Origin of the sequence: Algibacter mikhailovii (genome assembly GCF_014651495.1) — a bacterium.
GTDB lineage: Bacteria > Bacteroidota > Bacteroidia > Flavobacteriales > Flavobacteriaceae > Algibacter_E > Algibacter_E mikhailovii.
In genome coordinates this window covers 1-82,265 of sequence record NZ_BMWZ01000011.1, presented here as the reverse complement: position 1 = coordinate 82,265, position 82,265 = coordinate 1, and the positions used below count along the sequence as shown (strand labels likewise).

60 protein-coding genes are annotated in these 82,265 nt (G+C 35.4%); 43 read left to right on the top strand and 17 right to left on the bottom strand.

Features of this window, described 5'->3' with window-relative positions:
- Positions 1 to 248: 248 nt before the first annotated feature.
- The 3 genes from hchA to IE051_RS17470 form a co-directional block, all read right to left on the bottom strand.
- Positions 249 to 1,103, bottom strand: a complete 855-nt coding sequence (hchA, locus tag IE051_RS17480) for a glyoxalase III HchA (protein ID WP_189362712.1) — start codon at positions 1,101 to 1,103, stop codon at positions 249 to 251.
- Positions 1,104 to 1,177: 74 nt separating this feature from the next.
- Complete coding sequence (locus tag IE051_RS17475) at positions 1,178 to 1,771, bottom strand: Crp/Fnr family transcriptional regulator (protein WP_189362711.1); 594 nt, start codon at positions 1,769 to 1,771, stop codon at positions 1,178 to 1,180.
- Between the two features lie 142 nt (positions 1,772 to 1,913).
- Positions 1,914 to 2,570, bottom strand: coding sequence for an NADase-type glycan-binding domain-containing protein (locus IE051_RS17470; RefSeq protein ID WP_189362710.1), 657 nt, complete (start codon positions 2,568 to 2,570; stop codon positions 1,914 to 1,916).
- A 302-nt stretch (positions 2,571 to 2,872) separates the two neighbouring features.
- Between IE051_RS17470 and IE051_RS17465 the strand changes: the two genes are divergently transcribed.
- The 3 genes from IE051_RS17465 to IE051_RS17455 all read left to right on the top strand — a co-directional run bounded on the left by IE051_RS17465 (position 2,873) and on the right by IE051_RS17455 (position 9,433).
- Complete coding sequence (locus IE051_RS17465; RefSeq protein WP_189362709.1) at positions 2,873 to 4,300, top strand: MFS transporter; 1,428 nt, start codon at positions 2,873 to 2,875, stop codon at positions 4,298 to 4,300.
- 175 nt (positions 4,301 to 4,475) lie between these two features.
- The gene (locus IE051_RS17460) at positions 4,476 to 7,997 is read left to right on the top strand and encodes a nitrate reductase (RefSeq protein WP_189362708.1); all 3,522 of its coding nucleotides are present in this window, start codon (positions 4,476 to 4,478) and stop codon (positions 7,995 to 7,997) included.
- The gene (locus IE051_RS17455; RefSeq protein WP_189362707.1) at positions 7,997 to 9,433 is read left to right on the top strand and encodes a rubredoxin domain-containing protein; all 1,437 of its coding nucleotides are present in this window, start codon (positions 7,997 to 7,999) and stop codon (positions 9,431 to 9,433) included. Before IE051_RS17460 ends, IE051_RS17455 begins: the two co-directional genes overlap by 1 nt.
- Before the next feature lie 82 nt (positions 9,434 to 9,515).
- Here the strand turns inward: IE051_RS17455 and IE051_RS17450 are convergent, their stop codons facing one another.
- The 3 genes from IE051_RS17450 to IE051_RS17440 all read right to left on the bottom strand — a co-directional run bounded on the left by IE051_RS17450 (position 9,516) and on the right by IE051_RS17440 (position 11,780).
- Positions 9,516 to 10,049: a type 2 periplasmic-binding domain-containing protein gene (locus IE051_RS17450; protein WP_189362706.1), complete on the bottom strand. Its 534-nt coding sequence runs from the start codon at positions 10,047 to 10,049 to the stop codon at positions 9,516 to 9,518.
- A gap of 21 nt (positions 10,050 to 10,070) precedes the next feature.
- Positions 10,071 to 10,808, bottom strand: coding sequence for a methyltransferase family protein (locus IE051_RS17445; RefSeq protein WP_189362705.1), 738 nt, complete (start codon positions 10,806 to 10,808; stop codon positions 10,071 to 10,073).
- Positions 10,809 to 10,916: 108 nt separating this feature from the next.
- Positions 10,917 to 11,780 (bottom strand): helix-turn-helix domain-containing protein, encoded by an 864-nt coding sequence (locus IE051_RS17440; protein WP_189362704.1) that lies wholly within the window; start codon positions 11,778 to 11,780, stop codon positions 10,917 to 10,919.
- Between the two features lie 144 nt (positions 11,781 to 11,924).
- Between IE051_RS17440 and IE051_RS17435 the strand changes: the two genes are divergently transcribed.
- From IE051_RS17435 to IE051_RS17335, 21 genes are all read left to right on the top strand, one after another.
- On the top strand, positions 11,925 to 12,335 hold the full coding sequence (locus tag IE051_RS17435) for a response regulator (RefSeq protein ID WP_189362703.1): 411 nt from the start codon (positions 11,925 to 11,927) through the stop codon (positions 12,333 to 12,335).
- Positions 12,335 to 12,874: a heme NO-binding domain-containing protein gene (locus IE051_RS17430; RefSeq protein ID WP_189362702.1), complete on the top strand. Its 540-nt coding sequence runs from the start codon at positions 12,335 to 12,337 to the stop codon at positions 12,872 to 12,874. The genes IE051_RS17435 and IE051_RS17430 overlap by 1 nt, the downstream gene beginning before the upstream one ends.
- On the top strand, positions 12,874 to 14,463 hold the full coding sequence (locus IE051_RS17425; RefSeq protein ID WP_189362701.1) for a sensor histidine kinase: 1,590 nt from the start codon (positions 12,874 to 12,876) through the stop codon (positions 14,461 to 14,463). Before IE051_RS17430 ends, IE051_RS17425 begins: the two co-directional genes overlap by 1 nt.
- 3 nt (positions 14,464 to 14,466) lie before the next feature.
- A complete protein-coding gene (locus IE051_RS17420) occupies positions 14,467 to 15,600 on the top strand; it encodes an FIST signal transduction protein (RefSeq protein WP_189362700.1) in 1,134 nt (377 codons plus the stop codon).
- The gene (locus IE051_RS17415) at positions 15,600 to 16,649 is read left to right on the top strand and encodes a sensor histidine kinase (protein WP_189362699.1); all 1,050 of its coding nucleotides are present in this window, start codon (positions 15,600 to 15,602) and stop codon (positions 16,647 to 16,649) included. Before IE051_RS17420 ends, IE051_RS17415 begins: the two co-directional genes overlap by 1 nt.
- A gap of 4 nt (positions 16,650 to 16,653) precedes the next feature.
- Positions 16,654 to 16,971, top strand: a complete 318-nt coding sequence (locus IE051_RS17410; protein WP_189362698.1) for an Hpt domain-containing protein — start codon at positions 16,654 to 16,656, stop codon at positions 16,969 to 16,971.
- A 9-nt stretch (positions 16,972 to 16,980) separates the two neighbouring features.
- Positions 16,981 to 17,697, top strand: a complete 717-nt coding sequence (locus IE051_RS17405; RefSeq protein ID WP_189362697.1) for a LytR/AlgR family response regulator transcription factor — start codon at positions 16,981 to 16,983, stop codon at positions 17,695 to 17,697.
- Between the two features lie 362 nt (positions 17,698 to 18,059).
- Positions 18,060 to 18,446, top strand: coding sequence for a response regulator (locus IE051_RS17400; protein WP_189362696.1), 387 nt, complete (start codon positions 18,060 to 18,062; stop codon positions 18,444 to 18,446).
- 38 nt (positions 18,447 to 18,484) lie between these two features.
- Positions 18,485 to 19,672 (top strand): sugar transferase, encoded by a 1,188-nt coding sequence (locus IE051_RS17395; RefSeq protein ID WP_189362695.1) that lies wholly within the window; start codon positions 18,485 to 18,487, stop codon positions 19,670 to 19,672.
- Between the two features lie 8 nt (positions 19,673 to 19,680).
- On the top strand, positions 19,681 to 20,421 hold the full coding sequence (locus tag IE051_RS17390) for a TolC family protein (protein ID WP_189362694.1): 741 nt from the start codon (positions 19,681 to 19,683) through the stop codon (positions 20,419 to 20,421).
- Between the two features lie 265 nt (positions 20,422 to 20,686).
- Positions 20,687 to 23,056, top strand: a complete 2,370-nt coding sequence (locus tag IE051_RS17385; protein WP_189362693.1) for a hypothetical protein — start codon at positions 20,687 to 20,689, stop codon at positions 23,054 to 23,056.
- 7 nt (positions 23,057 to 23,063) lie between these two features.
- Entirely contained in the window at positions 23,064 to 24,446 is a 1,383-nt protein-coding gene (locus tag IE051_RS17380) for a lipopolysaccharide biosynthesis protein (protein ID WP_189362692.1), read from the top strand.
- Positions 24,443 to 25,924, top strand: coding sequence for an O-antigen ligase family protein (locus tag IE051_RS17375; RefSeq protein ID WP_189362691.1), 1,482 nt, complete (start codon positions 24,443 to 24,445; stop codon positions 25,922 to 25,924). The genes IE051_RS17380 and IE051_RS17375 overlap by 4 nt, the downstream gene beginning before the upstream one ends.
- A 71-nt stretch (positions 25,925 to 25,995) precedes the next feature.
- The gene (locus tag IE051_RS17370; protein ID WP_189362690.1) at positions 25,996 to 26,958 is read left to right on the top strand and encodes a phosphoribosyltransferase family protein; all 963 of its coding nucleotides are present in this window, start codon (positions 25,996 to 25,998) and stop codon (positions 26,956 to 26,958) included.
- A gap of 42 nt (positions 26,959 to 27,000) precedes the next feature.
- Positions 27,001 to 28,212, top strand: coding sequence for a glycosyltransferase family 2 protein (locus IE051_RS17365; RefSeq protein WP_189362689.1), 1,212 nt, complete (start codon positions 27,001 to 27,003; stop codon positions 28,210 to 28,212).
- A gap of 4 nt (positions 28,213 to 28,216) precedes the next feature.
- Positions 28,217 to 29,377: a glycosyltransferase family 4 protein gene (locus IE051_RS17360; RefSeq protein ID WP_189362688.1), complete on the top strand. Its 1,161-nt coding sequence runs from the start codon at positions 28,217 to 28,219 to the stop codon at positions 29,375 to 29,377.
- Between the two features lie 4 nt (positions 29,378 to 29,381).
- Complete coding sequence (locus tag IE051_RS17355; protein ID WP_189362687.1) at positions 29,382 to 30,596, top strand: glycosyltransferase; 1,215 nt, start codon at positions 29,382 to 29,384, stop codon at positions 30,594 to 30,596.
- Positions 30,587 to 31,201, top strand: a complete 615-nt coding sequence (locus tag IE051_RS17350) for an acyltransferase (RefSeq protein ID WP_189362686.1) — start codon at positions 30,587 to 30,589, stop codon at positions 31,199 to 31,201. The genes IE051_RS17355 and IE051_RS17350 overlap by 10 nt, the downstream gene beginning before the upstream one ends.
- 11 nt (positions 31,202 to 31,212) lie before the next feature.
- Complete coding sequence (locus IE051_RS17345; RefSeq protein WP_189362685.1) at positions 31,213 to 32,400, top strand: glycosyltransferase family 2 protein; 1,188 nt, start codon at positions 31,213 to 31,215, stop codon at positions 32,398 to 32,400.
- A 44-nt stretch (positions 32,401 to 32,444) separates the two neighbouring features.
- The gene (locus IE051_RS17340; protein ID WP_189362684.1) at positions 32,445 to 32,894 is read left to right on the top strand and encodes a glycosyltransferase; all 450 of its coding nucleotides are present in this window, start codon (positions 32,445 to 32,447) and stop codon (positions 32,892 to 32,894) included.
- A 148-nt stretch (positions 32,895 to 33,042) separates the two neighbouring features.
- The gene (locus IE051_RS17335; protein WP_189362683.1) at positions 33,043 to 35,049 is read left to right on the top strand and encodes an LruC domain-containing protein; all 2,007 of its coding nucleotides are present in this window, start codon (positions 33,043 to 33,045) and stop codon (positions 35,047 to 35,049) included.
- 71 nt (positions 35,050 to 35,120) lie between these two features.
- Here IE051_RS17335 and moaA read toward each other — a convergent pair whose 3' ends face one another.
- From moaA to IE051_RS17280, 11 genes are all read right to left on the bottom strand, one after another.
- Positions 35,121 to 36,128 carry a GTP 3',8-cyclase MoaA gene (gene moaA / locus IE051_RS17330; protein WP_189362682.1) on the bottom strand — a complete coding sequence of 336 codons (1,008 nt, stop codon included), beginning with the start codon at positions 36,126 to 36,128 and terminating at the stop codon, positions 35,121 to 35,123.
- A 70-nt stretch (positions 36,129 to 36,198) separates the two neighbouring features.
- Positions 36,199 to 37,137 (bottom strand): bifunctional molybdenum cofactor biosynthesis protein MoaC/MoaB, encoded by a 939-nt coding sequence (gene moaCB / locus IE051_RS17325; RefSeq protein WP_262891396.1) that lies wholly within the window; start codon positions 37,135 to 37,137, stop codon positions 36,199 to 36,201.
- A complete protein-coding gene (locus IE051_RS17320; RefSeq protein ID WP_189362680.1) occupies positions 37,134 to 37,499 on the bottom strand; it encodes a four helix bundle protein in 366 nt (121 codons plus the stop codon). Before IE051_RS17320 ends, moaCB begins: the two co-directional genes overlap by 4 nt.
- A 48-nt stretch (positions 37,500 to 37,547) precedes the next feature.
- Positions 37,548 to 37,994 carry a molybdenum cofactor biosynthesis protein MoaE gene (locus IE051_RS17315; protein ID WP_189362679.1) on the bottom strand — a complete coding sequence of 149 codons (447 nt, stop codon included), beginning with the start codon at positions 37,992 to 37,994 and terminating at the stop codon, positions 37,548 to 37,550.
- Complete coding sequence (gene moeB, locus IE051_RS17310; RefSeq protein ID WP_189362678.1) at positions 37,984 to 39,081, bottom strand: HesA/MoeB/ThiF family protein; 1,098 nt, start codon at positions 39,079 to 39,081, stop codon at positions 37,984 to 37,986. The genes IE051_RS17315 and moeB overlap by 11 nt, the downstream gene beginning before the upstream one ends.
- Before the next feature lie 64 nt (positions 39,082 to 39,145).
- Positions 39,146 to 39,379 (bottom strand): MoaD/ThiS family protein, encoded by a 234-nt coding sequence (locus IE051_RS17305; RefSeq protein ID WP_189362677.1) that lies wholly within the window; start codon positions 39,377 to 39,379, stop codon positions 39,146 to 39,148.
- Complete coding sequence (gene mobA, locus IE051_RS17300; RefSeq protein WP_189362676.1) at positions 39,363 to 39,947, bottom strand: molybdenum cofactor guanylyltransferase; 585 nt, start codon at positions 39,945 to 39,947, stop codon at positions 39,363 to 39,365. The genes IE051_RS17305 and mobA overlap by 17 nt, the downstream gene beginning before the upstream one ends.
- 1 nt (position 39,948) lies before the next feature.
- Positions 39,949 to 40,689, bottom strand: a complete 741-nt coding sequence (locus IE051_RS17295) for a sulfite exporter TauE/SafE family protein (protein WP_189362675.1) — start codon at positions 40,687 to 40,689, stop codon at positions 39,949 to 39,951.
- A 64-nt stretch (positions 40,690 to 40,753) separates the two neighbouring features.
- Positions 40,754 to 41,107 (bottom strand): four helix bundle protein, encoded by a 354-nt coding sequence (locus IE051_RS17290; protein ID WP_189362674.1) that lies wholly within the window; start codon positions 41,105 to 41,107, stop codon positions 40,754 to 40,756.
- Positions 41,108 to 41,163: 56 nt separating this feature from the next.
- A complete protein-coding gene (locus IE051_RS17285; protein WP_189362673.1) occupies positions 41,164 to 41,502 on the bottom strand; it encodes a winged helix-turn-helix domain-containing protein in 339 nt (112 codons plus the stop codon).
- 8 nt (positions 41,503 to 41,510) lie between these two features.
- Positions 41,511 to 42,689, bottom strand: a complete 1,179-nt coding sequence (locus tag IE051_RS17280) for a molybdopterin molybdotransferase MoeA (protein ID WP_189362672.1) — start codon at positions 42,687 to 42,689, stop codon at positions 41,511 to 41,513.
- 134 nt (positions 42,690 to 42,823) lie between these two features.
- Here IE051_RS17280 and IE051_RS17275 point away from each other — a divergent pair, with 134 nt between their 5' ends.
- From IE051_RS17275 to IE051_RS17185, 19 genes are all read left to right on the top strand, one after another.
- Complete coding sequence (locus tag IE051_RS17275) at positions 42,824 to 43,060, top strand: hypothetical protein (RefSeq protein ID WP_189362671.1); 237 nt, start codon at positions 42,824 to 42,826, stop codon at positions 43,058 to 43,060.
- A gap of 49 nt (positions 43,061 to 43,109) precedes the next feature.
- Complete coding sequence (locus IE051_RS17270) at positions 43,110 to 45,395, top strand: molybdopterin-dependent oxidoreductase (protein WP_229796862.1); 2,286 nt, start codon at positions 43,110 to 43,112, stop codon at positions 45,393 to 45,395.
- Positions 45,396 to 45,484: 89 nt separating this feature from the next.
- Positions 45,485 to 46,186 (top strand): nitrate reductase cytochrome c-type subunit, encoded by a 702-nt coding sequence (locus tag IE051_RS17265; RefSeq protein WP_229796861.1) that lies wholly within the window; start codon positions 45,485 to 45,487, stop codon positions 46,184 to 46,186.
- Positions 46,179 to 46,817, top strand: coding sequence for a cytochrome c3 family protein (locus IE051_RS17260; RefSeq protein ID WP_189362669.1), 639 nt, complete (start codon positions 46,179 to 46,181; stop codon positions 46,815 to 46,817). Before IE051_RS17265 ends, IE051_RS17260 begins: the two co-directional genes overlap by 8 nt.
- 12 nt (positions 46,818 to 46,829) lie before the next feature.
- Complete coding sequence (locus IE051_RS17255; protein WP_189362668.1) at positions 46,830 to 47,951, top strand: 4Fe-4S dicluster domain-containing protein; 1,122 nt, start codon at positions 46,830 to 46,832, stop codon at positions 47,949 to 47,951.
- 93 nt (positions 47,952 to 48,044) lie between these two features.
- Positions 48,045 to 49,265, top strand: coding sequence for a sulfate reduction electron transfer complex DsrMKJOP subunit DsrP (dsrP, locus tag IE051_RS17250; RefSeq protein ID WP_189362667.1), 1,221 nt, complete (start codon positions 48,045 to 48,047; stop codon positions 49,263 to 49,265).
- A 146-nt stretch (positions 49,266 to 49,411) separates the two neighbouring features.
- Positions 49,412 to 50,161 carry a Crp/Fnr family transcriptional regulator gene (locus tag IE051_RS17245; RefSeq protein ID WP_189362666.1) on the top strand — a complete coding sequence of 250 codons (750 nt, stop codon included), beginning with the start codon at positions 49,412 to 49,414 and terminating at the stop codon, positions 50,159 to 50,161.
- A 221-nt stretch (positions 50,162 to 50,382) separates the two neighbouring features.
- Positions 50,383 to 50,799, top strand: a complete 417-nt coding sequence (locus IE051_RS17240) for a globin family protein (RefSeq protein ID WP_189362665.1) — start codon at positions 50,383 to 50,385, stop codon at positions 50,797 to 50,799.
- A gap of 18 nt (positions 50,800 to 50,817) precedes the next feature.
- Entirely contained in the window at positions 50,818 to 51,630 is an 813-nt protein-coding gene (locus IE051_RS17235) for a c-type heme family protein (protein WP_189362664.1), read from the top strand.
- 100 nt (positions 51,631 to 51,730) lie between these two features.
- Entirely contained in the window at positions 51,731 to 52,210 is a 480-nt protein-coding gene (locus IE051_RS17230) for a hypothetical protein (protein WP_189362663.1), read from the top strand.
- Positions 52,211 to 52,217: 7 nt separating this feature from the next.
- Positions 52,218 to 53,246 carry a ferredoxin--NADP reductase gene (locus tag IE051_RS17225; protein ID WP_189362662.1) on the top strand — a complete coding sequence of 343 codons (1,029 nt, stop codon included), beginning with the start codon at positions 52,218 to 52,220 and terminating at the stop codon, positions 53,244 to 53,246.
- Positions 53,247 to 53,266: 20 nt separating this feature from the next.
- Positions 53,267 to 53,974, top strand: coding sequence for a cytochrome c3 family protein (locus IE051_RS17220; RefSeq protein ID WP_189362661.1), 708 nt, complete (start codon positions 53,267 to 53,269; stop codon positions 53,972 to 53,974).
- 445 nt (positions 53,975 to 54,419) lie between these two features.
- Positions 54,420 to 55,814, top strand: a complete 1,395-nt coding sequence (locus tag IE051_RS17215) for a CmpA/NrtA family ABC transporter substrate-binding protein (RefSeq protein ID WP_189362660.1) — start codon at positions 54,420 to 54,422, stop codon at positions 55,812 to 55,814.
- 80 nt (positions 55,815 to 55,894) lie between these two features.
- Positions 55,895 to 57,001: an ABC transporter permease gene (locus tag IE051_RS17210; RefSeq protein ID WP_189362659.1), complete on the top strand. Its 1,107-nt coding sequence runs from the start codon at positions 55,895 to 55,897 to the stop codon at positions 56,999 to 57,001.
- A gap of 81 nt (positions 57,002 to 57,082) precedes the next feature.
- The gene (locus IE051_RS17205; RefSeq protein ID WP_189362658.1) at positions 57,083 to 57,931 is read left to right on the top strand and encodes an ABC transporter ATP-binding protein; all 849 of its coding nucleotides are present in this window, start codon (positions 57,083 to 57,085) and stop codon (positions 57,929 to 57,931) included.
- Positions 57,932 to 57,940: 9 nt separating this feature from the next.
- Positions 57,941 to 58,774, top strand: coding sequence for an ABC transporter ATP-binding protein (locus IE051_RS17200; RefSeq protein WP_229796860.1), 834 nt, complete (start codon positions 57,941 to 57,943; stop codon positions 58,772 to 58,774).
- Between the two features lie 151 nt (positions 58,775 to 58,925).
- Positions 58,926 to 60,209 (top strand): alginate export family protein, encoded by a 1,284-nt coding sequence (locus IE051_RS17195; protein WP_189362657.1) that lies wholly within the window; start codon positions 58,926 to 58,928, stop codon positions 60,207 to 60,209.
- Between the two features lie 305 nt (positions 60,210 to 60,514).
- Positions 60,515 to 62,050 carry a YifB family Mg chelatase-like AAA ATPase gene (locus IE051_RS17190; protein ID WP_189362656.1) on the top strand — a complete coding sequence of 512 codons (1,536 nt, stop codon included), beginning with the start codon at positions 60,515 to 60,517 and terminating at the stop codon, positions 62,048 to 62,050.
- A 991-nt stretch (positions 62,051 to 63,041) separates the two neighbouring features.
- Positions 63,042 to 82,265 (top strand): SGBP N-terminal domain-containing protein (locus IE051_RS17185; protein WP_189362655.1); only part of this gene is annotated, 19,224 nt, incomplete at its 3' end.

Genomic DNA, 82,265 nt, shown 5'->3' with positions numbered 1-82,265 from the left:
TTCGTCTAAAATTTTCAGTTTAAAGGGTTCTGAATACCGTCTGATTACTTTGTCATTTTTGTACATAATGTTTAAAATTATGTAGCCTTTATTCAGGACGGGTCACAATTGTCGCTAACGGTAAGTATAAAGGCAGTTGCGGATTAAGTGTGCTTTCTTTTGGATAGCAATATACTCAATTTAAAACAATAGCGGTTTGAGTATATACCCAAACCGCTATTGTTTTTATATATTGTTGTAAGTAGTTTTTACTTCAATTCTTTCAATAATGTTTTTGCTGCAAGTTTTCCAAGTTCGTTTGATGCTAATGGACTAGATCCTGTAATTAATCTTCTATCAATACATACCGTTTTATCCATTTTTGTATTCATCAGTTTAACACCTAGCCTTTTTAGTTTTTCACTTAATCCATACGGCATTTTTCCAGGTAAATACCCAAACATTGGTGTTTTATTGTCTACTGAATCAGGAAACACAGCCATATTGTAACCTTCGTAAAGAAATTTCTGATTGTTTAAAGTGGTTGCTAAAAATGCACCTGGTCCATGACATAGGCTAATGGTAAACAAATTATTTTCATGAGACCATCTAAGTATTTTTCCAACATTTTCATCCTCAGGAATGCCTATCATTGCACCATGTCCACCCGGTATAAAAACAGCCGCATATGAATCTGAATGGCTGAAGGAAGAGTTAATAAAATCTGAAAGTTTAAGCGGTTTATCAAGGTTAGACTTGAGTTCGTTGTAGAGTGTCTTAACGTGCTCATCTTTCTCTGGGAAAGCCCACATTTCGAATACCACAGGCTTTCCTGTTGGAGTAGCAATTTCAAATTTGAACCCAGCGTTTTTCAAATGAAGCATGGGCACCAAAGCTTCTACTGGGTGATTTCCTGTGGAGAAGAATTTACCGTTTTTCATTTTTAAATTCTTTTCTTCAGTGAAAATGACCAGAATTTTTGATTTTTCTCCATGGTATTTTTGATAGGAAATATTTTCAAAATCTGTTTTGTTAGATACTCCCATCTTTAAAGCCATTTTAGATGGACTATATGATCCGTCTGATTCCAATTTTGGAGCAAAACCCAATATTTTTTTCAACATAACTTTTGTGTTTTTATTTTAAAATTAAAAGTAGTAAAGTGTTTTCGGATAAAAATAACCCTATGGTAAGAATGCTATTTATTCGCTTTCCTCACTCTTATACGACTTAAGCTTTGTTGGGTAATGCCTAAATAAGAAGCGATGTGATAATTTGGAGTGAATTGCTCAATATCGGGATATTGTTTCAGAAACAACTCATATCTCTCTGAGGCACTTAGTTGTAATTGATTTAAAATTCTTTTATGCAAACTAACCACATGACGCTCTAAATTTTTTCTTTGAAATGCTTCAAATTCAGGAAAAATTAAATATATCCCATCTAATTCTTTAGCATTAAACTTAATGATATTTGAATCAGTTATACACTCAACAGTTAATGTTGCAAGTTCATTATTATAGATGCCAATAAAATCACTAATCCACCAATTTTTGACAGCAAACTGTAATGTGTGTTCTTTACCATTTTTATCAATAGAATAGGCCCTTAAGCAGCCATCTTTAACAAAATATGTATTGCGCACGGTTTGACCTTGACGAATCAATACATCTCCTTTATAAACCTTCTTTTCTTTTGCAATAGACACAACATATTCTTCTGCTTTTGGACTCAGGAATATACTGCTTTTTATTTTATTGATTAAGTCTTCCAATTTTTGTCTTGATAGCAAGGGTTTAGGCAATTATTGCGTTGTGGAAAATGTCGCCAGACTTTTCCGCTATGGAATCATGCCGGATTAAAAGTACAAAGTTTAAATTTAGGACAACACCAGAATGAATTAAAGCCATTGTTGTGGTGTCGTTTTTATTTTTTTAATGCACTCCAATTCCGTCAAACATTAGCAGACTAATTGCAGTGTCTTTATATTTTTTTCCTTCGTAAACTTGAGTTATCTCAAATTTTAGTTTCGTTTCTTTATTTACAGGGAATTTTATTTCTCTAATGTCAATTGTTTGAATTTCAAATGAGTCCAAAAGGTTTAAAATTGCATAAACTTTTTCGTTTAAATAAACTTTCAGCTGCTTAATTCTAGAATTATTTTCCCAAGTCAGTTTATTTTTCTTGTATCCATTTGCAAGTATAATTCGGTTAATTCCCAAACCTCCAATATATCCTTCCATTTCGCTAAAGTCGAAATAGAATACTATAAACTCTCCAATTCCAAAATCAGTTTTTCCCTCAACCCAAGCTGTGTTTTTGTCAAAATCGTGAGCGTTTTTGGGTAAGTAATTGATTCCGGTATTTTCTTTTAATTCTGACGAAGCTTTAATCGATTTAACTGAACCACCACAATACCAACTACAACCTTTCAAAAATATAATTTCTCCGATTGGTTTGTCAGGTGCTTCATAATCTTCATAGTCAAAAAAGTCTGAATCTTTCTCTTGAACAGCTTGAATTATTTTCAATTCTTGAGAAAACAGAAGAGAACTAAAGGTTAAGAAGAATATCGTTAATTTAATTTTCATATCGTTTTTCGTAAATGCATCACAATAATTGGATAAACACAATTGTGCTTATCTGACTTATATTTATTCCAGGTAAGTATAGTTAAATGCTTAACCACTTGATACTGAATGCGTACTTCAGTTTTTGTGTCAATCCATTAATAAATCGCAATAGAAGGGCGTATTTAACAGCCTCCTTTTACCATATCCTCAAAATCTGTGTTAACAAATTATCAACTTCATAATTTTTGAGTAATACTTAATTTTTGACACATATAATTAAGTATAAATACGTAGTTTTGTACGTATAAAAGTACTTAATTATGAATGCTACAACGAAAACTAAATCAACCACATTAAATTTATTGAATTTTAAAAATGTTTCTATACGTACATTTTGGATTACTGCTATTTCCTTTTTCATGTGTTTTTTCGCATGGTTTGGGATTGTACCTTTTATGCCAGATGTAGTTAGAGATTTGGGTTTAACACCTGATCAAAAATGGAACTCTATTATTTTAGCCGTTTCAGGAACCGTATTTGCACGTTTACTCATTGGTAAATTGTGTGATAAATATGGTCCAAGGTTATGTTACACCTGGTTATTAATGTTAGGGGCTATTCCTGTTATATTATGTGGATTGGTACAAACACCAACACAATTTTTAACCTGTAGATTGTTTATTGGTTTTATTGGAGCATCATTTGTTATTACTCAGGTACATACGTCTTTAATGTTCGCACCAAACATTGTAGGTACCGCGAATGCAACCTCTGCAGGTTGGGGAAATCTTGGTGGTGGAGCTAATCGCTTAGGTATGCCTATTATTGCTGCGGCTGTAATAGGATTTGGAGTTGCCGAAGGTGAGGCTTGGAGATATTCTATGGTTATAGCTGGGGTAGTTTGTTTCTTAATGGGTATTGTGTATTATTTCTTTACGCAAGATACACCTCAAGGAAATTTTAAAGATTTAAAAGCTTTTGGAATTACCATAGAGAAAAAGAAGGATCAAGTAGGTTTTGGAACCGTATTAAAAGATTATAGAACTTGGATTTTATTTGTAGTGTATGCTGCATGTTTTGGTATTGAATTGACGGTTTATGGAACCATGGATGATTATCTCCAAAACACTTTTCAACTAGAAAGAGCTACTGCCGGAAATATTGTCTTGTCCTTTGCGTTAATGAATATTTTCGCCAGAACTTTAGGTGGTTTCTTTGGAGACAAATTTGGTAAACTTAAAGGGCTTAGAGGCCGCGTATTATTTTTAGCTGGTATTTTAACTGTGCAAGGGGCTATGCTAATGACTTTTTCTACTACTACTAGTATCTATGTAGGAATCTGTTTTTTAATATTATTTAGTCTTTCGGTACAGATGGCAGAAGGGGCTACATTTTCTGTAGTACCATTCATTAATAAAAAAGCCATTGGATCAGTTTCAGGAATTGTTGGAGCAGGCGGTAATGTTGGTGCATTTTTAGCGGCCATGTTATTAAAGTCGCAATCAGCCGTTGCAGAACAAGCTGCTATTTTAGCAAACGAAGGATTAGGTCAAGAAACAATAAAAGCTGCCCAATCGGCAGCTTCAGCTACCGCAGTATCTAGTGGTTATTTCATAATTGGAGCCATAGTGGTTGTAACTGCGGTAGTTTCTTTAAGCATTCGTTTTTCAAGTGAGGATGAAGCGATTGCGAAAACAGATACTAATGTAAATCCAGAAGATTTAGTCCCAATTAAGGTAAAAAGCTAATGGTGTTGGGTCTAGCTTTAGCGATGACAAGTAAGAAGTAAAATTGATTATTTGACTAGTGCATTTTTGTCAATTTATAAATATAAAGACCCTTTTTTATAGTATTCAGAATAATGATGCGAATGCTATAAACTGATTAAAAAAAGTCTTAGTTTAGTATAAAAAGTTTGTCTGAATGATTAAAAGTGAAGTAAAAACAACGTGTTCATATTGTGGTGTAGGCTGCGGTATTATTGTTAAAAAGGACAATAACAACAAAGTTTTTGTTGAAGGTGATAAAGATCATCCAGTGAACAAAGGCATGTTATGCTCGAAGGGTATGAATTTGCATTATGTAGCTAATGATACCTCAGATAGAATTTTATATCCAGAGATGCGTTGGAGTAGATCACATCCTAGGGAGCGCGTTAGTTGGGATGATGCTTTAGACAGAGCGGCTAGTGTTTTTAAATCTATTATAAAAAAACATGGCCCCGATAGTGTCGCTTTTTATGTGTCTGGACAAAGTTTAACCGAAGAATATTACATTGCCAATAAGCTTACTAAAGGTTTTATAGGAACTAATAATATTGACACAAACTCACGCCTATGTATGAGTTCTGCAGTGGTAGGCTATAAGAAAACATTTGGGGAAGATAGTGTCCCTATTTCTTATGCTGATATTGAATTAGCCGATACCTTTTTAATTACTGGTGCTAATCCCGCTTGGTGTCACCCCATATTATTCAGACGTTTAGAAAAACATAAAGAAGATAACCCAAATGTAAAAATAATTGTCATTGATCCTAGAAAGACGGATACGGCAAACTTTGCAGATTTACATTTACAGTTACTACCTGGGACAGATGTTGTTTTATATAATGCCATTGGAAGGTGTTTATATAAAAGTGGCTTAATTGATGAAGATTTTATTGCTAATAACACCGATGGTTTTAAAGCCTATAAAGATTTAATATTAGGAACATCTTTAAGAAAAGCTTCAAAAATTTGTGGTGTTTCTGAAGATGATATCAAAAAGGCAGCCAAATATATAGGTCTATCTAAAGGTTTTATAAGTATGTGGGCTATGGGACTTAATCAAAGTGTTGTAGGTACAGATAAAAATGTTTCTCTATTAAACTTGTCATTAATCACAGGGCAAGTAGGGAAGCCTGGAGCAGGTCCTTTTTCTTTAACTGGCCAACCCAATGCCATGGGAGGACGTGAAGTTGGTGGTATGGCTAATTTATTGGCGGTTCATAAAGATTTAATGAATGAGGAGCATCGTCGTGAGGTGGCCCAATTTTGGGGTGTTGATAAAATCAATCCTAAACCCGGATTAACAGCTACCGAAATGTTTGATGCCTTAGAAAGCGGAAAGCTAAAAGCCGTTTGGATTGCCTGTACAAACCCATTGGTGAGTTTGCCAAACTTGAATAAGATTGAGAAAGCGATGAAGAGTTCAAAATTCGTTGTTGTTCAAGATATCTCTCATAAGTCGGATACTGTAGGCTTTGCCGATTTAGTATTGCCTGCAGCCGGATGGCTTGAAAAAGAAGGTACGATGACAAATTCTGAAAGAAGAATTTCATACTTACCTAAAGAGATAGAGGCTCCTGGAGAAGCAAGACCAGATGTTGAAATTTTCTGTGACTTTGCACAACGCATGGGCTTTAGAGGTTTTAATTTTAACAATGCCAGTGAAATTTATGATGAATATGCTTCTATGACAAAAGGCACAAATATTGACGTGTCCTTTCTGAATTATGATCGATTAAAAACAGAGGGAACATTTCAGTGGCCGGTACCAGAGCATAGACATCAAGGAACACCAAGATTGTTTGCTGATAAAAAGTTTTATACACCTTCGCAAAGAGCACAGTTTAACATACCAAGTACTATAGAAAATACATCAGTATTGCCTAGCGATGATTTTCCGTTAATCTTAACAACAGGGCGGGTTAGAGATCAATGGCATACCATGACTAAAACGGGTAAGGTATCTCGATTAAAAACACATTATCCAACCCCAGTTTTAGAAATTAACCCTGTAGATGCCTACTTATATAAAATTAAGGATGGTGATATTACTGAAATAAAAGGTGAGAATGGTGAAGTAAGAGTGCGCGCTAAAGTCACCGATACTATAAAGAAAGGCGTGGTCTTTTTACCTATGCATTGGGGTAAACAACTACAAAGTAATTTAAATAGAGCCAACAATTTAACCAATACGCACGTTGACCCTACATCTAAAGAGCCCGATTTTAAGTTTACGCGTGTAGCAGTATCAAAATATAAAAAACCAGCAGAAAAGATTGTTATTGCTGGAGCGGGAGCGGCAGCATTTCGATTTGTGCAAAACTATAGAGAAAATAATGAGGTTGACGAAATTCATGTTTTTTCTAAGGAACCAAATTTGTTTTATAATAGGGTTCTATTACCTGAATATGTCACAGAAGAATTGTCTTGGGAGCAATTGCTTAAGATAAAGGAAAGGGAATTAAATAAGTTAAACATTCATTTACATCCTGAAACCTATATTGCTAGTATCGATAAAAAGAATAAGGTTGTTATTGATAATAACCATGAAGAGCATGGCTATGATAAACTCATATTGGCTACCGGTAGTCGTGCCTTTATTCCTAAAGATGTTCAGATTGACTTACCTGGTCGTTTTACTATGCGAAACAAATTAGATGCAGATAAATTTAAATCGTATTTAGAGGCTACAGGTTTACTTCCTGAAGAGCAGCATGTGGTCATTGTTGGAGGTGGGTTATTAGGTTTAGAGCTGGCCGCAGCCATGAAGCATAAAAATGCTAAAATCACAATTGTTCAAAGAGCATCACGATTAATGGAGCGCCAGTTGGACAAGATTTCAAGTAAATTATTAGCTTTAGATGTCCAAGAACGTGGTATTCAAATTTATTTTGATAATGAAGTGAGTACGGTATTTGATGATGAGGATACCAATGAATTAAATATTACACTAAAAAGTGGAAAATTAATCACTGCAAATGCCATAGTTTATGCCATTGGAACCATTCCAAATGTAGATATAGCTAGAGAAAATGGTATAATTTGTAGTAGAGGGGTTAAGGTAAATCAACATTTACAATCCTCTGATCCAGACATTTTTGCTATAGGAGAAATCGCTGAGTTTAATAACCAGTTGTTTGGAATAACTTCAGCAGCTGAGGAACAGGCCAATATTTTGGCCAATTTTATAGCTGGCGATATCAGTTGTGCCTACAACGGATCTGTTTTAATGAATATTCTTAAATTCAATGACTTAAATCTTTGTAGTATTGGAGAAATCAATGTTCCTGACAATGATGATAGTTATGAGGAAATAGTATTTACAGATATTAAAAAGCGATACTACAAGAAGTGTATTGTAAAGGATGACCTTTTGATAGGAGCCGTTTTAATGGGTGATAAGAATGAATTTGCCGAGTTTAAAACAATGATAGAGAACAAAACGGAAATGGCCGATAAGCGTGACAAATTGCTTCGTGGGTCTTCAAATGATGTTCCTGTTTTGGGTAAACTGGTATGTTCTTGTAGTCAAGTTGGCGCCGGTAACATTCAAGAAGCTATAGCAAAAGGCTGTGATGATTTTACAGAACTTTGTAATAAAACAGGTGCAGGTTTAGGTTGTGGAAGTTGTAAAACAGAAGTTAGAGAGCTACTTCAAAATTCAAAAGTATTAGTATAATGGAAGAACCATACAGATTAAGAATCAACGGCGGTGTATTATCTCCTGGAGAATTACAATATATTTGTGAGGCAGCAGAAGCTTTAGGTTTGGATGCTATTTCTTTTGGTTCGCGTCAGGATATTATTTTCCCTGAGCAAATAGATGCATCTAAGTTTAGTCAGTTTGATAAAATTAAGTTTGTAAAACCAAAAAGAGACGGGGTAGAAAACATAGCATCTTCTTATGTGTCCTCTGAAATTTTACCTAGTACACCATGGCTTACAAGTGATAAGTACTTATATGTTTTAGAACAATTTAAGCACAATCCTAGGTTGCGTATCAATGTTATTGACCCAAAGCAGCGCTTGGTGCCCTTATATACAGGAAATGTGAATTTTATTGCTTCAGAACATGAAGATTACTGGTACTTGTATGTGAGACTCTCTGGTTGGGAAAAGACTAAAATGTATCCTGCCCTTATTTATAGCTGGGATATGGATAAAATTGAATTGGCGATAGAGAATATTTTAATAGAAGAACCTGAATCTATTGAAATGGTTTTTGATCTAGTAAGCGATGCTGTTGATACTAATAACAGAACAGTAGATAAACCATTGGAAGTGCCGTTTTATCCTTTTCCATATTATGAAGGCATGAATAGAATTGGTTCTGATAGATATTGGTTGGGTTTATATTGGAGGAACAACCGTTATGATATTCCATTTTTAAAGGCCATGTGTGAGCTATGTTCAGATAACAAAATTGGTAAGATATCAATCACACCATGGAAATCTTTTATAGTTAAGGGAATTCCGTTGAAGTCCAAATTACAATGGGAGAAATTTTTAGGTAAGTTTGGTATTAATGTACGCCACTCTATGTTGGAGATGAATTGGCATTTACCAGTAAACGACAAAGAAGCCCTAAACCTTAAGAAATATTTAGTTACAAACTTTGATCAAAATGACATCAGTACGTATGGTTTAACGTTTGGGATCACAAGTTATGCTAGTGATACGTATAATTTTACTTCTATAGTTATTGAGAAGAATAAGCAACCAGAATTAAAGGGCGGATTTACCGTACGTGATACCTACAATTTATTATACGCTAAGAACTTTGACCCTAACTCTAGGGAGTATATTATGCATGTACAAGATGTTGATAAGGTTGAACTACCAGGCTTATTAATGGAATTAAGTCAGTTGTATTTTGAGCAGTTGGGTGCCGAAAGAGAAGAAGAAAGTTCTAATAAGGTGCTTAAAGAATCCTATGAAGAAGAGGTGTACCAATGTTCTGATTGCCTAACCGTATATAATGAAGTCTACGGTGATGTTACTCAGGATATAAAACCTAATACACCGTTTGAGGCCTTGCCAGAAACTTATGAGTGTTCCCTATGCGAAGCACCAAAATCTAGCTTTGAGAAGAAGGTTTTAATTAAAACCTCTTAAAAGCTTAATAATAAAATTAATGGAAAAAGGAGTGTTTATCGTAAACACTCCTTTTTTAGTTTCTAAACCGTCTGTTTTAAGGTCATACCGTTAACCTTAATTTTTTCTTATGCGCTTTCCTTTTTATGGTAATGATATATGTTTTGTTAAGACCGCTTATAGTATTATAACTTACTTTGAGTGTACTTTTTTCAAGAGCCCATTCGGGATATGATTTTGCAATATGAAGGCGCAGTTTATAAGGCACTCTAACATTCTGATACACTTCTTTAGAAGAAAGTATGGTGCCTTGATTATTAAAAGTTACAAGAGCCTTGGCTTGCTGTTGTTTTAGTTTTATTTGATATGAAGCAGCTTCAGAATTATCGTAGATTCTGCTCTCTTTTATATTGTAACTAAGAATTTCTTTTTCAAGTTTATGTACAACCGCTAGTGTATTCGTATTATAAACAGTTTTGAAATAATGAAATGAGGGCATTGATGATGCCTCTTTTTTAAGGGTAGAAGGTTTAAAATGATACAAAGTATTTTCATTCAATAAAGCGAGATCGTTGTGTTGTGCATTTGATATGTTGAGCAGGCATACACATGCTAGAGTAAAAAACGAAGTTTTCATGATTAATGGTTTTAAATGGAATTAATTTTTTCCTTTTAGAAAAGGGATAAGCATGGAGGTTTTAGCTTGGTAGTCCTCATAGGTGTTGCCAAATTCCTTTTTTAAATCGCGTTCTTCAAATAGGGTTCCAATAATGAAATAAGCTGTTAGGCTTAAAGCGAATATGAGATGCGTGGTTGTCATTGTTGACGTTGCCCAAAGCCCTACAATCCCCCCAAAGTAAAGTGGGTGTCTCACGTGTTTGTAAAACGATATTACTTTAAAGTCTAATTTGGTGTATGGTTTGTTTTGAAGTTCTAAGAACGTTTGTCTTAACCCGAATAGATCAAAGTGATTAATTAAGAATGTACTTATAAAAAGAATGGTCCATCCGGTAAAGAATATGACGTAGGTAATATAGTAAAGCATACTACCTTCTGGAATGGACCAAATCGTACCTCCCATAGGTTCCCATTGAAAAACAAGCAGTATGAGCAAGAGCCCAGAAACCAATACAAAAGTGCTTCGTTCAATAGGTTTTGGGAAATATTTGGCAAAGGTCTTTTTAAAGGATTGACGCGCCATAATACTATGTTGTAGGCCAAATAGTAATACAAGACCAAGGTTTTTTAGTAAGGCAATAAGGAAAGGTTTTGTTGGTGTTTGATCAATGGATATTTCTGGAATTAAATGGCTAACAGAAAGAATCCATAAGAGTAAAGAGGCAAACCCAATAAGGTAAGCAACTATAGAGTAAGAGAACATTAATACTTTTTTCATGACATATGGTTTTTAGTTATATGCCAAAAGTATTTCTAACCCGCCGATCTAGGTTTTCTTAAAAGTTCAAAAAGTTTGTTTAAAAGTTCAGAGGAAAAATTAAAGAAATTAAATAAGTTCTTTTCTGTATTGATTGGGCGGCATCCCAAATTTCTGCTTAAAGCTGCTATTAAAATGTGAGGTGTTCTTAAAACCACTTTCATAACAAATTTCACTAACATTTAATTCAGGGTTTTCTAACAAGGTTTTAGAGTAAACCAGTCGCTGGTTTGTTAACCATTTTCCAGGAGTTGCTTTAAACTGTTCCTTAAATTCTCTTTTAAAAGTAGACAAACTCCTACCGCATAAGCGCGCGTATTCATCAAGTTGTAAATCATAATGAAAGTTTTTCATCATGACATCTTCAATATTCGTTTTTTCGTGTTTTTTGAGTGCATTAAAAAACGACGTCAATTGATGATTATTAGGGTTAAGTGTAATATTGAAAAGTAACTCGTTAAATTTTATTTCTACCAATTCTTTTGGGATTTTATCTCCCATATTGAAGTAGTTAAATACCGAAAGAAAGAGTGAATTTAAAGAATCAGTAACATCAATAGGAAAAATTTGAACGGCTTTATAATCAATATTGTTTTGGTTTATAAGTGCTTCATTTTTTCTTACAAAATTCCTAATAAAGTCTTCTGTTATAAAAAAGAGTATCGTACAGTAATCATCTTCAAAATACTGTTTTGTGTTGTAAATACCTTTTCGAATAAAAAGGGCTTCACCAGAGTTTAAAGGGTATGTTTTATTTACAGAAGTCCAATCTTTTCTACCGCTTATCACATAAGTCATAAATGGCGTGTCTGTCCAAAGTTTGAATTTTTCCACATCAATAGGACATTTATATTCAACAAACATATAGTCATTACCAATTAGTCTGTTATACTGCGGACTGTTCTTGAAAAATTTAAATACATCGAGGGTCATATTAACAAATTTAATAAATGTATTTTAAAACCACTCGTCGACACTAAAAGGTTATTCAACTACATTTAAATGCAGCTCTATCGAAAGCGGACTGTTTTTTATCATGAGTAGTTTTACTTTTATTAGGATAAACTATACAGTTATATGAATGTGTTAAATATTTTACTGATTGAAGATGACATGATTGAAGTTATGAAATTGAATCGAACCATTTCAACTTTAAAATTGGGTCATAAAATTATTGAAGCAAATAACGGCGTAGAAGCTTTAGAAATTTTAAAAAGAAAAGACGATTTACCTGATATTATTTTATTAGATTTAAATATGCCGAAAATCAATGGTATTGAATTCTTGGAAATTCTAAAAAATGATGCCGTTTTAAAATTTATACCTACAATAATCTTAACAACCTCTAGTAATCAAAAAGATTTATTAGCGTGTTATAATCTAGGTATTGCCGGTTATATTTTAAAACCTTTAAAATATGAAGATTATATGTCTAAAATAGAAAAACTTTTAGCGTATTGGAGTATTAACGAATTAAAGAAAGTATAATGAAAGGAATAGTATTTACGGAGTTTTTGGATTTGGTTGAGGATAAATTTGGACTTGAAATGTTGGATAACATTATTAATGCGTCAGATTTAGAATCACAGGGTGTTTATACCTCTGTAGGCACCTATAAATTTTCAGAGATGCTGCAGTTGTTGCAGCATTTAAGCGCTAATACAGGTATTTCTATTGATGACTTATTGCTTGTTTATGCTGAGCATTTTTTTGGTGTTTTGGAAGACAGTTATCCAGGACTGTTAAAAACCTACAAAGATCCTATAGAGATGTTATCTTCTATTGAAAATCATATTCATGTTGAGGTTCGGAAAATATACCCAGATGCTGAATTGCCAACGTTTGAAGTATTAGAAAAAACCGATAATAGGTTGATTATGATATATAAATCGAGTAGGGCTATGCATCATTTTGGTTTGGGTTTAATGAATAAAACGTTTGAGCATTTTAATTCTACGGCGTCTATTGTACTCGAAAAAATAAAGGAAGACGGAACGGAAGTAAAGTTTATCATTAATAAAAATTAATGAGTCAAAAGGAGCTAGACATATTAAGGCGCGCACTGGCTCGTGAAAAAGCAGCTCGAAAACAGGCTGAAAAAATTCTTGAGGATAAGGCCGCAGAGCTTTATGAAGCCAAACAAAAACTTGAAAAATCTTATATTGAATTAGAGGATTTGCTTTCTCGAAAGGACTCTCAATTACAAGGGGTTTTTGAGAATATTGTTGATGCCTATGTAATCATGGATTTGTTTGGGAATATTCTAAAAATGAATAATGCCTCAGTAAAATTATTGGGCTTTAGCGATGCCAAGGAAAGTTTTAATTTGCTTGAAATGGTGCATCCTAAAGAAGCAGATCGAGTAACAGAATCCTTTAAATTATTGTTGGAACAAGGCGCAATCACCGACTTTGAATTATACATTATTACAAGGAGAAATGAAGAGAAATTAGTCCATATAAATGCCAGTATAATCTATGATAAAGGAATAGCAGTAGCCGCTCAAGGCATTGTGAGAGATATTACTCTAGATAACATATATCAAAAACGCTTAGAGGCGGAAAGGGCGAAATATAGCCAGATTATAGCCAATATGAACTTAGGTTTAATGGAAGTTGATAATAAGGATAGCATATTAATGGTAAATCAAAGCTTTAGTGAAATGTCTGGTTTTAGTGAAGAGGAACTCATTGGTAAAAGAGCGAAGAGAATTTTACCAATAGAAGGTCAGGGCGATACCATAAGGTTTGAGCATTTAAGACGCCGAAATGGAGAATCTAGTTCTTATGAATTAAAGATAAAAAACAAATTAGGCCAATTGAAACATTGGCTCATTAGTGCTGCTCCAAATTATAATCTGGAGGGGGAAGTTGTGGGATCTATAGGGATTCATTTGGATATCACAGATTTAAAGAATTTAGAAATTCAAAAAGGTAATTTGTTATCGAAACTGGCAAAAAGTAATGATGAACTTCAGGAATATGCACATATTGTTTCCCATGATTTAAAGTCGCCTTTACGTAGTATTAATGCCTTAGTGAATTGGATTCAAGAGGATAATAAAGGAAAGTTCGATGAAGCTAGTATGCAGAATTTTTCCCTTATAGAAATGACTCTTGAAAAAATGGATCAGCTTATATCAGATGTGCTAAATTACTCCAGTATTGGGTTCTCAGATAAGGAAAAGCACCCTGTTGATTTAAACCATTTAGTACATGATTTAATAGGTATACTTTATATACCTGACCATGTTACAGTAGAGGTTGAAAATACCTTACCCGAAGTGAATGGCGATAAGACTAAGTTGCACCAATTATTTCAAAACCTAATTAGTAATGCTATAAAGTTTATTGATAAGGAAAAAGGTTATGTGAAAATTTCTGCTGAAGAATTACCTACACATTATAAAGTGTCTATTCGTGATAATGGCATGGGCATAGACAAGAAATTTCATGATAAAATATTTAAAATATTTCATTCACTGAATAAAAGTAAAGAATCTACAGGCATTGGACTTTCTATAGTTAAAAAGATTATTGATTTACATGACGGTGAAATTTGGTTGGAAAGTGAGCCTGAAATGGGAACGACATTCTTTTTTACTTTAAAAAAATAGGTTATGAAATCGGTTCAACTAAAACGAAATAAAACACATGTCTGGGAATATTTAACAGACAATATTCCCCTTGTAGCCCCTTTAGTCTTAGTCTTAGGAAATAGATATTTGTTAGAAAATGCTGCCATTTATAAAGATGTTAGAGAATTGTTTCCTGATGGACATATTGTTTTTGGTTCAACCAGCGGAGATATTACGTTTAATAGGGTTGATGATGATAGCATTACCATTACAGCCATTGAGTTTGAAAGGAGTAAATTTTTAATAAAAACAAGTAATATTTTAAGTTCTGATTTAGATAGTTTTAAAACAGGGGAAGCCTTAGTAAACCAATTTCCTCAAAACGGATTGAAGTATATTTTTGTTTTATCAGAGGGCAGTTTTGTTAATGGAAGTCAATTAACAAAAGGGATGAATTCTTCAACAGTAAATAATACACTTATAACTGGTGGACTATGTGCTGATGCTGCGCGCTTCGAAAAGACATTGGCTTCATACAATGAAAACCCTAAGTCAGGAGAAATCATAGCTATTGGTTTTTATGGAGAATCATTAGAGGTTTCCTTTTCCATTCATGGCGGATGGACCCCTTTTGGGCCAGAGCGAATTGTTACAAAGTCTAGGTCTAATGTCCTTTATGAATTAGATAATCATCCCGCATTAGACTTATATAAAAAATATTTGGGAGACAAGTCAGATGCCTTGCCTGCTGCCGCTTTGTTATATCCACTTTCCGTAACATCTACCAAAGAAAAGCAATCTTTTGTTAGAACCATTTTAAATATTAATGAGGCTGATAATGCCATGATTCTTGCTGGTGATATTCCAGAAAACTCTAAGGCACAGCTCATGATGACTAATGTAGATAATATTGCAAATGCCTCTGAACGCGCTGCAAAACAAGCTCTAGAGTTGAGAAAAAATAAACCTCAATTGGCACTATTGGTGAGTTGTATTGGTAGAAAACTGGTTTTAGATCAACGGGTAGAAGAAGAAATAGAAGAAGTAGCTGCCGTTGTGGGTAATAACACCACAATTTGTGGCTTTTATTCATACGGAGAAATTGCACCTTTTCATGGAGAAACGAATTGCCAATTACATAATCAAACGATGACAATAACGCTAATTAGCGAATAATGAACTCACTTCTTAAACGGCAAATACGCAAATATTTATCTGAAGAGCAAGTGTCTTCAGAAGGCTTAGCACAGTTTTTAGATGCTGTAAATAGGTCATACACCAATTTTGATGAACAATACGTCATGCAGCAGCGCGCCATGGCCATAAGTTCTGAAGAGTTGTTTGATGCCAACGAAAAATTAAAAAAAGAGGCAGAAGATCAACAAGTGGTTATTGATAAACTAAAACGTGTTATTGAAACGTTGAAGTTTTATCAACTTCCGGAAGACCAGAAATTAGAAAATGTTGAATTAGATGGTTTGAAACTGGTTGAATTTATTGATAATCAAACTAAGGAGATTGTTGAAATAAATAAACAAAGAGAAAAACTTTTAAGTGAATTAGCTCTTCAAAATCAAGAATTGAGTGATTATGCTCATATGGTTTCTCATGATTTGAAATCGCCATTACGCAGTATTGACGCCTTAACAAGTTGGTTGAAAGAAGACTATGCGGGTAAACTTGATGATAAAGGCAATGATAACATAAATCTTATTAGGGACCATGTTGCCAAAATGGATACCTTAATTAATGGCATACTAGAATATTCCACAATTAGTAAGACAGAAACAGAAACCTATGATGTAGATATTGATAAGTTACTAGATAATAGCATTGGGATGATGCATCTTCCACCTCATATATCAATCGTCAAATTATCTAAGTTACCTACAATTAAAGGTAATAAATATAGGTTACAACAGCTTTTTCAAAACTTATTTGACAATGCCATAAAATATAACAACAAGGCAGAAGGGCTTATTGAAATTTCAGCGGAAGCGGATAACGATTTCTGGTTATTTAAACTTAAGGATAATGGAAAAGGCATTGAAAAAACGTATTATGAAAAGATATTTAAAACCTTTCAAAAACTTGAAAACACCCCTGACTCTTTGGGCATAGGCTTATCTATTGTTAAAAAAATTGTAGAGTTATACGGCGGGAAAATTTGGGTAGAATCTAAATTGAATGTAGGATCAATCTTTTATTTCACTTTAAGAAAATAAATATATGGAGCAACCTAATTTCTCATACATTGACCAACTATCACGTGGTGATGACGTGTTTAAGCAAAAGCTTTTAGATATAATAAAAATAGAATTTCCAGAAGAGAAAGCCATCTATTTGAAAAACATAGAATCCAGAAAATTCAAAGAAGCAGCAGAAAATGTTCATAAACTTAAACATAAAATCAGTATTTTAGGACTTGAAAAAAGTTATGTAGTTGCTACTAATTTTGAAAATAATCTCATTGAAAGTAGTGACTTAGGTCGGGAGGAATTTGAAGATGTATTAGAGGTCATGACCAACTTTTTATCTAAACTTTAATGGTAATTTATGGATTGTATAATCATTGATGACGAGGCTACAGCAAGAGCAATTATAGAACAATTATGTCTAGAAGTCCCAGATGTAAATGTTATAAAAACGTTCCCTAATGCTATTCAGGCTATAAAATATTTAAATCAAAATGAGGTTGATCTTATTTTTCTAGATATTCATATGCCGGATTTTACGGGGTTTGATTTTATTCAAACTTTAAAAAAACCACCAAAAATAGTTTTAACAACAAGTGATACCCAATTTGCCATAGAGGCTTTTGAATATGATTGTATTGTGGATTATTTAGTAAAACCAATAACATTGTCACGGTTTGAAAAGTCTGTGCAAAAAGCACTGAGTCTATCGACAATGCCAGCGCAGAGTGAACCGTCTACTACTGAAAGCCTTGATGATAACTCTGGCAATGATTTATATGTTAATATAGACAGACGCCTTATTAAAATAGATATACCAAGTATTTATTTAGTTGAAGCTAAAGGCGACTATATCTATGTTAAAACGGAAAACAAAAATTATACAGTACATTCCACTTTAAAAAAGATAGAAGATAAATTACCAAATGATTTATTCCTTAAAGTACATCGGTCATTTATAATTAACATTAATAAAATTGTGGATATTGAGGATAACAGTGTTTTAATTAAAAAGGATGTTATCCCTGTAAGTCGTTCCAATAGACCTGAACTAATGAAAAGACTTAACCTTCTTTAATCCATAGTACCAATATTAAGTACATCTAAATAAGTGCGTGCCATTGCTCCATTGTAGATGCATTATTTGCACTTGCCTCAGAGTATGCTGGGTACTTTGCACATTACTTTGATGATTATCATGCGTTCATGATATACTCTATACGACTATGTTGTAAAAAATACTTGGTCAAAATACACCTTCCATTCAACTACACTAAACTTCTGTCCATCGAAATATCTCGTAAAAAGGGACATCATGCATGTATGTTTGTAGTATAAAAAAAGACCTTAACTGGTTCTTAAAAATTTAGTTAATAGTAGAACTTGAACAAATCAGGTCTTTGTTAAATAATAATATAACAGCCTTTATAAATATATGTCATGAAGAAAAAAATATTGATTGTCGATGATGAATTTAGTATTCAAATGTTGTTGCAACATTTTTTGTCATCCCAATATGAAGTAGAAACCAAAAGCTCTGGAAGGGAAGCCTTAGAATGGTTAAATGAAAATCTACCCGATTTAATTATTAGTGATATTCAAATGCATGAAATGAATGGATTTGAATTCTTAAAAGCAGTAAGACTAAGAGGGTATACAAAACACACCCCTATAATCATGTTATCAGGTAAGGTTGAAAGCAAAGAACGGATAAAATGTTATCAACTTGGTGCTCAAGATTATTTAACAAAACCTTTTAATCCTGTGGAACTTGAAGAGGTAGTGAAGAAGAATTTATTTCCTATTTATTATGCCAGTAATTGGTAAACAGGACAATCTTTAATGAAAAACTAAAAAAAAGCGCCATGACCATACTATTTGTGGGAGATACTCCAAGAACATATATTACTTATGCCCAAGACAATGACCAAAATGTTATTACGGCAAAAAACGGACTAGAAGCATTGAGTATATTTCAGGTTAGAAATGATATTGAGGTGATTATTAGCAATTATAATTTACCAGGACATGATGGTTTGTTTTTGTTTGAAAAACTAAGAGAAAATGAAGCGTTAAAAGAGGTGCCATTTATATTATTAACACGAGAATTCAATACGCAGGTTTTTAAGAAATCATTTGAAAGCGGGGTTAATGATTATTTTGTAACCACCTCTACAAAAGCCCAGCAAATTATAGAAAAAGCAAATGCTTTAAGGGACTCCCAGGAAAATAATAAAGTACTGAATACGACAGAACAAGAAAGTGTAATTTATAAATTTCCGATATCAAAAAGAGTCTTTGATATTGTTTTTGCTTCTTCGTTATTGCTCGTACTATCTCCATTTTTACTCCTAATAATTTTGGCTATAAGGCTTGAGTCTCCCGGGAAAGCGTATTATGTAGCCAAACGTGTTGGTAGAAAAACATTCGATTTTTATAAGTTAAGATCTATGAAATCTGGCTCAGACAAGTTGTTAAATCAGTTGGCCTTGCAAAAAAATCAATATCAAAAAGAGCAAACTGAAACGACAATAAATTTTGAACGTCCATGTCCTAAATGTAGCGAATTGCCAGAAGATCAAACGTGTTCACCAAATCTTCATATTGAGACATTCACTATTTGTGATTATTGGTATAACTATCAAAAGAAGGAGATTCAAAATAAGAACTCAGCATTTATTAAGATTATTGATGATCCAAGGATTACGCGAATAGGTAAATTTATTAGAAATACAAGTATTGATGAATTGCCACAGCTGCTAAATGTTATCAAAGGGGATATGTCAATAGTGGGTAACAGACCACTTCCAGTATATGAGGCCGAGTGTCTTACTCAAGACAAATTATCAAAACGCTTTTTAGCACCAGCCGGAATTACCGGTTTATGGCAAGTTGAATTACGAGGAAAAGGCGGTGATATGTCTGAAGAAGAGCGTATTCAATTAGATAGTAGTTATGCCGATTATTTTGCAAATAACACCTACTCCTTATGGGTAGATATTCGCATCATTTTAAAAACAATTCCTGCCTTATTTCAAAAAAGTACCGTTTAATATTAGCCATGCAAACACTAAAAAAAATAAGTTTACTAATCGTTTTGTTTACCCATCTTTTAGGGGTAAATAAATCAGCAGGTCAAGATAAGTCCATGATGCCGCATAAAGAAGAATCATTTGCTCTATTGATCCCTAAACTAGGCATTTTAATTGATTCTGCGCTTGTTCACAATGGTTTAGTAAATTATAGGAAATTAGAAATTGATGCTAAAGAGTCCAATCTTAAATCGAAGCGTAAATATTGGACCAGAAATTTTGGTGTACAGGCCGATTCCAGGTATGGAACATTTGATAATTATTCCTCTATTTCTGGAGATAATGCCACCATTAATTTGGCAAGTAATACCCAGCAACTCAATTATAATGTTGGGTTATATTTAAAAATTCCTGTCTTTGATGTTATAAATCGTAAATCGCAAATTAAACAAGCTGAGGCCGAACTTGCACAAGCGAAAAGTTTAGTGAAATCTCAAGAAGATGAATTGCGAGAAATGGTAATTCGTTACTATGAAGATTTATTGTTACAACAAAACCTATTAGAAATAAGAGCTACAAACCTTGGGAATGCCAAAGTGAATATGGAAATGGTTGAAAAGGAATTTAAAAATGGTTTAGTTGAAATTACTGAGTATGTTAGAATATCTGATATGACTTCAAGAATTTCGGCAGACTTTCAAAAGGTTAAGTCAGACTTTATAATTTCCAAAAAGCTACTTGAAAACTTGGTAGGCTTTGAAATACAATAAAAACAATTGCTGCTTTTTAGAAAGATACCTTAGCAAATATATACCCCTCTTTTTATTATAACTCTTCCAAGTGCGTTGCATTAATTATAGAATATGTAGTTCCATTCAATAATTATTTCCATTCAACTACACTTAACTTCTATCCATCGAAATATACTGTATTTACCCTCCTTAAGCCTTTAATTTTGACATAGAGGTAAATATAAATAGGAGTCTTATACATCCCAATGAAATTTGCTCTTAGTTCATCAAATAGACGAAAAACATGAAACTTACAGAATTCATTAAACTACTATTAAAACACAAAGTAATACTAATGGTGTTACCTTTAATTATGGGGGTTTTAGCAATACTATTAACTATAAACCCAAATCATAAGTATTATTCTCAAACCATGCTTTTTACGGGCTTAGCTTCTGGTTCATCTATAGATATGGATAAATCATTTAATTATTTTGCCACTAATATTGCATTCGATAACTTAATTAACATCATAAATTCTAGAGAGACACAAGAAGAGGTTGCTGTTAGATTATTAAGCCAGCATTTGTTGTTGAACGCACCTAATGAGCGGTTTATTTCAAAAAATAACTATGAGAATCTGAAAGAAGACGTTCCTCAAGAACTTTATAAGTACATCGTAAAATCTAACGATTATCATGCATCTTCTAATCTAAGAAAGGATAGTCTATCCATAACATTGCCAAGTACAATTTATGTTGAGGATTATGAGCAAACCGTAGTGAAGCTGCTGGAATTAATGAGAAGTGACAACAATAACTTTGTGTATTCCCTATTAAATTTTGAACACCCCATTTACTCACTTGAAGCCATGGCAAAAGTAAAAGCCATACGGGTATCTAATAGTGACTTAGTAAAGATGAGTTTTGAAGCTGAAGACCCAGGTATATGCCAGCAAACATTGGCTATTTTTAATGAGGTTTGTATCCGAAAGTACAAAGACCTTAAAGAAAATGGTTCCGATGCGGTGGTACAATATTTTGAAGCCCAACTTGCGCAATCGCATAAAAAATTAAGAACTATAGAAGATCGACTGCTAAAATTTAATCAGGAAAATAGCATCATTAATTATTATGAGCAAAGTAAGGCTGTTGCCATTGTGAAAGAGGATATGGAAGTGGAGTATAATAGAAAAACTGCCGAATTAGCAGGTTCACAAGCCTCTACGATGAAATTGGAGCAAAAATTGGAAATTCAAGAAGCAGTTCAACAAAGAAGTAATCAAATAATAGAAAACAAAAAACGCTTAGGTGATTTAAATTATAAAATTGTCATGATGGAGGCTATGACATCAGACTCGGAAGCGCACGCTTTGAAGTTAGAAGACTTAAAAAATCAAGCCTCAAATTTAAATTTAAAAATAGAATCAAGTGTCAGTGAGTTGTATTCTTTTCAAAATACGGTGGAAGGAGTACCCATAACTAAGGTTCTGCCGCAATGGGTGGATAAAGTTGTTGAAACTGAAGATCTTAGAGCCAAGCTCGTGGTTATGGACAAACGCAATGAAGCATTTGAGAAAAAATATGCCAATTATGCCCCAGCAGGTGCAAACCTTAAACGTATAGAACGTGAGATTGAGGTCGCTGAGCAAGAATACCTTGAGATTTTGCATGGTCTTAATCTAGCGAAATTGAAATTTCAGGATACCCAATTGAGCAGCAATCTCAAAGCTGTTGATGCCCCGTATTATCCCCTAAAGCCTATACCGTCAAAACGCAAGCTTATTATCCTTGCTGCAATCATTATGGCCTTTATTATTATTCTTGGGAGTATTTTAATCATGGAGTTTTTTGATAATACATTAAAGAATGCCAAGGTGGCTTCAAAAAAGTTAAATATTCCATATTTGGGGATCATGCCTAAGCTTTTTGTTACCCAGCGGCCATTAGATTTTGAGAAAATTCAGGACCGTTTGTTGGAATATATTTTGAAAAACATAAATCACTTTTTTAAAACGGAACCTACCACCAATAAAGTGAAAACCATAGTTGTACTTAGTACAAGAGAAAATGAAGGCAAAACGGTTATGGCGGGCAATATTGCTAGAAAACTTAAGAGGATGGGCAAGTCCGTAACCTTGTTAAATCATGCATTAAACGATAAAAGAATTTCTGTATCCAAAAAATATACATTCATCAATAAGTTTCTAGGATATCAAAATCCGCAATGTGATTTTAGTCAGCCATTTTTATCTAAGGTCACAGATTATTTAAATGCTAATGAATACATAAAATATGAATTAGATTCGTCTTTTATCAACGCTAAAAATTTCAAGCAGCTCACAGTTCATACTGAAGGGACAAGTATTCAAAGTGAGTATGTAATTATAGAACTACCAAATATCTCAGATCATAATTACCCTGTTGACCTTATTGAATCTGCTGATTTGACCATCTTAGTCTGCCGGTCTAACCGCCTATGGTCAGAGGCCGATGATAATCTACTTAACAATATCAAAGAATTAGCCCCCTCAAAACTACAGTTTATTATCAATGGCACAGAATTGAATGAGGTAGAGTCTATTCTAGGAGAATTGCCTAAAGTTAGATCCAACACAAGACGCCAATTAAAACGCATATTTCAATTTCAATTTTATTCTAACAGCCATATTTAATAAGGAAATGAATGCAATATTTTTAAAAATAATAAAGGAAGATAATTTTCTTTCTTTAGCAGGAAACATTGTTATAGCTGCCATGGGATTTATGGGTTTTGCTTTGCTAGCCAGAGTCTTAGAAATAAATGCGTTTGCACAATGGGTTTTGTTTATCTCTGGGGGCTCTTTAGTTGAAATGTTGCGTTTTGGGATTACCAATAACGGTTTGGTTCGGTTTTTATCTGGGGCTTCTAAAAATGATAGGGATCAATTAATAGGGTCCAACGCATTGGTAAGTCTTATTGCTACGGTATTAATTGTAATTATTATTGTGGCCATCAGGCATGTCTTTAATGCCAGTATTTCCGAGTCCGGTTATGTCCTTTTTTTTACTTGGTATCCTGTCTTGGCATTTGTAAATCTTCCTTGGAATAATGCTCTTGTGGTTCTGCAAGCAAAAATGGAATACGGTAAAATATTGATAATAAAAACCATTAACAGTGGTTTGTTTTTCTTCTTTTTAGTTTTGAATAGTCTTTGGCTCGAGCTTTCTATTGAATGGCTGGTAAGTGGATTAATAGTGGTAAACTTAATTTCTTCTACAGTTTGTATTTTAAAAAATTGGGATGGCTTTAAATTAATATTGAAAACAAAGAAAGCAACCACTAAAATGTTATTAAACTTTGGGAAGTATAGCACATTTACACTCATTGGGACCAATTTGTTAAGAAATGCCGATGTCATCATTATAAGTATTAGTCCTTTAGGAAATGCAGCGGTTGCACTTTTTAGTATTGCGCTTAAGCTTACAGAATTACAACAAATACCTTTAAGAAGTTTTACCGCTACTGCTTTTCCCAAAATGTCCAAAGCCAGTTTGGAAGGTAGAATTAAAGATGTTCAACATTTATTTCATGTTTACTCCGGGGCATTGACCTATTTATTCATTTTTATGTCTTTATTTACCTTCATATTTGCTGAAGAATTTGTAATGCTTATATCTGGAGATCAATATTTAAGTCCGAATTATTCCGACTTCAATATCGTTACTCTAGTAAGAATTCTTACGGTCTATGGGGTACTACTTCCCATTGATAGAATGACAGGAATTGGTTTGGATAGTATAAATAAACCAAATATTAATGCACTCAAAGTTTTAATTATGTTAACCACAAATATTATTGGAGACTTGATTGCTGTTTATCTATTCGAATCCCTTAATCTCGTGGCTTTATCAACACTTGTATTTACTTGTATAGGTATTGGTATAGGCAGTTTTTTTCTCAATCAACAATTCAAAATTTCTTTAGCTGCAATAGTCAAAAATGGAAATCGATTTTATAAAAATTTATGGGTTAAAGCACAAGTGATATGTAATGCATTTGAAATTAGTAACAGTAAGATATGAGCTTATTTAGTAATTATACAAACCCTTTTGAATTTAACGCGGGGTCTTCACGGTTTACAAATTTAAACATCCTTGTTCCTGTATTGGCTATATTAACAGTAATTACAGTGGTCATTGCTAAAATGGGGGTAATTGGGTTTGTAATAACCTTAAGCTTCTTAATGCTAATAAGCCTGGTTTATGCCATATTTCAAAACCCCAAAATGGGCATAATATTACTCATTGTTTTGGGCTTTTTTGTCACCGGAATAGCGAGGTATATTCCCGCGCCTTGGGGGCTATCTATAGATGGTTTACTGGTTTTACTTTATGTGGCACTGTTTTTTAAAGGCTTTGCCAATAAAATACCATGGCATAAAGCTAAATCCTCACTTACTTTGCTAGTATCAATTTGGATGGGTTATATAATTCTACAACTTGGAAATCCAGAAGCACAGAGTTTGGAAGCTTGGTTCTACGCTATGCGTGGCGTGGCATTATACCAATGGCTTTCAATTCCGTTGTTTTTTATGTTATTCAATAAACAAAAAGATTTGAATACCTTTTTTGTGATTTGGGGCATTTTATCCATTTTAGGAACGTTAAAGGGCTTTCAACAGTTTCAGTTTGGCGTTGATCCTTTTGAGCAAAAGTGGTTGGATCAAGGTGGTGCAGAAACACATATTTTATTTGCGAAATTAAGGGTTTTCTCTTTTTTTTCTGATGCGGGGCAGTTTGGAGCTTCGCAAGCTCAGGCAGGGGTGGTCTTTGGAATATTGGCTTTGTTTAAAAAAGGCAATATCAAATTAAGGGCTTTCTTTATTAGCGTGGCTTTATTTGGATTTCTAGGCATGCTGATTTCGGGTACTCGGGGTGCTATAGCCGTTCCTGCCTTAGGTGGGATTGTATTCTTGATATTAAGAAAAAATCTCAAAATTCTTTTACTTGGTGCTATTCTAGGCATCTCAGTATATGTGTTTTTTGCTCATACCAATATTGGTCAAAATAATGCCGAGATTAGAAGAATGCGCACTGCTTTTGATCCCAATGACGCCTCATTCCAAGTGCGCCTGGCAAATCAGAAAAAGCTTAAAGGTTACTTAGCATCGCGTCCTTTTGGTGGTGGCGTTGGTGCCACCGGAAATTGGGGACAAAGATTTACCCCACATACTTTTTTAGCAAATACAGCTACAGACAGTTGGTATGTTATGATTTGGTCAGACACTGGGGTAATTGGCTTGATGTATTACCTTTTCATGTTGTTTTTTATTCTTTTCACAGGAGCTTGTAATGTCTTGTTCAAAATAAAAGATGAAAATTTGAAGATTCAAATTACAGCTTTAACTTGTGGAATGGCTGGCATCATGATGGCATCCTACGGCAATGGTGTTTTTGGTCAAATGCCTACCGGCATACTCATGTATGTTAGTATGGTATTCATGTTTAATTCGCCACAAATTGATGCACGTAAGCGAAAAGCATCCATTCAACTACACTAAACTTCTATCCATCGAAATATCATGTAATTAGGTGCTATGTCAGCGTAAGTTTGTGACATAATCTTATTATTATGAACTACAGAAGTATAGACGATTTAAACCATATAATTCTTAAGAAACTTGACATTATCCCAAAGGATATTGATTTAATAGTTGGTGTTCCAAGAAGCGGCATGTTGCCAGCAAATTTATTGGCCTTATATCTTAATTTACCGTATACAGACATTCATTCTTTTAAAAATGGATTTGTCTATAAGGCAGGCGCAAGGAAACAATTTTTTAATACCACAGCGTATAAATCCATTCTTGTTGTGGATGATAGTATTGCATCAGGAGCTGCCCTTTTACAATGTAAAAATGATTTGAAGGATTTCGAATCTTTATACGATATAAAATATTGTGCGGTTTATGTAACTCCAGAAAACAAAAACCTAGCAGATTATGCTTTTGAAGTAGTTTCAACACCAAGATGTTTTCAGTGGAATATTTTTAATCATACCGCATTAGAGAAATCCTGTTTTGATATTGATGGTGTTTTATGTGTCGATCCAACCGATGCCCAAAATGATGATGGGAAGGCATACAGAGATTTTTTGAAGCATGCGGCACCCTTGTACATTCCAGGAAGTAAGATAGGAACAATTGTGACTTCTAGACTTGAAAAATATAGAGCGGAAACAGAATGTTGGTTAAAAGTAAATGGAGTTAAGTATGACAAGCTTGTGATGCTCGATTTGCCAGATATGATGGCAAGACAAAAAGCAAACAATCATGGAGAACACAAAGCAGCGACCTATGCGGATCATACTTATAATTTGTTTGTTGAAAGTAGTTTGGTTCAAGCAAGAGAAATCAATAGACTGACCAAAAAACCAGTGTTCTGTACAGAGAATTTTGAAATGATTTATGACTCAGAATCCATCATTTATAACATAAAAAGTGGAAGGTACATGCCTTTTCTTCGTCGTTTTGCCTTAGACCTACGATTCAAATTAAAAAGCAAGAAGGCCAAATTACGTAATGCTTTTGCTTAATCCAGCTACTAAATAAGATTCAATAATTTCAATTTATCACCTATGGAACTCATTACTCTATTTTTACAATATGCCATAAAAACCTTCGAATATGTATTATTTGTATACCTAGGTCTTTCTTGTTCGTATGTTTTTGTATTTGCTATTGCTGGTCATTTTTATAAAAGTAAAAAACATAGGTCCGTTAAAAAATTCAATAAAATGGCAGTCTTGATTCCAGCCTATAAGGAAGATGCTGTTATTGTTGAAGTGGCTAAATCGGCATTGCATCAAAACTATCCCAAAGATAAGTTTGATGTTGTTGTTATTGCAGATTCCTTAAAAATGGAAACATTAAATGCATTAAAATCGCTTCCAGTACAACTCGTTGAAGTTCATTTTAAACAGAGTACAAAAGCCAAAGCTTTAAATAAGGCCATGGCAGATTTATCTAATACCTATGATCATGCCATTGTTCTTGATGCCGATAATTTGATGGAGGCACATTTTTTATTAAAAATGAATGCTGCATTTGAAGATGGTTGTCAAATAATTCAAGGCCATAGAACCGCTAAAAATAAGAACACCTCATTTGCAATTTTAGATGCTGCAAGCGAAGAAATCAACAATTTTATTTTTAGACAAGGTCACCGAGCCATGGGGCTTTCATCGGGACTTATAGGATCGGGCATGGGATTTGAGTACGGCTTATTTAAGAATGTTATGTCTAAAGTTTCAGCCATTGGAGGTTTTGATAAAGAACTAGAATTCAAATTCGCCAAAGCGAAAATTACTATAGAATATCTCAAGGATGCTCTGGTTTTTGATGAAAAAATTCAAAAAGGTTCAGATTTTTCAAATCAAAGAAAACGTTGGTTAGCTACACAATTTATTTACTTAAGCGCCAATTTTAAGCAGGCGTGGACAGAGCTCTTCTTAAACTATAATTTGACCTATTTTGATAAGGTTATTCAGTTGTTAGTTCCACCTAGATTAATACTTCTTGGCATTACAGGCCTTGTTACTTTAATTTACGCCATATTGCATGGTATAGGTAGCACTCAAACTGCCATGACATATTTGTGGATGGCTAGTCTAACGCTAGTATTCACGTCTTTTTTATTAGCATTACCAAAATCATTTTATACCATAAAAACCATCCGGGCATTGGCTGTACTGCCTATGGCTTTTGGTAGAATGCTGCTTTTATTATTTAAACTTAAAGGTGCTAATAGAAAATTCATTCATACAACACACAGCATTGTTAAAAATTAGGGTGATGAGAATTGGCATTGAGGCACAAAGGATATTTCGAAAGCATAAACATGGTATGGATCGGGTGGCTGTAGAACTAATTAATAACCTTCAAAAGATGGATACTAAAAATGAGTATTTCATTTTTGTTAAACCGGGTCATGATGCTGAGGTTATAAAACCAACTCCAAATTTTAAAATTATAGAAATCTCTGGTGGGCCATACCCTTTATGGGAACAATATAAACTTGCTAGGCAGGTAAAAGCCTATCAATGTGACGTTCTGCATTGCACAAGTAATACGGCGCCCTTATTTGTAAATATCCCATTAGTGACAACACTTCATGATATTATATTTATGGAAGGCAGTCTGATGAATTTGTTAAGAAGTGGAGCAATGCCTTACCAGAAGTTTGGCAATGTTTATAGAAGAATGATTGTGCCAAATATTGTAAAAAAAAGTACAAAGTTAATTACGGTTTCAAATTTTGAAAAAGAAAACATCTCAAGCTTTTTTAAAATGAAGAATGATAAATTACAGGCTATTCATAATGGTATTGGTCCTCAATTTACAAGCCAAATTGATGCGCAGTTATTAATAGAGGTAAGACAAAAACACAAGTTACCTGAGCACTATTTTTTACATATAGCAAATAAAGATCCTCGAAAGAACACGAAAATGGTATTGAAGGGATTCAATCAATTTTTGAAGAAAAACAAATTGAATACGTCATATAAATTGGTGCTTCTTGGCTATACAGAAGGTGATTTAAAAGAAACCTTGAATGTATTGAAGCTTGAAGGCCTAGAGCAGTCTGTGGTTTTGTTGGGGTATATCAATGACGCAGAACTACCTGCTATTTATGCACTTTCTGATTTGTTTCTTTTTCCATCATTACGTGAAGGGTTTGGCATTCCAATTATTGAAGCCATGGGTTGCGGGGTCCCAGTGATAACATCAAATAATTCATCCATGCCAGAGGTAGCGGGTGAAGCAGCACATTTAATACATTCAAATGATGAAAATGAGTTAACACATGGAATGCTTAAAATATGTAATGACAAAGACTACAAAACAAAATTAATCACAAAAGGTATTGAGCGTAGCAAGCATTTTACTTGGCAGTGTATGGCAAGCAAAGTGTTGAAAATATATCAAGAATTAGATCTAAAACTTAAAAACTAAAATTATGATTAAAGGCAAAGATATTATCGTGTTTAGTATACAACCTTATGATATTGAAATAGGAAGTAATTGTAAAAATATTGCCCTTGATTTTGCTAAGGATAATCGCGTTTTATATGTAAATCCTCCTTTGGATAGAATTACCAAAATTAAGAAGAGACATCGGCCTGAGATACAGAAACGGATAAAAATATCTAATGGAGAAGCTTCTGATCTAGTTCAGATAACCAACAACCTATGGAATTTGTACCCAAAAGACACCATTGAATCCATAAATTGGATTCATTCCCATCATGTTTTTAAAATTCTAAACAAACGTAACTGTAGCATATTAAGTGGAAATATAAAATCGGCCATAGATCGTTTGGGATTTTCAGATTACATATTGTTTAATGACAGTTCCATGTTTTTAGGGCAGTATTTAAAAGAATTTTTACAGCCCAAATTATATACTTATTACGTTAGAGATTTTTTGGTTAAGGTTCCCTATTGGAAAAAGCATGGTGCTAAATTAGAGCCAGAACTCATTGAAAAAGTTGATGTTGTCTTAAATAATTCACAAGTTTATGCGGATTATGCAGCAAACTATAATGAAAACAGTGTGATGGTGGGGCAGGGTTGCGATGTTGAGATGTTTACTGATTCAGGAAACCATATAAAAGCTCCAAAGGAATACAGTAATATACCAGGGCCAGTTGTGGGATATGTTGGTTCTCTGACGTCATTACGCTTAGATATTAAGTTACTAGAATTTATTGCGCATCGAAAACCGGAATGGAGTATTGTATTAGTAGGTCCAGAAGATGAAGATTTCAAAAATTCAGCATTACACCAATTACCAAACGTTTATTTTCTTGGTAGAAAGGATAGTCAAGATTTACCGGCGTACATAAAGGGCTTCGATGTTGCCATGAATCCGCAGGTGGTAAATGACATTACGGTAGGGAATTATCCTAGAAAAATAGATGAATATTTAGCCATGGGGAAACCCATAGTGGCTACGTATACCAAAGCCATGGAGATGTTCAAAGAGCATGTTTACCTAGGAGACACTAAGCAGGACTATTTGAAGTTAATTGCGCAGGGATTAGCTGATAATTCAGCAAATAAAAAAGAGCAACGTATTGCTTTTGCAAAGAGTCATTCTTGGCGTAATAATGTAAAATGTATTTATGAAGCAATAATAGCATCAACTAAAAGGCAAATATCATGGAATTAACGGCAATACTAAAAGAAACACCACAATTAAAAAAAATAGCACATTGGTCTATTGTTATTCCAAACCAATCCCGGCCCCGTTTTTGGATAAAATGGTTTGTAAATCCATTTGTCCATAAAAAAGGTAGAGGTGCATGTATAAGAAAGCGTACGCGATTGGATGTCGTGCCATGGCGCAAATTTAACTTAGGCGAATCTTCAACCATAGAAGACTTTACAGCTATAAATAATGGCGTAGGAGATGTGATTATTGGAGACAGAACACGCATAGGACTGAGTAATACCTTAATTGGACCTATTACCATTGGTGATGATGTAAGGCTGGCTCAGAACGTTGTCTTATCTGGATTAAACCATAACTACGAGGCTGTGGATTGTCCAATTCATGCCCAGGGCGTTTCTACCAAACCTATAGTTATTAATGATGAATCTTGGATTGGTGCTAATGTTGTTATTGTGCCAGGAGTTACCATTGGAAAACATGCCATTATAGCCGCAGGAAGTGTGGTTACCAAAAATGTACCGTCCTATGCGGTAGCCGCAGGAAACCCTGCCAAGGTTATTAAGACATACAATTGTGAAACTAAAACATGGGATAAACTATAAAATAAAGAGCTATGGAAAATTTAAAATTAACCTTTTGGATATTATTATTTATTGTGTTTTACACCTATGTAGGTTATGGATTAGTGTTATTCCTTCTAGTTAAGATAAAACGCGTTTTTAAAACCAAGGGAATACAAAGTAAATCAAATTATCAACCAGAAGTAACCTTACTTATCCCAGCGTATAATGAAAAGCATTTTGTAGCACAGAAAATGCAAAATTCTTTAGACTTAAATTATCCTAAAGATAAATTAAAAATTTGCTGGGTAACTGATGGGTCCAATGACGGAACAAATTTGAAACTGGCAGACTATGATATGGTGGACGTATTTCATGAAGACCAACGTAAGGGGAAAATTAACGCGATTAATAGGGTAATGGATAAAGTTAAAACCCCAATAGTGGTTTACAGTGACGCAAATACCCTATTAGGAAAAGATGCTATCCATCATATTGTGACATGTTTTGAAGATGAAAAAGTGGGTTGTGTTTCTGGTGAGAAGCGCATTTTTAATAAGGACAAAGATGATGCAGCTGGAGCAGGTGAGGGCTTGTATTGGAGGTATGAATCCACCTTAAAAAAATGGGATGCCGAACTTTATTCGGTAGTAGGGGCCGCTGGCGAATTATTTGCTATTAGAACAGCACTTTATAATGAAGTTGAACCCGATACGTTACTTGATGATTTTATGATTTCCCTTCGTGTAGCCCAAAAAGGATATACTATTCAGTATAATCCAAAAGCCTATGCCATAGAATCAGCTTCTGCAAATGTAAAAGAGGAGCTAAAACGAAAAATTAGAATTTCAGCTGGAGGCATTCAATCGGTTGTCCGATTACGTGCCTTGCTTAATGTGTTTAAGTATAAAACATTGTCTTTTCAATATATCTCCCATCGTGTATTAAGATGGACTTTAGCGCCATTATGTTTAATGCTGCTTATACCCATTCTTGGTGTTTTATCTTATAATGAAGGCGGCTTAGACTTTCATATCTATACTACTTTGTTTTGGCTTCAAGGCTTTTTTTATGTAGCGGCATTATTAGGCTGGTATCTTAAGCATAGAGCTATTAGCTTAAAAGTATTATATGTCCCTTATTACTTTTTTATTATGAATTATTCGGTGGTATTAGGTTTTGTGCGTTACATGAATAATGCCCAATCTGTTAATTGGGAACGTGCCAAAAGAGCGGCTTAATTTAAGAGAATAATCAATTATTAAAACGCAAAGGAAGAGAAATAATGAAACTTGGAATTATTATTATTTGCCACAATAACGAAAATGAAATAGATAAAGACTTTTATTTTAAGTATTCAAACAAAATAAAAGAACTGGAAATTTGCCTTGTAAATAATGAAAGTAACGACAATACAAATGAAATTTTAAAAGTAATCAATGAGCAGTGCGAGCGCGTTTCAGTGGTTAATGTGAAAAAGAAAAAATCAGATATTTCAGCTGTTAAAGCAGGAGCTAGGTATATGTTTAATCAATTTAATATTGAGCATTTGGGCTATGTAACATGTTTGAATAGTACAGATATGAAGGTCTTAATTGAGGCTATTAAACAGAACGTATTGGTACTCATAAATCTGAATATTGCACTAATAAATCAATCAGAAATAAAGCCTACAAAATTTCAAAGATTATTCTCCATCACAGATTATTTAAGCAGAATTAACGGTGTGAATTAATTGGTAATAAACAAAAATCCATTCATCTAATTATAACTACCAACCAACTATATCATGGTGCAAACTAAAGAATAAAATAATAGTTCTCCACATGTATTAATAGCTTTGAATTATAATAGAAATCAGAGACTCCTTAAAAAATCAAATTATGAATAATCAGATACTAAAAACCATGCTATGGGCTGCCTTAATTATCTTTAATGGTTGTGAGGTCATTCCGGAAGTTGAAGAATCCAATATCACATCAAAAACAGAAAACAATGCTATCATTGTTCCAGAGGGCTTTGATTTTAGTACCAATCAAGAAATAGAAGTTAATATAACTTCTAATAGTAATTCTGCGCTATTTGAAGTTTATGCCTATTCCGATGAAAAATACTATTCTGGCACAGAAACGTTCGAAAATCAAGAAGGGCAAATTGTCACTGAAGATATCTATAAATCAGAATTAATTGAGAAATTAATATTTTCTGGAGTTCCAAAAAACGGAAAATTATCGCAAACCATTAGCTTGCCAAAATATTATGATCAACTCTATATTCGGGAGAATGAGAATTTAAGATACAACGCAACCGTTGTCGATATTGTAAATCAGGAGGTGAATTTCAATCAATCAGGAGCTAGTAATAGCGTGATTAGTACATCCAACGTAACGAATGTTGTATTTGATTATCTGTTTTGTGTTAATGGGGCTTCTGAATTATTTCAAGTAGATCCTTTAACCGGAAGTGTAACGTACTTGTCTGATATGCCAATGGGTAGTTGGACTTGTGCAGTCGATCAGGGAAATAAGGCCCTGTATTCTATTGGAAAATCTAGCCCTTATCCATTAATGAAATATTCTATTGAAAATGATTCATGGGAAATCATTGCTAATATTGGGAAAGGCGGTCCTAGATTGGAGTATAATTACAGAGATGGATTGTTATATTTTTCATCTGGAGATAAGTTATACACCTATGACCCCAATACAGGTGCCAATATAAATACATGGGATATCATTGGTTTGCACAATACAAGTGGTGGAGACCTTGCTTTTGCCGAAGATGGAGCCTTATTTTTATGTACTTTCTCAGGGTTATATAGGTTAGAGTTAGATGCAAATAACACCTATCAAAGTTTTAGAATAAGTGCCGATAATCTACCATTTCAACCAACTTCTATGACATTTGATTCTAACCAGGAATTATGGCTAGCTAATAACGCCAGTAGTTCAGATTTAATCATTATGGATACCCAAACAGGAGGCTGGCAATATAATTATGGCGTTAGTGCTGATAATGATACAGCCATAGGAAGGACCATTAATGATTTATCAACATTTAGAGTCACCACAGAAATAGCAGATGACCCGGACACAGATGGTGATGGTATTGTAGATAGAAACGACAGTTATCCGGAGGATGCCAATAAGGCTTTTGAAATGTTTACACCTAGTAAATATGGATGGGGAACTGTTGCTTTTGAAGATTTATGGCCTACTAACGGTGATTATGATTTTAATGACTTAGCGGTTAATTATAGAGTAATTGCAGTTTTAAACGCCGATGGAGAGGCCGTACAAATAGATTTTATGATTAATACCAAATCAAACCGGGCCAGTTTCACCAATGGCTTTGGCATTGAGATGGAATCCATATTACCATCTCAAATTGAAAGTGTTTCGGGCAATATCTTGATCCATGATTATATCAATCAGAACGTTAACGGTACAGAAGCAAATCAAGATAATGCGGTGATAATCATATTTGATGACTCCAATTCCATGTTGCAAGAGGAAAATATTGTTTCTGTTAAGTTTACTTCGCCCATCAGTACAAGTGTATTGGGTGCGGCTCCGTTTAACCCCTTTATGATTATTGATAAAACACGGGAAAAGGAAGTACACTTGGCTTATAAGGAAAAGACATCATTAGGTGTTAGTACGTTTAATGTGGAGGGTACTAATAATGACGAAGATGGAAATTATATTAGCAATAATGGGTTTCCTTGGGCCATAAATATTGTCCATGATTTTAAAGTGCCCAAAGAAAGTAATGCTGTAAATAAGGCCTATAACCATTTTAATTCTTGGGCAATATCGGGAGGTAATGATTATAAAGATTGGTATAAGGATAACCCCGGGTATCGCAATGCTGAAAATATTCAGAATTAGCTCGTGATGTTCTTGAAATAAGGATTAAATTTTAACATGATACGAATATCATGATGATAACCATTGGGGGATTATCCTCCAATGGTTATCATACTTCTATTGTTGTTGTGTAGCTTAGGCTCTTGGAGCTTTTTTAGCGTATCCATCCCCCCACGAACTTTAAACTTAGCGCGCACTGCTTTTTGAATCACAGGCTCAATCGATTTTCCTGCTCTAAGTGTGGTTAATAAATCAGATTCGCCAGAAGAAAACAAACAGTTTTTTAATTGGCCATTTGCAGTTAATCGCAATCTATTACATGAATCACAAAACGGATTGGTTACAGAGCTTATAATAGCGAAGCTACCTTTATAGCCTTTTATTTTATAGTTTTTTGATGTGTCATTTGGTGCATCTTGTAAACGTTCAATTTTATTTGCTGGGAAAGCCTCATTCACATAGGTCATTACTTCAGCATAAGATACCATTTTACTCATATCCCATTTGTTACCATCAAAAGGCATAAATTCTATAAACCTAACGGAAACTGGTAGGTCTTTAGTGAAATTGATAAAATCTATGATTTCGTTATCGTTAAAACCTTTCATTAAAACCGCATTCACTTTTACTGTGAAACCTGCTTTTACAAGCAATAAAATATTATCATGAACCTTTTTGAATTCATGACGTCTAGTAATGTGTTTAAACTTGCCTTCATCTAATGAATCTAAACTCACATTAATTTTATTAACGCCGTTAGCCTTTAAAACATCAATAAACCTATCGATAATTACTGCGTTAGACGTAATAGATAATTCAACAGGAAGTGTTGCTAATTTTTCTAAAATGACGGGAATGTCTTTTCTTACCAGAGGTTCTCCGCCTGTTAATCTAATTTTAGTAACCCCATGATCTACAAAGGTTTTAGCAATCTCATAGATTTCTTCGTAGGTCATTAAATGACTTTTGGGCGAGAGTTGAACGCCATCTGAAGGCATGCAATAGGTGCACCGTAAGTTGCAACGTTCTGTTAAAGAGATACGAAGGTAGGCATGATCTCTGCCATGTGTGTCTTGTAATATGTTTTTATTGTCGCTCATGTCTTCGCTCTATTTAATTGTTGAATTTTGGAACAGTATTATCGGTTTAATGATTCTACGAATACATACTCTAATCGTGTCTTGCACCTTTTAGTATTCTAAAACTATGTAATACCGCCGGGAAAATAGCATCCATAGATTCTTTTGCTCCATTTGTTGACCCGGGAAGCGCTAAAACTAAGGTGTCTCCAAGTGTTCCGGCAATACTTCTTGAGAGCATAGCAAAAGGCATTCGCCCTTGTCCGTAGCTTCTAATCGCTTCTTCAATACCCGGTATTCTTCGCTCTAAAATTGGCAATAAGGCTTCTGGTGTTACATCTCTACCAGATAACCCAGTACCTCCAGTATAAATGACCATATCAAGACCTTGCTCTTGATACGATTTTACTTTTTGCTGAATATCCTCAACTTCATCTGGAATTATAACATATTCAGAGATTTTTACATCACAGGCCTCTAGTTTATTGATGATAGCTTTTCCTGCTTTATCTTCTTTATGACCAGCAGAAATGGTGTCACTACAAACTACCACAGCAGCTCTTAAATCTTTCCTAAATTGATCTTTAAAATCAGATTTTCCTCCTTTTTTCTGCAATAGTTTTATGGCGTGTATTTCAATACCTTTATCAATGGGTTTTAGCATGTCATACATGTTTAAGGCCACTACACTTGCACCATGCATTGCTTCAACTTCAACCCCTGTTTTGTAAATGGTTTTTACCGTAAATAACACCGTGATTTCTAAACCATCAATTTTATATTCAATCCCAGTAAACTCAATAGGTAAGGGATGGCAATCTGGCAAAATATCTGGGGTCCGTTTAACACCCAATAGGCCAGCTGCTTTACTCATGGCGAAGACGTTGCCTTTTGGGACCGTATCGTTTTCAATGGCTGTTATAGTTTCTTGTTTGCTAACCTTTACGACTGCTTGGGCGACGGCAGTTCTTAATGTTGTGTTCTTGTTTGTAATGTCTACCATATTATGTTGATCTGTAGAATTGTTTATTTGTTTAACTGCGATTTGCGTAATGCATTTAATTTATTGGATATTTTTTCAATTTCTGTTCTTAGGTTTAGATATTCATTGTCGTTTACAAAGTGCAATTCTTTAGCAATAATTATTTGATTTAGTACTTCCTTCAATGAGCTAAATGCCATTGTTGAAAAATGTACTTTGTCTTTATTGGTATTTCTCGAAGTGCCTTCAGCTAAATTAGAAGCTACAGAAATTGATGCACGTCTTAATTGATTTGTTAACCCAAATTTTTCTTCACTGGGAAACTTTTGGGTAATCAAATATATTTCTTTAACGAATTCTTTAGAGTCTATCCAAACATTTAATTTTTCAAATGAAAATGTGTACGACATTTTTTTACTTTTTATAGTTCAGGGATTTAACAAATCAACAGTTAAACATCAAGTATTAACTTTCCATTGATGAGATTCATCCTCAAAGATCTCTTTACCAAAAACAGGAACATGCGCTTTTATCGCCTCCACAATATATTCTAAAGCTTCAAAAACTACTTTTCTTCTTGGAGAAGACACAAAAACAAATAGGCATATTTCTCCGGCTTTAACAGTTCCTAAACTATGGTAAATATGCATGCAGGTTAATTCGAATTTTTCAAAAGCAGATTCTCTAATCTCATGAAATTTCTCATTAGCCATATCTTCATAGGCAGTATAATCAATGGCTGCAACCGTTTTCCCTTCGATGTCATCAGCACGTACTTGTCCAAGAAAAATGTTGTGTGCACCAATACTTGTTTTGGTTTGATGTTTATAAATTGAATTCCCTATAAATTCTGAAGTTATTGCGCCTTCCTTGAAAACACTTTTTATTGGTTTTTTATCTTTCATCAGATGGTGATTTTTTATGTTCTTTTAAATAGTTATTTATTTCACTGGCCCCTTCAAGTAGACTGAAACAGTTTGTAATGTTTAGGTTTTTTAATAGCTCTACAGCTTTTTTACTTCGTATTCCAGATTGACAAAAGATGAGTTTCTTTTTAGAGCTATCAATTTGATCAAGAAACGTTTCCAAACGACTTAAGGGGATTGAAGTTACTTCTACGTCAGTTATTTTAGGTTGTTCATGAACCTCCCTAACATCAATAAACTGAATACTATCTTCTGGAAATACAGCACTAATAGAAATGCTTTGTGTTTCATTTTGGCAATTGATATTGATTTGCTGTTCTTTGAAGCTGTCCTTGTCCTTTAAAACAGATTGTATAATAGCCGAATTTCGTGTTACTTTTAAAGTTGATGTTTGGCTTTTAAGCGCATTATAACAAAATAATTTTCCTGATAATACATCGCCTAAACCTAGAATAAGTTTTAAAACTTCATTGGCTTGCATGCTCCCAATAATTCCAGGTAGAACGCCTAAAACCCCAATATCTGAGCAATTGGGAACAGCATCCTTTTGAGGTGGGGTGGGGAAGAGGCATCTGTAGCTAGGTCCATTTTCATAATTGAAAACAGCTATTTGACCTTCGAACTTATAAATGGCTCCAAAAACTAAAGGTTTATTTTTAATAATACAGGCATCATTAACTAAATAACGCGTTTCAAAATTGTCAGAACCATCTACAATAATGTCATATTGCTGAAAAATTTCAAGCGCATTTTGATAGGTGAGGGGTTCTGGATAGGCATTAATGGAAATGGCATCATTCAAATCTTGCAAGCGTGCCTTGGCTGCAAGCGCTTTGTTTTTACCTATGGAGGATGCCCCAAATAAGACCTGACGTTGTAAATTGGATAATTCAACAACATCAAAATCAATAATGCCAATTGTGCCAACACCCGCAGCTGTTAGGTATTGCAAAATTGGACAACCCAATCCACCAGCGCCGATAACTAATACTTTGGCATTGGATATTTTATCCTGACCTTCTTGTCCGATTTCAGATAAAATGATATGTCTATTGTATCTACTCATTGTTGTTGAATCATGTGCTCATTGCGTCGTTTAAAATATTAACGGCTCAATGAGAAATACGGAATCATCCTCCTGCAAAAGGCGGTAATAATGCAATTTCTGCTCCCGTTAATTCGGTGTCCAAGGACACTAATTCTTGGTTTTGTGCGATTTGAAAATCTTTGTTTTTTAAATCAGTATACCTAGCATTAAGAGTTTCTAAAAGTTTAGAAATTGACGTCTTAGCAACTTCTAATTCTTCCTCTTCTTTTTGAGTTACCTCTGCTATTTGCCCAAAATATTTAACCGTTATAAGCATCTTCTATCTGTTTAAATTCTTTTTTAGTATTCACGTTTAATGTTGAATTTTGATGTATTTCATTTAAAACAACATTTTTATACTTACAAGCTTTTATAGCTACACGTAATCTGCGTTCATCTTGTTCTAAGAAGTTCTTGAACCTATCTTTTATGCTGCGCTTATATAAGGCTATTAGTGGCATGGTTTTACCACTACTTTCAGCTTGAATGATTTCAGAAGTGTCATCAATAGCCTGTATCAGTTTTTGTAAAACTGTAGAGGTAATCAACGGGATATCACAACTTAAAATCAGATTGTATTCGGTTTTTGAAGCTTCTAATCCAGAACAAATTCCTGCTACTGGTCCAGCATCTTTGGTAATGTCATTGATGCGTTTTAGTTTGAAAACATCATAGTCTTTACTATCGGAAACAATGATAATTTCAGAAACTAAAGGTTTTAAAGCGTTAATGCTGTATTGTACAAAAGGTATATCATTCAGAAGTAAAAAACCTTTATCAGAACCCATTCTTGAGCTTTTACCTCCGGCTAGTATAATACCTGTTATTTCTGTTTTGTTTATCATTTTATGTAAACATAAGTTTAGCGCAAGCTATGATTAATACAAAGGCTAAAATGTATCTCAACTTCTGATTGTTGATTTTTTTACTACCGTAGTAGCCACCTAATATTCCACCAATAAGAGCAATGGCAACTAATAAAAAAGATTCCTTTTCAATGGTCACACCAATACTAAATTGACCAATTAATGCCGCTACTGAATTAACCCAAATAAATAAAGCCGAAACCGCCGCAGCTTCTTTCATATGACCCCAATGAAATAACAAAATAAGGGGTGTTAATATGATGCCGCCGCCAATTCCTATTAACCCTGAGAAGAACCCAATAAAGGCGCCAATTATAAGTCCTTGCCAAAGTTTTATGTCCTTAATTCTGGCACTTTCTTTTCCAAAAACATTCAGCATTTTTAGGATGGCAAATATTAATAAGATGGCCAGTATTTTTTTATACAAGGATGCATCAATATCAAATCGACCACCTAATAGGGAAAAAGGGATAGAAGTAATTGCAAATACTAGAAATAATTTTTTATTAAAATGTCCTGCTTTGTAGTAATAGAAAAATGACATACCAGCTACAAATATATTAAGCAGTAGGGCAGTAGGTTTCATGTATTCTGGTGCGAATGAAAACAAGGCCATTAGAGCCAAATATCCGCTTGCACCCCCATGTCCTACACTTGAATATAGGAATGATACTATAGGGAGTATCAATAAAAAGATATATAAGTTTTCGGTTTGTAACATGAAAAGTACTTAAAGTGTCTAAAGTGTAAAGTATTTAAAGTTTTTAGATGTTTGAATTTTGTCTTTATAGTTTATTAGATATGGCTGTAAAAAGTGCTAAAAGTTCTTTCGCTTCATTATTAATAGAATTTAATCTATCTTTTTCAATCCAATTCATATCATTTATTATTTCTAACCAATATTGGGTTTCACTTGCTTCACTTTCAGAAATCTTAATTTTGTTTTTAAAATCTCTTTTACTTCTTGATCTATTGGCTTCTCTATAATTGGCACCAACGCTAGTGCCAGATTTTGTGATTTGATTCCTAATAACGTTTGATTCAATCGTATTTGGAGGTGTAGTAGACAATTTTATAATAGATATTCCAAACTGTCTTGTTCTATATTCCAATTGTTTAGCAAACGTTTTGTTGTCCATTTCTGATCTTAATTTTTAGGCATTTATCACTTTAAATACTTAAGGCATTTTGTCATTTATAATCGTTCAATTTTTTTTAATTCATTATCCAAAAACTTCCAACAATTCCTGTTGATTTCATCAAAGGCCTCAATTAAAGATTTTCCATAGATAGTTAACTCTGCGCCACCGCCACCTTTACCACCAATACTATTAATGGTTACCGGTAATTTAGCCGATTTATTAACTGAATCTAATAGTTGCCATGCTTTTTTATAGGATATATTTAAAGATTTAGCGGCTTTAGATAGCGATCCCGTTTCTTGAATGGCTTTCAATAAATGCACGCGACCTTCACCTAAAAGCACATTGTTTTCAGATTCAATCCAGATTCTACTTTTTATTTTATATCCCATAGTTCTATTTAATTCGGTAATAAAATAACTTCAATAGTATCCCCGGTTTCAATGGCATTAATATCACCCGGAGCAAATACTAGAGCATTGGACAATGCGAAAGTCTGTAACATGGATGAGTTCTGTCCATCTAAAATTTCAACTTGACCATGGTTATATATCCCTTTTAAAAATTGCGGTCTGTCACCCTTCTTTTGGAAACTATTTAAAGTTTTAGCTTTTACTCGAGGCAATTCAGTGACATCGCGATTCATAAGTTGTTGCAAAGCGATATACACATAAACATAAAAACAAGACAGTGCCGCAGCTGGGTTTCCTGGTAAAGCAAATATTTGAGTGTTTTCCTTTTTTCCAAAGAATAAAGGTTTTCCTGGTTTTTGTTTTACTTTATAAAAAAGTTCTGTAACCTCTAATGCTTCCAAAGCCCGCCCTACAAAATCATAATCTCCAACCGAGATTCCGCCAGTAATTAAAACCAAGTCATTTGCTATTATAGCATCATTAAGCGTTTTTACCGTTTTGTTATAGTCGTCTTCAACCCTATAAAGAGTGACATCGTAATATTTCAAATTGTATAAAGCACTAAGCAACATTTTTGAGTTACTCTCATAAATTTTACCATAAGGCAAATCTTGACCAGCTTCAATTAATTCATTACCTGTAGTAATAAGGGCTATGTTCGGTTTTTTAAATACAGCAACTTTTGTAATACCCAAAGAAATTAAATAGCCAATGGCTGCAGGGGTTAGTTTTGTGCCTTTTTTTAAAGCAACATCACCAGTTTTTACTTGTTCACCTAACGGGCGAATATTATGCTCCAAAGGAATTTGATTGTCTATAGTAATGCTACTGCCATCTACAGTAACTTTCTCTTGCATCATGATGGCATTCACTGAATCAGGAACAGGAGCACCAGTAAAAATTCTTACGGCTTCTCCAGGATTTAAAAGGGGTTGGTGACCGTCTCCTGCTTTTACTTCTCCAATTAAATGGTATGATAATGTATCTTTTAAATGTAAGCCATAACCATCCATAGCCGATTGTCTGAAAGGTGGCATGTTTATGGGTGACATAATATCTTCATACAAAATATATCCACCTGCTTTTTCAACGGACTTAATCGTTTTTTTTAAAAGCGGTTTCCCGGTTTTTTTAACCTGTGAAATGGCTTCAGAAATAGAAATCATATAGATGTTTTTCGTTATGTCTTGGCAAATATAACGAATCTGACTTTTTTAGGAACATGACAATTATCATTTTTTTTTGTTTTATTTAAGATAATTTTGTCTTAAATTGTTAGAGTAAACTAAACTAGCCAGTTATGCCAATAAAAAGTTACTTAGCACATCCTCATGATGGACAAAAAGCTGAACTTGTTAAGGCCTTGTCAGACATTGAAGCTTGTGAAGTTATGCCAGCCACTAATGAAAACATTTTGGTTGTAGTTACTGATACTTTAGACGATGCTTCTGAAGAAATACTTAAAGAGCAAATAGATAAAATTCAAAGCCTAAAACTTTTAGCATTGGTTTCTGGTTTTAATAGTCCACAAAATTAACAAGCGCATGTATAACTCATTATCAACCAGAAGAAGTTTTATAAAAAAAATGGCGAAGCTATCAGCAATGACAGCTGCAGCGTCCATGTTTCCAGGGATTTTATTCGCCAGTGAACAGGAACAAGGTATACCCAATGGTGCAGATTTAGAATGGAAAAAAGGTCCGTGCAGATTCTGTGGTGTAGGTTGTGGCATCTTAGTGGGTACAGAAAACGGAAAGGCCGTGGCCGTTAAAGGAGACCCTAACAGTGCTGTAAATAAGGGGTTGCTTTGTGTAAAGGGCTATCATCAAACCATGTGTATTCAGTCTAAGGATAGATTGACACATGCCTTGGTAAAAAAGAATGGTAAATATGTTCAAACCCCAATTCAAGAGGCTTTAGATATTGTTGCTAATAAAATGAAAGAAACCATTGATGCGCATGGCAAAGATTCGGTAGCGATGTATACCTCTGGGCAGTCTACAATTCCGGAAGGTTATGTGGCTTCTAAGTTTATGAAAGGCGCTATTGGGACCAATAATCTTGATTGTAATGCACGCCTATGTATGGCCAGTGCGGTAACTGGTTTTTTAACAACCTTTGGCGCTGATGAGCCTATGGGCTGCTATGAGGATATTGATCACGCTGATTACTTTATTACCTGGGGGAATAATATGGCAGAAATGCATCCGGTATTATTTTCCAGAATGCTAGAGCAAAAATCTAAACGTGGCGCTAAAATTATTGACTTTGCTACACGTACTTCACGGTCTAGTACAGCTTCAGATAGGTCCATATTATTTGAACCTCAAACTGATCTAGCTGTGGCTAATGCTATTTGTTATGAAATAATAAACAACGGCTGGGTGAATAACTCCTTTGTTGAAAAACATTGTAATTTTAGTAAAGGCCTTACCAATATTGGTTATGGTGTTGAAGACAAATTTAAATTTGCTGACAAACCAGAAAAAATTGATTTTTCAGCTTACAAGGCGTTTTTAAAAGAGTATTCTCCTGAAAAAGTAGCTAAGTATTCAGGAGTTTCAGTAAAGGATATTAAGTATTTGGCTTCTATTTATGGCGACCCAAATAAAAAGGTGGTTTCTTACTGGTGTATGGGCATGAATCAACATACCAGAGGAACTTGGATGAATAATTTAGTGTATAATATTCACCTGCTAACAGGGAAAATTTCACAGCCGGGTAATGGTCCATTTTCATTAACAGGTCAACCTTCTGCATGTGGAACAGCGCGCGAAGTAGGTACTTTCACGCATAAACTACCCAAAGGCGTAGTTACTAACCCAAAGAATAGAGAATTAGCTGCTAAAATTTGGAAGGTTCCAGTAGAAAGAATCCCTTCAAAACCAACATACCATGCCACAGAAATGTTTCGTGCTGTTGATCGTGGCGATATTAAATTTATATGGACGCAAGTAACAAATCCATTGGTTTCTTTACCAAAAACTAGTCGATATCGTCCAGGAATGGAAAAGAAATCCTGTTTTGTGGTGGTTTCAGATGTGTTTCCAACACCAACCTCTGATGTGGCCGATGTGATTTTGCCAGCATCCTGGCATATTGAAAAAAGTGGCTTGTATGGCAATTCAGAACGAAGAACACAACACTGGGATAAAATGGTTGAAGGACCGGGAGAAACCACACCCGATGCATGGATGACTATTCAAGTAGCAAAGCGTATGGGCTATGGTGATTTGTTTCCATACAGTGAAGAGAATCACGTTGAAGAAATATATAATGAATACAGGCAATTTCATGAAGGCGCTAAACATGGTATGGCACCGCTTGAAGTTTTAAAAAAGGAATCGGGAGCTATTTGGCCTTATGTAAATGGTAAATCCACACAATGGCGTTTCAATGCTAAATATGACCCTGCATGTTCAAATGGAGAAGCATTCGATTTTTATGGAAAACCTGATGGAAGAGCCGTGATTTGGCAGCGACCCTATGAGCCGCCTGCAGAGTCACCGGATAGCGAGTATCCATACTGGTTGAATACAGGACGGGTTATAGAACACTGGCATACAGGGTCTATGACACGAAGAATCCCTGTTTTACACAAAGCAATGCCAAGTGCTTATATTGAGTTTCATCCTGATGATGCAAAAGCCTTAGCGATTAGAAATGGTGAACAAATAAAAGTGACATCTAGAAGAGGATCTTGTGTTTTACCGGCTTCAATCAACGAGCGTGGGTTGCCAACTAAAGGTCAGGTTTTTGTGCCGTTTTTTGACGAAAACATGCTAATCAATGATGTGACTTTAGATGCCTTCTGTCCTATATCTAAAGAACCAGATTATAAGAAGTGTGCCGTAAAAATAGAAAAAGTATAGCTGACTAGAAATCGGGTAAACATAGCAAAAAACTAAAAACTAACCAATGGATCTAACTGAAGTTCAAAAGCTTGGTAAAAACATGTAAGATGAAAAAAAGACTTGGAATCATATCTCTTTTTGTTATGCTATTTATAGCTTTTATAACGATATGGAATTTTAGTTATGAGAAAGGGATGGAGGAAGGCTATGTTCCGGTTTTAGAAGAAAGCCCAAATAATAGTTATATCCCTGCAGAACGAGGGGTGTTTGAACGTTCGGAATTTGCGTTAGAGTATTCCAGTATGCCAGTGGATAAGAATCACGAAAGGAGTCTCGATTCTTATTATGATAACAGAGCATATCATGGTGCGCCACCAAGTATTCCGCACCCCATAAAAGAAGAAAAATCTTTGGGTGGAAATACCTGTTTGCAATGCCATCAAAATGGCGGGTTTGTTGAACGTTTAAATGCGTATGCACCGGTTTCGCCACATCCAGAAATGGTTAATTGTAGGCAATGCCATGTTGCACAAAACAGTAATACGCTTTTTAAACCTGCAAATTTGGCTCAGGTACATGCGCCAAAAGTTGGAGTTAATAATGCGATGATAGGAACCCCTCCAATGATTCCTCATCAAATACAAATGAGAGAGAATTGTTTGGCTTGTCACGCTGGTCCTGCTGCACCTAAGGAAATACGGGTAACACACCCTGAACGCGTTAATTGCCGACAGTGTCATCTACCTACGGATAGAATAGTTTCAGAAATTACGCCTTTCACAAGAACTAATAGCCATAAAAATGAATAGAAAGCAGTACGTATATATTCTAGTTTATACATGTCTATTTGCATTGTTTGCATGTAAACAAGAAAATGGAGAATACCATAATCTTAATGATAAAATAGAAAGTGAAAGTAAAAATTATCATGGTACGTCATTATCGTCAGAGACTTATATCGGGGATGTTAAAACCATAAAAATTACGGAAGGCGTGCACACCTTTTTAATACCTGAACGCAAAAGTCAAATACAATCTTTTGAATGTATTGAGTGTCATACTAAGCCTATTGATGAATTGAAAAGTAATGATGCTAAGAAAAAGGCGCACTGGGATATTTCTTTAGCTCATGCGGATGGGGAAGTAATGAACTGTATCACCTGTCATAATGGCGAGGATATGAATAATCTTAATACGCTAACAGGTGTAAACGTTGATTTTAATTCAAGTTATAAATTATGTTCCCAGTGTCACTCTAGCCAATTTGAAGATTGGAAAGGTGGGGCCCATGGCAAAAGAATTGGAGGATGGGCGCCTCCAAGAGCTTCATTTACATGCGTAAATTGTCATAATCCACATGATCCTAGCTTTAAATCGCGTTGGCCTTCAAGGTATAATACTAAGGAAAGTGAGGAATCAGATGGGGGAGTAGAGCATTAAAAAAAACAAGGTATGAGCAAAAGTAAAAAGTGGTATTCATTAGATTTAGGGTTCAATAGAAAAAAGGAATCCTCGGGTTCTTGTGGCTGTGGTAAAACCTCTGGTGGATGTCAAAGTCATGAGAAGGAGATGAGTGATGAAGCCTATCTAGAAGCTGCCGTAACTGCCTCTATTGGTGAGGAAGTAAAAAAGGATGGATTTGAGCAGGTTTTTGATGTCAAGATGGACCGGCGTACAGCGTTTAAAAAGTTAACAGCAAGTTTATTGATTGGGGCAGGGGCAGTAAGTACTTCATGCAGTGTAGTCTCTGGGGATGATACTAAAGAAAAGGCTCAGATTGATTGGGAAGAGCAGTTTAAAGGGAACTATAAGCTCATGACCGATAATGAAAAAAGTGCTACAGTTGAACGTTTAATGCGCTCATATGAGTTAAGAACAGGTAAGAATATAAGCATGACCTCTGAAAATGCAAAAGAAGATGTGCTTTTTGGCTATGCATTCAATATTTCAAAGTGTCAGGGGTATATGGATTGTGTCAATGCTTGTATTGAGGAAAATAATCAGGATAGGAATTCTGAAATGCAGTATATCCGCATCCATGAAATGAAAGATGGTAAAGGTCTCAAGTTTGATGAATCTGATGATAATTATTACCATGAAGTACCCGCTGAAGGCCATTTCTATATGGGAACACAATGTTTTCATTGTGATAATCCGCCGTGCGTAGAAGTGTGTCCGGTTCAAGCGACCTGGAGAGAGGATGATGGATTAGTTGTAATAGACTATGACTGGTGTGTTGGCTGCAGATACTGTATGGCAGCTTGCCCTTATGATGGCAGACGATTTAATTGGAGTAAACCAGAAGTTCCAGAAAAGGAAATAAATAAAAATCAACACTATTTAGGTAATAGAATGCGTAAAAAAGGGGTTATGGAAAAATGTACTTTTTGTGTACAGCGTTCCAGAAAAGGTCAGAACCCGGCATGTGTTGAGGCTTGCCCTACTGGAGCTCGAATTTTTGGTAATCTTTTAGATCCAAATAGCACTATTCGTTGGGTATTGGAAAACAAAAAGGTATTTAGACTTAAAGAGGATTTGGGTACAGAACCTAAGTTCTGGTATTTTATGGACTAACATTTATGTGTTTTATAGTAGGTATTGGAAGGTTTTTGTGCTTGCTGTGAAATGATAAAACAATAACACGGAAGTGTTATAATACAAATTCAAATGAGGCGATTACAGGTTTTAAAAAGTTTAGTGTTTGATAGTTTAGATACTATCACAAAAGGATCTCGAAGATACAATCTCTGGATGGGTTTCTTGACGTTTGTAATGCTAGTTGGGATGTATTGTTATTCTATTCAGTTAGAGCATGGTTTGAGTGTAACAGGAATGTCTGACCGTGTAAGTTGGGGGTTGTATATTTCTAATTTTACCTTTTTAGTTGGGGTTGCAGCCGCCGCAGTAATGCTAGTTATGCCTACCTATGTATTGCATGATATAGATTTTAAACAGGCTGTTCTTATTGGAGAAGGACTTGCAGTGGCAGCGCTTATAATGTGTTTGGCTTTTGTGGTGGCAGATATGGGAGGACCATCAGTGCTCTGGCATATGATACCAGGAATTGGTGTTTTTAATTTTCCAAATTCAATGCTTACATGGGATGTTATTGTTTTAAACGGTTATTTGTTTTTAAATATTAGCATACCATTTTATATTTTGTTTAGACATTATCAAGGTAAAGAGTCTAAATCAAAAGTATATGTGCCAGGAGCCATATTATCAGTATTCTGGGCCGTAGCAATTCACTTGGTCACTGCCTTTTTGTATCAAGGTCTACAAGCACGTCCTTTTTGGAATAATGCCTTATTAGGACCTCGTTTTTTAGCCTCTGCATTTGCAGCGGGACCGGCACTTATTATATTAGTATTAGCTATTATAAGACGTTTTACAGAGTTTAAAATAGAAGATAAAACCATTAAAAAGATAGCAATGGTGGTAACCGTTGCGGCTCAAATAAACTTAATAATGCTTGTTTCTGAGCTCTTTAAAGAGTTTTATGCACCCACGCACCATAGTGAAAGTGCTTATTATTTGTTTTTTGGTCTTCATGGAAAAAATGCATTATTACCCTGGATTTGGACGGCTATTCCTTTGAATGTTTTGGCTACCGTAATGTTAACTTTTCATAAATTAAGGAATAATCTAAACGTATTATATTTCTGTTGCTTTATTCTGTTTATAGCCATATGGATTGAGAAAGGGTTTGGCTTGATTGTTCCTGGTTTTATTCCCGGACCTTATGGAAAAATAGAAGAGTATATGCCTACCGGCGTTGAAATTGGTGTGACATTAGGAATTTGGGCCTTGGGCGCATTTGTATTCACCATTTTGGCTAAAACGGCAATTGGTATAGAATTGGGTCATTTAAGGTATAAGAAGAAGTAAGTGGTTTGAGGTTTTGATATTTTTTGAATTTAAAAAACGTGAATTGATTAATTTCTGTTGCCATTTTTTATCATTCTCATAAAAGTAAGTACGGTTTACTTGAAAACTAAGTATTATTACGTATTATTGTGCGGAATACTAGTTTTATGCCTTCAGTCGCTTTACATACTCGATCAAAACATAGATTGCTCAATGACGTATCTTGTGGGGCATGTCAAAATGCAAACTGTCTTATTAAAAGAAACCTAGGTATTCTTTCCGGTTCAAACTTTTTAAATAATAAAAGCACTTTAAAATGTAAAAAAGGGCAACAGTTTATTATGGAAGGGGCTCCAGTAAATGGATTGTTCTTTATTCTTAAAGGTACTGTAAAAGTTTTTAGAACAGGTATAAATGGCCGAGAACAAATCGTACGATTTGCGAAAGAAGGAGAGATTATTGGTCATCGTGGATTCGGCACTGAGGAGTACTATTCCATTGGAGCTATTGCATTACAGGATTCTGTGTTGTGCTATTTTTCAAAGGAAGATTTACAAGACGCACTGCTTGAAACACCTAAGTTTGCTTATGATTTAATGCTTTTCTATGCCGATGAGTTAAATAGAAGTGAGAACAAGGTGAAGTCCATCTCGCAAATGACAGTTCGAGAACGCGTTATTGATACCTTACTCTATATCAATAGAAAATTTGGTGATTTAAAAGGGTTTTTAAATCTACCTTTAAGCCGACGCGAATACGCTGATTATGCTGGTACTACCGAAGAGCAAGTGATTCGTGTTTTTTCAGCCTTGAAAAAAGAAAAACTGATTGCTGCTCAAGGAAAAAAAATAGGTATAAACAATATTCAACTACTCAAAAAGGAAATTAGCGAGCATAATTATTTCCTAGATACCTAAAAGGTTTCAGAATACTTTCATCATTTTATTTTATAAATTTAGTTGTACCAGCTAAAGCTGTACCTTGAACAATTTCCTGCGTTTTGGTAGCTTTTTATATGTTACAAAAGGTTCTTTCCTACTGTTTTTTTTCATACTTAGTTATTAAGTAAGCTTCTATTTTTGCTTCAAATAAGTATTAATACTTAATTTTTAGAAATTACAAATCAAAATAACAGATTATGGAACCAAACACAGTTACTCTAGTTCAAGAATCCTTTGAAAAGGTAAAACCTATAGCTCCTGCTGCGGCAGAAATATTTTATACCAAGTTGTTTGAACTGGATCCACAATTAAAACCACTATTCCCTACAGATAAAGAAGGTGCTATGGTAGAGCAAGGCAATAAACTAATGACTATGCTTGCCGCTGCCGTTGCTGGACTTAGCAACTTAGATGCACTTATACCAGTTTTAAAAGATTTAGGAAAAAGACATGTAGCCTATAGAGTTGAACCATCACATTATGAAACTGTTGGAGCGGCATTATTAGGAACGTTGGAGGCTGGATTAGGTGAAGCATTTACAGACGATGTTAAAGAGGCATGGACTAGTGTTTATGGAACTATGTCTAGTGTTATGATTGATGCAGCTTATTAATAACTAAAAAACATTACTATGAAAACGATATACAAATTATTAGCCTTGTTAGTCTCTGTAACTTTAACATCATGCGGCGGAGTTCCAGAAGAAAAGTCTGAAACTGCTGGAGCCGAAAAGGTTTTTTCTGTTGAAGAAGTGTTAGAAATGGTGTCTAAAGAAAATGATGTTACAAGAACATTATATACCAAAGCAATTGTTGGAAAGGGCAAAGCTCAAGGTATGAAGTTTGATGAAGACTGGAGAAAAGATGATGTTGAAGCCGGACCGCTACCAGCATTATTTTTAAGAGGTGTAGCTACCAGTATTAGAAAAAGTCCGGTGCCGTTGGGTTTATACTTAGGGTCAGATTTTCCTGTTAATGCTGCGAATAAATTTGAAGGTAAGCAGGCCGATTTATTTGAAGAAATAAAAGTAGATCAAGAGCCTAAATTTTTCTATGACGAAGATCAAAAGTTACATACCGCAATGTTTGCGGATTTAGCTAGTGCGGGTGCGTGTGTGAGTTGCCATAATGATCATCCGCAAACTACAAAGTCCGATTGGAAATTGGGTGATGTTATGGGGGCTACAACTTGGCAGTATCCAAAAGATTCTCTTACCTATAAAGAGACTGTTGCAGTACTAAGTTCTTATGCAAAAGGAACGGTAGATATTTATATGGAATATTTGGATGAAATTGAAGATTTCAAAGAAAGTGATAAGCCTGAAATTGGGGATAAATGGCCAGCAGAAGGTAATTACCTTCCAACAGCAGAAGTGTTTCTTGATAGTGTTAAAAAATTATCATCGTATGAAACTATGAAACATCTTGTAGTTGCAGCCAAATAAAAAGTTAGTTTCTAGATAGTAAACTTGCTCATTGCTTAAGTTGATGGTTATGGGCAAGTTGCTTATAGTTCAATTTGTCAATTAAAATTCCTAAGAGAAAATGGTAGCAAATAACAAATCCACCATAGTAGGTTTAGTTCTTTTATTCGCCTTTCTGCTACAATTCTTTTTTAATATAGAATGGACTTGGTTATTTAATCTTCAGCAAGGTGAAATTTATAAACGCTGGTCTGGTCTGTTACTTGCAGTTTTAATTGTAATGCAGTGGGTATTAACCCTAACTAGGGTTGTAAAAAAATGGAGAGCGTACGCCATGACCATGCAAAATATACACAAATGGTTAGGGGCATTGAGTCCTTTGGTATTTTATATCCATAGTATGTCTATGGGGTATGGTTATTTATTATTGTTATCCTATATCTTCTTTTCAAATGCATTATTAGGGTATTTAAATTTAGATGTGATTAAGAGCAGTAGTGAAGCCTTATTTAAAGGCTGGATGATAACCCATGTAGCTTTATCCATTGTAATTACAATTATGATGGTGTTTCACATAACCATGGTGTTTTACTATAAATAAATGATTTATGAAGTTGTTAGTAAAAGAAATAATTAAGGAAACTAATGATGCTATTAGTATATGTTTTAAAAATGGTAATTTTTTCAAGAAATTAAAATATAAGCCAGGTCAGTTTTTAACAATACATGTGCCTATAGAAAAGCAGGTGCACAAACGGGCTTATTCTTTTAGTAGTAACCCTTATACCGACAAGGATTTAAAAATCACTGTAAAGCGCGTAGAGCAGGGGTTAGTTTCAAATTTTGTTCATGATACATTAAAAGTAGGTGATAAGTTAGAAGTTGATGATCCGGCAGGATCTTTTTATATAGAACCTACTAAGAAAGCGGCAAAACAGTATGTTTTATTTGCTGGAGGTAGTGGTGTTACACCTATGTTTTCAATTGTAAAATCAGTACTAACGGAAGAAAAGGAATCAAAAGTGTTATTGGTTTATGCGAACCAAAATATGGAATCTATAATCTTTCATGATGAAATTAAGGCATTAGAAACGGAATTTGGTTCTAAATTCTCTGTAGAACATATCATTTCTTCAAATAAGGCAACGGTAAACAATTATCATGCGGGATTGGCTACCAATGAACTCTTGGAGACTATTTTTTCAAAACATCAATTGGATTTTGGAGATCACACCTATATGATTTGCGGTCCGTTTGGTTATATGGAAAAGATAAAAGAGTTATTAAAAACTAACGGAGTTTCTCGAGAGAAAATAAGGATTGAAGTTTTTAAAGCACCAGTAGTTAAAGTTACCGGGAAAAACTTAGTGAGCAATGTCACGTTAAAGGTAGACGGAACATCTCATCAGCTTCAAGTGCGCGGTGATAAGTCTATATTGCAACAAGCTATGTCGGCCAGTATTGTAATTCCTTATTCCTGTAGATCAGGAATGTGCTCCACTTGCAAAGCTACATGTATATCAGGAGATATTAATATGACTGATGGGCATTTATTATCTGATGACGAGGTGAATAAAGGTAGTATTCTAACTTGTATAAGTTACCCTGCAAGTGAAGAAATTGTAATTGAAATATAAATTTTAAAAATATTAACTAGATGTTTAAAGTCAGTCCGTTGCGTAAAAGACAGTTTTTAGGTGGTATTATTGGAGTGGTCTTAGGGGTTTCAATATTTTATGTGTTGACTTTAGATGCTGCTGAAGAATATGTGTCCATAGGTCCAATGAATACAGGGCATCAAGATTTATCATGTTTTGCATGTCATGCCGATGCCAAAGGTAATTTACTGCAACAAGTGCAATCTAATATATCTTATACTTTTGGGGCAAGAGCCCACAGTGCCGACTTTGGTACGCAAGATGTGACGGTTAATAATTGTTTAGAATGTCATGACCGGGCAAACGATAGGCACCCAACTTACCGATTTTCGGAACCTAGATTTAAGGAGGCCGTAAGTCATATTGATGCAACCACCTGTATAACCTGCCATACTGAACACCAAGAAGAGCGCGTCTCGGTGACATCGATAAACTATTGCATGAATTGCCATCAAGATTTGGTAGTGGAAAACGACCCTATAGATATTTCACATAAAGATTTAATTGCCCAGGAGGAATGGTTTACTTGCATTCAATGTCATGATTTTCATGGCAATCATAAATATGATGTACCAGAAAAATTGGCAGACACTATTCCTATGCAGCTTATTCAAGCTTATTTTGATGGCGGTGCTGATCCATATGGTACAGATAAAAAATATACTGCCCTTTCTCAAGAGGAATGGCTTAAAACCTTAGAAAAATAAACAAGCTAATTTTTGCTTCATACTTAAGTAGTATGTATTTCTTGAGAACCAACCTTTAGACGTAAAGGTTGGTTTTTTAATTTAGGTAGGTCTGTTGCTCAAAAATTCTGTGAAATTCAGAATTTCGGTGCAGTTTTTCGCCCTTAATCTTTATGGCGTAAAACGCATGCCTTGGCATATCGGATATCAAAATTGTACTTATTAACAATAAAATTTAATAACTATATTATGTTTTACGTAGTATAATAAGTATCAATACTCAATGGATTTTAATGTTGTAACTAATTGTTATACAGTATTTTGTTAAAATTTTATGTTTTATGGCAGGTTAGTTTCTGTTAAAAAAGAGGGTTACAACTGTGTATTTACATGACTCATAATTAATACTACTTATATATTTGTCAAAAAATAAGTAAATATACTTAGTTAAATAAAAACAGAACTTATGAAATCTCTAATCAAAAAATCAACTTGGATTTTGCCTGTAGCAGCCTTACTAATGGCATGCGGTGGTAAAGAAAAAAAGAAAGACGTTGCCGAAGTAGCCGTTGCTGAAACTACAAAAACTAAAACACTAGATATTGAAAAACCTCAATTAACATTTGGTTTTATCAAATTAACAGATATGGCTCCTTTAGCGATAGCTAAAGAAAAAGGATTCTTTGAAGATGAAGGCTTATTCGTTTCAGTAGAAGCACAATCGAATTGGAAAAATGTTTTAGACCGTGTAATTGATGGTCAGTTAGACGGATCTCATATGTTAGCAGGTCAGCCAATTGCTGCCGGTGCTGGTTTTGGTCGTCAAGCAGATCTAGTAACGCCATTCTCAATGGACTTAAACGGTAACGGTATTACGGTATCTAACGATGTTTGGTCTAAAATGAAGCCAAATGTACCTAAAGGTGCTGATGGAAAACCTATTCACCCAATTAAAGCTGAAGCATTAAAGCCAGTAATTGACGAATATAAAACTAATGGTAAAGCGTTTAAAATGGGTATGGTATTTCCTGTATCTACACATAACTACGAAATTAGATATTGGTTAGCAGCAGCAGGAATTCACCCAGGAATGTACACTGCAGATAATGTTCAAGGACAAATTGATGCCGAAGTTTTATTATCTGTAACGCCTCCGCCACAAATGCCAGCTACACTTGAAGCAGGTACAATATATGGGTATTGTGTGGGAGAGCCTTGGAATCAACAAGCCGTTTTTAAAGGTATTGGTGTTCCTGTAACAACAAACTACGATATCTGGAAAAACAATCCAGAGAAAGTATTTGTAATGACAAAGAAATTTGTTGAAGAAAACCCGAATACTGCCATTGCTGTAACTAAAGCACTTATTAGAGCAGGGAAGTGGTTAGATGAGCCAGGAAATAGACAAGAAGCTGTTGAAATCTTATCAATGTCTCAATATGTAGGTGCTCCAGTAGAAGTATTAGCAAACTCAATGACAGGTACTTTTGAATTTGAAAAAGGTGACAAGCGTGAGATGGAAGACTTTAATGTATTCTATAAGTACAATGCAACTTACCCATTCTACTCTGATGGTATCTGGTTTTTAACACAAATGAGAAGATGGGGACAAATTCCTGAAGCGAAACCAGCAGATTGGTATTCTAGTACTATTAAAGATATCTACAGACCTGATATCTGGACCAAGGCAGCTAAGCTTTTAGTAGAAGAAGGTAATATTCCTGCGTCTGATATTCCAACAACAGATGGATACAAAGCGCCAACTTCCGATTTTATTGATGGAACTACATACGATGCTAAAGATCCTATTTCTTACATCAATAGTTTTAAAATTGGAAACAAAGATAAAGCAGTACAGTAAAACATAATTAAGTGATGTCATTCCGTTTCGAATCCTTCGGAATGGAATGGCAAAGCTACTAGAAACTAACTTAAGAAGTCATGAAGCAAAGCATAACATTAGGAAAAGTAACCAAGTTTATGGGATTAGGTTTTTTAGGCACAATAAAAGACTTATTTACTGGGAAGCTCGAAAAGGAAGATTTAATAAGTTTCCTTCGCAAAGTAGTCGTACCATTTGCTTCCATTCTATTATTTATAGGACTGTGGCATATGGGCTCTCAGTCATTATATAATATAGAGGCGGAATTTAAAATTGAAAAAGCACTGGAAGATCAAGGACCAGCTGCAGCTGAGGCCTTGCGAGCCTGTATTGCATCAGGAGAATCTGGATGCCAACCAAATACTTTGCCATCACCAAGTCAGGTTTGGGCTTCTTACCAATCCTTATTAAGAGATCATAATATTATTAGTGCAGATAAAGCAGCCTTTATAGAAAAGACAGCAGTGCTAAATGAAAAACGTATTGCCGAAGGAAAAGATCCAATCACTTATACTGGCCGACCATCATTTGTTGATCAAATTTTTAGAAGTCTAAAAACAGTATTTGCTGGATTTTTATTAGCGTTATTAATAGCTGTACCTTTAGGAATATTTATAGGATTAAGTCCAACTTTAAAGAGTGCATTCAACTGGTTTATTCAAATATTTAAACCTGTATCTCCAGTAGTTTGGTACTTATTAGTATTCATGATTGTAAAAACGCTATTAATAGATTCTAATGAAGATAGTTCATTTACCATTTCATTTATATCTGTTGGTTTATGTTCCATGTGGGCTACACTAGTAAATACAGCTATGGGTGTATCATCTGTAGATAAAGATTATATCAATGTGGCTAAAGTATTGAAATTAGGGCCATTTCAAAAAATATTTAAGGTAGTGCTGCCATCATCTTTACCATTAATTTTTACTGGTTTAAAAATTACATTATCAGTAGCTTGGATGGTGTTAATTGCTATTGAATTATTAGCACAGAGTCCTGGATTAGGGTTATTTGTATGGGAGGAATTCCAAAACGGCGCAAATGATTCTAATGCTAAAATCATCGTTGCCATGTTTGTTATTGGTATTATAGGGTTCCTATTAGATCGCTTAATGTTAACTATACAGAACTGGGTATCTTTTGATAAAACAGACGCGATATAATAATTATGTGGATTTGTGTAAATGATTAATCGGGTAATCGAATAAACACATGAACAAATCAACGATTAAAAAAGGAAGAAAATGGCATACTTAGAATTAAATAATATTTATAAAACTTACGGACAAGGTGAACACGAAACCGAAGTACTTTCGAATATAAATTTATCGATTGAGGAAGGTGAGTTTGTTGCAATTGTTGGATTTACGGGAAGTGGAAAAACAACTTTGGTAAATCTTATAAATGGCTTAATTGAACCGACAAAAGGTGAAGTTTTATTTAAAGGACAACCGGTACAAGGCACTAGCCATGAACGCGGTGTTATTTTCCAGAATTATTCGCTGCTACCATGGTTAACTGTTGGACAGAACGTTTATATGGCTGTTAAAGAGGCTTTTCCTAAGAAGAGTAAAAAAGAGTTAAATGAGATTGTTGCCAACTATGTTGAAATGGTAAGTTTAACGCCGGCAATAAACAAACGTCCTAATGAATTATCCGGTGGTATGCGTCAGCGTGTAGCGGTAGCTAGGGCCTTAGCTATGAAGCCAGAAATGATTATTATGGATGAGCCATTAGGCGCTTTAGATGCATTAACTCGAGGGAATCTTCAGGATGAAATTTTAAACATCTGGGGGAAAGATAAACGTACGGCCTTATTAATAACCAATGACGTTGACGAGGGTATTTATATGGCTGATCGTATAATTCCACTTCGTCCAGGACCTAATGCAACGTTAGGACCTGAATTCAAAATTGATATTGAACGTCCTAGAGATAAGACAGAGTTAAACGATAATGCAAATTTTAAGGAAACTAGAAATGCCATTATTGAATATTTGATGGATATAGGAAATGAACGTAAATCTGAAGCTCAAGAAGCTTTTGTTTTACCAGAATTGGAACCTAAAAGTTTTGTTGGACGCTTTAAATAATAGAGACAAATGACTACGAATATAATTGAAAATAAAACGAGTAACTTGATTAAAGATGTAGGATCATTTCCTTCGTCGCAAGTGATGTTGGATTTGAAAAACTTAAAGAAAGTCTATCCAACACCAAAAGGTGATTATGTAGTTCTTGAGGATTTAAATCTTCAGATTAAAAAAGAAGAATTTGTTACTATTATTGGACATTCTGGTTGTGGTAAAACAACGATGTTATCCATGATTGCAGGATTAAATCCTATTTCTGGAGGTTATATTTCAGTACTAGGAAAACATATAAAAGGTCCAGGACCAGATAGAGGTGTTATTTTTCAAGCGCCAAGTTTAATGCCTTGGATGACTTCTTTACAAAATGTTTTATTAGGGGTGAATCAGGTATTTCCTCATGCTACAAAAGCACAGCGTTATGATATAGCAAAATACTATTTACAAAAAGTAGGATTAGAAGATGCTTTTGATAAAAAGGCAAGTGATTTATCACAAGGGATGCAACAACGTGTTGGTATTGCCCGTGCATTTGCAATTAAACCAAAGGTTTTGCTTTTAGATGAGCCTTTTGGTATGCTAGATTCATTAACTAGGGGCGAACTTCAAGATACTCTAATTGAAATATGGAATAAAGAAAAAATTACGGCCGTTATGATTACTCATGATGTTGATGAGGCCATCTTTTTAGCAGATAGAGTTGTAATGATGACTAGCGGTCCCAAAGCGAAAATTGGAGATGTTTTAGATATTGATTTTGAACGTCCAAGAACGCGAAAAGCTGTTTTAGAGCATAACGATTATTATAAATACAGAAAACATTTAATAGATTTTTTAGAACATTAGATCAACATTCAAGAGAAACCGTGTGAATAGAATATGAGTTATATCATAAATAAGATATTTATATCCTTTTATATTTGCACAGTTTAAAACTAACAACAATTACAAACACAAACACAAACTCAAAACAATCAAAAATTAAAAACAAGAACCTATGAAAAAACAATACGTAATATTAGGACTATTACTGGGGTGTTTACAATTTGCACAAGCGCAATTTACACTAGATGGAGAATTTAAACCAAGAACTGAATACCGTCATGGATTTGGATCTTTAATTCCTAAGGATGCCGAGCCAGGTTTTGGTATTTCTACCAGAGCGCGTTTAAATGCAGGTTATGCCACCGAAACATATAAATTTTACATTAGTTTCCAAGATGTTATGGTATGGGGTGAGAACAGACAGATTTTACCTTATGACATGAACAACTCTTTCGCTATTTTTCAAGCATGGGCCGAACTTCAATTAGGATCAGGGTGGTCTACAAAAATTGGTCGTCAAGTATTGTCTTATGATGATCAACGTATACTAGGTGGACTTGACTGGGCACAACAAGCGCGTAATCATGATGCAGGACTTATCAAATACAAAAAAGATAGTTTTGCACTGGATATAGCTTTAGCATGGAATCAAGATTATTCGCATCCAACAGGGTTTATTTCTGTAGGAAATGAATATAATACATCGGGATTCTTTTCTTATAAAACCATGCAAATGCTGCATGCTAGCAAGAAGTGGGAGAACTTTAGTGGAAGTCTATTGCTTATGAACAATGGGTTTCAAAATGCTGCTTCTGGTTTAGGAGATGTTGCTAACTTACAAACTATGGGGGCACATTTAAAATGGGGTAAAAATGCCTTTTCTTTAACGGGTAATATTTACATTCAAACAGGTGAAGCTATTTACGGGACGTCATATAAAGATGTTAAAGGAGCGTATTTGGCTAGTTTAGATGCAAGTTTTAAATTATCTCCAAAAATTGGCTTAGGTGCTGGTTTTGAGGTTATAAGTGGTAATGATAAAGCCAATACTGACGAAACTGGGGCGTTCTTCCCGCTTTACGGAACAAACCATAAATTTAATGGTTTCATGGATTATTTCTACGTGGGTAATCACGCTAATAGCGTAGGTTTAGTGGATGTGCATGTTGGTGCTAACTTTAAACTGGGTGAAACAACGAGTTTAATGGCGAAAGTATTAAACTTTAGCGCAGAAAAAGAATTGCCTAGCGGTGAGAAATCTTTAGGTACAGAAGTAGATTTAGTATTGGCTAAGCAGTTTAAGGGCTATGGTTTAAAAATTGGTTACTCTCATATGTTTGCTAGCGATGGTATGTATGAGCTTAAAAATGTTGCTAAAGCAGATGCTGCTGATGTACAAAACTGGGCTTGGGTACAGTTATTAATTAAGCCGAAATTTTTAAATACTGCTAAATAATAAACAGCAAATATAAATTTTAAGAATCCCCTTTTCAGGGGATTTTTTTATGCAAAAAAATAATAACTATGCTTTATTCACGGCGTTGTGCAGTGAAATCAAAATATAGCATGCTTTACCCACCGAAATAGAACGTTCCCTAGTTCTGGGTAGAAATTGATTTGTCGTATCATCCGATGTTAAGGTGAAAAAAGAAATAAGCAACATCATTTAGAGTAAATTTAATTATTATGGTTTAAGTCCTTAAGGATAATTCTGGTATAGTTTAAAATACTTTTCTTACATTTAAGCTGTAAAGAAAGAATATGCTTAAAAAAGTTTTCGCAAGTGCCGTTTTTGGCGTAGAAGCTTCAACAATAACAGTTGAGGTAAACGTGGATAAGGGAATAGGATATCACCTTGTAGGATTACCCGATAATGCCATTAAAGAAAGTAACTATAGAATCGCTGCTGCACTGCAAAACAATGGTTTTAGAATTCCGGGGAAGAAAATAACCATAAATATGGCTCCTGCCGATTTAAGAAAGGAGGGCAGTGCCTACGATTTAACTTTAGCTATTGGTATTCTTGCGGCCTCCAATCAAATTAAGGCTGATGATTTAGAGAAATACTTGATCATGGGTGAACTGTCATTAGATGGTAGCTTGCAGCCTATAAAAGGGGCGTTGCCAATTGCGGTTAAGGCCAGGGCCGAAGGTTTTAAAGGATTTATTCTTCCTGTTCAAAATGCGAAAGAGGCGGCTATCGTTGATAATTTGGAAGTCTATGGAGTTGATAATATAAAACAGGTCATTAATTATTTTGATAAGAAGGACCCATTAGAACAAACTATAATTGATACACGTAAAGAGTTTGAGAAAAATTTAGATTTTCCTGAGTTTGATTTTGCAGATGTAAAAGGGCAGGAGGGTATTAAACGTTGCATGGAAATAGCTGCATCCGGAGGGCATAATATTATTTTAATTGGTCCGCCAGGAGCTGGAAAAACAATGTTGGCAAAGCGTTTACCTAGTATTCTGCCGCCAATGACCTTGAATGAAGCTTTGGAAACTACCAAAATTCATTCCGTTGTAGGTCGTGTCAAAGATACAGGCTTGATGGCTCAAAGGCCATTTCGAAGTCCTCACCATACCATTTCAAATGTTGCATTGGTTGGCGGTGGTAGTTATCCACAACCGGGTGAGATTTCCTTATCGCATAATGGTGTATTGTTTTTAGATGAATTACCAGAGTTTAAGCGTGAGGTTTTAGAAGTCATGCGTCAACCTTTAGAAGATAGAGAAGTAACCATTTCGAGAGCAAAATTTACCGTAACTTATCCATCATCGTTTATGTTAGTAGCGAGTATGAATCCAAGTCCGGGAGGTTATTTTAATGATCCTGATGCACCTGTGACCTCCAGTCCTGCAGAAATGCAACGCTATTTGGGGAAAATATCTGGTCCGCTTCTAGATAGAATAGATATCCATATAGAAGTGACTCCGGTTCCTTTTGATAAACTCAGTGACGACAGAAAAGGCGAAAGTTCGGTAGACATTAGAGAGCGTGTGACTCGAGCTAGAGAAATTCAAACAAAACGATTTTCAGATTCTGATGTTGTGCATTATAATGCCCAAATGAACACCAAGCAAATTAGAAAGCATTGTGTTTTAGATGAAGGTTCAAAACAACTTTTGAAAACAGCTATGGAACGCTTGAATCTTTCGGCTAGGGCTTATGATAGAATATTGAAAGTGTCTCGAACTATTGCCGATTTAGAAGCTGAAGCACAGATTAATAGTGGGCATATCAGTGAAGCCATTCAATATCGAAGTTTGGATCGTGAAGGCTGGTTGGGGTAGAGTTATGCTAATTGTCATCTAACACTGGCCAACGTCTTACTTTTTTCGTGCTTATTATTTAAGGCAAAACAGTAGGTTATGCATATTCTCTTTTGATTTTTTCATACTATTTCCATCTTAAATCATTCAAACTTTTTTACACTGATAAAAAACAAAAATTAGTAAATTAATTTTATTAAAAGAAGTTGAATTTTGAAAACTTCGAAGCTTTTAGGGGTCATGTAATTATTATTGAATCCATGCTTTTTTTAAATTTTATTCAAATAACGATTCTAGCCAAAGAAATGAATAATACAGCGTTATTTTAAAAACATCGACGAACGGATAAATCAAAAATATAAAGGCTTGGAAATCTGAATTATGTCTTTTTAGAAAAAGGAATTTAATATGGTTTTTAAGGGGTTTAATTATATATCTGCATCTTTTTAAGTTACTGACAATCAGTGTAAAAGATGTGTTTTTTTGTATTTTATTCTTTTTGAAAACTAGCTTTTGTTACTTAAAATAATTAGATAAATCTTTTAATTTTTTTTTAATACATGCCGTGGTTTGAGTAAACATAGGCTATACAGGGGTTTTGATTATTGAGTTTATCGACGAAATACATAATTGAAAGTTGTAAGTAAGATGAAAATGCTTTAATCGATTTTACTTACATGTTCGACTAAAATAAAAGCAACAAATCGACATAAACAATATACTTGTAAAGTATTTTCATTAAATAATATTTGCTATTAATCCAAATCTCTCTCTCTAAGCTATATAAAACGATAGCAATTTCTGGAAAATAGATCTTATTGTTTAGTGTTTTTGTTTTAACCAACCAACCAGTTAAATGAGTGAAAATTCCTTTTCCTGTGTTTTTCTTTTGCAAAGAAAGCACGACGGTCCCAATTTATATAAAAGTGGCTATACGCCAAATCTCTACAATACAAAACGTCAATGCACGCCTGCATTCGCAATATTTAGCAAATTAATAAATCCAACCAAAATGAAAAACGTTACGCTATTTCTCGTTACTCTATTTTTACCCTTATTTTTCTTCGGGCAGACCCCTTGTACACCTATCAGCACATTAGATTGTGAGGACGTGGTGGTTAGCCTTCCTGTTAATTTAGATTTTTCAGCGGAGGTTTTAAATACCATTCAAGAAAGCACAAATTTTGGTACTGGATTTACAGCTGTTTTAGAACATGCTGAAACGAGATTTACAAGTAATAATGCAGTAAATGATCTACCTATTTCTAATGCGAGTATTAATGGTTATGAACCTTCATTATTAACTTTGAGTGGAGGAAATCTAGCAATACAATCTCAAGCGGGGATTGCATATTTAAATAATAATAATCAAATCAATACTTTGGGAGTAGGGTTTGATAATTTAACGGAAACCATATCAATAAAATCTAAGTTATTGAATGTAGTTACAGGCGGTAGTTCAGCTCAGGCAGGGATTTGGTTTGGTTTTGACGAGGATAACTTTGTTAAACTTGATGTTAATAATAATAATAATGTGGAACTTCGAGTGGAACGTGCTGGGGTATCCCTTAATAATGCAACAGATCAAGTTCAGGTTAATGCAGGCGCTTCGGGTAATGATGTGATTTTAGAAATGATTATCAACCCTTCATCTTTAACAGTAGAAGCTTTTTACACTATTGGTAGTGGAGCAAGAACTTTTTTAGCTAGTTTAACGATTCCTGCTAACTATATTACAGGTAGAGATCTCAATGGATCAATAGGGCAGACTAATGTCTCTTTTGCAGGTATTTATGCCACGCATAGAAATGGTTCACAATTTACGGCAACATTTGATGACTTTAGTGTAGAAGAAGTCCCAAATACAGCGCCTTCAATTACGAGTTTAAATACAGCTAGCGTTTTAGAAAACCAAACGGTAGCTATAGATGTTGATGCGACTGATGATTCTGCTGGTTTAGTCTATACGTTAGACGAAACAGGTGGTGTTGATTTTGGACAATTTGATATTGATGCTGAAACAGGTGAAGTTACTTTCGTAATTGCACCAGATTACGAAGTGCCAAGCGATGATGGCGGAGATAATATTTATAATATCACAGTTAAAGTTACAGATGCAGGATTACTTTCAGTAACACAAGAGATTGCTATCACAGTTGTAGATATAGTGGATGAAACGCCTCCAACAACGGACTTTTCATTTATTGAAGATTTTGATGACTATACACCGGCTACAGGAAATTTAGATGAACTTTCTAATGGAGACTGGGTAAAGCAACCTGGTGATGCAGGTAAGCCAGCAATACCTGTTGTTTCTGAAGGACTAACACTAGGGACAACCTCGTCATTAGAAATAGATAGTCAACCTACAAACGCAGTATATAATTTTCAAAAATTAATGGATGCTCCTGTTGCTCTGCAACCTAATGTACCCTTCTATTTTGGTACTTATTTTGAAGCATCAGAATTAGGGGCGAATAATTCTAATAGAATTAGAGTTGCTGTTAGGGTAGATGACGCTGGAGGAGAAGCTGGTGCAGGCTGGATTCGCCACATTATAGGGAACTATGGAGGAACTTATTATGCACGCTTGGGACTTGGCGGTTCAAATACTAATAATGGCCAAACAGCGATTTTCCCTGGGCAATTACTACAATTTCTTGTAAAAGGGATATGGGATGATACTTCCAATACTATTTCTTATGAATATACAATTTCTCCAACGTTAACGGAAGGTGCTAATACATGGATTGCTGCTAATGCTGAACAAAGCGTCACGGGGATTCCAAAGTTAGGACGCATTTTTATCAGTTCTACAAGTCCCGATAACAAAGCTAATATTGGTCCAATACGATTAAGTACAACCTATAGCGAGGTGGTTACAGAATTAGTAGATAGTGATCCTTTAGCAGCATTCGAATCGACAATTTCAGATTTAAATGTTGCTGTAGATGCGTCAGCCTCTCTGGACGATAATAGTATAGCATCATATAGCTGGGAATTTGGGGATGGTACTTCAGCCACAGGTGTTACGGCTTCTCATGATTATGCGGCTAGCGGCGTATATACAATAAGTTTAACGGTTGAGGATAACCAAGGAAATACAACTGTTTCGACTGAAAGCGTGACAGTTGATGCTCCGTTTATAGCAACTTTTCCTTACCAAATTAATTTTCAAGATCAAGGAACAACACCGCCAGCAGGTTATGTCAAAGATTATGGTTTGCCTTATGGTGAAAATGAAGGAGGACTAACTTATGGTTGGGTAAAACTTTCTGATGGTCAGCCAGTAGATTTAACCACACCCAGTAACGGTACTGGAAGAAATCGCCAAGTGAATGGTGTTGATCTTTTGTTGAACACTTTAGTACATATTCAAGGTAATGATATAGCCAGTTGGACTGGAGGTCGAAGTAACGAAGGAGTATGGGAAATCGCATTGGATAATGGTTGGTATGAAGTTACAGTTGGAGTTGGTGATCCTAACACGGATGGTAGCCCAAGTGATTCCCCAATACATTATATAGACGTGGAAGGCGTAAATGCAATTCCATTATTTACCGTAAATGTTAACCTTCCAGCTGGAGATCCTGGTCGTTTTCAAACCAATACTGTGATAGTTGAAGTTACAGATGGTAAATTAACTATTGATGCTGACAATGAAGGTGCGTTTAGAACAAAAATAAATTATGCTACCATTGCTCAGGCTTCAGATCCTAGATCGACAGATACAGATATTGTTGCTTTTGCATTTACCGAACAAACCGGAGCAGCAACAATAGATTCAGAGAGTGGTACTATAACAATAGAGGTAGCAAATGGTTCAGGTTTGGCAGCATTAACGCCAAGCACATTTACAGTTTCACCAGGAGCTACGGTATCTCCATTAGGTACACTGGAACAAGATTACACTAATCCAGTAGAATATACAGTAACCGCTGAAAATACCACAGATAATCAAACATGGACGGTTACGGTTACGGAAGAAGCTGCACCGCTAAGTGCAGAAACAGATATTGTTGCTTTTGCATTTGATGAGGCAACAGGTCCAGCAACGATAAGTTCAGAAAATCATACAATTACTATTGAAGTACCAGATGGTACGGTAGTTACGGCTTTAACGCCAAGTACATTTACTTTATCAGAAGGCGCAACAGCATCTCCCGATGAGAATTCAGCACAGGACTTTTCAAGCCCTGTAAATTATACAGTAACTGCTGAAGATACAAGTACTAGTCAACAATGGACAGTTACAGTAACGGTTGCTGCGCCATTAAATACAGCACCTTCAATTACGAGTTTAGCTACCGCTAGCGTATTAGAAAATCAAACGGCAGCTATCGATGTTGATGCAGGAGATGATTTAGATGAAGAAGGTTCAGGATTAACCTATACCTTTGATGGTGGTGCAGATGATGCACTGTTTACAATTGATGCAGCCACAGGAGCAGTAGCTTTTATTGCTGAACCAGATTTTGAAGCTGCAGGCGATGTTGGAGAAGATAATGTTTATAATATAACAGTTAAAGTAACCGATTCTGGATTACTTTCAGATACCCAGGATATCGCTATTACAGTCACAGATATCGGAGAAGCTACAGAGATTATTGCGTTTACTCTAGCGGCTCAAACGGTTGACGCGGTAATCAATTCAACAGATAACACGGTTACTATTGAAGTGGAAAACGGTACAGATCTTGTAACCTTAATACCTACAATAACAATTTCTGGTGATGCTACGATTAATCCGGAATCTGGAGTAGTACAAGATTTTACAAGCCCAGTGACTTATACTGTTACCGCTGAAGATACTACTATTACAGAAGATTGGATTATAACGGTAACCGAAGCGCCTAGTACAGCAGCAGATATTATTGCGTTTTCTTTTGATGAACAAACAGGTGCAGCGACTATAAACACAACAGATAACACGGTGACAATTGAAGTGGCAAACGGCACAAGTCTTTTAAGTTTATCACCAACTATTGAAGTATCGGCAGATGCGACTATTAGTCCCAATTCTGAAGTGGCTCAAGATTTTACTTCACCAGTAACCTACAGTGTTACAGCGCAAGATGGCGTTACTAGTGTGGATTGGAGTATTACGGTTAACGAAGCACCAAGTATAGCAACAGACATTACTCTATTTACTTTAGTAGAACAAACAGGATCCGCTGTTATCAACACAACAGATAACACGGTGACTATTGAGGTGGCAAACGGTACAAGTCTTTTAAGTTTATCACCAACTATAGAAGTATCGGCAGATGCGACTATCAGTCCCGATTCTGAAGTGGCACAAGATTTTACTTCACCAGTAACGTATACCGTTTCAGCACAAGATGGCATTACTACGGAAAATTGGATTGTTACCGTTAATGAAGCACCAAGTATAGAAACAGATATTGTTGCTTTTACTTTTGATGAGGCAACAGGTCCAGCGACGATAAGCTCAGAAAATCATACGATTACTATTGAAGTACCAGATGGAACGGTAGTTACGGCTTTAACGCCAAGTACATTTACTTTATCTGAAGGCGCAACAGCATCTCCCGATGGGAATTCAGCACAGGACTTTTCAAGCCCTGTAAATTATACAGTAACTGCTGAAGATACAAGTACTAGTCAACAATGGACAGTTACAGTAACGGTTGCTGTGCCATTAAATACAGCACCTTCAATTACGAGTTTAGCTACCGCTAGCGTATTAGAAAATCAAACGGCAGCTATCGATGTTGAAACAGGAGATGATTTTGATACAGAAGGTTCAGGATTAACCTATACCTTTGATGGTGGTGCAGATGATGCACTGTTTACAATTGATGCAGCCACAGGAGCAGTAGCTTTTATCGCTGAACCGGATTTTGAAGCTGCAGGCGATGTTGGAGAAGATAATGTTTACAATATAACAGTTAAAGTAACCGATTCTGGATTACTTTCAACAACGCAGGATATTGCTATTACTGTAACAGACGTGGATGAAACAGTTCCATTTGCAGCAAAATTCAACTTTCAAAATGCACCGACTTCTACAACACCTCCAACAGGTTATGTGGCAGACTACGGTAAAGATTTTGGAAATCTAGAAAACGTTCTTACTTTAAATGAAACAGATTACACCTACGGTTGGAAAAGTTTAACAACTGATCAGCCATTAGATGTGTCTACGGCAAACGGAGGGGCAGGACGCAATAGAATAGCTAGTACTTATAATGGTGAGTCAGATCAGAATAAATTATTGGGAACCTTGATACATTTCCAAGGCGACAATATTGTGGGATGGTCAGGACAAGCCAGAGGAAATGAGCTGTACTGGGAATTAGTAGTACCCAACGGGACATATGAGGTGACTTTAGGTTTAGGAGATGTAAGTAATTCTATTGATAGTCGTCACAGTGCTACTGTAGAGGGTTATACTATTATTGCACCTTTTAATCCAGTAGATACAAAGACCAACATTGCTACTATGATTGTTGAAGTTACCGACGGCTTACTTACCGTAAATGGATTAGGAGGGTTTAACTCAAAAATTACCCATATAGAAATTGTAGAAAGTACAGGAAGTGCAGTAAATGGCATATTAGCTTTTGATCCAACAGGTTTAAGCGAAAATCTTGGAGTTGCAGGATCAGGATTATTAGTTAGTAATTTAAGTGGAGCAGGAGCTGGCGTGATTAGCCTTTTAATAAATGATAATTTGACCGCTTCAAATGATTGGTTAACCTTACCAGCAACTAATGCCTTAGGTAACTATGAATTCGTTACAAATGCCACAGACTTATTAGTTGGTAATACTAGGGAAGATCAAGTGATTGCTTCTACTCAAGGTTATAAACCAGCTATTCTTGATTTAGACTTAACTGTAATCGAAATCAATACGCCGCCAATAATTGAAGATCAGTCTTTTATAGTATCAGAAGATGCAGCCATTGCTACCGAAATAGCGACGGTGGAAGCCATAGATGCCGAAGATTCTATTACATATGCAATAACAGCAGGTAATGAAGCAGGAGATTTAGCTATTAATCCTAATACAGGAATAATTACCAATGTTGTCACGCTTAATAATGCCACAACACCACAATACTTATTAACCGTTGAAGTTTCAGATACTAATCTAACAGATAGTGCTACTATAACTATTGATGTTGCCGTTGGATCTTTACCATGTAGTCCAATAAGCACACTAGACTGCGATCAAATTGATGTCGCCTTGCCATTAGCCTTAGATTTTACAGCTATAAATGGTAATATATCTGAGACTGGATTTACTATGGTTTTAGAGCCAAGTTCAAGATTAGCCGCAGATGATGAGTTTGCAGATGCAAATGTACCTGGCTATGCACCTCTATTTCTTAACCAAGGAGTAGATGGTTTGACCATAACAAGTACAAAAGGAATATTTTATAGCCAACTATCATCTCAAGGTAGCCCTAATAGTACCGATACCAATTCACAAATGAATGCTTTAGGTGTTGGACTTAATGTGCCGTTAACAACCTTTAGTGTAAGCACCACGTTATTAAATCCTGATTTTTCTGAAAGTGCAGGAAACAATTCTCAGCAAACAGGTTTATGGTTTGGCTTAGATGAAGACCATATTATTAAACTTGTAATCGCTAAAACAGGGGCAGAAACTGAGAAGATTCAGCTGCAGGTGGAAAATATGGATGAAACCACTGCAGCATTGGCGTACAGAGAATTAAATACAGCAAATGTTGCACTTGCTGATGAAGAATTAGTTGCGCTGCGTTTAGAGTTTGACCCTATTAATAATACAGTAAAAGGATTTTACTCTATAAATGGAGGTGCAGAAGTTCAAGTGTCAACCAATAGTATTGACCTCTTGAGTGTACCAGCAAGTTATTTTGCAGGAACTTCTTATGATACGAATAACCCTTCGGAATTATCTAATTTCGCAGGAGTTTTTGCAACACATAGAAGAGCCGCAGGAGATCAATCTATCGATGTGCTATTCAAATCATTTGAAATAGAAGCCGAAGAGGTAATTCCTACCTTAGCTTTTGATGTGACAGAACTCAATTTTACTGTTCCAGAAGGCGGAACAGTAGCTGCACAAACTACTACACTTTCTGCTAATACAGGTAATCCAAGTGTTACTTTTCAAGAAGATCCAGAATCTCCTTGGTTAATTATGCCATTGACGGCAGCAACTGGACTAGTCGAGTTTGGTATTAATCCTACTGGTTTAGTTCCGGGGACGTATTCAACGAATGTTTTTGCCATTGACCAGCCAGACTTAGGTTTTGTAAATGGAGAACTAGTGATTAACTTAACAGTAACGCCGGCTGAAAATGATTTTGCAGTAAATATTAATTTTGCCACCTCAGGTGCTGATACTGAGCCGGACTACGAAGTAGATTCAGGTCTTGGATACGGTAGTCGAGGAAATGGACTGACATACGGTTGGTTGGAGACTACTGGTACCACGCCAATTGACCTTTCTGATAATGCTAGAAATAGAAACTCTACAGTAAGCTTATTGACAAAAACATTAATCCACATGCAGTATGGTGATACAGGTGGAGGGAATGGTGTTGCTACAGAAGGTATATGGGAAATTGATGTGCCTAATGGAGTTTATCGGGTAACCGTAGGAGTAGGAGATCCAGGTTTGGATGGGGAAGGTACTGGACCTATACATAGAATTAATGCTGAGGGGGTGAATGTAGTTGATGATTTTGTACCTACAGGTGGAGCGAATGCTTTAACAAGATTTACAACCGGTACGGCCGTAGTAAATGTTACTGACGGGAAATTAACTATAGATGCTTCCGATGGATTCAATACCAAGATAAATTACGCGAATATAGTGCCAGCAACTAGCGAGCCTCAGACACCTAGAGTTGTAGGTGTATTTCCTGCTGATGGTGCCACTAACGTGTCTACAAGTACTAATGTTTCAGCGAATGAATTGTTTTTTCCAAATTTCGATGAAAACGGAGTTGCCGGTTTAAATAATGCAACAGTAAATACGTCTACAGTTAAGTTAGAAAAACAAGGGAGTTTACTTAATTTATCATATACAGTGAATTCAACAGGTGGCGGTGATGCCATAAATTTATCACCTACCACAACTTTAGAATCCAATACAACTTATGTGTTTACTGTTGACGGTGTTGAGGATACAAGCGGAGAGGCTTTTGAAGTCTTTACTTCTACATTTACAACAGGAGATGGAAATACTGGGGGTGGAGATACTGATTTAGACAATGTTGCTTTCGATAATGCTGGACCAGTAGCCTCTAATGGCAATTTTAGCTCACTAACAGTGGGGCCAGATGGTAAGTTTTATGGTTTAGAAATAGGAGGAGATATTTATAGATGGGATATGGATGTAGACGGTAGTCTAATAAATCAAGAGATTTTAGATGGATGGAAAGAAGGATATGGTTCAAGAGCGGCTATAGGTCTTGCCTTTGCGCCTGACGCAACCTCATCAGCATTAGTGGCTTATATCTCTCATCAATCAGGCGCACTAAGTAATGCTCCAGATTGGGATGGTAATATATCTAGGATTTCTGGACCAGATTTAGCAACAGAAGAGCTTTTAGTTACAAGACTCCCAAGATCATTGCGAGACCACTTAACCAATAGTATAGCCTTTAAACCAGGTGAGCCCAATGTATTATATTTTAATCAAGGAAGTAATAGTGCCGCAGGAAAACCAGATAATGCCTGGGGGAATAGACCAGAAAGCTTGCTTTCTGCTGCAAACTTAAGGTTAGATTTAACATTATTACCAAATAGTGATAATCTTCCAATTAATGTAGAAACAACAAGAGACATTGACGCGATTAAAGCGGTTGATGTGAATTCACCAACTTTGGATGGTTTGTACAACCCTTATTACGTCAATGCACCTTTAACATTGTATGCTACGGGTATTAGAAATGCATACGATTTATTATGGCATTCAAACGGGCAATTATATATACCAACTAACGGAACAGCTGGCGGGAGTAATGCACCAGCATCTATTGATGATATGTATAGACCGGATGGAACGTTTTATAATCATCAAGATGTTAGTGGTAATTATCCTGTGATTTCTGCATCAGATGGGAATAATACACAAAGAGACTGGTTGTTCAGAATTGATCCAAGTAGTACGATTGGTTACTATGGGCATCCAAACCCGTTTAGAGGAGAGTTTGTATTGAATAGAGGTGATGAGGATGTTAATAATGCGGTTTATAATGGCGTTGTGGCAGATGTTAATTATCGTGGTGCAGCCTTTGATTTTGAATTTAATAAATCACCAAACGGTGTGATTGAATATAAAAGTTCTGCCGAAAATGGAAACCTTAAAGGTGCCATTTTAGTAGTGCGATATAGTGGAGGTAGTGATATTATTGCCTTGGTGCCAGATGGTGCTAATGGTGATATTGGCACGTTTAAAGAAGGAATACCAGGATTCACAGGATTTGATGATCCTTTAGATTTGGTTGAAGATGTTAATACTGGAAATATATATGTTTCTGATTATGGAACACGCCAAATTATATTACTTACACCTAAAAATGAAGCGAGCCCTACACCTGTTATCGCTGTAGGTACTAACTTGGTAGTGGGGGATGCCATAGCAAGTGGTGAAAACTTGTATGAAGAAGAAATTTCGCTTTCTAATTTAGGTAATGCAACATTAGAAAATATACAAGCTAGTATTACTGGAGCAGCTAGTGCGGATTTTGAAGTTGTTGATTTACCAGCAACACTAAACGCTCAAAATACAGGCTCCTTTAATGTACGTTTTAATCCGTCTAACGTTGGACCAGCGGTTGCCGAATTAACAATTTCTGGTGATAATACTGATCCGGTTATTATCCAACTGCAAGGTCTGGGTAAATTAGGTTCAGGAGGTACTAACGAACCATCATTACAATGGATACTAGATACGCACTTGGGTGCGGGTGTTATTAATGTAGGTGATACAAATGTGGCTACTAACCTTATAGATCTGCCTAATGGCTCTGCATACAACGATATATTGGGAGACGAAATTGATGCTCAAAAGTTTGAACGTGCAGCTGACGGACCAGTTTCATTAGAATTATTGAGTGTTTATGGCCCAGAAGGAAGCAATCCTATTGTAGCCTTTGGATGGTACGAAAGCGGCTCAGCTAATGCGACTACAGAAGTTTTTACCGTTGAAAATGATGTTACCAATAACGGGCAAACATTAAACCCTGTTATCACAGGAATTTTACAATTTGATCCAGGTGCAGAAACGTTCGGTTTCTTTAACAGATGGCCAGCATTTAATAATAGACAATTATATAGTGAAGATGCATTAAATACGTTTAGTGGTGCCATTCCTCACCATATTCGAGTGTATGAATTACCAGGAGAAGAAAATGCTTATATCATTGCAACAGAAGAGCATATACAAGGTTTCGATTACCAAGATGTAGTAGTGATTGCCAGAAATGTGAAATTATTTGATGATACACCGCAAGTGGCATGTTCACCAATAAGTACTCTAGAATGTGATCAAATAGAAGTTGCTTTACCGTTTGCCCTTGCTTTTAACGGAGCAGAAGGTGGACTTGCAGAGACTGGATTCACTATGGTCGATAATCCGTCCGCTAGATTAGCTGCTGATAATCCAGTTTTTAATAGTAATGTACCTGGGTTTGAACCTGGACAGTTAAGTTTTAATAATGGTAATTTAATCATTGAAGCTACTCAGGGAATAGCTTATAGAACAAATGGTGGAACAGCTACCACAAGTACTAATACTAATTCCCAAATTAATGCACTAGGCGTTGGTATTAATGCAGATTCGTATGGGAACTTTAGTATCACTACAACAATTGTGAGCCCTTATTCAGATGCTAGTAATGATTCTGAGCAAGCCGGTATTTGGTTTGGACTAGATGAAGATAATTTCGTAAAACTAGTAGCCAATTCAAGTGGTAGTGTTGAATTGCGTTCTGAGGTAAATGCACTATCTGTGGGTGCTAACCAAGAGACTACAGCTGTTGATGGATTAAATACAAGTACGGTGACATTACGTTTATATGTTGATGTTGATAACGATGAGTTAGTAGCATTTTATACCTTAAATAATGGTGCAGAGGTAGAATTTGGTTCGTTGCCTCTTGCAGCTGAATACATTAATGGCAATGCAGATTATGATAATTTAAGTTTTGCAGGAATTTTTGCAACTAAAAGGCGCGAGGACGCTGGTACTGTGGTGAACTATAGTTTTGAGGACTTTGGTATTGAAGCAGATGAGAATGATATAGCCTTTGAGCCTGTTAATATTAATTTCTCAACAGCAAATGACACACCACCTGAAGGGTATTTAGTAGATTCAGGATTAGGTTTTGGAGATAGAGGTAATACCTATAATTATGGATGGCTTTCAGCTAATGATAATACAACACTTGATTTATCTAGTTTTGCACGAAATAGAGGTATTGGTAGTGTTAGTCTTTTACAAAATACTTTAATACACATGCAGTATGGCGATATTGATGATACAACGCCAGCGGGTATTTGGGAAATTGATGTTCCTAATGGTTCCTATAATGTAACTGTAGGTGTTGGAGACCCAACAGGATTAGATTCAGAGCATAGTATAAATGTAGAAGGAGTAAATGCTATTGATAAATATGTGCCTTCAGGTGCTCAGGGAGCATCCGCCAGATTTACATCGGCAACAGTTCTTGTAGAAGTGACAGATGGTAAATTGACCATTGATGCCAATGGTGGTGTCAATACGAAAATAAATAGCATTGGTATTACCCAATCAACCGTTATTACTGAGCCTTATTTTGCTAATGTTTCACCAAGAGATGATGCTACGGGTGTGTTCACAAATAATTTCCAAATTACAGTTGAAGTTATTACACCGGCTGGATATGAACTTGATAAAAATACCCTAGCAGGTAATGTTAATCTATATGAGGTTACTTCTGGCGGAGAAGTCTTAGTGCCATCTAACTCTAATGATACAGGGGGAGGAGATGCTATTACCTTAACACCAAGTAGTAATTTAAAACCATTTACAGAATACGTCTTTAGATTAACAAGTAGTATTGAGGCTAATTTAGTAGGTGATATAAATACTCGTATACCGTTTACAGCCTTTGAATCCAGTCTCACAACAGGTGAAGAAGATATTGATATTGATCTTGATTTAACAGGAGTAGAATTTACTCAGGTGAATGGTGAAATTGAATTAGGTGCCCAAACAACGGGGGAATACTTTTCAAGTTTAGTAATAGGCCCAGATGGTAAGCTTTATGCTAGTACTATTGGTAATTTTCAGTCTGATGGTAAGATTTTTAGATGGGATATTGCCGCAGATGGTACTTTAGAAAATTTACAGATATTATCTCCTGAATTAACAGGAGCAGCACATCCAGAGGATGGAGCAAGAAATAATAATAATAGATTGATTATTGGTTTAACTTTTGATCCAACATCAACAGCCGAAGATTTGATAGCTTATATTACCCACAGTGCGGCATCTGTAACTGATGGACCTGAATGGGATGGTGTTTTAACACGATTAACTGGACCTAACTTAGAAACAGTACAAGATTTAATAGTGCATTTACCAAGATCTGGTAAAGATCACCTGACTAATAGTATTGCTTTTGATCCAGCAGGAGATTTATTTATTACCCAAGGTAGTAATTCAGCAGGAGGTGATCCAGATCCTAACTGGGTAAATAGACCAGAGCGCTTATTGTCGGCGGCTATTTTAAAAGTTGAATTGGATAAATTACCTTCGAGTTTACCATTGAGCGCATTTACAACTGATGATATATCAGCAATTAACAATGCAGCTGATGCCAGTTTAACCTATATAGATGGTCAAGGCAGGACGGTTTATAACCCATGGGCTACCAATGCACCATTAACTTTATTTGCTACTGGTGTGCGTAATGCTTACGACTTACTTTGGCATTCAAATGGTTGGTTATATGTACCAACCAATGGTACAGCAGGTAATAATAATACCTCCCCTAATTCTCCAGCAACAGAGTCTTATACATTAGCAAGACGTATTGATGGATTAAATTCCATTCCAAGTGTACCTGCTCTTAGAGGTGGTGAAACACAAAAAGATTGGTTGTTTAAAACAAAGGGAGGATCTTATCATGGGCATCCAAACCCGTATAGAGGAGAGTTTGTCTTAAATCATGGTGGAGCGCCTTACAGCGGTGTGCCAGGTCAAATTAATGCATCAGATGTTGATGTTAACAAATACCCAGATGATTTATTACCAGATCCAAATTACAGACAACCAGCGTATGACTTCGAATTCAATAAATCGCCTAATGGTGTTATAGAATATCAAAGTAATGCCTTTGGTGGTAAACTTGAAGGCCTACTTCTAGTAGTGCGTTTTAGTGGTCAAGATGATTTACTTGTTATGCAACCAAAAGCAAACGGGGATATTGCTAATGTTAATGGAGATGTTCCTGGTTTAGGTGGGTTTGATGATCCTTTAGACCTTATTGAAGACCCAAGAACAGGTAATATTTATGTTTCTGAATATGATAGAAATGGAGATGGGACATCAAGAATTACGTTGTTAAGAGCAGCAGTTCCTGCTGTTATAGGTCCAGAAATTGCGGCTACTCCAGAGGAGTTGATTTTTGAAATAAGAACCGATAATTCTGATGATGATTCTGATACCAAAGTTGTTTCAATTACAAATAATGGTACAGGTGTATTAAATATTCAAAGTGCTTCTATAACCGGTGTTTTTGCTAATCAATTTGATGCGGTAACCCCTAGTGGTAGTCAAACAGTAAACGTTGGAGAGAGCATAGACTACAGCATTACTTACGCACCTGAAACTGATAATTCAAATTTAGGGTATCAAGACGCTGCGCTTGCTATAGTAAGTGATGATGCTGTCAACCCTACCTTTAATGTTGGTTTGCATGCACTTAAGAAAAGAGGATATGAAGGAGGTAATGAACCATTTTTACAACAAGTTGTAAATACATTAGGTATTGGTATTGATGTAGGATGGAATTCATTAAGTAATGGAACGGATCCAGATCCTATTGGAGACGAAGTGGAAGTTGAAACTTGGATTAAGGCTACAGAAGGTCCAATAACTATTACTGCAGTAGGTCGATATTCACCTGCTGAAACCCTACCTTTTGGATGGTATACAAACAACAATGGTACTGTCAATTTAAACGAAGTAGATGCAATTTCCAATGGATTGCCAAATGCACAAACGTTAAATCCTGTTACGGATAATGGTGTGATGCAGTTTGATCCCCAGGGTGCTGTATTTGGAATTTACACAGATTCAAATACATTTAATAGAACCAATTATACAGAAGATGCTCTTAATGCTCTTCAATCTGAAGGAGTGACACATAGAACTAGGATTTATCCAATGGCTGATCGCGATGGTAATGCCATTGAGAATAGTTACCTTATTGCTTTTGAGGACGCTACTAATGGAGATTATCAAGATTATGTATTTGTAATAGATAATGTAACACCTTTTGTAGATGGATCTTTAGTCTTGAATTTTGATAAACCGAACTTGGATTTTGTAGCATCTATTAGTGAGGAAAATGTAGATGCACAGGAGATTACCTTATCTGCTAATGGCGGGGTAACTGCTTCAGAGATTATACTATCAACTTCTGAAGACTGGATTGTTTTACCAGAAACCTATGAGGTTAATACAGCATTTGAATTAGGTGTTGATATTACGGGGCTATCTATTGGTAATTATGAAACGACTGTAACGGCAACTGCTCCTAATTATCAAGGAGCTACAATTACGGTTAATTTAAGTGTAACTAATGAGTTGGTTTATACCTACCAGTTTAACTTTCAAGATCCTGACAATGTAGAAGTTTCGCCGCCTGGTTATATTGATGATATTGGGTTACCTTTTGCAGTACGAAATACAAATCTAGGCGACATAGCATATGGTTGGGTAGAACCGGGTACGTTGGCACCTGCTAATGCAGGAGAGAATGCCAGAAATAGAAAAGGTGATGCTTTACTAAGTACATTTACAATTATGGGACACAGAACGGCTGCTACTTATCCTTTGAGAGATTGGGTAGTCAATGTACCTAATGGTAGTTATTCCGTAAATATTAGTGTAGGTGATCCAGATTTTACAGATAGTAATCATGTATTAGATGTAAACGGTGTTACTGTTTTAGATTATGATCAGGAAAATGCTGTATCAAATGGTTCTGATAACTATGAAGAGACTCAATTGGTTGAAGTCGTTGATGGTACCTTGCGCCTTTCTTTAGGAGCAGGTGGAACAAATGCTAAACCAAACTATATACGCTTAGCCCCATATGATATTTCTTTATTCCCTCCTACAATAACGGCTACTTTTGATGGAAATGAGAATGTTCCAGGTGTTTATAGAGGTCTTGTTTCTATAACCTTAGAGGCTAAAGATTTAAGTGAAAGTGGAGGTATAGAGTCATTGCAATATAGCCTAGATGGTAATCCGGTTGAAGATTATTTAGAAGCTATTGTGGTAACAGAAAATGGCGTGCATGTTCTTGTTGTAACGGCGAAAGATGCGAACGGAAATACAACTGAAGAGACTTATAACTTTACTGTGGAACCAAGCTCTGGTGCTTTACTGGCTATAGAGAATATGACTAAAATACCTGGAACGAATAGAAGCTTTCCAGCAGAGGACTATTTTACTTTTCATAGAGTTGGTGACGAGCCAAATAGAGCAGTACACGATACAAATACATTGCGAATTCATAACGAAGGAACTGCAGATTTGATTATTACAGAGGTTAATATTTCTGATACTAATGATTTTACAGCGTCTATGTTGACTACAGATGGCCCAGTAGCCATTTCCTTACCAATGACTATTACAGCAGGACAGTCTGAAGATTTGGAGATAACATTTATTGGAACAACACCTAACAATGGCATAGGAAATATAGTGGAAAATATTTCTATCGTTTCAAATGCAGATAACTCCAATGATGCTATCGCTACGCTAAATGGCGCATACTCACGTGTTAGTCAAGGGTCAAATGAAATCACAGCACAGCAAGTATTTGACGCTTTTGGTTTCCAAACAAGTATGTTGAGTATCGTGAATGACGATGGTACTATTGATCCGCCAAACCAAACAACCTTTAGACCAAGCTCTAATTATCCGGATGCTGATAATATTGATGCTGGCTATGAGGGCGACATGATTTTATCCTCAACATTTGTTCAGGCTGATTCAAGTCAACCAGTTCGAGGCATTCAAATATCGGCTTTACATGGACCAGGCTCGAATGGAGCCAAATTTATAGAAGCTAATGGAACAGGAACCATAGGAGGTATTAATTTTTCTCATGGTAGCGATTGGTTCCAGACACTATTGCCAAGAGAAAGTAATAGTTCGAATGCTATTAGTTTTGATTCCGCATCCTCAATAAATGAGCCTTTTAGAATACAGATTGCAACTGAAAATACAAGCGGAAAGAATTCTGCTAACGGTAGACTTTTAGGCGCTAGGGTTTATAAAGTAATTGATAGGGAAGGTAATGTTGTGCCCAATGAATATATAGTTTTACAGGATTTTATAGCCAATGGTTGTGGGGCAGGCTCTGCAAATTGTGATTGGAATGATAATACATTCTACTTTATAAATATTAGACCAGAGGCGGTTCCAACTGCCGAGGCCATTGAGGATTATTTTGCAGAGATTGAAGAAACTTTTGAATTAGATATTTTGCAATATTTTGATAAAGGATATCCAGGAAACACTTTAGATATTGTTGCAACTGTTGAAGCTGCAGATCTTCCAAACTGGATGAACTTTGATGGAACAACAGGATTATTAACAGGTACACCGCCTGTTGATACTGCAGGAACTTTTAACGTGGTGTTTACAGGAACAGATACTAATGGACTTGAAGCAGTTACATCCTTGGCTGTTACTATCAATGAGCCTCCTGTAGCCATTGATGACGAAGGAACTACCAGAGTAAATGTAGCTCTTATTTTAGACCAATTATTAGCTAATGATTCTGAGCCTAATGGAAATGAACTTAATATTATTAATGTAGACAATGAAGAAAATGGAATAGCAATATTAAATGCTAATCAAAAGACAGTAGAGTTTACACCAGACAATGATTTTGAGGGCATAGCGTCATTTACATATACTATTGAAGATGAAACAGGGCTTACTGATACGGCTATTGTTACTATTCTTGTTCAAGAAAATGTAGCACCAACTGCAGTTGCATTTACAGAAAGCACAACAGGAACAACGCCATTAGTGATACCATTTGATGCTAGTAGGTCAAGTGATGATAGTGATGAGGCCTTAACATACCTTTGGGATTTTGGGGATGGATCAACAAGTAATTTGGAGAAACCTTCATATGCTTATACTAAATCGGGTAATTACACAGTAACATTGACAGTAACTGATTCAGAAGGAAAGAGTAATACTGATAATAGCTTAGAGATTACGGTAGAAGATTCAGTAGCTGGTGAATTTGCGTTGCGTATTAATGCAGGTGGACCAACCTCAGATTATCAAGGAAAGACCTTTATAGATGATCAAAATTTTACAGGAGGTTATAGTTTTGTAAATGAAAATGCTGATCTACCAGAGTTATATCAATCAGAGCGTGGAGCAGTACCAAAAGTATTTGATTATAATATACCATTAGCAAATGGGACCTATGAAGTCACTTTGCACTTTGCTGAGGTTTGGTGGGGTGCTCCCGGAGGCCGTGAAGGCGGCATAGGTAGTCGTGTTTTTGATGTTGAAATAGAAGGAAATACGGTGCTAGATGATTATGATGTAATTGAAGATGTAGGAACACTGACCGAAGTAACTAAGACTTTTACAGTAGTAGTAATTGATGGATCGCTTGATATGAATTTTGATGCTGCAGGAAGTGATGGTGCAAATGAACCTACACTAGCAGGAATTGAGGTTCTTAGTCAAGTTCCAAATGAAGAACCAGTCGCTGTAGCCGATTCAGATATTACATCAGGTCCCGCACCATTAACAGTAGTATTTGATAGCAGTGGTTCAAGTGATGATAAAGCAATTACGGATTATGCATGGGACTTTGATGATGGAACACCAGAAAGTAATGAGGCTTCACCAAGTCATATATTTACTGCAGCTGGTAACTACACAGTAACCTTAACGGTAACCGATGACGAAGGAGAGAGCTCTACTGATAGCATAGATATAACGGTAGAAGAGGCTGTGTCAAATGACTTTGCCTTACGTATCAATGCAGGCGGACCAGCTGTAGACTATCAAGGAGAAACCTTTATAGCAGATCAGTATTTTGTAGATGGAAAAGTATTTGTTAATTCAAATGCAACAGTACCAGTATTGTATCAATCGGAGCGTAGTGCAAGCCCTCCAGTGTTTGGTTATAACATACCTTTAGCAAATGGAACCTATGAAGTCAGCTTGTACTTTGCAGAGATTTGGTGGGGAGCTACAGGAGGTGCTGAAGGCGGCCTAGGTAAGCGTATCTTTGATGTTGCTATAGAAGGTGATACCTTGTTAGATAATTATGATATCAATGCAGATGTAGGTGCACAGACTGCAGTAGTTAAAACATTTACTGTAACAGTTACTGATGGGGTTTTAGATATGGATTTTGATGCTACAGGAAGTGATGGCGTTAATCAACCTAAGCTATCGGCCATAGAAATTCTTGGTCAAGCCATTAATCAGGCGCCAGTCGCTTTAGCCGGTTCAGATCTTACATCAGGGCCTGCACCATTGACGATAGCATTTAATTCAATAGGGTCTAGTGACGATAAAGGTATTACGGCTTACGCTTGGAACTTTGGTGATGGAACACCAGTAAGTAATGAAGCATCACCAAGTCATATATTTACAGCAGCCGGTAACTATACGGTAACTTTAACGGTAAGCGATGTAGAAGGTGAGAGCGCTACTGATAGCATAGATATTACAGTAGAAGAGTCTGTATCAAATGACTTTGCGCTGCGCATAAATGCGGGTGGACCAAGCTTAGATTTCGAAGGGGAGACCTTTATAGCCGATCAGTATTTTACAGGTGGTAAGTTTTTTGAAAATGCAAGTGCTGAAGTCGAGAGTTTATATCAAACAGAACGCAGTTCAGATGAGAAGGAATTTAATTATAACATACCTTTAGCTAATGGAACCTATGAAGTCACGCTGCACTTTGCAGAGATTTACTGGGGAGCTACAGGTGGAGGA

Excerpts from the sequence above, each read along its gene's own strand:
- hchA (WP_189362712.1), bottom strand. The coding sequence starts at position 1,103 with ATGTTGAAAAAAATATTGGGTTTTGCTCCAAAATTGGAATCAGACGGA.
- IE051_RS17470 (WP_189362710.1), bottom strand. The coding sequence starts at position 2,570 with ATGAAAATTAAATTAACGATATTCTTCTTAACCTTTAGTTCTCTTCTG.
- IE051_RS17465 (WP_189362709.1), top strand. The coding sequence starts at position 2,873 with ATGAATGCTACAACGAAAACTAAATCAACCACATTAAATTTATTGAAT.
- IE051_RS17460 (WP_189362708.1), top strand. The coding sequence starts at position 4,476 with ATGATTAAAAGTGAAGTAAAAACAACGTGTTCATATTGTGGTGTAGGC.
- IE051_RS17455 (WP_189362707.1), top strand. The coding sequence starts at position 7,997 with ATGGAAGAACCATACAGATTAAGAATCAACGGCGGTGTATTATCTCCT.
- IE051_RS17450 (WP_189362706.1), bottom strand. The coding sequence starts at position 10,049 with ATGAAAACTTCGTTTTTTACTCTAGCATGTGTATGCCTGCTCAACATA.
- IE051_RS17445 (WP_189362705.1), bottom strand. The coding sequence starts at position 10,808 with ATGAAAAAAGTATTAATGTTCTCTTACTCTATAGTTGCTTACCTTATT.
- IE051_RS17440 (WP_189362704.1), bottom strand. The coding sequence starts at position 11,780 with ATGACCCTCGATGTATTTAAATTTTTCAAGAACAGTCCGCAGTATAAC.
- IE051_RS17435 (WP_189362703.1), top strand. The coding sequence starts at position 11,925 with ATGAATGTGTTAAATATTTTACTGATTGAAGATGACATGATTGAAGTT.
- IE051_RS17430 (WP_189362702.1), top strand. The coding sequence starts at position 12,335 with ATGAAAGGAATAGTATTTACGGAGTTTTTGGATTTGGTTGAGGATAAA.
- IE051_RS17425 (WP_189362701.1), top strand. The coding sequence starts at position 12,874 with ATGAGTCAAAAGGAGCTAGACATATTAAGGCGCGCACTGGCTCGTGAA.
- IE051_RS17420 (WP_189362700.1), top strand. The coding sequence starts at position 14,467 with ATGAAATCGGTTCAACTAAAACGAAATAAAACACATGTCTGGGAATAT.
- IE051_RS17415 (WP_189362699.1), top strand. The coding sequence starts at position 15,600 with ATGAACTCACTTCTTAAACGGCAAATACGCAAATATTTATCTGAAGAG.
- IE051_RS17410 (WP_189362698.1), top strand. The coding sequence starts at position 16,654 with ATGGAGCAACCTAATTTCTCATACATTGACCAACTATCACGTGGTGAT.
- IE051_RS17405 (WP_189362697.1), top strand. The coding sequence starts at position 16,981 with ATGGATTGTATAATCATTGATGACGAGGCTACAGCAAGAGCAATTATA.
- IE051_RS17400 (WP_189362696.1), top strand. The coding sequence starts at position 18,060 with ATGAAGAAAAAAATATTGATTGTCGATGATGAATTTAGTATTCAAATG.
- IE051_RS17395 (WP_189362695.1), top strand. The coding sequence starts at position 18,485 with ATGACCATACTATTTGTGGGAGATACTCCAAGAACATATATTACTTAT.
- IE051_RS17390 (WP_189362694.1), top strand. The coding sequence starts at position 19,681 with ATGCAAACACTAAAAAAAATAAGTTTACTAATCGTTTTGTTTACCCAT.
- IE051_RS17385 (WP_189362693.1), top strand. The coding sequence starts at position 20,687 with ATGAAACTTACAGAATTCATTAAACTACTATTAAAACACAAAGTAATA.
- IE051_RS17380 (WP_189362692.1), top strand. The coding sequence starts at position 23,064 with ATGAATGCAATATTTTTAAAAATAATAAAGGAAGATAATTTTCTTTCT.
- IE051_RS17375 (WP_189362691.1), top strand. The coding sequence starts at position 24,443 with ATGAGCTTATTTAGTAATTATACAAACCCTTTTGAATTTAACGCGGGG.
- IE051_RS17370 (WP_189362690.1), top strand. The coding sequence starts at position 25,996 with ATGAACTACAGAAGTATAGACGATTTAAACCATATAATTCTTAAGAAA.
- IE051_RS17365 (WP_189362689.1), top strand. The coding sequence starts at position 27,001 with ATGGAACTCATTACTCTATTTTTACAATATGCCATAAAAACCTTCGAA.
- IE051_RS17360 (WP_189362688.1), top strand. The coding sequence starts at position 28,217 with ATGAGAATTGGCATTGAGGCACAAAGGATATTTCGAAAGCATAAACAT.
- IE051_RS17355 (WP_189362687.1), top strand. The coding sequence starts at position 29,382 with ATGATTAAAGGCAAAGATATTATCGTGTTTAGTATACAACCTTATGAT.
- IE051_RS17350 (WP_189362686.1), top strand. The coding sequence starts at position 30,587 with ATGGAATTAACGGCAATACTAAAAGAAACACCACAATTAAAAAAAATA.
- IE051_RS17345 (WP_189362685.1), top strand. The coding sequence starts at position 31,213 with ATGGAAAATTTAAAATTAACCTTTTGGATATTATTATTTATTGTGTTT.
- IE051_RS17340 (WP_189362684.1), top strand. The coding sequence starts at position 32,445 with ATGAAACTTGGAATTATTATTATTTGCCACAATAACGAAAATGAAATA.
- IE051_RS17335 (WP_189362683.1), top strand. The coding sequence starts at position 33,043 with ATGAATAATCAGATACTAAAAACCATGCTATGGGCTGCCTTAATTATC.
- moaA (WP_189362682.1), bottom strand. The coding sequence starts at position 36,128 with ATGAGCGACAATAAAAACATATTACAAGACACACATGGCAGAGATCAT.
- IE051_RS17320 (WP_189362680.1), bottom strand. The coding sequence starts at position 37,499 with ATGTCGTACACATTTTCATTTGAAAAATTAAATGTTTGGATAGACTCT.
- IE051_RS17315 (WP_189362679.1), bottom strand. The coding sequence starts at position 37,994 with ATGAAAGATAAAAAACCAATAAAAAGTGTTTTCAAGGAAGGCGCAATA.
- moeB (WP_189362678.1), bottom strand. The coding sequence starts at position 39,081 with ATGAGTAGATACAATAGACATATCATTTTATCTGAAATCGGACAAGAA.
- IE051_RS17305 (WP_189362677.1), bottom strand. The coding sequence starts at position 39,379 with ATGCTTATAACGGTTAAATATTTTGGGCAAATAGCAGAGGTAACTCAA.
- mobA (WP_189362676.1), bottom strand. The coding sequence starts at position 39,947 with ATGATAAACAAAACAGAAATAACAGGTATTATACTAGCCGGAGGTAAA.
- IE051_RS17295 (WP_189362675.1), bottom strand. The coding sequence starts at position 40,689 with ATGTTACAAACCGAAAACTTATATATCTTTTTATTGATACTCCCTATA.
- IE051_RS17290 (WP_189362674.1), bottom strand. The coding sequence starts at position 41,107 with ATGGACAACAAAACGTTTGCTAAACAATTGGAATATAGAACAAGACAG.
- IE051_RS17285 (WP_189362673.1), bottom strand. The coding sequence starts at position 41,502 with ATGGGATATAAAATAAAAAGTAGAATCTGGATTGAATCTGAAAACAAT.
- IE051_RS17280 (WP_189362672.1), bottom strand. The coding sequence starts at position 42,689 with ATGATTTCTATTTCTGAAGCCATTTCACAGGTTAAAAAAACCGGGAAA.
- IE051_RS17275 (WP_189362671.1), top strand. The coding sequence starts at position 42,824 with ATGCCAATAAAAAGTTACTTAGCACATCCTCATGATGGACAAAAAGCT.
- IE051_RS17270 (WP_229796862.1), top strand. The coding sequence starts at position 43,110 with ATGGCGAAGCTATCAGCAATGACAGCTGCAGCGTCCATGTTTCCAGGG.
- IE051_RS17265 (WP_229796861.1), top strand. The coding sequence starts at position 45,485 with ATGAAAAAAAGACTTGGAATCATATCTCTTTTTGTTATGCTATTTATA.
- IE051_RS17260 (WP_189362669.1), top strand. The coding sequence starts at position 46,179 with ATGAATAGAAAGCAGTACGTATATATTCTAGTTTATACATGTCTATTT.
- IE051_RS17255 (WP_189362668.1), top strand. The coding sequence starts at position 46,830 with ATGAGCAAAAGTAAAAAGTGGTATTCATTAGATTTAGGGTTCAATAGA.
- dsrP (WP_189362667.1), top strand. The coding sequence starts at position 48,045 with ATGAGGCGATTACAGGTTTTAAAAAGTTTAGTGTTTGATAGTTTAGAT.
- IE051_RS17245 (WP_189362666.1), top strand. The coding sequence starts at position 49,412 with ATGCCTTCAGTCGCTTTACATACTCGATCAAAACATAGATTGCTCAAT.
- IE051_RS17240 (WP_189362665.1), top strand. The coding sequence starts at position 50,383 with ATGGAACCAAACACAGTTACTCTAGTTCAAGAATCCTTTGAAAAGGTA.
- IE051_RS17235 (WP_189362664.1), top strand. The coding sequence starts at position 50,818 with ATGAAAACGATATACAAATTATTAGCCTTGTTAGTCTCTGTAACTTTA.
- IE051_RS17230 (WP_189362663.1), top strand. The coding sequence starts at position 51,731 with ATGGTAGCAAATAACAAATCCACCATAGTAGGTTTAGTTCTTTTATTC.
- IE051_RS17225 (WP_189362662.1), top strand. The coding sequence starts at position 52,218 with ATGAAGTTGTTAGTAAAAGAAATAATTAAGGAAACTAATGATGCTATT.
- IE051_RS17220 (WP_189362661.1), top strand. The coding sequence starts at position 53,267 with ATGTTTAAAGTCAGTCCGTTGCGTAAAAGACAGTTTTTAGGTGGTATT.
- IE051_RS17215 (WP_189362660.1), top strand. The coding sequence starts at position 54,420 with ATGAAATCTCTAATCAAAAAATCAACTTGGATTTTGCCTGTAGCAGCC.
- IE051_RS17210 (WP_189362659.1), top strand. The coding sequence starts at position 55,895 with ATGAAGCAAAGCATAACATTAGGAAAAGTAACCAAGTTTATGGGATTA.
- IE051_RS17205 (WP_189362658.1), top strand. The coding sequence starts at position 57,083 with ATGGCATACTTAGAATTAAATAATATTTATAAAACTTACGGACAAGGT.
- IE051_RS17200 (WP_229796860.1), top strand. The coding sequence starts at position 57,941 with ATGACTACGAATATAATTGAAAATAAAACGAGTAACTTGATTAAAGAT.
- IE051_RS17195 (WP_189362657.1), top strand. The coding sequence starts at position 58,926 with ATGAAAAAACAATACGTAATATTAGGACTATTACTGGGGTGTTTACAA.
- IE051_RS17190 (WP_189362656.1), top strand. The coding sequence starts at position 60,515 with ATGCTTAAAAAAGTTTTCGCAAGTGCCGTTTTTGGCGTAGAAGCTTCA.